This window comes from Streptomyces sp. NBC_00247 (assembly GCF_036188265.1).
In the GTDB taxonomy this organism is placed as follows: Bacteria; Actinomycetota; Actinomycetes; order Streptomycetales; family Streptomycetaceae; genus Streptomyces.
Genome location: NZ_CP108093.1, coordinates 575,058 through 690,400, shown reverse-complemented (window position 1 = coordinate 690,400; position 115,343 = coordinate 575,058). Strand labels below are relative to the sequence as shown.

100 protein-coding genes and 1 pseudogene (2 of these 101 cut by a window edge) are annotated in these 115,343 nt (G+C 71.9%); 53 read left to right on the top strand and 48 right to left on the bottom strand.

All coding sequences use genetic code 11. The features are described 5' to 3' along the window. The 4 genes from OHT52_RS02720 to hydA all read left to right on the top strand — a co-directional run. A protein-coding gene (locus OHT52_RS02720) for a hypothetical protein (protein WP_328718490.1) crosses the window boundary here: on the top strand, window positions 1-246 show its final stretch. It extends 1,152 nt beyond the left edge of the window; 246 of the gene's 1,398 nt are visible here — the last part of the coding sequence; its start codon lies beyond the left edge, outside the window; the stop codon is at window positions 244-246. Between the two features lie 228 nt (window positions 247-474). Further along, window positions 475-1,317, top strand: coding sequence for a nitrilase-related carbon-nitrogen hydrolase (locus OHT52_RS02715; protein ID WP_328718489.1), 843 nt, complete (start codon window positions 475-477; stop codon window positions 1,315-1,317). Next, on the top strand, window positions 1,314-2,597 hold the full coding sequence (locus OHT52_RS02710) for an aspartate aminotransferase family protein (RefSeq protein WP_328718488.1): 1,284 nt from the start codon (window positions 1,314-1,316) through the stop codon (window positions 2,595-2,597). The genes OHT52_RS02715 and OHT52_RS02710 overlap by 4 nt, the downstream gene beginning before the upstream one ends. Before the next feature lie 189 nt (window positions 2,598-2,786). Further along, a complete protein-coding gene (hydA, locus tag OHT52_RS02705; protein ID WP_328718487.1) occupies window positions 2,787-4,184 on the top strand; it encodes a dihydropyrimidinase in 1,398 nt (465 codons plus the stop codon). Between the two features lie 74 nt (window positions 4,185-4,258). On the opposite strand, the gene OHT52_RS02700 is transcribed toward hydA, so the two are convergent. Genes OHT52_RS02700 through OHT52_RS02690 form a run of 3 tightly spaced genes read right to left on the bottom strand, consistent with a single transcriptional unit; the run spans window position 4,259 to window position 8,214 of the window. After that, entirely contained in the window at window positions 4,259-6,325 is a 2,067-nt protein-coding gene (locus tag OHT52_RS02700; protein ID WP_328718486.1) for an iron ABC transporter permease, read from the bottom strand. 6 nt (window positions 6,326-6,331) lie between these two features. Then, complete coding sequence (locus OHT52_RS02695) at window positions 6,332-7,318, bottom strand: ABC transporter substrate-binding protein (RefSeq protein WP_328718485.1); 987 nt, start codon at window positions 7,316-7,318, stop codon at window positions 6,332-6,334. Next, the gene (locus tag OHT52_RS02690; RefSeq protein ID WP_328718484.1) at window positions 7,315-8,214 is read right to left on the bottom strand and encodes an ABC transporter ATP-binding protein; all 900 of its coding nucleotides are present in this window, start codon (window positions 8,212-8,214) and stop codon (window positions 7,315-7,317) included. Before OHT52_RS02690 ends, OHT52_RS02695 begins: the two co-directional genes overlap by 4 nt. 220 nt (window positions 8,215-8,434) lie before the next feature. Here OHT52_RS02690 and OHT52_RS02685 point away from each other — a divergent pair, with 220 nt between their 5' ends. Then, window positions 8,435-9,382, top strand: coding sequence for an endonuclease/exonuclease/phosphatase family protein (locus OHT52_RS02685; protein ID WP_328718483.1), 948 nt, complete (start codon window positions 8,435-8,437; stop codon window positions 9,380-9,382). 147 nt (window positions 9,383-9,529) lie between these two features. Here OHT52_RS02685 and nadE read toward each other — a convergent pair whose 3' ends face one another. Next, a complete protein-coding gene (gene nadE / locus OHT52_RS02680) occupies window positions 9,530-10,372 on the bottom strand; it encodes an ammonia-dependent NAD(+) synthetase (protein ID WP_328718482.1) in 843 nt (280 codons plus the stop codon). 153 nt (window positions 10,373-10,525) lie between these two features. Then, complete coding sequence (locus OHT52_RS02675; protein ID WP_328718481.1) at window positions 10,526-11,515, bottom strand: ArsR/SmtB family transcription factor; 990 nt, start codon at window positions 11,513-11,515, stop codon at window positions 10,526-10,528. A 404-nt stretch (window positions 11,516-11,919) separates the two neighbouring features. On the opposite strand from OHT52_RS02675, the gene OHT52_RS02670 reads away from it, so the two are divergent. From OHT52_RS02670 to OHT52_RS02645, 6 genes are all read left to right on the top strand, one after another. After that, window positions 11,920-13,242 (top strand): hypothetical protein, encoded by a 1,323-nt coding sequence (locus OHT52_RS02670; protein WP_328718480.1) that lies wholly within the window; start codon window positions 11,920-11,922, stop codon window positions 13,240-13,242. 296 nt (window positions 13,243-13,538) lie between these two features. After that, window positions 13,539-14,540 (top strand): TIGR03842 family LLM class F420-dependent oxidoreductase, encoded by a 1,002-nt coding sequence (locus OHT52_RS02665; protein WP_328718479.1) that lies wholly within the window; start codon window positions 13,539-13,541, stop codon window positions 14,538-14,540. A 174-nt stretch (window positions 14,541-14,714) separates the two neighbouring features. Next, the gene (locus OHT52_RS02660; protein WP_328718478.1) at window positions 14,715-16,265 is read left to right on the top strand and encodes an NCS1 family nucleobase:cation symporter-1; all 1,551 of its coding nucleotides are present in this window, start codon (window positions 14,715-14,717) and stop codon (window positions 16,263-16,265) included. A 163-nt stretch (window positions 16,266-16,428) separates the two neighbouring features. Further along, window positions 16,429-18,651, top strand: a complete 2,223-nt coding sequence (locus OHT52_RS02655) for an NADP-dependent isocitrate dehydrogenase (protein WP_328718477.1) — start codon at window positions 16,429-16,431, stop codon at window positions 18,649-18,651. Window positions 18,652-18,885: 234 nt separating this feature from the next. Then, the gene (locus OHT52_RS02650; protein WP_328718476.1) at window positions 18,886-19,914 is read left to right on the top strand and encodes an LLM class flavin-dependent oxidoreductase; all 1,029 of its coding nucleotides are present in this window, start codon (window positions 18,886-18,888) and stop codon (window positions 19,912-19,914) included. Then, window positions 19,911-20,318 (top strand): hypothetical protein, encoded by a 408-nt coding sequence (locus OHT52_RS02645; protein ID WP_328718475.1) that lies wholly within the window; start codon window positions 19,911-19,913, stop codon window positions 20,316-20,318. Before OHT52_RS02650 ends, OHT52_RS02645 begins: the two co-directional genes overlap by 4 nt. Before the next feature lie 118 nt (window positions 20,319-20,436). On the opposite strand, the gene OHT52_RS02640 is transcribed toward OHT52_RS02645, so the two are convergent. Beyond that, window positions 20,437-21,360, bottom strand: coding sequence for an MBL fold metallo-hydrolase (locus tag OHT52_RS02640; protein WP_328718474.1), 924 nt, complete (start codon window positions 21,358-21,360; stop codon window positions 20,437-20,439). A gap of 93 nt (window positions 21,361-21,453) precedes the next feature. Here OHT52_RS02640 and OHT52_RS02635 point away from each other — a divergent pair, with 93 nt between their 5' ends. Then, window positions 21,454-21,849 carry a MerR family transcriptional regulator gene (locus tag OHT52_RS02635; protein WP_328718473.1) on the top strand — a complete coding sequence of 132 codons (396 nt, stop codon included), beginning with the start codon at window positions 21,454-21,456 and terminating at the stop codon, window positions 21,847-21,849. A gap of 176 nt (window positions 21,850-22,025) precedes the next feature. Further along, window positions 22,026-22,205 (top strand): hypothetical protein, encoded by a 180-nt coding sequence (locus tag OHT52_RS02630; RefSeq protein ID WP_328718472.1) that lies wholly within the window; start codon window positions 22,026-22,028, stop codon window positions 22,203-22,205. A gap of 7 nt (window positions 22,206-22,212) precedes the next feature. Here the strand turns inward: OHT52_RS02630 and OHT52_RS02625 are convergent, their stop codons facing one another. Continuing rightward, window positions 22,213-23,622, bottom strand: coding sequence for a hypothetical protein (locus OHT52_RS02625; RefSeq protein ID WP_443046468.1), 1,410 nt, complete (start codon window positions 23,620-23,622; stop codon window positions 22,213-22,215). A 153-nt stretch (window positions 23,623-23,775) separates the two neighbouring features. Here OHT52_RS02625 and OHT52_RS02620 point away from each other — a divergent pair, with 153 nt between their 5' ends. Further along, entirely contained in the window at window positions 23,776-25,071 is a 1,296-nt protein-coding gene (locus OHT52_RS02620) for a molybdopterin-dependent oxidoreductase (RefSeq protein WP_328718470.1), read from the top strand. Between the two features lie 445 nt (window positions 25,072-25,516). On the opposite strand, the gene OHT52_RS02615 is transcribed toward OHT52_RS02620, so the two are convergent. The 16 genes from OHT52_RS02615 to OHT52_RS02540 all read right to left on the bottom strand — a co-directional run bounded on the left by OHT52_RS02615 (window position 25,517) and on the right by OHT52_RS02540 (window position 39,897). Then, window positions 25,517-26,311: a class I SAM-dependent methyltransferase gene (locus OHT52_RS02615; protein ID WP_328718469.1), complete on the bottom strand. Its 795-nt coding sequence runs from the start codon at window positions 26,309-26,311 to the stop codon at window positions 25,517-25,519. Beyond that, on the bottom strand, window positions 26,308-26,988 hold the full coding sequence (locus OHT52_RS02610) for a TIGR04282 family arsenosugar biosynthesis glycosyltransferase (protein WP_328718468.1): 681 nt from the start codon (window positions 26,986-26,988) through the stop codon (window positions 26,308-26,310). Before OHT52_RS02610 ends, OHT52_RS02615 begins: the two co-directional genes overlap by 4 nt. After that, window positions 26,985-27,725, bottom strand: coding sequence for a glycosyltransferase family 2 protein (locus OHT52_RS02605; protein ID WP_443046467.1), 741 nt, complete (start codon window positions 27,723-27,725; stop codon window positions 26,985-26,987). Before OHT52_RS02605 ends, OHT52_RS02610 begins: the two co-directional genes overlap by 4 nt. Before the next feature lie 107 nt (window positions 27,726-27,832). Beyond that, window positions 27,833-28,927, bottom strand: a complete 1,095-nt coding sequence (locus OHT52_RS02600; protein WP_328718466.1) for an NAD-dependent epimerase/dehydratase family protein — start codon at window positions 28,925-28,927, stop codon at window positions 27,833-27,835. 119 nt (window positions 28,928-29,046) lie between these two features. Then, window positions 29,047-29,838, bottom strand: coding sequence for an ABC transporter permease (locus OHT52_RS02595; RefSeq protein WP_328718465.1), 792 nt, complete (start codon window positions 29,836-29,838; stop codon window positions 29,047-29,049). Then, window positions 29,835-30,857, bottom strand: a complete 1,023-nt coding sequence (locus tag OHT52_RS02590) for an ATP-binding cassette domain-containing protein (RefSeq protein ID WP_328718464.1) — start codon at window positions 30,855-30,857, stop codon at window positions 29,835-29,837. Before OHT52_RS02590 ends, OHT52_RS02595 begins: the two co-directional genes overlap by 4 nt. Window positions 30,858-30,938: 81 nt before the next feature. Further along, window positions 30,939-31,790, bottom strand: a complete 852-nt coding sequence (locus tag OHT52_RS02585; protein WP_328718463.1) for a DUF4097 family beta strand repeat-containing protein — start codon at window positions 31,788-31,790, stop codon at window positions 30,939-30,941. A 188-nt stretch (window positions 31,791-31,978) separates the two neighbouring features. Next, window positions 31,979-32,491: a toxin-antitoxin system HicB family antitoxin gene (locus OHT52_RS02580; RefSeq protein ID WP_328718462.1), complete on the bottom strand. Its 513-nt coding sequence runs from the start codon at window positions 32,489-32,491 to the stop codon at window positions 31,979-31,981. Window positions 32,492-32,753: 262 nt separating this feature from the next. Continuing rightward, on the bottom strand, window positions 32,754-33,845 hold the full coding sequence (locus OHT52_RS02575; RefSeq protein ID WP_328718461.1) for an ABC transporter ATP-binding protein: 1,092 nt from the start codon (window positions 33,843-33,845) through the stop codon (window positions 32,754-32,756). After that, window positions 33,842-34,723, bottom strand: a complete 882-nt coding sequence (gene modB, locus OHT52_RS02570) for a molybdate ABC transporter permease subunit (protein WP_443046466.1) — start codon at window positions 34,721-34,723, stop codon at window positions 33,842-33,844. Before modB ends, OHT52_RS02575 begins: the two co-directional genes overlap by 4 nt. After that, window positions 34,720-35,559, bottom strand: coding sequence for a molybdate ABC transporter substrate-binding protein (gene modA / locus OHT52_RS02565; RefSeq protein WP_328718460.1), 840 nt, complete (start codon window positions 35,557-35,559; stop codon window positions 34,720-34,722). The genes modB and modA overlap by 4 nt, the downstream gene beginning before the upstream one ends. Before the next feature lie 300 nt (window positions 35,560-35,859). Further along, window positions 35,860-36,267 carry a TOBE domain-containing protein gene (locus OHT52_RS02560; protein WP_328718459.1) on the bottom strand — a complete coding sequence of 136 codons (408 nt, stop codon included), beginning with the start codon at window positions 36,265-36,267 and terminating at the stop codon, window positions 35,860-35,862. 98 nt (window positions 36,268-36,365) lie between these two features. Further along, window positions 36,366-37,430 carry a lipoate--protein ligase family protein gene (locus OHT52_RS02555; protein ID WP_328718458.1) on the bottom strand — a complete coding sequence of 355 codons (1,065 nt, stop codon included), beginning with the start codon at window positions 37,428-37,430 and terminating at the stop codon, window positions 36,366-36,368. Window positions 37,431-37,552: 122 nt separating this feature from the next. Further along, window positions 37,553-37,879, bottom strand: a complete 327-nt coding sequence (locus tag OHT52_RS02550) for a hypothetical protein (protein WP_328718457.1) — start codon at window positions 37,877-37,879, stop codon at window positions 37,553-37,555. Window positions 37,880-37,997: 118 nt separating this feature from the next. Then, a complete protein-coding gene (locus OHT52_RS02545; RefSeq protein ID WP_328718456.1) occupies window positions 37,998-38,558 on the bottom strand; it encodes a hypothetical protein in 561 nt (186 codons plus the stop codon). 112 nt (window positions 38,559-38,670) lie between these two features. Next, window positions 38,671-39,897 carry a DNA sulfur modification protein DndB gene (locus OHT52_RS02540; protein WP_328718455.1) on the bottom strand — a complete coding sequence of 409 codons (1,227 nt, stop codon included), beginning with the start codon at window positions 39,895-39,897 and terminating at the stop codon, window positions 38,671-38,673. Window positions 39,898-40,113: 216 nt separating this feature from the next. Between OHT52_RS02540 and OHT52_RS02535 the strand changes: the two genes are divergently transcribed. The 6 genes from OHT52_RS02535 (at window position 40,114) to OHT52_RS02510 (ending at window position 52,922) form a co-directional block, all read left to right on the top strand. After that, window positions 40,114-42,261: an N-6 DNA methylase gene (locus OHT52_RS02535; protein WP_328718454.1), complete on the top strand. Its 2,148-nt coding sequence runs from the start codon at window positions 40,114-40,116 to the stop codon at window positions 42,259-42,261. 108 nt (window positions 42,262-42,369) lie between these two features. Continuing rightward, the gene (locus OHT52_RS02530; RefSeq protein ID WP_328718453.1) at window positions 42,370-44,484 is read left to right on the top strand and encodes a type I restriction-modification system subunit M; all 2,115 of its coding nucleotides are present in this window, start codon (window positions 42,370-42,372) and stop codon (window positions 44,482-44,484) included. Continuing rightward, window positions 44,481-45,752, top strand: coding sequence for a restriction endonuclease subunit S (locus OHT52_RS02525; RefSeq protein WP_328718452.1), 1,272 nt, complete (start codon window positions 44,481-44,483; stop codon window positions 45,750-45,752). The genes OHT52_RS02530 and OHT52_RS02525 overlap by 4 nt, the downstream gene beginning before the upstream one ends. Then, the gene (locus OHT52_RS02520) at window positions 45,749-48,940 is read left to right on the top strand and encodes a type I restriction endonuclease subunit R (RefSeq protein ID WP_328718451.1); all 3,192 of its coding nucleotides are present in this window, start codon (window positions 45,749-45,751) and stop codon (window positions 48,938-48,940) included. The genes OHT52_RS02525 and OHT52_RS02520 overlap by 4 nt, the downstream gene beginning before the upstream one ends. A gap of 210 nt (window positions 48,941-49,150) precedes the next feature. After that, window positions 49,151-50,740 (top strand): serine/threonine-protein kinase, encoded by a 1,590-nt coding sequence (locus OHT52_RS02515; RefSeq protein ID WP_328718450.1) that lies wholly within the window; start codon window positions 49,151-49,153, stop codon window positions 50,738-50,740. 43 nt (window positions 50,741-50,783) lie between these two features. Further along, a complete protein-coding gene (locus tag OHT52_RS02510) occupies window positions 50,784-52,922 on the top strand; it encodes a UvrD-helicase domain-containing protein (RefSeq protein ID WP_328718449.1) in 2,139 nt (712 codons plus the stop codon). A gap of 191 nt (window positions 52,923-53,113) precedes the next feature. Here OHT52_RS02510 and OHT52_RS02505 read toward each other — a convergent pair whose 3' ends face one another. After that, complete coding sequence (locus OHT52_RS02505; protein WP_328718448.1) at window positions 53,114-54,166, bottom strand: YncE family protein; 1,053 nt, start codon at window positions 54,164-54,166, stop codon at window positions 53,114-53,116. Window positions 54,167-54,421: 255 nt separating this feature from the next. Further along, window positions 54,422-56,278, bottom strand: a complete 1,857-nt coding sequence (locus tag OHT52_RS02500) for a hypothetical protein (RefSeq protein ID WP_328718447.1) — start codon at window positions 56,276-56,278, stop codon at window positions 54,422-54,424. Between the two features lie 211 nt (window positions 56,279-56,489). Here OHT52_RS02500 and fes point away from each other — a divergent pair, with 211 nt between their 5' ends. Further along, on the top strand, window positions 56,490-57,752 hold the full coding sequence (fes, locus tag OHT52_RS02495) for an enterochelin esterase (RefSeq protein ID WP_328718446.1): 1,263 nt from the start codon (window positions 56,490-56,492) through the stop codon (window positions 57,750-57,752). 136 nt (window positions 57,753-57,888) lie between these two features. Here the strand turns inward: fes and OHT52_RS02490 are convergent, their stop codons facing one another. The 8 genes and pseudogenes from OHT52_RS02490 to OHT52_RS02455 all read right to left on the bottom strand — a co-directional run bounded on the left by OHT52_RS02490 (window position 57,889) and on the right by OHT52_RS02455 (window position 68,252). Beyond that, on the bottom strand, window positions 57,889-58,599 hold the full coding sequence (locus OHT52_RS02490) for a 4'-phosphopantetheinyl transferase family protein (protein WP_328718445.1): 711 nt from the start codon (window positions 58,597-58,599) through the stop codon (window positions 57,889-57,891). Between the two features lie 43 nt (window positions 58,600-58,642). Then, window positions 58,643-62,590 carry an amino acid adenylation domain-containing protein gene (locus OHT52_RS02485; protein WP_328718444.1) on the bottom strand — a complete coding sequence of 1,316 codons (3,948 nt, stop codon included), beginning with the start codon at window positions 62,588-62,590 and terminating at the stop codon, window positions 58,643-58,645. Next, complete coding sequence (locus OHT52_RS02480; RefSeq protein WP_328718443.1) at window positions 62,587-62,814, bottom strand: phosphopantetheine-binding protein; 228 nt, start codon at window positions 62,812-62,814, stop codon at window positions 62,587-62,589. The genes OHT52_RS02485 and OHT52_RS02480 overlap by 4 nt, the downstream gene beginning before the upstream one ends. Window positions 62,815-62,818: 4 nt before the next feature. After that, on the bottom strand, window positions 62,819-63,451 hold the full coding sequence (locus OHT52_RS02475; RefSeq protein ID WP_328723589.1) for an isochorismatase family protein: 633 nt from the start codon (window positions 63,449-63,451) through the stop codon (window positions 62,819-62,821). Window positions 63,452-63,475: 24 nt separating this feature from the next. Then, window positions 63,476-65,122: pseudogene (locus OHT52_RS02470) on the bottom strand ((2,3-dihydroxybenzoyl)adenylate synthase); the annotation flags it as partial. Further along, window positions 65,119-66,336, bottom strand: coding sequence for an isochorismate synthase (locus OHT52_RS02465; RefSeq protein ID WP_328718442.1), 1,218 nt, complete (start codon window positions 66,334-66,336; stop codon window positions 65,119-65,121). The gene OHT52_RS02465 and the pseudogene OHT52_RS02470, both read right to left, overlap by 4 nt. Before the next feature lie 135 nt (window positions 66,337-66,471). Continuing rightward, on the bottom strand, window positions 66,472-67,272 hold the full coding sequence (locus tag OHT52_RS02460) for a 2,3-dihydro-2,3-dihydroxybenzoate dehydrogenase (protein ID WP_328718441.1): 801 nt from the start codon (window positions 67,270-67,272) through the stop codon (window positions 66,472-66,474). Then, window positions 67,269-68,252 carry an ABC transporter substrate-binding protein gene (locus OHT52_RS02455; protein WP_328718440.1) on the bottom strand — a complete coding sequence of 328 codons (984 nt, stop codon included), beginning with the start codon at window positions 68,250-68,252 and terminating at the stop codon, window positions 67,269-67,271. Before OHT52_RS02455 ends, OHT52_RS02460 begins: the two co-directional genes overlap by 4 nt. A gap of 294 nt (window positions 68,253-68,546) precedes the next feature. Between OHT52_RS02455 and OHT52_RS02450 the strand changes: the two genes are divergently transcribed. The 3 genes from OHT52_RS02450 to OHT52_RS02440 are packed head-to-tail and all read left to right on the top strand — an operon-like array spanning window position 68,547 to window position 71,477. Then, window positions 68,547-69,536, top strand: coding sequence for a FecCD family ABC transporter permease (locus tag OHT52_RS02450; protein WP_328718439.1), 990 nt, complete (start codon window positions 68,547-68,549; stop codon window positions 69,534-69,536). Beyond that, window positions 69,533-70,609 (top strand): FecCD family ABC transporter permease, encoded by a 1,077-nt coding sequence (locus tag OHT52_RS02445; protein ID WP_328718438.1) that lies wholly within the window; start codon window positions 69,533-69,535, stop codon window positions 70,607-70,609. The genes OHT52_RS02450 and OHT52_RS02445 overlap by 4 nt, the downstream gene beginning before the upstream one ends. Before the next feature lie 10 nt (window positions 70,610-70,619). Then, on the top strand, window positions 70,620-71,477 hold the full coding sequence (locus OHT52_RS02440; RefSeq protein WP_328718437.1) for an ABC transporter ATP-binding protein: 858 nt from the start codon (window positions 70,620-70,622) through the stop codon (window positions 71,475-71,477). 1,066 nt (window positions 71,478-72,543) lie between these two features. On the opposite strand, the gene OHT52_RS02435 is transcribed toward OHT52_RS02440, so the two are convergent. After that, window positions 72,544-72,951 carry a cupin domain-containing protein gene (locus OHT52_RS02435; RefSeq protein WP_328718436.1) on the bottom strand — a complete coding sequence of 136 codons (408 nt, stop codon included), beginning with the start codon at window positions 72,949-72,951 and terminating at the stop codon, window positions 72,544-72,546. A gap of 184 nt (window positions 72,952-73,135) precedes the next feature. Here OHT52_RS02435 and OHT52_RS02430 point away from each other — a divergent pair, with 184 nt between their 5' ends. From OHT52_RS02430 to OHT52_RS02375, 12 genes are all read left to right on the top strand, one after another. Next, window positions 73,136-73,729 (top strand): carboxymuconolactone decarboxylase family protein, encoded by a 594-nt coding sequence (locus tag OHT52_RS02430; RefSeq protein WP_328718435.1) that lies wholly within the window; start codon window positions 73,136-73,138, stop codon window positions 73,727-73,729. Window positions 73,730-73,767: 38 nt separating this feature from the next. Next, on the top strand, window positions 73,768-75,315 hold the full coding sequence (locus OHT52_RS02425) for a sugar ABC transporter ATP-binding protein (RefSeq protein ID WP_328718434.1): 1,548 nt from the start codon (window positions 73,768-73,770) through the stop codon (window positions 75,313-75,315). Beyond that, complete coding sequence (locus OHT52_RS02420) at window positions 75,312-76,325, top strand: ABC transporter permease (RefSeq protein ID WP_328718433.1); 1,014 nt, start codon at window positions 75,312-75,314, stop codon at window positions 76,323-76,325. Before OHT52_RS02425 ends, OHT52_RS02420 begins: the two co-directional genes overlap by 4 nt. Before the next feature lie 94 nt (window positions 76,326-76,419). Further along, the gene (locus tag OHT52_RS02415) at window positions 76,420-77,361 is read left to right on the top strand and encodes a sugar ABC transporter substrate-binding protein (RefSeq protein WP_328718432.1); all 942 of its coding nucleotides are present in this window, start codon (window positions 76,420-76,422) and stop codon (window positions 77,359-77,361) included. A 136-nt stretch (window positions 77,362-77,497) separates the two neighbouring features. Further along, window positions 77,498-78,403, top strand: a complete 906-nt coding sequence (locus OHT52_RS02410) for a LysR family transcriptional regulator (RefSeq protein ID WP_328718431.1) — start codon at window positions 77,498-77,500, stop codon at window positions 78,401-78,403. A 315-nt stretch (window positions 78,404-78,718) separates the two neighbouring features. Continuing rightward, window positions 78,719-79,645: a VOC family protein gene (locus OHT52_RS02405; protein WP_328718430.1), complete on the top strand. Its 927-nt coding sequence runs from the start codon at window positions 78,719-78,721 to the stop codon at window positions 79,643-79,645. A gap of 78 nt (window positions 79,646-79,723) precedes the next feature. Beyond that, complete coding sequence (locus OHT52_RS02400; protein WP_328718429.1) at window positions 79,724-81,172, top strand: NAD-dependent succinate-semialdehyde dehydrogenase; 1,449 nt, start codon at window positions 79,724-79,726, stop codon at window positions 81,170-81,172. 6 nt (window positions 81,173-81,178) lie between these two features. Next, window positions 81,179-81,967 (top strand): fumarylacetoacetate hydrolase family protein, encoded by a 789-nt coding sequence (locus tag OHT52_RS02395; RefSeq protein ID WP_328718428.1) that lies wholly within the window; start codon window positions 81,179-81,181, stop codon window positions 81,965-81,967. 37 nt (window positions 81,968-82,004) lie between these two features. Next, window positions 82,005-82,376 carry a VOC family protein gene (locus tag OHT52_RS02390; protein ID WP_328718427.1) on the top strand — a complete coding sequence of 124 codons (372 nt, stop codon included), beginning with the start codon at window positions 82,005-82,007 and terminating at the stop codon, window positions 82,374-82,376. Between the two features lie 187 nt (window positions 82,377-82,563). Continuing rightward, window positions 82,564-83,355 (top strand): alpha/beta fold hydrolase, encoded by a 792-nt coding sequence (locus OHT52_RS02385; protein ID WP_328718425.1) that lies wholly within the window; start codon window positions 82,564-82,566, stop codon window positions 83,353-83,355. Further along, window positions 83,352-83,831: a GlcG/HbpS family heme-binding protein gene (locus OHT52_RS02380; protein ID WP_328718424.1), complete on the top strand. Its 480-nt coding sequence runs from the start codon at window positions 83,352-83,354 to the stop codon at window positions 83,829-83,831. Before OHT52_RS02385 ends, OHT52_RS02380 begins: the two co-directional genes overlap by 4 nt. Window positions 83,832-83,834: 3 nt before the next feature. Next, a complete protein-coding gene (locus tag OHT52_RS02375) occupies window positions 83,835-84,872 on the top strand; it encodes a methionine synthase II (cobalamin-independent)-like protein (RefSeq protein WP_328718423.1) in 1,038 nt (345 codons plus the stop codon). Window positions 84,873-84,947: 75 nt separating this feature from the next. On the opposite strand, the gene OHT52_RS02370 is transcribed toward OHT52_RS02375, so the two are convergent. Next, complete coding sequence (locus OHT52_RS02370; protein WP_328718422.1) at window positions 84,948-85,235, bottom strand: putative quinol monooxygenase; 288 nt, start codon at window positions 85,233-85,235, stop codon at window positions 84,948-84,950. 193 nt (window positions 85,236-85,428) lie between these two features. Between OHT52_RS02370 and OHT52_RS02365 the strand changes: the two genes are divergently transcribed. The 5 genes from OHT52_RS02365 to OHT52_RS02345 all read left to right on the top strand — a co-directional run bounded on the left by OHT52_RS02365 (window position 85,429) and on the right by OHT52_RS02345 (window position 91,960). After that, window positions 85,429-86,886 carry an aldehyde dehydrogenase family protein gene (locus OHT52_RS02365; protein WP_443046463.1) on the top strand — a complete coding sequence of 486 codons (1,458 nt, stop codon included), beginning with the start codon at window positions 85,429-85,431 and terminating at the stop codon, window positions 86,884-86,886. Window positions 86,887-86,948: 62 nt separating this feature from the next. Further along, entirely contained in the window at window positions 86,949-88,148 is a 1,200-nt protein-coding gene (gene lhgO / locus OHT52_RS02360) for an L-2-hydroxyglutarate oxidase (protein ID WP_328718420.1), read from the top strand. Between the two features lie 120 nt (window positions 88,149-88,268). After that, window positions 88,269-89,129 carry an amidohydrolase family protein gene (locus OHT52_RS02355; protein ID WP_266711646.1) on the top strand — a complete coding sequence of 287 codons (861 nt, stop codon included), beginning with the start codon at window positions 88,269-88,271 and terminating at the stop codon, window positions 89,127-89,129. 13 nt (window positions 89,130-89,142) lie between these two features. Beyond that, window positions 89,143-90,861: a thiamine pyrophosphate-dependent enzyme gene (locus OHT52_RS02350; protein WP_328718419.1), complete on the top strand. Its 1,719-nt coding sequence runs from the start codon at window positions 89,143-89,145 to the stop codon at window positions 90,859-90,861. A 19-nt stretch (window positions 90,862-90,880) separates the two neighbouring features. Further along, the gene (locus OHT52_RS02345; protein WP_328718418.1) at window positions 90,881-91,960 is read left to right on the top strand and encodes an Ldh family oxidoreductase; all 1,080 of its coding nucleotides are present in this window, start codon (window positions 90,881-90,883) and stop codon (window positions 91,958-91,960) included. A gap of 138 nt (window positions 91,961-92,098) precedes the next feature. Here the strand turns inward: OHT52_RS02345 and OHT52_RS02340 are convergent, their stop codons facing one another. Together OHT52_RS02340 and OHT52_RS02335 are read right to left on the bottom strand one after the other, a co-directional pair. After that, window positions 92,099-92,497 carry a hypothetical protein gene (locus OHT52_RS02340; protein WP_328718417.1) on the bottom strand — a complete coding sequence of 133 codons (399 nt, stop codon included), beginning with the start codon at window positions 92,495-92,497 and terminating at the stop codon, window positions 92,099-92,101. A gap of 110 nt (window positions 92,498-92,607) precedes the next feature. Then, entirely contained in the window at window positions 92,608-93,594 is a 987-nt protein-coding gene (locus tag OHT52_RS02335) for an ArsR/SmtB family transcription factor (RefSeq protein ID WP_328718416.1), read from the bottom strand. A 60-nt stretch (window positions 93,595-93,654) separates the two neighbouring features. Between OHT52_RS02335 and OHT52_RS02330 the strand changes: the two genes are divergently transcribed. Beyond that, entirely contained in the window at window positions 93,655-94,851 is a 1,197-nt protein-coding gene (locus OHT52_RS02330) for an MFS transporter (RefSeq protein ID WP_328718415.1), read from the top strand. Window positions 94,852-94,854: 3 nt separating this feature from the next. Here OHT52_RS02330 and OHT52_RS02325 read toward each other — a convergent pair whose 3' ends face one another. From OHT52_RS02325 to OHT52_RS02315, 3 genes are read right to left on the bottom strand one after another with little or no spacing between them, the layout of a single operon-like run. Beyond that, window positions 94,855-96,030, bottom strand: coding sequence for a 4-hydroxybenzoate 3-monooxygenase (locus tag OHT52_RS02325; RefSeq protein ID WP_328718414.1), 1,176 nt, complete (start codon window positions 96,028-96,030; stop codon window positions 94,855-94,857). 30 nt (window positions 96,031-96,060) lie between these two features. Continuing rightward, window positions 96,061-96,711, bottom strand: coding sequence for a CoA transferase subunit B (locus tag OHT52_RS02320; protein WP_328718413.1), 651 nt, complete (start codon window positions 96,709-96,711; stop codon window positions 96,061-96,063). Further along, on the bottom strand, window positions 96,711-97,496 hold the full coding sequence (locus OHT52_RS02315; RefSeq protein WP_328718412.1) for a CoA transferase subunit A: 786 nt from the start codon (window positions 97,494-97,496) through the stop codon (window positions 96,711-96,713). The genes OHT52_RS02320 and OHT52_RS02315 overlap by 1 nt, the downstream gene beginning before the upstream one ends. Window positions 97,497-98,040: 544 nt before the next feature. On the opposite strand from OHT52_RS02315, the gene OHT52_RS02310 reads away from it, so the two are divergent. Next, window positions 98,041-99,315 (top strand): ricin-type beta-trefoil lectin domain protein, encoded by a 1,275-nt coding sequence (locus tag OHT52_RS02310; protein WP_328718411.1) that lies wholly within the window; start codon window positions 98,041-98,043, stop codon window positions 99,313-99,315. Window positions 99,316-99,449: 134 nt separating this feature from the next. Here OHT52_RS02310 and OHT52_RS02305 read toward each other — a convergent pair whose 3' ends face one another. Both OHT52_RS02305 and OHT52_RS02300 read right to left on the bottom strand, forming a co-directional pair. After that, window positions 99,450-100,412, bottom strand: coding sequence for an electron transfer flavoprotein subunit alpha/FixB family protein (locus OHT52_RS02305; RefSeq protein ID WP_328718410.1), 963 nt, complete (start codon window positions 100,410-100,412; stop codon window positions 99,450-99,452). A gap of 92 nt (window positions 100,413-100,504) precedes the next feature. Further along, window positions 100,505-101,290 carry an electron transfer flavoprotein subunit beta/FixA family protein gene (locus OHT52_RS02300; protein ID WP_328718409.1) on the bottom strand — a complete coding sequence of 262 codons (786 nt, stop codon included), beginning with the start codon at window positions 101,288-101,290 and terminating at the stop codon, window positions 100,505-100,507. 110 nt (window positions 101,291-101,400) lie between these two features. On the opposite strand from OHT52_RS02300, the gene OHT52_RS02295 reads away from it, so the two are divergent. Together OHT52_RS02295 and OHT52_RS02290 are read left to right on the top strand one after the other, a co-directional pair. Further along, window positions 101,401-102,177: a TetR family transcriptional regulator gene (locus OHT52_RS02295; protein WP_328718408.1), complete on the top strand. Its 777-nt coding sequence runs from the start codon at window positions 101,401-101,403 to the stop codon at window positions 102,175-102,177. 114 nt (window positions 102,178-102,291) lie between these two features. Further along, the gene (locus tag OHT52_RS02290) at window positions 102,292-102,675 is read left to right on the top strand and encodes a Zn-ribbon domain-containing OB-fold protein (protein ID WP_328718407.1); all 384 of its coding nucleotides are present in this window, start codon (window positions 102,292-102,294) and stop codon (window positions 102,673-102,675) included. Between the two features lie 101 nt (window positions 102,676-102,776). On the opposite strand, the gene OHT52_RS02285 is transcribed toward OHT52_RS02290, so the two are convergent. Further along, a complete protein-coding gene (locus OHT52_RS02285; protein ID WP_328718406.1) occupies window positions 102,777-103,472 on the bottom strand; it encodes a type 1 glutamine amidotransferase domain-containing protein in 696 nt (231 codons plus the stop codon). Window positions 103,473-103,985: 513 nt separating this feature from the next. On the opposite strand from OHT52_RS02285, the gene OHT52_RS02280 reads away from it, so the two are divergent. Further along, window positions 103,986-104,759: a GNAT family N-acetyltransferase gene (locus OHT52_RS02280; RefSeq protein WP_328718405.1), complete on the top strand. Its 774-nt coding sequence runs from the start codon at window positions 103,986-103,988 to the stop codon at window positions 104,757-104,759. A gap of 117 nt (window positions 104,760-104,876) precedes the next feature. Then, entirely contained in the window at window positions 104,877-105,752 is an 876-nt protein-coding gene (locus tag OHT52_RS02275; protein ID WP_328718404.1) for an inositol monophosphatase family protein, read from the top strand. A gap of 76 nt (window positions 105,753-105,828) precedes the next feature. Here OHT52_RS02275 and OHT52_RS02270 read toward each other — a convergent pair whose 3' ends face one another. Continuing rightward, complete coding sequence (locus OHT52_RS02270) at window positions 105,829-106,656, bottom strand: nucleotidyltransferase domain-containing protein (protein ID WP_328718403.1); 828 nt, start codon at window positions 106,654-106,656, stop codon at window positions 105,829-105,831. An 85-nt stretch (window positions 106,657-106,741) separates the two neighbouring features. Here OHT52_RS02270 and OHT52_RS02265 point away from each other — a divergent pair, with 85 nt between their 5' ends. Further along, the gene (locus OHT52_RS02265) at window positions 106,742-108,160 is read left to right on the top strand and encodes a phytoene desaturase family protein (RefSeq protein ID WP_328718402.1); all 1,419 of its coding nucleotides are present in this window, start codon (window positions 106,742-106,744) and stop codon (window positions 108,158-108,160) included. Between the two features lie 17 nt (window positions 108,161-108,177). On the opposite strand, the gene OHT52_RS02260 is transcribed toward OHT52_RS02265, so the two are convergent. Then, window positions 108,178-108,651, bottom strand: coding sequence for a hypothetical protein (locus tag OHT52_RS02260; RefSeq protein WP_328718400.1), 474 nt, complete (start codon window positions 108,649-108,651; stop codon window positions 108,178-108,180). A gap of 193 nt (window positions 108,652-108,844) precedes the next feature. On the opposite strand from OHT52_RS02260, the gene OHT52_RS02255 reads away from it, so the two are divergent. Together OHT52_RS02255 and OHT52_RS02250 are read left to right on the top strand one after the other, a co-directional pair. After that, window positions 108,845-110,374 carry an AlkA N-terminal domain-containing protein gene (locus OHT52_RS02255; RefSeq protein ID WP_328718399.1) on the top strand — a complete coding sequence of 510 codons (1,530 nt, stop codon included), beginning with the start codon at window positions 108,845-108,847 and terminating at the stop codon, window positions 110,372-110,374. Further along, the gene (locus OHT52_RS02250) at window positions 110,371-110,895 is read left to right on the top strand and encodes a methylated-DNA--[protein]-cysteine S-methyltransferase (protein WP_328718398.1); all 525 of its coding nucleotides are present in this window, start codon (window positions 110,371-110,373) and stop codon (window positions 110,893-110,895) included. Before OHT52_RS02255 ends, OHT52_RS02250 begins: the two co-directional genes overlap by 4 nt. Before the next feature lie 107 nt (window positions 110,896-111,002). Here OHT52_RS02250 and OHT52_RS02245 read toward each other — a convergent pair whose 3' ends face one another. The 3 genes from OHT52_RS02245 to OHT52_RS02235 form a co-directional block, all read right to left on the bottom strand. Continuing rightward, the gene (locus OHT52_RS02245) at window positions 111,003-111,587 is read right to left on the bottom strand and encodes a TMEM165/GDT1 family protein (protein WP_328718397.1); all 585 of its coding nucleotides are present in this window, start codon (window positions 111,585-111,587) and stop codon (window positions 111,003-111,005) included. Between the two features lie 257 nt (window positions 111,588-111,844). After that, window positions 111,845-112,576, bottom strand: coding sequence for an SIR2 family NAD-dependent protein deacylase (locus tag OHT52_RS02240; RefSeq protein ID WP_328718395.1), 732 nt, complete (start codon window positions 112,574-112,576; stop codon window positions 111,845-111,847). A gap of 61 nt (window positions 112,577-112,637) precedes the next feature. Continuing rightward, window positions 112,638-113,135 carry an NUDIX hydrolase gene (locus tag OHT52_RS02235; protein WP_328718394.1) on the bottom strand — a complete coding sequence of 166 codons (498 nt, stop codon included), beginning with the start codon at window positions 113,133-113,135 and terminating at the stop codon, window positions 112,638-112,640. A 198-nt stretch (window positions 113,136-113,333) separates the two neighbouring features. Here OHT52_RS02235 and OHT52_RS02230 point away from each other — a divergent pair, with 198 nt between their 5' ends. From OHT52_RS02230 to OHT52_RS02220, 3 genes are all read left to right on the top strand, one after another. After that, on the top strand, window positions 113,334-114,083 hold the full coding sequence (locus tag OHT52_RS02230; protein WP_328718393.1) for a hypothetical protein: 750 nt from the start codon (window positions 113,334-113,336) through the stop codon (window positions 114,081-114,083). A 49-nt stretch (window positions 114,084-114,132) separates the two neighbouring features. Further along, a complete protein-coding gene (locus OHT52_RS02225; RefSeq protein WP_328723588.1) occupies window positions 114,133-114,744 on the top strand; it encodes a class F sortase in 612 nt (203 codons plus the stop codon). Between the two features lie 186 nt (window positions 114,745-114,930). Continuing rightward, window positions 114,931-115,343, top strand: partial view of a glycerate kinase gene (locus OHT52_RS02220; protein ID WP_328723587.1) — the 5' portion only. The gene runs 703 nt beyond the window's last position; the window shows 413 of its 1,116 coding nt (coding positions 1-413); the start codon lies at window positions 114,931-114,933; the stop codon falls past the right edge of the window.

Genomic DNA, 115,343 nt, shown 5'->3' with positions numbered 1-115,343 from the left:
TCCCGGCCGGCCGAGGAGATAGCCGACGCGGCGGTCGCGCTGGACCTCGCGGGCCGGGAGGCCGAGGCGGCCGAACTGCTGGGCGCCTTCGTCCGGGTCAGGTCCCCGCAGGACGCCGCACGCGTCGCCGGCGCGGGCCCGGCCCGGCTCGTACCGCGACTGCTCGCGGCGGCCCGCGCGGTGTCGGCGGCCCGGGAGTGGGACCTCGTGCACGCCCTGAGGGTCGCGGGCGTAGCCGGCGTCTGACGGCACGTCATGAACGGCCCGGGGGCGTCCCGGGGGCCCGTCCGGGCTGCTTGCGGCGTGTCGGGTGGGGGTACGGGCCGCTCGGCTGCGAAATGTGATCGACTCGGCCGGTTCACGGCGACGGTCTTGCCCCGCCGTGGGGAGGGGCTTACGTTCTCCTCCTACCTTCCGTGTCCACCCGCGTAGAAAACGCGTAGAGGCTCTGACGTCGCGTCGAAGGAGCAGCTCATGTCCCACGTCGTTCGCGCCGCACTCGTCCAGGCGACCTGGACCGGCGACACCGAATCCATGATCGCCAAACATGAGGAGCACGCGCGCGAGGCCGCCCGGCAGGGGGCGAAGATCATCGGGTTCCAGGAAGTCTTCAACGCCCCGTACTTCTGCCAGGTGCAGGAGCCGGAGCACTACCGCTGGGCCGAACCGGTGCCGGACGGCCCGACGGTCTCCCGGATGCAGGAACTGGCCCGCGAGACCGGCATGGTCGTCGTGGTGCCGGTCTTCGAGATCGAGCAGTCGGGCTTCTACTACAACACCGCCGCGGTGATCGACGCCGACGGTTCGTACCTCGGCAAGTACCGCAAGCACCACATCCCGCAGGTCAAGGGATTCTGGGAGAAGTACTACTTCAAGCCCGGGAACGCCGGCTGGCCCGTGTTCGACACGGCGGTCGGCAAGGTGGGCGTCTACATCTGCTACGACCGGCACTTCCCCGAGGGGTGGCGTCAACTTGGTCTCAACGGAGCGCAGTTGGTGTACAACCCGTCCGCCACCTCGCGCGGACTCTCCAGCTACCTCTGGCAGTTGGAGCAGCCCGCCTCGGCCGTCGCCAACGAGTACTTCATCGCCGCGATCAACCGGGTCGGCCGGGAGGAGTACGGCGACAACGACTTCTACGGCACGAGCTACTTCGTGGACCCGCGCGGCCGGTTCGTCGGTGACGTCGCCAGCGACAAGGAGGAGGAACTCGTCGTCAGGGACCTGGACTTCGACCTGATCGAGGAGGTCCGCAACCAGTGGGCCTTCTACCGCGACCGCAGGCCGGACGCCTACGACGGGCTGGTGGAGCCGTGACGGACCTCCACACGCGCCACCGCGCCGTCAGCCCCGACTGGCTCACCCTCTACTACGAGCGGCCCCTGGAGATCACCCACGGCGAGGGGCGCCACGTCTGGGACGCGGACGGCAACCGCTACCTGGACTTCTTCGGCGGCATCCTCACCACGATGACCGCGCACGCGCTGCCCGAGGTGACCAAGGCGATCAGCGAGCAGGCCGGGCGGATCGTCCACTCGTCCACGCTCTACCTCAACCGCCCGCTGGTGGACCTCGCCGAGCGCGTCGCCACTCTTTCCGGCATCCCGGACGCGCGGGTCTTCTTCACCACCTCCGGCACCGAGGCCAACGACACCGCGCTGCTGCTCGCCACCACCTACCGGGGGTCCAACCAGATCCTCGCGATGCGCAACAGCTACCACGGCAGATCGTTCTCGACCGTCTCGGTGACCGGCAACCGGAGTTGGTCGCCCACCACCCTCTCCCCGCTCCAGACCCTGTACGTGCACGGCGGGGTGCGCACCCGGGGCCCGTACGCGGATCTGACCGACGCCGAGTTCACCGCGGCCTGCGTACGCGACCTGGAGGACCTGCTCGGGCACACCCGGGGGCCCGCCGCGCTCATCGCCGAGCCGGTCCAGGGGGTCGGCGGCTTCACCTCGCCGCCGGACGGCCTCTACGCGGCCTTCCGCGAGGTGCTCGACCGGCACGGCGTCCTGTGGATCTCCGACGAGGTGCAGACCGGCTGGGGCCGGACCGGCGACCACTTCTGGGGCTGGCAGGCGCACGCCGAGAACGGGCCGCCGGACATCCTCACCTTCGCCAAGGGCATCGGCAACGGCATGTCCATCGGCGGAGTGGTCGCCCGCGCCGAGGTGATGAACTGCCTGGACGCCAACTCCATCTCCACGTTCGGAGGTTCACCCGTCACCATGGCCGCCGGCCTCGCCAACCTCACGTACCTCCTGGACCACGACCTCCAGGGCAACTCCCGCCGGGTCGGCGGACTGCTCATCGAACGCCTGCGGGCCCTCGCCGCCCCGGTGGCCTCGGTACGCGAGGTACGCGGACGCGGACTCATGATCGGGATCGAGCTGGTGGAGCCCGGCACCGACCGGGCGAACCCCGAGGCGGCGGCCGCCGTCCTGGAGGCGGCGCGCGAGGGCGGACTGCTCATCGGCAAGGGCGGCGGACACAGCACCAGCGTGCTGCGCATCGCCCCACCGCTCTCCCTCTCCGTCGCCGAGGCGGAGGAGGGCGCGTCGATCCTGGGCGAGGCCCTGCGCGCGGCGGGTTGACCGGCCGGCGGCGGGCCGAAGACGGTCCGCCGCCCGTCAAAGGGTTGTCCCACAATGCGTCGCGCACCCGCCAGGAACTGCGGGACAGCCCCCGGGGAAGCCGCGGGTCCCGCGGCTTCCCTTCTGGACCACGCACCGGATCCCGTCCCCGAGGGTCCGGTCCCTTCCCGGCACAGCGAGGAGAGGCACATGAGCCGCACCGTGATCCACGGCGGTCTCGTCGTCACCGCGTCCGACGAGATCCACGCCGATGTGCTGATCGAGGGGGGCCGCGTCATCGCGCTCGCCGCCCACGGCAGCGACGTGGCCGAGGGCTGGACCGGGCGGAGGATCGACGCCTCCGGAAAGTACGTGATCCCGGGCGGGGTGGACGCCCACACCCACATGGAGATGCCCTTCGGCGGTACGTACGCCTCCGACACCTTCGAGACCGGGACCCTGGCCGCCGCCTGGGGCGGCACGACGACCATCGTGGACTTCGCCATCCAGTCCAAGGGCGGCTCGCTCAAGGCCGGGCTCGACGCCTGGCACGAGAAGGCCGAGGGGAAGTGCGCGATCGACTACGGCTTCCACATGATCATGTCCGACGTGAACGCCTCCTCGCTCAAGGAGATGGACCAGCTCGTCTCGGCCGGCGTCACCTCGTTCAAGCTCTTCACCGCCTACCCGGGGGTGTTCCTCTCCGACGACGGCCAGATCCTGAGGGCCATGCAGCAGGCCGGTTCCAACGGCGGGCTGGTGATGACCCACGCCGAGAACGGCCTCGCCATCGACGTCCTGGTCGAGCAGGCGCTCGCGCGCGGCGAACGGGACCCCCGCTACCACGGTGAGGTCCGCAAGGCGCTGCTCGAAGCGGAGGCCACGCACCGGGTCATCAAGCTCAGCCAGGTGGCCGGGGCACCCCTCTACGTCGTGCACGTGTCGGCCGAGGAGGCCGTCGCAGAGATCGCCAGGGCCAGGGACGAGGGCCACCCGGTGTTCGGCGAGACCTGTCCGCAGTACCTCTTCCTGTCGACCGACAACCTCGCCGAACCCGGCTTCGAGGGCGCCAAGTACGTCTGCTCCACCCCGCTGCGCCCGAAGGAGCACCAGGCGGCGCTCTGGCGCGGGCTGCGGACCAACGACCTCCAGGTGGTCTCCACCGACCACTGCCCGTTCTGCTTCAACGGGCAGAAGGAGATGGGGCGGGACGACTTCTCGAAGATCCCCAACGGCATGCCGGGCGTGGAGAACCGGATGGACCTCCTCCACCAGGCCGTCGTCGACGGGCACATCGGTCTCCGGCGCTGGATCGAGATCGCCTGCGCCACCCCGGCCCGGATGTTCGGGCTGTACCCGAAGAAGGGCACCATCGCCCCCGGCTCCGACGCCGACATCGTCCTCTACGACCCGCACGCCGAACAGACGATCTCGGCCGCGACCCACCACATGAACGTCGACTACTCGGCGTACGAGGGCAAGCGCCTGACCGGCCGGGTGGAGACCGTGATCTCGCGCGGCGTCACCGTGATCGACAACCACGCGTACGTCGGACACGCGGGGCACGGTACCTACCTGCCGCGCGGGATCTGCCAGTTCGCCCACTGAGGCCGGGCCCGGACGCACGGACGCCCCGCCTCCCCGGGAAAGGCGACCGGGAAGGCGGGGCGTACGCGGGCGGCTCAGCGGCGGGTACGGACCAGCAGGTAGAGGAAGTACGGGGCACCGATGACCGCGGTCATCAGGCCCGCGCCGAGCTGCGCCGGGGCGATCACCGTGCGGCCCGCCATGTCCGCGAGGCAGACCAGGATCGCTCCGAGCAGCACCGCGACCGGGACGACCCGCGCGTGCCGTCGGCCGACCAGCGCGCGCGCCGCGTGCGGGGCGACCAGACCGACGAAGCCGATGAGCCCGGCCGCCGCGACGGCGGAGGCCGCGAGCAGCACCGACACGACCAGGAAGCCGAGCCGGGCCCGGGTGAGATGCAGACCGAGGAGCCTCGGGGTGTTCTCGTCCAGTGCGACGAGGTCCAGCTCCCGGCGGCGCACCACCGACCAGACGAGGCCCACCGCGAGCACCACCGCGACGGGCAGCACGTCGGGCATGTTCCGGCCGTAGGTGGAGCCGGAGAGCCAGGTCAGCGCCCGCGTCGTGTCGAACGGGTCGCTGAGCACGATGACCAGGCTGATCAGCGCCGTGGTGGTGGCGAACACGCCCATGCCCAGCAGGACCAGACGGTTCTGTCCGAAACCGCTGCGCGCCGCCAGTCCGAAGACGAGCCCGGAGGCGACGGCCGCCCCGGCGAACGCCGCCCCGGCGATCACCCAGGAACTCGCGGCCGTCACGGTGGTGACGACCAGTACGGCACCCAGTCCCGCGCCGCCCGTGACGCCGAGGATGCCCGGCTCCGCGAGCGGGTTGCGGGTCACCGCCTGCACCAGCGTGCCGGACAGGGCCAGCGCGGCGCCCGCGAGGAGGGCCGCCAGCACGCGGGGGAACCGGGTGTCCAGGACGTAGGTGACGACCCGTCCGGACTTCCCCTGCGCCCAGTTCACGACATCCCCGAGCAGCAGCTTCGCGTCGCCGACGAGCACCGCCGCGACGACCACGCCGAGCAGGGCGACGACGAGGACGGCCATGGTCACCAGGTACGCCGTCCGGCCGGGAATCCGCAGCCGGTCCGGCGCCTCCGCCGAGGCGGTGTCCTTGGTGCGGAGCGCCATCGCGACCAGGAAGACACCGCCGACCACGGTCGTGACGACGCCCGTGGGCACCTCCACGGCGAGGTCGGCGGGCACCAGCGCCCGCAGAGCCACGTCCGCGCCGAGGATCAGCGCGGCACCCATCAGCCCGGCGACGGGCATGCCGACCCGGAAGCGTACGAGGCCGCGGAACCGGCGGGCGAGCGGGCGTACGAGCGCGGGTGCGCAGAGACCGACGAAGCCGATCGGCCCGGCGAGCGTGACGGCCGCCGCGGAGAGCAGCGTGGCGAGCACGACGGTGGTGATCCGGGTCCCCCGGACGGGCACCCCCAGTCCCCGCGCCGCGTCGTCGCCCAGGCCGAGCGCGTCGACCCGGCGGGCGACGAGCAGCAGCCCGACGAGTCCCACCACGACGGCCGGCAGCATCTGCTGGACCCCGTCGAACCCGTTCTGTCCGATGCCGCCCTGCCCCCACCGGTAGAGACCTTCGGTCTTCTGCGGGAAGAGCAGCAGCAGCGCCTCGGTCACCGCGTTCAGACCCAGCATCAGCGCGCTGCCCGCGAGGACCAGGCGTACCGTCCCCTTGCCGAGCCCGGACAGCCCGAGCACCACGGCAGCGGCGGCGAGGCCGCCGACGAACGCGGCACCGGAGGAGGCGAGGAACGGCAGCGAGACACCGGTGACGGCGACCACGCCGAGCGCCAGGTACGAACCGGCGTTCACCGCGAGGGTGTCCGGCGCGGCGAGGACGTTGCGGCTGACCGCCTGGAGGGCGGTACCGGCCGCGCCGAGCGCCAGCCCGACGAGGATGCCGGCGACCATGCGCGGCAGCCGGGACGCGATGACGACGGAGGAGTCCCCGGCGTCGGCCCGGCCGAGGAGCGCCTCCCACACCTGCGACGCGCCGACGTCCGCGGTGCCCTGGGTGATGTCGACGACGGCGAGGACCAGGACGAGCAGCACGAGCCCGGCCGTCACCGCGACCGCGCCCGTCGTGGCCGCGGCGGTGCGGTCACGGCCGACCGCGGTGTTGTCGATGACGGCCACGGCGCGCTACTTCTTCGTCAGGGCGTCGACGAGGGAGTCGGCGTACGCCTCCATGGAGCGGGGACCGCCGAACATCCAGACGCCGTCGGGCAGCCGGTGCACGTTGCCGTCCTTGACGAACGGGAGCGACTTCCAGACCGCGTTCTTCGACAGGTTGTCGGCGAACGCGTCGCCGTCCACGTCGTTGGCGACGTAGGTGAAGTGGACGTCACCGAGCTTGGTGAGACCCTCGACGTCGGTGGTCGCGAGGCCGTAGGCCTTGTCGCCCTCGACGGTCCAGGCGTTCTTGAGGCCGAGCTGCTCGTTCACCGCGCCCAGGAGGGACTTGGCGGTGTAGGCGCGCACGGAGACCTGGTTGGCGTCGACGTAACCGTCGGCGGAGGCGATCGAGGCGCCGCCGAGACCCGCGTCCTCCAGGGCCTTCTTGTTCTCGGCGATGCTCGCCTCGAACTCCTTCTTCACCGTGTCGGCCTCGGCGGTCTTGCCGGTGGCCTGCGCGATGAGGTCGAGACCCTTGGTCATGGTGCCGACCTGGTCGGCGCCGTCGGCGGAGGTCACCTGGATGACCGGGGCGACCTTGCGCAGCTGCGCGACGACGTCGGGGGAGAGGTCGTCGGTGGCGACCACGAGGTCCGGCGCGAGGGCCGCGACCGTGTCCATGCTCGGCTCGCCACGCGTACCGATGTCCTTCGGGCTGCCGGTGAGCGGGGCCGCGGTGTTCCACGCGGCGTACCCCTTCACGTCCGCCACGCCGACGGGGGCGACGCCCAGCGTGACCAGGTCCTCGATCACGTTCCACTCGGTGGCGACGACCTTGGTCGCGGGCCCGTCGAGGGTCACCTTGGTACCGGTGGCGTCGGTGACGGTGATCTTCTGGGAGGCGGGCGTCGCGGAGGCGGCGGAGTCGTCCGTGGACGGCTCCGAGGTGCCACAAGCGGTCAGCGAGAGAGCGGCGACGGCGACGGTGGCCGCGGCGAGGAGGTGACGCTTCATGAGGAGGTGCTGAGCCTTTCGGATCTGGAGTGGTGGCGGCCTATCGCGCGGGTGCGCAGTCGGCCCGTGGACGGATCGGTGTCGACGTCGATACGGATGCCGTAGACGTCGGACAGCAGCTCCGGTGTGAACACGTCCTCGGGTGCGCCGTCGGCGACGACGCGTCCCGCGTGAAGCAGAGCGACCCGGTCGGCGACTGCCGCCGCCTGGTCGAGGTCGTGGAGCACGACACCCACGGCGATGCCGTGGAAGTCGGCGAGATCGCGCATCAGGTCGAGGAGTTCGACCTGGTAGCGGAGGTCGAGGTAGGTGGTCGGTTCGTCCAGGAGCAGGACGCCGGTCTCCTGCGCCAGACAGCTCGCCAGCCACACGCGCTGGAGCTGCCCGCCGGAGAGCTGTTCGACGCCCCGATCGGCGAGGTCCTCGACACCGGTGAGGGCGAGGGCGCGGTCCACCGCGGCGGTGCCGTCCGGGTCGGGGCGACCCCAGCGGCCCCGGTGCGGGTAGCGGCCGAACTCGACCACGTCCCGCACGCTGAGGCCGCCCGGCGTGGACCGGGACTGCGTCAGCAGTGCGACGCACTTGGCGAATTCGCGGGCGCCGAGCGCGAAGCCGTCGGTGGCCTCCTCGGTGCCCGCGTCCACGGTGAGCGAGCCGCTGCGGGCGTTCTGGAGTCGGGCGAGCGTACGCAGCAGCGTGGACTTCCCGCTGCCGTTGGGCCCCACCAGAGCGGTCACCTCGGCGGGCCGCAGGGCCAGGCTCGCCGCGTGCACGACGTCCGTCCGGCCGTAGGCGACGGTCACCGCGTTCGCGGACAGCCCGTGACCGCGCGTCTGTGGCACGTCGGCAGCCGAAGGGGCGTACGCCGTGCCGGAAGTGCTCTCACCAGCTTTCATGTGGCTTAGGTTAGCCTGCCCTTAGATGTGGTGGAACATCACCCCTGGTCACAAGATGGCGACGATGGAACGGCCCGTGCGATCGCACGCACCGGACGCCGCCGGACCCGCCCTCAGGGCGGACGGCGCTCCTTTCGCGACACGCTTTACCATCACCACCGTGCCGGCGCGGTGCGGCGTCCGGCCGCCGGGCGGCCGGGCACAAGGAGGGGGACTGACGATGGGACTTCACGACATCCGACGACGTGGCGCCCGATTCGTGATCGCGGGAGCGCTGGCCGCGGTGCTGTCGCCGGCGACGGTAGCGGTACCGGCCGAGGCGGCGACACCGCATGCGTACACGGTGTGGCAGTGGAACGTGGCGGGGAACACCATCCACGACGGCTCCACCACCGACGGCATGGTCGATCAGGCGGCCGCGTCCATCGTGAACCGGGCGGCCGACTTCGCCGGGTTCAACGAACTGTGCAAGGGCCAGTACGACGCCCTGGTGACCGCGCTGCGCGCCAAGGGCTGGCCCGCGGACACGCAGAACTTCGCGCGCTTCGAACCGAGCCGCCCGGCGGGCAACTCCTCGGTGTGCAACGGCGAGGAGTTCGGCAACGCACTGTTCAGCAAGCAGCCGCCGGGCACCGCGGCCCGTATCGCGCTGCCGGACGACGGCTCGGCCGAGAAGCGCAACCTGCTGTGCGCGCCGCTGTCCGGCACCCCCGCGATCCGGTTCTGTACGACGCACATCACCACGAACCAGTCGTTCAACGTGGCCCAGTTGGACGCGGTGCGGCAGAAGCTGGAGGCCTATCACGCCGCCGGTGAGACGGTCCTGATCTCGGGCGACTTCAACGCCCAGCCGCACTACGGCCGACTGAACCCGTTCTACGCCCCGAGCCTCGACGTGCCGAACAACGGCGACAACACCGGCGCGTACCGGGAGCTCGACGACAACGACACGGGCAACTGCCTCGGCTACGGGGAGTGGACGGCGGACGGTACCCCCGGCGCGGCACCGCCGTGCGGGGGCAAGGCGAAGATCGACCTGATCTTCGTCCGTGAGAGCGCGTTGGCCGGCTCGTACAGCGAGGACTCACTCGCCATCTCCACGTCCTGCACGGGTGTGGCGGCCTGCTCGGACCACCGGATCGTCGTCGGCACGGTGACCGTCGCCTGAGGGCTGTCCCGACCGGACCGGACCGTCCGGATCGAAGGCGCGTCCCCGGCCCCGCGGCTGTTCCGCGGGGCCGGGGACAGCGCCCGCCGGCGATCGGCGGGTACGCGTCTCAGCCGCGTGCGCGCCGTTCCGCCGTGTCCGGCCAGGTCAGTCCTTCCACCAGTCGTCGAGCGGGGTGGCCGGGACGGTGCGCTTGTGCCTCGACGCCAGGTAGATCGACTCCAGCCTCGCCGCGACCCCGGGAGCGACCTCCGCGCCCTCCAGGTAGTCGTCGATCTCGGAGTACTTCAGACCGAGCGCGACCTCGTCCGGCAACGCGGGGCGGCCGTCCTCCAGGTCCGCCGTCGGTACCTTCTCCCAGGTGCTCTTCGGGGCACCCAACTCCCTCAGCAGCGCGGCGCCCTGACGCTTGGTCAGCCCCGTGAGCGGAGTGAGGTCCACCCCTCCGTCGCCGTACTTCGTGAAGAAGCCGGTCACCGCCTCGGCCGCGTGGTCGGTGCCCACGACGAGCAGCCCCAGCTGTCCGGCGAGTCCGTACTGGATCACCATGCGCTCACGGGCCTTGACGTTGCCGCGCACGAAGTCCCGGAGCTCCGGCTCCCCTTCCGACAGCTCCGCCAGCCCGCGCGCGACCTCCCCGGCCACGGTGTCAGCGCCCGGCTTGACGTTCACCGCGACCGACCGGTCCGGCCGGATGAACTCCAGCGCGATCTGCGCGTCGTGCTCGTCGGCCTGCACGCCGTACGGCAGCCGCACCGCGAGGAAGGTGGCCTCGTGCCCCTCGGCCCGCAGTTCCTCGGCCGCGAGCTGGCACAACTTGCCGGTCAGCGTGCTGTCCTGCCCGCCGCTGATCCCGAGCACATAGCCCTTGGCCGGGGTCGACCGCAGGTAGTCCTTGAGGAAGTCGACCCGTTGCCGGATCTCCACCTTCGGTTCCACTGCCGTCCTGACGCCGAGGTCGGCGATAATCTGCTCCCTGAGGGTCACCATTCTGGTAACTGTACTGGCCGCCGCGTTACGGGGAGATGTCGGCACGGTCGTGCCGCACCGGCATCCCGCTCCGATTGTTCCGCAGGTCACAGGGGCGGCGTCGCCGATCTGGCGGTGGCGGCCACTGTCCGGAGCGGGGCGGCCCGGCCGGCCTCACCGCAGCGCTCCCTCCAGTACCGCCCGGCCGAGCCGGGTGCGGTGGTGGAGCACCCGTACTCCCTGGCGCTGGGAGAGCAGCAGCCCCGCCTCCCGCAGCACGGTGGCGTGCCTGCTGGCGGTCGACGGTGCGAGCCGGAGCGCCGCCGCGAGGTCCATCGTGGTCATCGGGCGGTCCAGGATCCGCAGCAGCTCGGCGCGGGAGGCTCCGATGAGCTGCGCCGCCGGGGCGTCGCCGCCGTGGCGCCGGCGTTCGAGCCAGCCGGGCGCGGGCGAGAGCGGGTGGACGAGGACGGGGGGCAGCTCCTCGTCGGCGAGGGTGATCGGGGAGCGGACGCAGAAGAAGGCCGGCAGAAGGGTCAGTGCCCGCCCCCGTAAGGCGAGTTCGCGGTCCTTCGGGTACGGAGTGGACAGTGTGCGGTCCCGGTAGTGCCACCCGGGCAGCTCGTCGTACCCGAGGAGGAGGCCCTCCGCGCCGTGGCTGAGGACGGCTTCGGCGCGCGCGGCCCGGTCGGCCGTCGCCTGCTCGCGGATCGCGTCGAGATAGGGCGCGACGGCCACCCGGTGGTAGGCGCGCAGGGTGGAGGCGAGCCGGCGCAGGGCCCGGGGGGAGCCGTCGGCCAGGGGGTGTACGGCGGCCGGGACGGGCCTGCCGGTGTGGGCGTACAGCAGGGTGAGTTCGGCGCGCAGTCGCGGTCGGGGGGTGGAGAGCAGCCGTTCGAGCCCGGTGTCGAGATCGGTGTCCCCGCGACCGGGCGTCAGGAAGTCGGGGAAGTACGAGCGGTCCGGGCACAGCCGCATCAGGGTGCGGGTCGCGGGGACGAGCCCGGACCGCCGCAGCGCCCCGGTCACCTCACGGCGCCATCCCCCGAACGCGAGGGGCGCCTGGCGGTTCTGGAGCAGATGCAGGCTCAGCGCGGTTTCCCACAGGGGGTCCACGTCCGGGGCGAGACGCAATCGGGCCAGCTCCTGGTGTGTGAACTCCACCCGTAGCACGGCCCACCCCCGGTGGTCGGGGGCGTTCGTCGGCGCCCGCCCGGCGGAACTCTACGCGCATTGCGGAACTGACGCATGCATGTCAGGAGAAGCGGAAGGTAGCGGGGCCCCGCCCCGGCGGCAAGGGTGCGCAGGCCTCCTTCGACCAGGAACGAATGGCTTGCGCGCCGCCCCGGACGGCACCACCGTGGCGGTCACGTGTCACACCGTCACCGGGCCGCCGGCCCGGTGCGCCCGGACCCCCGCAGGAGGCGCCGTCCCGGATCCCGGTCGCAGAGGTCCGCGGCCGTCGTTCCACGACGACACGGGCGCCACCGCCACCACCGCCACCACCCTCCCGGGCGTACCTGCCGTCCGGGAGTCCTTCCCCGCCCCCACCGAGAAGGAGGCGCACCATGCGCCGTGACCAGAGACCCACCCCCCTGCCCGTGTCCGTACCCCGCGACCCGGATGTCCGCTCCGCCGCGCGCCTCGTCCGCCGTGGACCCGCCGCCGCGGTCTCCCTGCTGGCCCTCGCCGCCCTCTCGCTCGCCGCCGGCCCCGCCGCGGCCCGCGACGCCGCACCCCGGGACACCCCGCTCGGCAGCGTCACCTGGCGGGCGGACCTGTCCGCGCCCACCGGTGACGAGACCAACGTCAGCCGTGCCGACGGGGTGCTGCGCCTCCGCGACCACCACGTACGGCCCGCCTCCGCGCGCTCCCCACGGGGACAGGCCGCGGTCCTCCTCCCCGTGCACGAGCTCGACCGGGCCGTCGACCGGATCACCCCGGACGTCGACGTCACGCTCCCCGCCGGGTCCGAGGTGGTGGTCGACGTGCGCGGGCAGGACGGTCTCGGCAAGTGGACCGAGTGGCGGGAGGCGAGCGAGGGCGCCCCCGCCGTGCTGCCGCGGGCCGTCACCCGGGTGCAGACCCGGATCCTGCTGGTCGCCGCCCCGGACGGCGCCGCGCCGAGCGTCCGCTCCCTGTCCCTGAGCGCCGAACTCGACGTCGACGCGCCCCGGTCCGTCACGGCCGCCGCGTCCCTCACGACCACGGTCTACGCGACCCGCGAGGGGCTGGTGGGCGGCACCACCGCCAACGGGCACGTGATCACCGCCTCCGACCACTTCGTGGCCCTGCCGTCCCGGCGCGGCCTCTCCCCGAAGGGCAGCGCCCAGTACTCGGTCAAGGTCTGCGGCCCCGTGCGCTGCGAGACCGCCCCGGTGTGGGACGTCGGCCCGTGGAACACCAAGGACGACTACTGGAACCTGTCCTCCGCCCGGGAGTCCTTCAAGGACCTCCCGCAAGGCAAGCCCGAGGCGCAGGCCGCGTACCTGGAGGGGTACAACGGCGGTCTGGACGGGTCCGGACGCAGGGTGCTCAACCCGGCCGGTATCGACCTCGCCGACGGCACGTTCTACAACGTCGGCCTGAACAACAACGGCTATGTCACCGTCGAATACCTGTGGACCGGCGCCGGTGCCGCGACCAAGTCCTTCCCGACCTGGGGCGCCGACGTCAACATCCGTCAGCAGGCCACCAGCGCCTCCACCCGGGTCGCCCAGCTCGCGGGACCCACGACCGTACGGGTGCAGTGCCAGGTGCACGGCCAGCTCGTCCAGTCGAACGGATACAGCAACGACGCCTGGTCCTACCTGCCCGACTACGGCGGCTACATCTCCAACATCTACATCGACAACGCCGCCGGCTGGCTCCCCGGCGTTCCGACCTGCTGAGTGCGCGCGGGTGGTGCGGCCCAGGCCTCACCACCCGCTCCCCGCTCCCTCTTCCCAAGGTGGGGAAAGCGGTCCAGAATCATCGCTCCGCGACTCGCGTCCGAGGCGCCGTCGTACAGGGGCCGGCATGGTCCGATATGGAAGGATTCCGCCGGAGAACGTCACTGGTGGGCGTCGTGCCCGCAGTGCCCCTGTCGGGCGGACTCGCCCGCGACGGGCGGAAGTTCACCGGCCGGGGCGGCCGCGGCCGTCCGCCCCCGCGCCATCCTTCGTGCAATGGACCAGGGAGCAGCGACATGGACTTCGGACTCGTCCTCCAGACCGACCCGCCCGCCTCGTCCGTCGTCGGCCTGATGCGTCGCGCCGAACACAACGGATTCACGTACGGCTGGACCTTCGACTCGGCGGTGCTCTGGCAGGAGCCCTTCGTCATCTACAGCCGCATCCTCGAACACACCGAGCGCCTCGTCGTCGGCCCCATGGTCACCAACCCCGGCACCCGCGCCTGGGAGGTCACCGCCTCCACCTTCGCCACCCTGAACGACATGTACGGCAACCGCACCGTCTGCGGCATCGGCCGGGGCGACTCCGCGATGCGGGTCGCGGGCCGCAGGCCCAACACGCTGGCCCGGCTCGGCGAGGCGATCGACGTCATCCGCGACCTCGCCGAGGGCCGCGAGGCGTCCGTCGACGGGCAGCCGGTCCGCATCCCGTGGGTGAAGGACGGCAGGCTCCCGGTGTGGATGGCCGCGTACGGGCCCAAAGCGCTGGCGCTCGCCGGGCAGAAGGCCGACGGATTCATCCTCCAGCTCGCGGACCCGTTCCTCACCGAGTGGATGATCAAGGCGGTGCGGGACGCGGCGGCGGAGGCGGGCCGGGACCCCGACTCGGTCACCATCTGTGTCGCCGCCCCGGCTTACGTGGGCGACGACCTCGACCACGCGCGCGAGCAGTGCCGCTGGTTCGGCGGCATGGTCGGCAACCACGTCGCCGACCTCGTCTCCCGGTACGGCGAACACTCCGGACTGGTGCCCGAGGCCCTCACCGCGTACATCGCCGGCCGCTCCGGTTACGACTACAGCCACCACGGCCGGACCGGCAACCCCGACACCGCCTTCGTACCGGACGAGATCGTCGACCGGTTCTGCCTGCTCGGCCCCGCCGAAGCGCACATCGAGAAGCTGCGGGTCCTGCGCGACCTCGGGGTCGACCAGTTCGCCGTCTACGACATGCACGACGCCCGCGAGGCCACCATCGACGCCTACGGATCGACGGTCATCCCCGCCCTCGCCGGCTGACCCCGGACCGCCGCACCCGCACCGCGTCGTCGACCGGAGCACCTGTTCCGCGTCCAGACCAGACCAGACCCGCGCACCCGCACCGGCTGTACGTACGTCCCGGGCCCCGCACGACGCCCGGCCCGGGACCCCGCGCCCCGCACGGCACCACCTCCGAGCGAAGGGTCCAGCCGCATGACAGCAACCACCCCGCCCACCCCTCGACCCCAGCAGCCGCCGTCGGGCGGGACGCCCGCCGGCGCCGACCCGTCCGACCGGGGCGCCCTCGCCCCCGGATACGTGCCGGGCCACCCGTCCTACGTCAACGAGGACCTGCTCCCCGTCCCCCCGGAGCGGCGCACCTGGACCACGTACAACTTCGCCGCCCTCTGGATCGGGATGGCGCACAACATCCCGTCCTGGCTGCTCGCCTCGGGACTCGTCGCCCTCGGCATGGACTGGAAGCAGGCCGTCCTCACCATCGCGCTGGCCAACGTGATCGTGCTGCTGCCGATGCTGCTGACCGGACACGCCGGACCCAAGTACGGCATCCCGTTCCCCGTGCTGGCCCGCGCCTCCTTCGGGTTGCGCGGCGCCAACCTGCCGGCCCTGATCCGTGCGGCCGTCGCCTGCGCGTGGTTCGGCATCCAGACCTGGATCGGCGGGGTGGGCGTCTTCACGCTGCTCGGCAAGATCTTCGGCGGCTGGGCCGGCGCCGCCCCGATCGGCGGCCAGCCGTGGACGCTCTGGCTCTGCTTCGTCCTCTTCTGGGTCCTCGAACTCGCCATCATCCACCGGGGCATGGACACCCTGCGACGGTTCGAGAGCTGGGCCGCACCGTTCGTGATCGTCGGCGCCCTCGTGCTGCTGGTCTGGATCGCCGTGAAGGCCGGCGGCTTCGGCCCCCTGCTGGACCAGCCCTCCCGGCTCGGCTGGGGGAGCGACTTCTGGCCGGTCTTCTTCCCGTCCCTGATGGGCATGATCGGCTTCTGGTCGACCCTGTCCCTCAACATCCCCGACTTCACCCGCTTCGGCGCGGGCCAGAGCGCCCAGGTTCGCGGACAGACGCTCGGCCTGCCGACCACCATGACGTTCTTCGCGCTGCTCTCCGTCCTCGTCACCTCGGGTTCCGAGGCCGTGTACGGGAAGGCGATCTGGGACCCGGTCCAGCTCGTCGCGCGGACCGACAACGTCTTCGGCCTGCTCTTCGGCCTGGTGACGGTGCTCGTCGCCACCATCTCCGTGAACATCGCGGCCAACGTCGTCTCGCCCGCCTACGACCTCGCCAACGCCCTGCCGAAGCTGATCAATTTCCGGACCGGGGCGCTCGTCACCGGTGTCGTCGGGGTGCTGATGATGCCCTGGAAGCTCACCGAGACCCCCGAGCTGTACATCTACACCTGGCTCGGCCTGGTGGGCGGTCTGCTCGGGACGGTCGCGGGCATCCTCATCGCCGACTACTGGTACGTCCGCCGTACGGTGCTCGACCTGCCGGACCTCTACGAGCCCGGCGGGCGCTACTGGTACCGGGGCGGATGGAACTGGAGGGCCGTCGTCGCCTTCCTCGTCGGCGGACTCCTCGCGGTCGGCGGCTCGCACTCCGCACCCGGCGCGGGACCCTTCCCCGAGGACGGGATCGTCTTCTTCCTGAAGCCCCTCGCCGACTACGGCTGGGCGGTCGGCCTCGCCTCGTCGCTCGTGCTGTACGCCCTGCTCAGCGGCCGGAAGGACGCCCGGGACGCCTGACCGGGACGATCTGCCGGAGGCCGGTCCCGCACATCGGGACCGGCCTCCGCCGGCGGGCGGACCGGGGCGGAAGCGCGCGGGTACGGGGTCCCTTGTGGAGACCGGACCGGTCACGAGATATCTTGATGTCAAGCAATGTTGCAGACGTGGAGCGGAGCACCCGGTGACTGACTCGACCATCATCTATACGCACACCGACGAGGCCCCTGCGCTGGCGACGTACTCGTTCCTGCCCGTCGTCGAGGCGTACGCCTCGACCGCAGGTGTCACGGTCGAGCGCCGCGACATCTCGCTCGCGGGCCGGATCATCGCCAGTTTCCCGGAGCGTCTCACGGCCGACCAGCGTATCGATGACGCGCTCGCCGAGCTGGGCGAGCTGGCCAGGACGCCGGGCGCCAACATCATCAAGCTGCCGAACATCTCGGCCTCGATCCCGCAGCTCAAGGCCGCCGTGGCCGAGCTCCAGGCGCAGGGCTACGCCCTCCCGGACTACCCGGACGACCCGCAGACCGACGAGGACAAGGACGTCCGCGCCCGGTACGACAAGGTCAAGGGCAGCGCGGTCAACCCCGTGCTGCGCGAGGGCAACTCCGACCGCCGCGCCCCCGCGTCGGTCAAGAACTACGCCAAGGCCCACCCGCACCGCATGGGCGCCTGGACGGCCGACTCGAAGACGAACGTCGCGACCATGGGCGTCGACGACTTCCGTTCCACCGAGAAGTCCGCCGTGATCGCCGAGGACGGCTCGCTCCGTATCGAGCTCGTCGGTGACGACGGCTCCACCACCGTGCTGCGCGACTCCGTACCGGTCCTGGCCGGCGAGGTCGTCGACGCCGCCGTCATGCGCGTCGCCGCGCTGCGCGAGTTCTTCACCGCGCAGCTCGCCCGCGCCAAGTCCGAGGACGTCCTCTTCTCGGTGCACCTCAAGGCCACCATGATGAAGGTCTCCGACCCGATCATCTTCGGCCACGTGGTCCGCGCCTTCTTCCCGAACACCTTCGCCAAGCACGGCGACGTGCTCGCGGCGGCCGGCCTCACCCCGAACGACGGCCTCGGCGGCATCCTGAAGGGCCTGGACTCCCTGCCCGAGGGCGGCGCCGAGATCAAGGCCTCCTTCGAGGCCGAGCTCGCCGAGGGCCCGGCCCTCGCGATGGTCGACTCCGACAAGGGCATCACCAACCTGCACGTCCCCAGCGACGTCATCGTCGACGCCTCCATGCCGGCCATGATCCGCACCTCCGGCCACATGTGGGGCCCGGACGGCAACGAGGCCGACACCCTGGCGGTGCTGCCCGACAGCAGCTACGCCGGTGTCTACCAGGTCGTCATCGACGACTGCCGCGCCAACGGCGCCTTCGACCCGTCGACCATGGGCTCCGTGCCGAACGTCGGTCTGATGGCGCAGAAGGCCGAGGAGTACGGCAGCCACGACAAGACCTTCGAGATCCCGGTCACCGGCACCGTCCGCGTGGTCGACGCGAAGGGCGACGCCGTCCTGGAGCAGACCGTCGGCGCCGGCGACATCTTCCGCATGTGCCAGACCAAGGACCTGCCGATCCAGGACTGGGTCAAGCTGGCCGTCACCCGCGCCCGCGCCACCGGCGTCCCGGCCGTGTTCTGGCTGGACGAGACCCGCGCGCACGACGCCAACCTCATCGCCAAGGTGAAGACGTACCTCGCCGACCACGACACGGACGGCCTGGACATCTCGATCAAGTCGCCGGAGGAGGCCACCGCCTTCTCGCTGGAGCGCATCCGCCGCGGCGAGGACACCATCTCGGTGACCGGCAACGTCCTGCGCGACTACCTCACGGACCTCTTCCCGATCCTGGAGCTGGGCACCAGCGCCAAGATGCTCTCCGTGGTCCCGCTGATGAACGGCGGCGGCCTCTTCGAGACGGGCGCCGGCGGCTCCGCCCCCAAGCACGTCCAGCAGCTCGTCAAGGAGGACTACCTCCGCTGGGACAGCCTCGGTGAGTTCCTCGCCCTGGCCGTCAGCTTCGAGCACCTCGCGGTGACCACCGGCAACGCCCGCGCCCAGGTCCTCGCCGACACCCTGGACCGCGCCACCGGCACGTTCCTGAACGAGGACAAGTCCCCGAGCCGCAAGCTCGGCGGCATCGACAACCGCGGCAGCCACTTCTTCCTGTCGCTGTACTGGGCGCAGGAGCTGGCCGCGCAGACCGCCGACGCCCAGCTCGCCGAGGCGTTCGCGCCGCTGGCCAAGACCCTCACCGAGCAGGCGGACACCATCGTCGCCGAGCTGAACGCGGTGCAGGGCTCCCCGGTCGACATCGGCGGCTACTACCAGCCCGACCCGGAGAAGGCCGCCGCCGTCATGCGCCCGTCGGCCACCTTCAACCAGGCGATCGCGACCCTCGCCTGATCCGGCCCCCCGGGTGAGTGCCCGCACCGCCTGAGTGCTCGTAACGCCCGCCGTACCGACGCCTCCGCCCCGGCCAGGGATGACCCTGCCGGGGCGGAGGCGTGTCCGGCGGCGTGCGGTCCAGGCTGGGCCCGATCCCGCAACACCACCGCCACCTTCCGACCCGCCCCGCCTGCCAGAATGGGCACGGCTCCGCCGACCGGCAGGAGGCTGTGAACGACGACGGAGGAACGCGTGCCGACCACCTCGAAGCCGCTGCGCAAGCTCGGGTTCCTCACGATCGGTCTCTTCGACGGCGCGAACCCGCGCCCCGGCCACGAGTCGACCCTGCGGATCATCGAACTGGGTGAGCGGCTCGGCTTCGACAGCGCGTGGGTGAGGCACCGCCACCTCCAGTACGGCATCTCCTCACCCATGGCCGTCCTGGCGGCGGCCACCCAGCGCACCAGCCGCATCCACCTCGGTACCGCCGTCGTCCCGCTCGGCTGGGAGAACCCGCTCCGCCTCGCCGAGGATCTGGCGACCGTGGACATCCTCTCCGGGGGCCGCCTGGAGCCGGGCGTCAGCGTGGGCCCGCCCATGCACTTCGACCGGGTCAAGGACGCGCTCTACCCGGACACGGCCGCCGACGAGGACTTCGGCCACGACCGGGTACGCCGGCTGCTCGACTTCGTACGCGGCGAGCGGGTCACCGCCTTCAGCGGCACCGAGGGGATCGAGGTGTTCTCCGACCGCGTGGAACCGCACTCCCCGGGCCTCGGCGAGCGCATGTGGTACGGCGCCGGAAGCCTCCGCTCCGCCCGGTGGGCGGGCGAGAACGGGATGAACCTGCTGACGAGCAGCGTGGTGAAGGCGGAGGACGCCGCCGGGTCGCCGGACTTCGCCGAGATCCAGCTCTCCCACATCCGGACCTTCCGCGCGCACCACCCCGACGGAGACGCCGCCCGCGTCTCCCAGGGGCTCGTGGTCATCCCCACCGACTCCGCCACCCCCGCGCAGCGCGCCACGTACGAGGAGTACGCCCGCAGCCGGGCGCCCCGCACCACCGCCCCGCAGGGACCCGCGCGCATGATGTTCGCCCCCGACCTGGTCGGCACCTCGGAGCAGCTTGCCGAACAGCTGCACGCCCACGCCGCGTTCCGGGAGATCGACGAGGTCGCGTTCGCGCTGCCGTTCAGCTTCGCGCACGAGGACTACGTCCAGATCCTCCACGACGTGGCGAACGTCCTCGGGCCCGCACTGGGATGGAAGCCCGCGCAGTGACGGAAAGGAGCGGAACGTCCGGGGGCCTGCCCCCGGACGTGGCCGATGTCCTCGACCTGATCCTGAACCCCGACGACCCCGTCCATGCCGCTCTCCGCAGGCAGGTGCCCCACCTCGGCGTGACCTCCCGCTGCACCTGCGGATGCGGTACCGCCCACTTCGCACTCGACCCCGCCGAGGTGGAGCCCGCCCCCACGGGCCCCGGCACCGTCGTGGCGGCGGAAGCGCAGCTCTTCGCCGCGTCCGGTGAGTGCGTCGGCGAGGTCCTGGCCTTCGCGCGGGCCGGCTACCTGTCGTGGGTGGAAGTCTGTTCCTGGAGCGACGACGGCCCCGGCACTGCCGGGCTCGCGTATTCAACTGTCGCCCGTTCTCCGTGGGCCCCTCTCTCTGGTGACGTTATGTGAGCGTCGGGGTGTCGGCGACGACCGGGCTCGGCTTCTCCAGGACATGGCGGCGGATCGGGAGAGGGTGACGCGCGCGTCGTCCGGAAACCTCTGTGCCCCCAGGAGTCCCTCTGAGTGATCAAGTCGGCAGCTGCTGGGCCGCGCGGTGGTCGTGCGTCGGGATGATCGTGACCCGGTCCTTGACGGCGTGCAGGCGGTGCAGCGTCCGGAAGGTCTCGTGCCGGTCTTCGTCGGCGAGCTTGCCGGGGTAGCCGGCCTTCTGCCGGATGAGGTCGATCTGGTCGGTGTGCCAGGCAGCGTCGCCGGCGAGCAGCACCCAGCCCGTTGCCGTGTGCGCCAGCACTCCGATGCTGCCAGGGGTGTGACCCGCGAGGTCGACGAGCACGACGGAACCGTCGCCGAAGAGGTCGTGGCTGGCGGTAAAGGTGAGGATCGGCGGGCCGTCCAGTTCGTACGGGACGATGTCCCGGCCACGCAGGGCCTCGCGGACGCCACCCACGGGCGCGATCGGGCCCTGCATGACCCAGTCGTGTTCGCGTCGGTGCAGATGTACCGGCAGTTCGGGAAGATCGAGGAGTCCGGATACGTGGTCCCAATGCGTGTGCGTCGGCAGCGCGAAATCCAGGCCGGAACGCGGCAGTTCATGCAGCGCGGTAACGGTGGCGACGGTGTCCGCCGGGGGACGCACCGCGACCCGCAGGAACGGCGGCAATGTCGCGACGGCGCGGCTGTCGACATCCAGGCAGACACCCGGGTCCACGATGAACGTCGTTTCCGGGTGGGTGATCACGAAGGACAGCAGTGAATTCGCGATGCGCCGCGGCTGCCGCAGCCCCTCCACGATCAGTGCGGTGGGCACGGACCGTGGCACCTGTCTCAGTGCGGACACGGTGACCGACACCGCCGTGTCCGGTAGCCCCGCGTCGGTCAAGCCGCGCAGGAACCGCTGGTCGGGGCGTCGGGGACGAACAAGACCCGTGGCCAGGCTTGCGACCGCGCCACAGCATGCGGCCAGCGTCGGTGATCTCACAGCGTCGGACATGGCAGCCCTGTCTCTCTCGCGATCGGGTGGTGGGTTCGATGACGGGACGGTATAACTTCAGGTCGACCTGAAGTAAAGGAGTGTGATGTCCCAGTGGAGTTGAAGATCGGCGATGCGGCTGCCCTGCTCGGGGTGGCCACCCATGTCCTCCGACACTGGGAGGACATCGGACTGCTCACCCCGCGCCGGCTGCCCTCCGGGCATCGCGTCTACGACGACCAGGCCGTCGGCCGGGCCCGCCTCATCCAAATCGGCCGGCGGGCCGGGTTGTCACTCGCCGAAATCGGTGAACTCGCCGCGGGGGAACGGGCCGACCGCGTCGGCCTGGTCAACGCGAAGCGCGCCCGGATCGCCGAACACATCACGAACCTCGAACTGGCTGACCGGTTCCTGGCCCACCTGGAGCACTGCGTGCACCCGGTCATCTCCGACTGCCCGGAGTGTTCCGCCCTGGTGGGGCGGGGCGCGCGGTCGGCGATCACCCGGTGATACAGCAGGAGAACGCGTGCGGCACGGCCGTGGTGAGCCTTCGGCTGCGTGTCGGTGTCAGAGGCTGCGAGCCCGTCCGGCAGGCACGGCTGTGCCGATGAAGTGGTGGGGGTCGCGGAGGGGGCGCGAGCCCTGGCCGCCCGTGCCGGAATTCCCCCTGCCTCGGTGATCAGAAGGTGAGAGGGCGTGCCCGTCAGCGGGTACGCGAGCACGGGCGCGAGCGGTACGCCGAGGTCGCGGACGTCATCGAGACACCGGCGTCGGCCTGTCAGGAGGCGATGTACCGGGAGGCGAACCTGCTCGCCCCGTGCAAGACGCCGGCCGCCGCCGTCCAACTGCTGGGACCGCGCCCCTGAGAGCGCGTCACCAACTCGTCCGCAGAAGGTGGTTGACCAGAAGGGCCAGCACCACCTGCGCGCCGAGCCAGCCGCGCCGGTGACCCTCCGGCAGCACGGCGGCGGCGGGCAGCAGCCAGAGCACGAACGGCAGCCAGATGCGCTCCGTCTCCGCCTTGCTCATCCCGGACACGTCCGCCGCCATGACGGCCAGGACCGCCACCAGGGTGAGCACCGCGAGCCGCTGCGCCCCGGCGAGCGGCAGGCCGGCCCGGAGCGCCCGTACGGCACCGGGCGCCGCGACCGCCGATCTGCGCAGGCCGGCCACCGTGGCCAGTCCGGCCGATACGGTGACGGCGGCGAGGTTGGCCCAGACCCAGTAACCGTACGGCCGCTTGCCGCCCACCCCCTGGTCGTACCGTTCCACCAGCAGCGGATACGCCTCCCACCAGTGGAACCCCGCCAGCGTGAACAGGGCGGGCACCACCAGCGATCCGGCCGCGAACGCGGGCAACGGGCGGGCCGTGCGGGCGAGTACGAGGACGGTCGCCAGCAGTGTCACGGTCAGCGGAAGCCCGTAACTCAGGTAGCACACCAGCCCGAACAGCAGGCCCGACCCGGCCGCCGCCGGTCCCGGCAGACGGGTCGCGCGGGTCGCCGACACCGCGAGCAGCGCCATCGACCAGCCGACGACCGCCGCGAACGCGGCATCGGCCGAGACCCCGGCCCAGATCGCCCCGGGCGCGAGGACGAGGAACGGCGCGGCCTTTCGCGCGAGCTCCTCTGCGACCAGCACCCGCAGGGTGACCAGAGCGGCGGTCGCCGCGGTCGCCGCGAGGACGACACAGCAGACCGCCGCCCACACGGCCCCGCCGAGACCGATCCGGTCCAGGAGCACGAACGGCAGGGTGGCACCCGGCGGATGCCCGGCCACATGGGTGGGCCAGTTCCCCGGCCTGCCCATCACGATGTGGTCCTCGAAGGTGCGCAGGGCGGCGCCGATGTCGTGGAACCCGGCGACGCCCGCGAGGTACTCGTGACGGCTGGTCAGCTTGAGGGCGAAGCCGCTCCGCCAGCCGTCGATCATCGCGAGCGAGAAGATCCACGCCGCCGACACCGCCCAGGAGAGGGCGAGCAGCCCGCGCCACCGCGTCGTCCCGGCCACCCGGGGGCCGAGGGCGACCGCGAGCACGGCCAGGGCGAACGCCGCCGGTGTACCGGGCCCGAGGTGGGGGTCCCACGACGCGATCAGGGGCGGCCATCCCGCGTACAGGCCGCCGTCGCCGTTCACCGCCCAGCCGACGAGCACCGCCACCGCCACCAGCGCCACCCCGCAGGCGGCGGCGGTCAGGTCGCGGCGTCCCGCGCGGTCCACCGCACCGGGCCGGCCCGGGACTTTTGTTCCTCCGGCGCGTCCGGCGCGCTCCTCGGTCCTCACCCCGGCACGCTAAGCCGCGGGCGGACGTTTCCCCCGGCCGACCGGGCCGTCGCACGCATGACGGGGCATTCGGGCCACTCGACGGGGTGACCCGGCCCGCACGCCGCGAAGCGCGTCCCCGGACCCGGAGAGTCCGCGCCCTACCGTCGCACCATGGGTGACCTCGTGCGACGCCTCCGTACCCTGCCCGGACCCACCCGGCCCGACTTCTGGCGCAGCCCCTTGCGGGGAGCGCGGTTCACCGCCGTGCTCGGCCTCGTCCTCCTCGTCGGGCTGACCCTGGTGGCGGTCACCGGGCTCCTCTCGTACGCCGCGTACAACCCGGATCTCGCGGCCGTCAACGACAAGACACCGGACAAGGGGCTGCTCGGCTTCTACCTGTTCGCCTGGCCGACCGGCCCGCACTGGCTCTACCGGCTCACACAGGGAGTCCACGTCACCCTCGGCACCGTGCTGGTCCCCGTGCTCCTCGCCAAGCTCTGGTCGGTGATCCCCCGGCTCTTCGCGCTCCCGCCGGTCCGCTCCGTGGGGCACGCGCTGGAGCGGCTCTCCGTCGTGCTGCTGGTCGGCGGCGCGCTCTTCCAGTTCGTCACCGGGCTCCTCAACATCCAGCTGGAGTACGTCTTCCCGGGCTCCTTCTACCGGCTGCACTTCTACGGAGCGTGGGTCTTCCTGGCCGGCTTCCTCAGCCACACGGCCCTCAAGCTCCCCACGGCGGTACGCGTCCTGCGCGCCGGGATTCCGGCGGGGGAGACGCCGGCGGGGGAGATCGGAAAGGGGGAGAGCGGGACGGGGGAGAGGGACACCTTGGCCGCCCCGGCCCCCACCCCGCCCACGCTCTCCCGGCGCGGTGCGTTCGCCATGGTGGGCGCCGGTTCGCTGGTCCTGTTCGCCACCACGGCCGGGCGCAGCTCCGACGTGCTCCGCCCCAGCGCACTGCTCACCCCGCACGGGGTCGAGGACCCGGGCACCGGACCGGCCGGCTTCCAGATCAACAAGACCGCCGCCTCCGTCCACATCCGCCCCGCCGACATCGGACCTGCCTGGCGCCTGACCGTACGCGGACCGGCCGGCACCTTCCGCTTCACCCGGGCCGCACTCCTCGCGATGGACCAGCACAGCGCGGCGCTCCCCATCGCCTGCGTGGAGGGATGGTCCACCTCCGACCAGTGGTGGCGCGGGGTGCGGCTGCGGGACCTGGCGGCCGTCGCCGGGTTCCCCGACCGGCCCCCGGGCGTGCTCGTGGAGTCCGTACAACGCGCCGGCTCCTTCCGCGAGGCAGCCCTGCGCGACAACCAGGTGCGCGACGGCCGCTCACTCCTCGCCCTGGAGGTCAACGGCGTGCCGCTGTCGGCCGACCACGGCTACCCGGCGCGGATCATCGTGCCGGCCGCCCCCGGCGTCATGAACACCAAGTGGGTCGGCGCCCTGACCTTCGGTGCCCTGTGACCGGCCGCGAGCACGACCCGGACGGGGGAACGCGCACGGGCGGGGGTACGGGCACGGGCGGGGGAGGGAGCACGGCGGCGCGACCGCGCACCCGGCCGCGCGCCACCGGTCACTTCCACCGCCGGTACGGCGAGGGGCCGCTGCACCTGCTGCTCCTGGCCGCGACCTTCGCCCTGACCGGCTACGCCGGGGTCCGGCTCCTGCACGGCGACACCCCGCGGATCGTGCTCTGGTTCGCCGGTGCGGCGGTGGTGCACGATCTCGTCCTGCTGCCCGTCTACTCGACGGCCGACCGCGCCCTGCGCGAGGCGCTGGGGGCGCGGTCGGACCCGGGCGGTGTCCGGCGCCGCGCGGTCAACTTCGTACGCGTACCGGCATTTCTCTCCCTGCTGCTCCTGCTGGTCCAGTTCCCGCTGATCGCACGACTCTCCGAACGGTACGAGCGTTACACCGGGCTCTCCGTCGACGTCTTCCTCGGCAACTGGCTCCTCGTCACCGGGGTGCTCTTCGCCGTCTCGGCACTCTGGTTCGTCCTGTCCGCCCTGCGCCGGAGCGGCCGGGCGGCGCGGCGGCGCAGGGAGACGAAGGGCCGCCCGCCGGACTCCCACTGATCGACCACGCGCCAGCCCTGCGGACGGGCGAGGCGCAGCAGTGCGGGGGTCCCGAGCCGGGCCCACGGGAACGGCTCCGGGGGGTCCGGACGCCCGGGGCCGGTAGTACTTCCGTCGTGGAGATGGACCTCGGACCGTTCGTCCAGGTCGAGCGGGTGCGTCTCCACGACGAGGAGGCCCCCCGGGGCGAGCAGCGCCGCCACCCGCTCCAGGAGCACGGACGGGTCCCCACCGATCCCGATGTTGCCGTCCGCCAACAGCACCGTGCCCCACCGGCCCTCGCCCGGCAGCGGGTCGAAGACACTGCGCCGCAGGGCCCACCCGCCGAGACCTCGGGTGCGGGCCACGGCGGCCTCGCTCACGTCGATGCCGAGTGCCCGGTGCCCGCGCCGGCTCAGCGCCGCCACCAGCCGGCCCGGCCCACAGCCGATGTCGAGCACCGGGCCCTCGCAGCGGCGCAGGGCCGACAAGTCGGCGTCGTCGGCGCCCAGACACCAGCGCTCCACGTCCAGCTCCATCAGCAGGCCGTCCGTCCGGCGCAGGAAGAGCGGTCCGCGGCCGGAGCGCAGCGCGTTCGCGTACGGGTCGGCGGCCCAGGAGACGTTGCTCGCGGCCTGGGAGGTGCTCATCGGGCCGCTGCCCGGTTCAGCCGGTCCAGGGTCGCGGCGAACCGCCCGTGCGGCGCGAGGCCGGCGACCCGTACCGCGTCCTCGGCGGTGTCCACGTCGCGCAGGCGCGGCAGCTCACGCACCGTCAGCCCGGCGCCGAGCAGCCGCGCGCGCTGCACCGCGCCCGTCTCGGGTACGGACATGGGGACGCCGCGCAGGAGCGCGGGGTCCGGGGCGGCGAGCCCGAGGGCCCAGAACCCGCCGTCCTCCGCCTCGCCGAACCAGGCCTCGCACCGCTCCCACCCGTCCGGCGCCAGCGCGGGTGCCACGTGGGCGGGTGCGACCTGCGGGGTGTCCATGCCGATGAGGAGCGCCGGCCCGTCGCAGCCCGCGAACGCCGCGGCGAGCCGTTCGTCCAGTCCCCCGGAGGACTGCGGCACCACCTCGATGCCCGGGGGCAGCCAGGGGCCGGGCCCGCCCTCCAGGACGAGGACCCGGCGCGCCGCCGGCAGGGAGAGCACCGTCAGCAGGGTGTCCGAGAGGGACGCGGCGGCGAGCTCCGCCGCCTCCTCGGCGCTGAACGGCGGGGTGAGCCTGGTCTTGACGCGACCGGGAACCGGTTCCTTCGCGATGACCAGCAGCGTGGTGGGGCCGCAGGGGAGCGGTGCGCCCGCGGAGGCCGGTACGGACGGGATCATCGACAGGACTCCGTCCGTACGGCGGTGCGCGCGAGCGGCGGTTCCCGCAGCACCGCCCGCATGTCGAGCACCGCGTGCCACGTGCCCCGCCAGGTCCCGGTGACCTTGGACCTGCCGGTACGGGGGCGGTAGGGGACATCGGCCTCGGCGATCCTGAGCCCCGAGTCGGAGGCCCGCACCACCATCTGGAGCGGGTATCCGCTGCGGCGGTCGGTGAGGTCGAGGGCCAGCAGCTCCGTCCGGCGTCCCGCGCGCAGCGGGCCGAGGTCCCGCAGCCGCAGACCCGTGCGGCGCCGCAGCATCACGGCGAGCGCGATGTTGGCGACGCGGGCGTGCAACGGCCAGGCGCCGCGCCCCTCGGGGCGGCGGCGCCCCAGTACGAGGTCGCAGTCGCCCGAGGCCACCCGCGTGACGAACGAGGGCAGCAGACCGGGGTCCAGCGAGTCGTCGCAGTCGCAGAAGCAGACGAACTCCGCCTCGGCGGCGGCGAGTCCCGCATGGCACGCGGACCCGAAACCGCGTCGCGGCTCGTGCACGACGGTGGCGCCCAGCGAACGCGCCACCTCCGCCGAGCCGTCGGTCGAACCGTTGTCGACGACGATCGCGCGCCAGCCCGCGGGGATACGGGCCAGCACCCGGGGAAGGGCCGCGGCTTCGTCCAGGCAGGGCAGCACCACGTCGACGAGGAAGGGGATGGGGGAAGAGTCGGTGGTCGAGGTATCGGTCACCCGGCTCACCCTATGAAGACGGATCGGGCATTTGCCTGCAAATGCGCCCCGCGAAACGGTGACGTCTCTCGGGTGGCCGTCCCGTGCCGGGCGCCCCGCACCACCGTGTCCCTCCGTCAGACATCCGCGAGACGGGCGCCGTCCGGGGGCGCGGACGCCCCTCCCCGCTGCGGCGCGGAGGCGAACTCCCGCATACCGTCGGCGAACCCCACGCGCGGCAGCCAGCCCAGTTCCGCCCGCAGCCGCCGGGAGTCGGCCGTCACGTGGCGTACGTCCCCGAGCCGGAACTCCCCGGTGACGACCGGGGGCGGACCGCCGTACGCGGAGGCGAGCGCCGCCGCCATCTCCCCGATGGTGTGCGGCTCCCCGCTACCGGTGTTGTACGCGGTGAGGCCGCCCGGAGCGCGCTGCGGGAGCGCGGTGAGCGCCGCCACCGCCGCCGCGGCGACATCGGCCACGTGCACGAAATCGCGTCGCTGCCCGCCGTCCTCGAAGACCCGGGGAGCCTCGCCGCGCGCCAGCGCGGACCGGAACAGCGAGGCGACCCCGGCGTACGGCGTGTCGCGCGGCATCCCGGGCCCGTAGACGTTGTGGTACCGGAGCGACACCGCCCGGCCGTCCGTCGCGCGCGCCCACGCGGCGGCCAGGTGCTCCTGGGCGAGTTTGCTGGCGGCGTAGACGTTCCGGGGGTCCGCCGGAGCGTCCTCGGGGACCAGCCCGGGTACGAGGTCCGCACCGCAGGACGGACAGCGGGGCTCGAAGCGGCCCGCCTCCAGGTCGTGCCGGGCGCGCGGACCCGGCCGGACCGGCCCGTGCCGCAGGCAGTCGTACTTCCCCTCGCCGTACACGACCATCGACCCGGCCAGCACCAGATCCCGGACCCCGGCCGCCGCCATTCCGGCGAGCAGCACCGCCGTACCCAGGTCGTTGCAGCCGACGTAGAGCGGTGCGTCGGCGAAGTCCTTGCCCAGTCCGACCATCGCCGCCTGGTGGCAGACCGCGTCCACCCCCACCAGCGCCCCGGCCACGGCCGCTGGGTCCCGTACGTCCGCGACGACCAGCCGCTCGTACGGCCCATCCGGAGCCGTTCCCCCGGGGTGGGCCGAGGGCAGCAGCGCGTCGAGCACCACCGCCTCGTGGCCGGCCGCGACCAGCGCCGTGGTGATGTGCGATCCGATGAACCCTGCTCCGCCTGTGACGAGTACGCGCATGGGCGTCACGCTAGGCCGTCTCCGGCCGTTCCGGTCGGATGAGCGGGCGGTGTTCCCGCACAGGCGCGGTCGGCGCGTCCGACGGGGTGTCGGACGCGCCGCCGGACCGGTCGCGCGGGCTACTTCGGGTCGCGGTCGTAGAGAGACGTGGACCAGAGGTAGCCGAGGACCGAGAGGCCCAGGCACCAGGCGACGGCGATGAGACCGTTGTCGCCGATCTCAGTGCCGAGCAGGAGTCCGCGCAGGGTCTCGATGGCCGGGGTGAACGGCTGGTACTCGGCGACCGGCTGGAACCAGCCGGGCATCGCGTCGAGCGGGACGAACGCGCTGGAGAGGAGCGGCAGGATCATCAGCGGCATCGCGTTGTTGCTCGCCGCCTCGACGTTCGGGCTGGACAGGCCCATGCCGACGGCGATCCAGGTGAGGGCGAGGGAGACGAGCGTCAGAAGTCCCACCGCTGCCAGCCACTCCAGCACGGTGGCGTCCGCGGACCGGAATCCGATCGCCACCGCGACGGCGGCGACCAGGACCACGCTCATCACGCACTGCAGCACGCTGCCGAGGACGTGGCCGATGAGGACCGATCCCCGGTGGATCGCCATGGTGCGGAAGCGGGCGATGATGCCCTCGGTCATGTCCATCGAGACGGAGACCGCACTGCCGATGGTGGTTCCGCCGATGGTCAGCATCAGGATGCCGGGGACCAGGTACCTGAGGTACTCGGAGCGGTCCGCGCCGCCACCGCCGATGCCCGCGCTCATGGTGTCGCCGAAGACGTAGACGAAGAGCAGGAGCAGCATCACCGGCGTGAGCAGCAGGTTCAGCGTGAGCGAGGGGTAGCGCCGCACGTGCAGCAGGTTGCGGCGCAGCATCGTGGACGAGTCGCGCACGGCGAGGGAGAGGGAGCTCATCGGACGTCCTCCTTGGACGGGAGCGGCTGCGGCTGCGGGGCCTGCTGGTCCGCCTGGTGGGGGACGCGGGTGGTGTCGGTGAGGGCGAAGAACACGTCGTCGAGGTCGGGGGTGTGGACGGTGAGTTCGTCGGCTTCGACGCCTGCGGTGTCGAGGCGGTCGAGGATGGTGCGCAGTTCGCGCTGGCTGCCGTCGCTGAGGATCTGGAGGGTGAGGGCGTCGTCGTCGCGGGCGGCGTCGGGCAGGGCGGTCGCGGCTTCGCGGTAGGGGGCGGGGTCGGTGAAGCGGAGGCGGACGTGTCCGCCGGGGACGAGGCGCTTGAGTTCGTCGGCGGTGCCTTCGGCGGCGATCCTGCCGTCGTGGAGGACGGCGATGCGGTCGGCGAGTTCGTCGGCTTCGTCGAGGTACTGGGTGGTGAGGAAGACGGTGGTGCCGCCGGTGACGAGTTCGCGGATGATGCCCCACATGGTGTGGCGGGAGCGGGGGTCGAGTCCGGTGGTGGGTTCGTCGAGGAAGATGATCCTGGGGTCGCCGACCAGGGTCATGGCGATGTCGAGGCGGCGTTTCATGCCGCCGGAGTAGGTGGAGGCGGGCTTCTTCGCCGCGTCGGTGAGGTCGAAGCGTTCCAGCAGTCCGGCGGCGACCCGCTTGCCCTCCGTTGTGGGGAGGTGGTGCAGGTCGGCCATGAGGAGCATGTTCTCCTCGCCGGTGATCAGGCCGTCCACCGCCGAGAACTGGCCGGTGACGCCGATCGCGGCCCGTACCGCCTGCGGCGCGGCGGCCAGGTCGTGGCCGGCGACCTGGGCCTGGCCGGCGTCGGGGGTGATGAGGGTCGAGAGGATCTTGACGACGGTGGTCTTGCCGGCCCCGTTCGGACCGAGCAGCGCGAACACGGACCCGGCCGGGACGGCCAGGTCGATGCCGTCGAGGACGGTCTTGTCGCCGTAGGACTTGCGCAGGCCGACGGCGGAGACGGCGGCCGGGGACGGTCGGCCGTCCCTCTGATTGGATGTGGGCATGACATGAGAAGGCATCGGGTCCCCCGGTCGAAGGAAGTGGCTGCGGGCGGGTGAGAGGGTCGAAGGCGGCCCTGCGCGCGGTCAGTTCGAGGCGCGGCGGACGTCGATGTTGCCGTGCCGGGTCCGAGCGCGGACCTTGACGACGGTGTCGGCGCTCGCGGAGTCGGCCGGAGCCTCGGACGCGGTGAGCGTGTTGCGTACCTGGCCGGAGCCCGAACTCGCGTCGAGCCAGGCGGCCGAACCCTCGCGGACACCGATCTCGATGGCCCCGTAGTTCGTCTCCAGCTGGACCGTGCCCCGGGCCACGTCCCCGACGCGCAAGGTGCCGTAGGCGGTGGTGGCGGTGACCGAGTCTTCCGCCCGGTGGATCTCGATGTCACCGTGGGCGCCGCTCACCCGCAGGTCGCCGGTGACGGCCCGGACGGTCGTGGTGCCGTGCGAGTTCTTCAGGACGGCCGGGCCGTCGACGAGGCCGATGCGCAGGCTCCCGGAGCTGGTGGTGATCTCGGCCTGCCCCTCGATCCGGTCCACGGTGACCGAACCGTGGGAGGCGGTCAGTCGGAGGGGCCCGGTCGAGTCGAGGCGGACGTCGCCCGACGAGGTCTTCACGCGGACCTCGCCGAGGCGCCCCTCGCCGATTACCTGGGTCCAGGCGCCGGTCATGTCGATCCGTGAGCCCGAGGGCAGTTCGACCGCCACGTCCACGATTCCGGTGCGGCCGAACAGGCCGGACTTGGGCGTCCTGACGATCAGTGCGCCGTTCGCGTACGTCACCTCGGTCTGGCCGGCCGCCCGCACGTCCATGTCCCGCTTCGGGTCGCGAGGGCTCACCGCGACGACGGTGTCGAGGCGGTCGCCCGCCGTGAACTGGATGGATCCGGCCTCCACGCGGGCGGTGACCGAGATCGCTTCAGGGGTGTCGAAAGAAGGCATGGCTGTCCCGTCCTCTTGGCTCTTGAGGTCGTCCCCGCTGGTGGGACGAGGTCATGGGTGAAGTGGTGCGGTGGCGCCGGCCGCCCCGGGCGGTGTCCGGCGGATCATGGTCGGGGTCCCGGTCGGGTCCCGGTCGGTGTCGTGGCCGAGGTGCCGCGTCGATCCCGCCGGGACTCTCAGAACACGCTTCAGCGGACCCAGCCGGTGAAGCTCTGCCCGAGTGCCTGGACCCTCTCCGTCGCGCGCGGCCGGCTGCCACCGTCGACGGCGCCCGACACGGCCCGTACGAGCCACGCGTTGACCGACAGGCCCTCGCGGCTCGCGGCCTCCTCGGCGCGTGCCTTGAGGTGGGCCGGCAGGCGCAGGTTGACGCGGGCGGTGCCGCCTTCGTCGCTCTCGGTGGACGCCTGCGCGGAGAGCGGTTCGACGGGAGCGGCCGGCTCCGCGGGGGAGTCGGCCGGCGGCCGGGTCACCACGAAGTCGGGGTCGAGCCCGCGGAGCCGTACGTCGACGGAGCCCGGGGCGAGCTCGCGGGTGACCTCGTCCATCGCGGCGGAGAGCACGTTGAGCAGGGTCAGGCGGGTCGCCGACTCCAGGGGAGCGGTGAGCCTCTCGGCCAGCTCGCGGGCGTCGTCGCCGCCGGCTTCGGCGGCCACCGCGAGTTCGCGGCGGAGGGTCTCGACATACGGGGTGAGGTCCATGACGCCATAATGGCACCACGATGGCGCCATGCGCAAGCCTGGCGGCGCCTGTGTGGTGTCAGGGCTTCCCCGCACCGCTCTGAGCTGCGGAAACGGCGAGAAGTTACCCGTGGCGGGTGTGATGCCACGGAGGGTTCCCGATGGAATGACGTGCGGAGTGGTGCCATGTGGTGCCACGTGGTGTCAGGTGGCGCCATGGCGCGCCAGGCCGGTGTCACGGTGGTGTCGCCGGGAGGCGGCCGTCCCGCCACCCGACGATCCCTCAGGCCGGGTACGCGTGCGTCTGCGCGGCCTTGACCGTAGCCCAGACCGGGGCTCCCGGGTGCAGGTCGAGCTCGGCGGCGGCGACCGTGGTGAGGTCGGCGGCGAGAGGGAGTTCGCCCGCGAGGTCCGCGCGGATCTGGTCGCGTCGCGCCTCCAGCCCCGCGACCTCGCACCGCCAGAGGTTGCGGGCGCTGGAACCGGTGGGGCGGTCGCGGTGCAGGGTGACCGCGTTCGGGGGGAAGGCCACGAACACCGGTCCGGTGAGGTCCTCGGTGGTGGTGATGGCGGGCCCGGCGTCGAGCCGGACCGTGTGGCCCTCGGCCTGTCCCCGGTAGAGGTTGAGGCCGACGAGCTGGGCGATGTAGTCCGTACGCGGACGGCGGGCGATGTCCGACGGCGCGCCCTCCTGGACGACCTGGCCGTGCTCGATCACGACCAACCGGTCGGCGAGGACCATCGCGTCCAGCGGATCGTGCGTGACCAGCACCGCGACCGCCTCGAACTCGGCGAGGTGGCGCCGGAGCTGGGAACGGACGTCGAGGCGGGTACGGGCGTCGAGCGCGGCCAGCGGCTCGTCCAGCAGCAACAGCCGGGGGCGGGTCGCCAACGCGCGGGCGAGCGCCACGCGTTGGGCCTGACCGCCGGAGAGCCGGCGCGGCTTCGCCCCGGCCCGGTCGGTGAGCCCCATGCGCTCCAGCCACGCGGCGGCCTGGGCCCGCGCCTCGGACTTGGCGACGCCCCGGCAGCGCGGCCCGAAAGCCACGTTGTCCAGGGCCGAGAGGTGCGGGAAGAGCAGGTAGTCCTGGAAGACGACCCCGACCGGCCGCGACTCCGGCGGGACACCCGTCAACGCGGCCCCGTCCAGCCGCAGATGCCCCTCGGAGAGCGGGGTGAGGCCGGCGAGCGCGCGCAGCGCCGTGGTCTTCCCCGCGCCGTTCGGCCCCAGCAGCGCGAGGACCTCGCCGGGCCGGGCGCCCAGCGCCACGTCCAGGCGGAAGGCGCCCCGGTCCACCACGAGTCGGGCGTCGAGCCCCTCGGCGGCGGCGGAGGAGGAGCCGGAAGCGCCGGAAGCGGCGGAAGTCCCCGTCATGACGCCGTCATCCAGCGGTCGCGCAGCCCGGCCAGCACCGCGATCGACACCGCCAGCAGCACCAGGCTCAGCGCGATGGCGGCCTCCGGATCGTCCTGCAGGGCGAGGTAGACGGCCAGCGGCATGGTCTGCGTACGGCCGGGGAAGTTGCCCGCGAAGGTGATCGTGGCGCCGAACTCGCCCAGCGCGCGGGCCCAGGCCAGTACGGCACCCGCCGCGATGCCCGGTGCGATCAGCGGCAGGGTGACCCGCCGGAACGCCGTGAAGCGGGAGGCGCCCAGGGTGGTGGCCGCCTCCTCGTACCGCGGATCGGCGGCCCGTAGTGTGCCCTCCACGCTGATGACGAGGAAGGGCATGGCCACGAACGCCTCCGCCACGATCACCCCCGCCGTGGTGAAGGGCAGCGTGATGCCGAACCAGGAGTCCAGCCACTGCCCCACCACGCCGTTGCGGCCCAGCGCCAGCAGCAACGCCACACCGCCCACCACCGGTGGCAGCACCAACGGCAGCGTCACCAGGGCCCGTACGAACCCGCGCCCGGGGAAGTCGGTGCGCGCCAGCACCCACGCGAGCGGCACGCCCAGGACCAGGCTCACCGCGGTGGCGGCGGTGGCCGAGACCAGGGACAGCCGGAGCGCCTGCCAGACCTCCGTACTGGACAGCAGTTCCGGCATGTTCCGCCAGGGAGCCCGCACGAGCAGGGCGACCATCGGCAGCAGCAGGAACACCAGGCCGACCAGGGCCGGCAGCAGCAGCGGCAGCGGTGCCCCGCGCCGGACCGTACCGTCGCCCCGGCCCGTACCGCTTCGGACACGGCGAAGCCGTGACCGGCCCACCGAAGGGCCCGTCACGGCGTCGGAGGCGTCACGCGGCTTCACGGCTGGATGAACCCCGCCCCGGTCAGCACCTGCCGGCCCTCGGCGGACCGCACCAGCTCGATGAACGCCTTCGCCGCCCCGGCGTTGGGGGCGTCCTTCAGCAGCGCGATCGGGTAGTCGTTGACGGCGTCGGCGGACTCGGGGAACTCCACGCCCTCCACCTTGTCACCCGCGGCCTTCACATCGGTCTTGTAGACCACGGCCGCGTCGGCTTCCTTGAGCTCCACCTTGGTCAGGGCGCTCTTGACGTCCTGCTCGTAACTGACGGGGGTGAGCTTGAGCCCGGCCGCGTCCAGGGCCTTCTGTGCGGCGGCACCGCACGGCACCGTCTTGTCGCAGAGCACGACCAACAGATCGGAGTTCGTCAGGTCCTTGAGGGTGGCGATCTTGTCCGGGTTGCCGGGCAGGGTCGCGATCTCCAACTGGTTGCGCACGAACGTGGCGGGCGTGCCCACCGCGTCGTCCGCGTCGGTGACGACGGCCATCGTCTTGGCGCTCGCGGCGGCGAAGACGTCGGCGGGGGCGCCCCCGGTGATCCCGGCCGCCAGGCTGTCGCTGCCGCCGAAGTTGAAGACGACCTTCGTGCCCGGGTGGGCCTTCTCGAACGAGGCGCCCAGCGTCGTGAAGCTCTCCTTGAGCGACGCGGCGGCGAACACGGTCACCGTGCCGGAGAGCTTCGGCGTGACATCGGCGGACGCGGAAGCCGAGGCGGAGGAAGTGGCGTCGTCCGACGAGGAGCCGTCGGAGGAGGAACAGGCGCTCAGCGCCAGCAGCGCGGCGACTCCCACGCCCGTCCACTGCAGGGTCCTACGGGTCCGGCGCGCGGAACGGGTCATCACGGGGTCTGCTCCCTCTGGTCCTGCGGAGGAGCCGAGCGACTCCTCCGCACTGGTCTGTCGGCGACCGCCCGGCCGGCGGCACGAGGCAGGTCGGCAGCATGCGCGGGTGGACGCACGACCGATCATACTGGCGCAGATGCCAGGGGGAAGACCCCAATTACCTGGCAAGAGCCGTGATGAGGATGCTTCGGGTGGGGCATATGCGGTTACGGATCGGGCTCACGCGGTCGCCCATACCCGGGTACGCCGAAGTCCCGAGGGCAACCCGGCCCCCGGGGCGTGGACGCGGAGAACCGCTCAGACGCGGTCGATGTGCACGTTGGTCGACTTCACGCGGGCGGTGGCCTCCATGCCGACCTCCAGGCCCAGTTCCTCCACCGCCTCGCGCGTCAGGAGGGAGACCAGCCGGTGCGGTCCGGCCTGGATCTCGACCTGGGCTGCGACATCGCCGAGCTTCACCGCCGTGACGATGCCCGCGAAGGCGTTGCGGACGGAGGTGTAGGGGACCTCGTCCTCACCCCCGCCGCCGCTCCCGGCATTACCGGCGACCTCGACCGAGAAGGCCGCCAGGTCCCCGCCGTCGATGAGCCGGCGCCCACTCTTGTCGCGGTGCGTGGCCACCCGGCCGGCGTCGGCCCACCGTCGTGCGGTGTCCGGGCTCACGCCCAGCAGGCGGGCCGCTTGGCCGATCGTGTAGGACTGCATGGGCGTCACGGTAGGTCGCGGCCGCTCGCGCACGCAAGCGCGGACGGCGCGCCGCCGCAGGTCCGGCGGGTCGCGGCGGCGCGGGGACGCCCCGGGAGCTACGGCACGCGGGCGGTCCACTCGTCGCCGCTGTACTTGGTGGCGGCCAGCTCCTCCGCGCGGGCGAGCTCCTCGGCCGTGACGTGGCCGTCGGTGAGCCCGTAGCGGTTGCGGAAGGAGTCGACCATGCGCCCGATGACCGCCTCGCGCGGCAGTCCCGTCTGGCGCCGGAGCGGATCGACCCGCTTCTTGGCCGACTTGGTGCCCTTGTCGGACATTTTCTCCTTGCCGATGCGGAGGACGTCGAGCATCTTGTCCGCGTCGATGTCATAGCTCATGGTGACGTGGTGCAGGACCGCCCCGGGACCGCCCTTCGGACCGGTGACCCGCTTCTGGGCGGCGCCCGCGATCTTCCCGACCTCGGTCGCGATGTCGTTGAGGGGCTGGTACCAGGCCTTGATGCCCATGTCGCCGAGCGCCGCCAGGACCCAGTCGTCCAGATAGGCGTACGAGTCCGCGAAGGAGAGCCCTGAGACGAGGGAGGCCGGAACGGACAGGGAGTACGTGATGGTGTTCCCCGCCTCCACGAACATGGCCCCGCCCCCGGAGATCCGGCGTACCACCCGTACGCCGTGGCGGGCCGCGCCCTCGGGATCGACCTCGTTCCGCAAGGACTGGAAGCTGCCGATGATGACCGCGGGGGCGCCCCACTCCCAGACGCGGAGCGTCGGCGCGCGGCGCCCGGCGGCCACCTCCTCGGTCAGCACCTCGTCCAGTGCCATGTGGAGTTCGGGGGACTGGGGGCCCTCGTGGATGAACTGCCAGTCGTAGTCGGTCCAGTCCGTGGCGTGGGCCAGCGCCCGCCGCACCGCCACAGCGATGCCCTCGGTGGTGATCCCGTACATCACCGTGCCCTCGGGCAGCGCCGCCTCCACGCGGGCGGCCAGTCCGGCGGCGTCGGTGTCCGCGGGAGCCCCCTCCAGGGCGGCGTCGACGGCCGCGATGGCCTCGTCGGGCTCCAGGAAGAAGTCCCCGGCCACCCGGACACCCCGCAGGGCGCCCGCTTCGACGTCCAGATCCACGACGACCAACTTGCCGCCGGGCACCTTGTACTCACCATGCACGGCTTTGCTCCCTTTCGGTGCGCGGTGTGGACTTCGAGTCTATTGCCCCGGAAGGCGGCGGTGCGGTGGCGGTGCGCGCTCGTGGGGTGTCGGCGTCCGTGAGGGGGCCGGCGGGCCGGTCCTCACCGGGGCGCGCCGGCTGTCCCGATCCGCGCGCACAGAGTGAGGAAGAGTGCGAGTTCCGCGGTTTCCTCCGCGCCCGCGCGGCCCGAAGCGAGGCGGAGTTCGGCGTCCCGGTGCGCGCGGGTCAAGTGGCCGACCCGGTCGAGGTGGTGCCAGAGGAGCCGGAAGGTCTGCTGGTGGTCGTAGAGGCTGGTCTCGTACGAACGGGTGGTGAGGTGGCGGATCTGGGCCATGAGGGCCTGGAAGGCCGCCCTGTCGTCACATGTGAGGAGTTGGGTCAAGTGGGCCTGATACACGATCAGTTCTGGATTCTCGTCGGCGTCCACGCAGGTTCCCCCGGCCGGTGAATGGTCGTTGCGCCGCGCCCGCCCGCCGTAGCGTGGCGCCGCGACGTGGCGGGCCGGGTGTCCGGCGGCACTGGTGTGCCACCGGACACCCCACGGGTCAGCCCGTCTTCTTCCAGTCCTGGCAGCCCTGGGTCTGGAAGTACTCGCCCTTCTTGACCGTCACCCGGCCCGGACCGTCCAGGTTGTTGTTGGCGATGATCGCGTCGAACTCACCGCTGGCGTTCTTCAACCGGGCCCAGTAGCAGCCGAACAGTCCGTCGCCGCCGGCGGTCTTGTACGTCCCCGCCGCGATGTCCTCTCCGACCAGGTACTCCCCGTCGCCGCCGAAGGAGCTCGCCGGGCCGGGGGCCTTCGTCGCCTTCGGCTCGGCCGTCACCGTCTTGGTGACGGCCGGCGCGGGGGCGGCCTCGGCCGTCTTGGTCACGGTCACCGTCACCGTGGGCCCCGGCTTCGAGGGGCCGTCGGCCGTGCTGTCGGCGTCGGCTTCCCCGCTGGAGCCGATGCCCGTACCGATGAAGAGGGCGACGCACGCGACCGCGCCGTGCGTGATCCACGCCTTGGCGCGCGACGGCTTGCGCGGCGACGGGGCGGGCGGGAACGCGGGGGAGTGCGAGGGTGCGCCGTAGGGGCCGGGCGCCTGGTACTGGGGAGAGTTCATGGAGTGCTCCAGTCGAGTCGTATGTCCGCGGCGGCGGCGGTTCGGAGTGTCGTGGTGGACTCGGCGGTCCCGGCGGCGGGCCGCCGAACCGGTGGCGTGCGGCAGTGCGGCGTCACCGGCCGCGGGTCTTGCGGCCCGCCTCCGTCGCGGGGTAGAGGATCGCGTCGGCCACGCGGCCGCCGGAGTCCTTGACGCCACCGCTGAAGTTGAGGCGTCCGGAGGCGCTCGCCTTGGCCGCGACGCCGTCCCAGTAGCGGGGATCCCGGTCCCAGTGGATGTCGGCGAGGAGCCGGTACAGGTCCTCGACGCCCAGGGCGCCCATCGGGTCGGCCCACGGGGTGGTCCGGTGGACAGCGATCCCGAGGCCCGCGAGCACCGCCGGGGCGGTGATGGCGCTGCGCGCGGCGAAGTGCGGATGGAAGTCGGAGATCAGCCGGGACAGAGTCGGGACGACCCCGTTCTCCACCTGTCCGGCATCCGTTCCGGCGGGAAGCTCGTCCTCGTGGACCGTCTCGGCCGAACGGGTCAGTCCGGAGCGCCCGTAGATCGTGGTGATGACGAGGGCGCGCAGCGCGGAGAGCGTGATGACCTCCGGATCGTTCATGCCGACCTGCCGCTTGCTGGCATTGACGAACCTGGTGAACGGTACGAGCCGGCCGTCGACCTCGACCTTGACGGACTCGGCGAGGCGGTGCGCGAGCCGGGTCGCGAAGTCGCGCTGGTCCATCGACATGGCGAGGTTCTTGGCGACGGCCACGCCCTGCACGTTGCGGTCGTAGAAGATCTGCCGCGCGTCGGCGACCGACAGGTCCACGTAGAGCTCGAAGGGGACGCGGACGGTGGCGAGTTCGGCGTAGGTGAGGCCGAACCGCCCGGGGTCGTCGTAGAGGTCGTGCCAGGCGGTGGTCTGCGTCTCGCCGTCGATGGCGACCACGCAGGTGCCCGGCGTGATGGTCAGGGTCCGCAGCCCGGTTCCGGGCACCAGTTCGTCGCTCAGGGCCGCGAGCGGACCGGCGTGCCAGAAGGTGACCGGCGGCGTGGACCAGCCGGCGCCCAGCTCCCCCTTCACCCCGTCGGCGATGTACTCGGCGTAGGCGCCGACGTTCCGTCCCTTCTGCGTGGACTTCAACGCCCGCTGCACCAGGGCCCGCAGCTCGGCGTGGCGCCGAACCGTGCCGGACGCGGCCCTCAGCGTCTTCGTGTCCTCCTCCCGGCGGGGCGAGGGGACGAGCTGGACGAGGGTCGCCACGGACATGGTCCCGATCACGGCGTCCGCCCGGAAGGGCATGACGGTGAGCTGGATCCCTTCGACGACGGCGGTCGGCAGGGTGATCTGCATGGGGTGTCTCCCTCGACGTGGAGGAGCGGCACACGATTCGGCACCGCGTCGCGGACAGGCCACACGGCACGTCGAAAACTCACGCCGTGAGAGGAGTGCCTCCAACCGGAAGCTCCGCCAGATAAGCAGAGGCGTGAAAGCACTGTCAAACCCCTTGAGTGATTTGACGTGTGCCGTACGCTGTTAACTGTTCACTCCCGAGAGGCCAGGAACCCCATGCCCCAGCCACCAGCTCTGGTGACAGCCGCCGAGATCTCCCGGATCGCCGGTGTCACGCGGGCCACCGTCAGCAACTGGCGTCGCCGGCACGACGACTTCCCCGCACCGTCGGGGGGTACCGACAGCAGCCCGCTCTACGACCTCGAAGCGGTACGGGCATGGCTGGAGGCGCGCGGCCAGACGCACGCGGCTTCCCCGTCCGAGGAGTTGCGCACCGTGCTGCGACTCCACGGGCCGGGATCCGGCCTGGCCGCCCGGCTCTTCCCGCTCGTCCTGGCGGCGTCACGTGCGGACGCGGACGTACTCACCGCCCACGACGACCTGCCCGACTCCGAGGTCGTCACCCGGGCGGAGACGGCCGCCGCCGAACAGGCCGGATCGATGCCGCAGACCGGGCCGGTCCGCTTCGGCACGGAGGACGTCCCCGCCCTGCGGGCGCTGATCCGCTGTGTCCGCGGCGAGGGCGCGCACAGCACGCTGGACGTCCTCGCCGAACGCGAACTCGACGACACCGCCTCCAGCGGCACCTACCCGACGCCCCAAGGCCTCGCGGAACTCATGGCCCGGCTGCTGCCGGAGCACACGGCACGCGTACTCGACCCGGCGTGCGGCAGCGGCACCCTGCTCGCGGCGGCGGCACGACGGGGCGCCACGGAGTTGTACGGCCAGGACGTAACTCCCGTACAGGCCCAGCGCAGCGCGGTGAGCCTGTACCTGTCGTCGCCCGGCGCCCAGGTCACCGTGCGCGCCGGCGACACCCTGCGCGCCGACGCCTTCCCGGAGCTGCGCGTGGCGGGCGTGCTCTGCAACCCGCCCTACGGCGACCGCGAATGGGGCCACGAGGAACTCGCCTACGACCAGCGGTGGGCCTACGGTGTGCCACCCCGGATCGAGTCGGAGCTGGCCTGGACGCAGCACGCCCTCGCGCACCTGGAACCCGGGGGCCACGCCGTGATGCTGCTCCCGCCGGCCACCGCCACCCGGGCCTCGGGCCGCCGCGTCCGGGCCGAACTGGTACGCAGCGGCGCGCTGCGCGCCGTCGTCGGGCTGCCCGTCGGTGCCTCCGTACCCCTGCACGTCGGACTGCACCTGTGGGTCCTGCGCCGCCCCGAGCCGCAGGGCACCGACAGTGCGTCCGTCCTCTTCGTGGACATGGGCGGGGATCAGCGCGAGAGCGCCGCGAGCCCGTCGCAGGACCCCCACTCCCAGACCCGGAACCGGCGCGGCGGGGCGGGAACGGACTGGGACGCGCTGTCGGGCGAGGTCCTCACCCACTGGACCGCCTTCCGCGAGCACCCGGAGTCCTTCACCGACGCGCCCGGTACGGCACGTGCCGTAGCGACCATCGACCTCGTCGACGACCTCGTGGACCTCACGCCCGCCCGGCAGGTGCGCGCCGCGCCCGTCGACATCGACCCGGCGGAGGTGGCGGGGCGCACCGAGCACCGCCGCGCCTTGCTCGTCACCTCCCTCGCGGCGCTGGAGAACGCGGCGGGTCACGGACCGTGGAAGGCGGTCGCGGGGTCCTCGCGGAGCTGGCGTACGGCCACGGTCTCCGACCTCGCACGGGGCGGAGCGCTCGCTCTGCTGCGGGCGGCCGTACCCGGCAGCCGAGGCGAGACCCCCCGGGCGGACGACGGCGAGCGCCGCCCGGTGCTCACCGCGTCGGACGTCAGCGCCGGCGGGGCCCCCTCGGGCACGGTGGAGGACCTGCGTACCGACGCGGCACACACCGTCGCCACCGGGGACGTCCTCGTACGCGCCGTGGCCGGCGGCAAGGGCGGCATGGCCCGCGTCGCGGACGGCGCGGACGCCGGAGCCCTGCTCGGCCACCACGTCCACCTGCTGCGGCCGGACCCGGCACGCCTCGACTCCTGGTTCCTCGCGGGGTTCCTCGGCGCCCACGACAACATCGCCACCGCCTCCACCGGGAGCACCATCCTGCACGTCACCCCCGGCCGGCTCCGCGTACCACTGCTCCCGCTGGACGAACAGCGGCGGTACGGCGCCGCCTTCCGCCACGCGCACGAACTGCGCACCGCCGCCCGCCGGACGGCCGCGCTCGCCGAGGAGACGGCACAGGCACTGCTCACCGGACTGACGGCGGGGGCGCTGCTCCCGCCCCTGGAGAGCCCGTCCGTCTGAGGGGCCTGTCGCCCCGGCCGGCCCGCCCGAACCACGATGCCGTCCACACCCGTCGACCACACTGAACCGCAACCGTCCCGACCGGGCCGGGGCTTCGAAGGGAACGCGTTGAACAGCAGTAAGCACACGGAGCTGGCGAACCACGCCTGGTCCGTCGCCGACCTCCTGCGCGGCGACTACAAGCAGTCGGACTACGGCAAGGTCATCCTGCCGTTCACCGTGCTGCGCCGCCTGGAGTGCGTCCTCGCGCCGACCCGCGACAAGGTGGCCGAGACGGTCGCCCGTTTCGCGGGCCAGGGCATCGACACCGACCACTTCCTGCGCAAGGCGTCGGGGCACGCGTTCTACAACAAGAGCCCGCTGACGCTCAAGACCGTCGCGGACGATCCGCAGAACATGGCCAAGAACCTCCAGGCGTACATCGGGGCCTTCTCCGAGAACGCCATCGAGGTCCTGGACAAGTACGAGTTCGCCCAGCAGATCAAGAAGCTCGACGCGGCCGGCCTGCTCTACAAGGTCGTCGGCCGTTTCACGGATCTGGACCTGCGCCCCGAGATCGTGCCCAACCACAACATGGGTTACATCTTCGAGGAGCTGATCCGCCGCTTCTCCGAGCAGTCCAACGAGACCGCGGGTGAGCACTTCACCCCGCGCGAAGTCATCAAGCTGATGGTCGACCTGCTGATCGCCCCGGACGGCGACGCCCTCAGCCTGCCCGGTGTCGTCCGCACCGTCATGGACCCCGCCTGCGGCACGGGCGGCATGCTCAGCGCGGCCGAGGAACACATCAAGGCCCTGAACCCGGACGCCACGGTGGAGGTGTACGGGCAGGAACTCAACCCGGAGTCCTGGGCGATCTGCCGGTCCGACCTGATGATCAAGGAGCAGGACCCGGAGAACATCGCCTTCGGCAACTCCTTCTCGGACGACGGCCACGCCCGGGAGAAGTTCGACTACCTGCTGGCCAACCCGCCGTTCGGCGTGGAGTGGAAGAAGATCAAGGAGGACGTCGAGTACGAGCACCGCAACCTCGGCGACTCCGGCCGCTTCGGCGCGGGCCTGCCCCGCATCAACGACGGCTCGCTCCTCTTCCTCCAGCACATGATCTCGAAGATGAAGCCGGTCGACGCCAAGGGCGGCGGCGGATCGCGCATCGCCATCGTCTTCAACGGCTCCCCGCTCTTCACGGGCGCGGCCGGCTCGGGCGAGTCCGAGATCCGCCGCTGGATCCTGGAGAACGACTGGCTGGAGGCGATCGTCGCCCTGCCGGACCAGCTCTTCTACAACACCGGTATCTCGACCTACTTCTGGATTCTGACCAACCGCAAGGACGCCCAGCACAAGGGCAAGGTCGTGCTGCTGGACGCGCGCGACCAGTGGGTGAAGATGCGCAAGTCCCTGGGCGACAAGCGCAAGGAACTCGGCGACGGGACCGGCGGCAAGCCGAACCACATCGCCGACATCACCCGCCTGTACGGGGACGCGGTGGCGGCTGCCGCGGACGCCGAACACCCGATGCACGGCAAGGTGAAGGTCTTCGAGAACGCGGAGTTCGGCTACCGGCGCATCACGGTCGAGCGGCCGTTGAAGCTGCGCTTCGCGCTGACGGAGGAGACGCTGGCGGCCCTGCTCGCGTCGAAGCCCGTGCGGAAGTGGGCCGAGGAGCGCTTCCTGCCGCGCGAGGCGGAACTGGCGGCGAAGGCGAAGGCCCGGCGGAAGCTGACCGAGGAGGAAGAGGAGCGGTTCGCCGAGTTGGCGGACGCCGAGGCGCAGGTGCTGGGGGACGCCCTGAGCCCGCTGCTGGGCACGGAGTGGGCGACCAAGTCCGAGGCCCAGGTCGCGGTACGGGACGCGATGGCGGAAGCCGGCGTCCAGGGCCCGGCCGGAGCGCCGTTCGCCAAGGCGCTGCGGGACACGGTGGGTGTGCGGGACCCGGAGGGTGAGGTCCAGACGGTCAAGGGCGAGCCCGAGCCGGACGGCGACCTGCGCGACTACGAGAACGTACCGCTGGGCGAGGACGTGGAGGAGTACCTCAAGCGCGAGGTGCACCCGCACGTGCCGGACGCGTGGATCGACCACACGAAGACGAAGGTGGGGTACGAGATCCCCTTCACCCGGCACTTCTACGTGTACGAGCCGCCGCGGCCGTTGGCGGAGATCGACGCCGAGCTGAAGGCTCTTGAGGCGGAGATCCGGACGCTCCTGGGCGAGGTGACGGAATGAGTCTCGCCTGGCAGGTCCGGGTGGCGTCAGGAGCGGAAGCCCTGCCGGCCGGATGGGGAGTGCGCCGTGTGCGCGATCTGGTTCACCTGATCAACGGATACCCGTTTCCTTCGGAGAGCTTCGGACCCACCGGCGACATCCCGCTGGTCCGGATCAGGGACCTGGGTTCCCAGGGTTTCGAGACGTACCTGAACGGCCCGGTTCCCCCCGCGTCGATCGTGCGCGACGGCGATGTCGTCATCGGGATGGACGGGGACTTCAACCTCAAGGTGTGGGACAAGGGCAGAGCCGCCCTCAATCAGCGGCTCTGTCTTCTCAGGCCGCGGCCAGGGGTCGACGTGCGCTTCGTCGCGTACGCCCTGCCGTCGTCCTTGCGCATCATCAATGATCTGACCTTCGCCACGACGGTCAAGCATCTTTCGTCGGGGGACGTTCTGAGCGAGCGCATCGCACTCCCTCCGCTGGACGAGCAGCGCCGCATCGCCGACTTCCTCGACGCCGAGACCGCCCGGATCGACCGGCTCGTGGAACTTCAGCGAGGGGTGATCGACAGACTGGACGAACGGGAATCGGCGCAGCTCGACCGTGCGATCGACGAGTTGATCTCCCGATCGGGCACGGTACCGCTCCGCCGCTTCGTGTGGAGCGTCGACCAGGGTGCCAGCCCACAGTGCGAGGCGGTTCCCGCCGCCGAGGACGAGTGGGGCGTCCTCAAGGTCAGTTGTCTGCGGCCCGGAGTGTTCCATCCCGAAGAGAACAAGCGGCTTCCCGATGCCATACGGCCCGAACGCGCCAGTGAGGTGCGGGAGGGCGATCTCCTCATCACCCGGGCGAACACGCCTCAGCTGGTCGGCTCGACGGCCGTGGTGCGCGGCGTTCGCAGGAAACTCCTGCTCTCCGACAAGATCTTCCGTGTCCGGCTCTCCGAAGGCATGACACCCGACTTCGTCGCCGTGATCGCACGTGGAAGCCGTATTCGCTCCCTGAGCGCCGCCGGCTCCAACGGCGCCTCGCAGTCCATGGCGAACATCAGGTTCGACGAGGTCAAGGGATGGCCCATGCCGGCCGTGGGGGTCCGGGCGCAGCAGGACCTGGTCGACCGCGTCTCACGCGGCCGCCAGCAGCTCGACGCCTTGCGCCCCGCGATCAACCGGCAGATCGACCTGCTCACCGAACGCCGCCAGGCACTCGTCACCGCCGCGGTGACCGGCCGGTTCGACGTCTCCACCGCCGGCAACCGCAACGCAACGGACGGAGTCAACCCGTGACAGCCATACACCGCGAGTCCGCCTTCGGGGACGCCATCGTCGCCACGATGACCGAGCGTGGGTGGCGCGAGGCGCGGCCCGAGGACTACCAGGCCGATCTCGGACTGGACATGAACGAGCTGTTCGAGTTCATCGGCGCGACGCAGCGAGACGAGTGGAAGGACCTCCTCGCCGTCTACGGCGGCGTCAACGAGGCCCGCAACGGCTTCGCCCGTCGCCTCGACAAGGCGATCGCCGAGGACGGCCTGCTCAGCGTCCTCCGTAACGGCGTCAAGGACCGGGGAGTCCGCCTCCGTGTCGCCTACTTCAAGCCAAACCTCGTCGCCGACGACTCCGTCCTCGACGGCTACCGGGCCAACCGCCTCACCGTCGTCCGTGAACTCGTCTACGCCACCAAGCAGGCCGACTGGGGCAACAAGCTCGACCTGACCCTGTTCCTCAACGGAATCCCGGTCGCCACCGCCGAGTTGAAGAACCCCCTCACCCGGCAGGGCGTCGAGGACGCCAAGGAGCAGTACCGCACCAAGCGCGACCCCACCGAGCTGATCTTCACCCGCCGCGTCGTCGCCAACTTCGCGGTGGACCCGGACCTCGTCTTCGTCGCGACCCGGCTCCGGGGCCAGAGCACCCGCTTCCTTCCCTTCAACACCGGCTCCAACGGCCCCGGTCTGCCCGGCGGCGCCGGAAACCCGGCTCCGACCGCGTACGGCACGTACGCCACCTCCTACCTCTGGGAACAGGTCTGGGCGCGGGACAACTGGCTGGACCTGCTCCAGCGTTACGTGCACCAGCAGAAGTCCAGGACCCCCGGCGGCGGCACCGCCAAGTCGACGATCTTCCCGCGTTTCCACCAGTGGGACGTGGTGAAGAGGCTGACCGCGCACGCCGCGGCCCACGGCGTCGGGCACAACTACCTCGTCATGGCCTCCGCCGGCTCCGGCAAGTCCAACACCATCGGCTGGCTCGCCCACCGGCTCAGCGACCTGCACGCCGACACCGATCCGCACACGCTCGACCCGGAAGCCGTCCAGAAGGGCCGCCTCAAGCCGGGCGCACCCGTCTTCGACAAGGTCATCGTCATCACCGACCGCCGCAACCTGGACGCCCAGCTCCGGGAGACCGTCGGCAGCTTCTCGCAGACCGAGGGCCTGGTCGTGAAGATCGACGAGAAGCACGGGGCGAAGAGCGAGCAGCTGGCCCGCGCGCTGTCCCGCGACACCGGCAAGATCGTCACGGTCACCCTGCACTCGTTCCCGGCGCTCATCGACCACATCCTGCGCAACCCGACCGAGATCAAGGGCACCAGGTTCGCGATCATCGTGGACGAGGCGCACTCCTCCCAGTCCGGCGGTGCCGCCACGGACGTGCGGGCGGTGCTCCGGGACCTCGGGCTGGACTCCGACTCGGCCGATCAGGGCGCGGTCGCCGTGTCCGTCCCCGTCACGGTCGACGAGAAGCTGAGGAGGAAGGCCACCGAGCGCTCGCGGGCCGCGAACCTCTCGTACTTCGCCTTCACCGCCACCCCGAAGGCCAAGACCCTCGAACTCTTCGGCACGGAAGCCACCGAGAACGGGAAACCCGTCTACCGGCCCTTCCACACGTACTCGATGCGCCAGGCCATCGAGGAGGGGTTCATCCTCGACCCGCTGCGCAACTACGTCACGTACAACACGTACTGGAAGCTGGTGAACCAGAACCCGGACGAGATCGAGGTCGACCCCTCCAGGGCCAACAGCCTGCTCGCCCGGTACGTGCTGACCCACGAACACACCGTCTCGCAGCACGCCACGGTGATCGTCGAGCACTTTATCGCGCACTCCCGGGGGCGGCTCGGCGGACGGGCCAAGTCGATGGTGGTGACGGCCTCGCGGCAGTCCGCCGTACAGATGGCGCGGGCGATCAAGAGCTACCTCAAGGACCGGGAGTACGACACCAAGTACCCGGACCTCGGGGTCCTGGTCGCGTTCTCCGGCTCGCTCACCGTCGACGACGAGGAGACGACCGAGCCGAAGGAGAACGGCGGGATCGCGGAGAGCGCGCTGCCGAAGGCGTTCGCGTACACCCGCGCCGACGACAAGGCCGTGGCGGCCGGCGGGCGTGGGCAGCAGGAGTACAAGATCCTCGTGGTGGCGGAGAAGTACCAGACCGGTTTCGACCAGCCGCTCCTGACCACCATGTACGTCAACAAGAAGCTGACCGGCATCTCCGCCGTGCAGACGCTCTCCCGGCTCAACCGCACCGCCGAGCGCAAGTCGCAGGAGGACCTCGCGGTCCTGGACTTCAGCAACGACGCCCAGGACGTACAGGACGCCTTCCGCCCGTACTTCGAGGAGGCGACGACGCTGCCCTCCGACCCGAACCTGCTCTACACGGCGCAGAGCGCGGTCATGTCGGCGCCGATCATCTCCGAACCGGAGATGGACGAGTTCGCCGCCGCCTACTTCGAGGCGAAGGAGAAGGCGGCCGGTTCGCAGGCCACGTGGGAGAAGCTGCACGCCGAGCTGTACCGCCTGCTCTCACCCGCAGTCGCCCGGTTCACCCCGCTCCTGGAGAGCGAGGAGGACGACGACGTGGAGACCGCCGAGGGCTTCCGCGCCGCGCTCAACGACTACGTGCGCAAATACGGGTTCCTCGCCCAGATCGTGCCCTACCACGACGCGGAGCTGGAGCGGCTCCACCTCTACGGCCGCTACCTCCTCAACCGGCTTCCCCGGCGTGCCGACGGTGGCGTCGACATAGGCGAGATCGACCTCAGCCACCTGCGGGTGGAGAAGACCGGCGAGCACGACAAGTCCCTCGCCCCGGAGGGCCCGGCCGAGCTCAAGGGGTTCGGGGGGGGTGCCGGAGGCGCGGCGGAGGCCGAGAAGTCGCTGCTGTCGGAGCTGATCGAGGCGTTCAACGCCAAGTTCGGCACCGACTTCACCGAACAGGACGTCATCCAGCCCTTCAACGAGGCGAAGGCGGACCACAAGGTCCGGCTGGCAGCGGTCGCCAACGACGACGTGAACAACTTCGGCAAGGTCTTCGACAAGGTCTTCGCGGACAAGATGGCCGACCACATCGACACGATCGCCGGCATGGGACGGCAGTACTTCGGCCCCGAGAAGGGCTTCAAGTCCACCCTGGACCGCAGCGCGCGCCGGGCGGCCTGGCGGATGATCCGCCGGGAAGAGGGCGTGGACGAGTAGACCCGTACGTCTCGGAGAGGCCCGCCGCCACGCTCGTGCGGCGTGCGGCGGGCTCTGGCACCGCCGTGACCGGAAAGAGGCGGCCCGTGCGGTTTCGGGCCGCCGGCACTGGACTGAAGATCGTCCCACCAGCGAGACTGTCCGCAGCAAGCCGAAGGCCGGTCCCGTCGTCCACGCACCGGCCCGTACACGCACAGACGGGGGCCCGACGTGCCAGAGCAGCCGATCGCGGGCCGGTACGAGCTCCTGGAGCCGCTCGCGGGCGGTGGCATGGGAGAGGTGTGGCGCGGCTACGACGCCGTGCTCGACCGGCCCGTCGCCGTGAAACTGATCCGGCAACAGGCGGTCGGCGGATCGGTCCAGCGGGCCGAGGAGTTCGCCAAGCGCTTCCGCCGTGAGGCCCGCATCACCGCGCGCATCCAGCACCCCGGCGTGCCCCAGGTGTACGACGCGGTGCTCGACGACACCTACGAGCGGTTGTACCTGGTCATGGAGCTGGTCGACGGGACACCGCTGTCCGCGTACGTCCACCCCGCTCGCCCGCTTCCGGTGAGCTGGGCGGTGGCGGTGGCAGCTCAGGTCGCCACCGTGCTGTCGCACGCGCACGAAGTGCCGGTCATCCACCGCGACCTGAAGCCCAGCAACGTCCTGGTCGCCCGCGACGGGACGGTGAAGGTCCTCGACTTCGGGATCGCCGCGATCCTGCGGACCGACGTCACCAAGCTGACCGCGACCGGAACACCCATCGGCACCTACCAGTACATGGCGCCCGAGCAGGTGCGCGGCGGACGGACGTCCCCGCAGACCGACCTGTACGCGCTCGGCTGCATGCTGCACGAACTGCTCTGCGGGCGGCTGCTGTTCTCGGCGGACAGCGAGTACATGGTGATGCACCAGCACATGAACGCCGCACCCACACCACTGCGGTCCCTGCGCCCCGAGGTACCGAAGGAGCTGGAGGACCTCGTTCTGCACCTGCTGCTCAAGGCGCCCGAGGCGCGGCCCGCCGACGTGCAGGAGGTGTACGAGCGGCTGCGGCCGTTCCTGCCGCCGCCCGGCCGGACTCCCGGGCCCGGTGGGGCCGGACCGGCGGGGGCGCCGGACCCGACGGGCATCTTCCGCGATCCGTACGCCCCGCGCGCCCGCGCCGGCGCGGCCCGGCCCGCGCCCGAGGCCGCCGAACCGACCGACGGGGTGGTCGCGCCCGTCCCGGTACCCGCGCAGCTGCGCGCGGCGATCGACGAGGCGTACGAGCACTCCGACGCCCTGCTCGACGAGGAACGGTTCGTCCAGGCCGCCGAGGTGCTCGGCGAGATCGTCGGACCCGCCGCCCACGCGCTCGGCGCGGAGAGCCGCAAGGTGCTGGAACTGCGGACCCGCCGCGCCGCGATCCAGGTGCTCGGCGGGGATTACCGGACGGCGCTGCCCGAGTTCGACGTTCTGGCGGACGCCTACGCGCGCACCGACGGCCCCACCGGTGAACACGCGCGCGCCTGCCGCGCCCAGGCGGCGCGGTGCCGGGCCGAACTCGGCCAGGTCACCGACGCGCTCTTCGCGCTGCGCGGCTTGCTCGACGTCGTACGGGCCGTCGACGGCGATCTCAGCGAGGAAGCGGTCGAACTCCGCCGCGACATCGGGATGCTGCTGCTCGCTCAGGGGCAGGCGTCGGACGCGTACCGGATTCTGCGGCCCCTGTACGACGACCTCCGTCTGGTCTTCGGGCCCACGGACGAGATGACCCAGGAGGTCGGTGAGGCACTGGCGCTGATCGGCCTCGATCTCGACGGCCCGGCCGACTGACCCCGCCACCCAGCTCATCCCACCCCCTCGGAGAGTACGTCCCATGCCCCACCTCGCGTTCGACGTCGGTTTCTGCGCCCAGCTCGGCAAACTACAGAGCGGTGTCAAACAGGGGGTGTTCGACGCCTGGGAGAAGTTCGAGCGCCTCACCCTGGAACAGTTGTTCAGGGACCCGGGGCTGAAGCTGGAGAGCCTGAAGCGCGCCCGCGACCCGCACATCCGGACCATCCGGATCGACCAGGGGACCCGGGGCGTCGTCCTCGCGCCCGACAAGGGCGACACCTACGTGCTGCTGCGCGTGATGCCGCACGACAAGGCCATCGACTGGGCCGTCCAGCAGAAGGCCAGCATCAACACCGTGACCCGGGCGGTCGAGATCCGCGACATCGCGATGCTCGACGAGCTGACCCCCGCCTACGAGCGCATCGCGCCCGCCCCCGACCAGCGGCTGTTCGCCAAGGTGTCCGACGGGGACCTGACGGCGCTCGGCATCGACGAGGCCACCCTGCGCCAGGCCCGTGCCCTCACCACCCTCGAACAACTGGAGGTCTTCGCACCGTACTTCCCCCAGGACCAGCGCGAAGTCCTCGAATACCTCGCCGCGGGCTTCACCGTCGAAGAGGTGTGGCGCGACGTGGTGTCCCTCAGCTTCTCCACCGCACCGTCGGACACCGCGCCCGTGGACACCGCGGACTTCGCGACCGCCATCCGTCGCACCACCACCCGGATCGCCCTGGTCACCGCGTCCGAGGAACTCCGCGACATCCTCGACAAGCCGTTCACCGCCTGGCGGGTCTTCCTCCACCCCTCCCAGCACAAGGTCGCCTACCGGGCCAGCTTCTCGGGACCGGCGCAGGTGACCGGAGGACCGGGCACCGGCAAGACCGTCGTCGCGCTCCACCGCGTACGCCACCTCCTGGGGTTCCTGCGCGACGGCGAGCGCATCCTGCTCACCACGTACACCAACGCCCTCGTCGACGCGCTGCGCAGCGGGCTCGCCACCCTGGTGGAGGACGCGCACCAGCGTGACCGGGTGGACGTCACCACCGTGGACGCGCTGGCCAGCCGGATCGTCGCCACCTCACGCCGGCCCCTGATGGGCGGCGAGGAACAGGAACGCTGGGAGAGGGCCGCGAGCGAGACGGGCTTCACCGGCACCGTCCCATTCCTCGCGCAGGAGTACAAGCACGTCGTCCTCGCGCAGAACCTGTGCACCCAGGAGGAGTACGAAGCCGCCGAGCGGCCGGGCCGGGGGAGCAGGCTCCCCGTCGCCCAGCGCGCGATCGTCTGGCGCACCGTCCAGGCGTTCTCCGAGGGGCTCGCCGCCGACGGACTCCGCACCTACCTGGGCACGTGCGGGGAAGCGGCCGGCATCCTGGAGACGCGAGTCCCCCCGTACCGGCACATCGTCGTGGACGAGGCGCAGGACCTGCACCCGGCACAGTGGCGGCTGCTGCGCGCCGCCGCCCCGAGGCGCCCCGACGACCTGTTCATCGCCGGCGACCCCCATCAGCGGATCTACGACTCGAAGGTGTCGCTGAAGGCGCTCGGCATCAAGGTCGCCGGCCGCTCGACGAAGATGCGGAAGAACTACCGCAGCACCCACGAGATCCTCAGCTGGTCCACCGCGCTGCTGGTCGGCCGCCCCTTCGCGCAACTGGAGGACGACGACCGCAACGAGACGCTCCTGGGGTACCGCTCCGCCCTCCACGGCAGCGGCCCCGCCCTCCACGGGGCCGCTTCGGAGGACGACGAACTGGACGCACTCGTGGCGCGGATCGCCGCCTGGACCGAGGCCGGGGTGAGCCCCGCCGACATCGGCGTCAGCGCTCGATTCAACAAGACCTGCGCCAAGGCGATCGACCGCCTGACGGCCGCGGGCATCCCCGCCGTGCGGCTGCGGTCGGCGGGCTCCGATGACACGCCCGCCGTCCGCGTCGGAACCATGCACTCCTTCAAGGGGCTGGAGTTCCGGTGCGTGGCCGTCATCGGCGTGCACGAGGGGGCTCTGCCCTACCCGGGCGCCGTGACACCGGCCGATGCGGACGCCCTCCAGCACGAGGCGGATCTGACGGCGGAACGCTGCCTGCTCTTCGTGGCCTGCACCAGGGCCCGCGACGGCCTCCACGTGTCCTGGACCGGTGCGCCGAGCCCGTTCCTGGTCGAAGCGGGCGCGGTCTGACGGTCCGAGGCCTGGTGGTCCGAGGCCTGACGGCTGAGGGCCGGCCGTCCGAGGCCGCCTGATGGTTCGACGGTCCGAGGACAGGATGGCCGGCGACGGCCGACGACCCGCGCCCTCCGTGGGAGCGGGAGGAGGCGGGCCGTCGGGCGTGCGGTCCCGGCCGGGCGTGCGGCCGGTGCGGGACCCGGGTGTCAGTGACCCAGGACGATGCGGTGGATCAGGTCCTTGCCGTCCGTGCCCGAGCCGGACTTGTCCACGACGTACGCGACACCGTCCGCGATCGTGACGTGGTTCGGGTTGGCGCCCGTGGCGAGGGTCTCGACGACGGCGCCCTTCTTCGGATCGACGACGGTCACGTTGGCGTCCGTACGGTTGACGACCACCACGCGGCCCGACTTCTTGTCGGTGGCGACGGCCAGCGGACCGTTGCCGGTGGCGACGGTCGACGTGACGGCGCCCTTCTTCAGGTCGATGACCGAGAGGGTGCCGGCGGTCTGGTTCGCGGTGTACGCGGTCTTGCCGTTGGCGGACAGGGCGACCGAGATCGCGCCGTCACCGGCGGGGATGAAGCGCGGCGCCTTGTGCGGGGCGACCTCGATGACCCGGTCGTTGTTCAGGTCGGCGGTGTAGACCGTGCCGGTCTTCTCGTTCAGCGTGAGGCCGGTCGGGCTGGAGCCCTCGATGGTGACCCGGCCCTTCTCCTTGAGGGTCTTGGAGTCGAAGGCGACCAGGCTCGCGCCGGCGAAGCTGCTCGCCCAGACCGTGTCGTGCTTCTCGTCCACGACGATGTCACGGCCGTGCGCGACGTCGGTCAGCGTGGCGAGGTGCGCGCCGGTCTTCTGGCTGTAGACCGAGACGGTGTTGTTGCGGGTGTTGGTCGTCCAGACGGTGTTGTGCTCGTCGTCCACCGCGACACCGTAGACCGCCTCGACCGCGCCGGTCGCCGCGTCGGTGACCGGCGGCACGATGGTCTTCTCGACCTTCAGGGTGCGCGGGTCCACCTTCAGCAGGCTGGAGTTGGTGACCGGCGGGCGGCCCACGGCGGTGGTCGCCCACAGCACGTGGTTCCGCTCGGAGTACGAGGACTGGTAGAGGCCCGTCGCCAGCGAGGCGGACGTGATGGTGGAGGCGGATCCGCCCTTGTGTCCCGTGGCGCTGGCGGTCGCCGTGCCGGCCAGGGCCAGCGAACCGCCCACGGCGAGGACGATGGCGGTGCTGATGGAGCGGCGGGTTACAGACGTCATGCTGCGTCAATCTCCTTGACTGGTGCGCCTCTTGTGACGAGGCGTTGATCACTAGGTTAGCTTAGCCTTACCTAAGTTTCGCGAGTTGTGGAGTGGCTTGGGTCACAGTGCGCGGGATGGGTGAAACTTCGGGGCGTCACGTGCGTCGCGGGGCGCCGTGCGCGAGAAGGCGCACAACGCCCCGCGTTGGATGGGGAGTCGCTCACATCGGGTGGCGGGACCGCCCCACGGGGGTGAGTTCGTGGTGACGATGCGTCAGGCGGAGCCGCCCTGTACCGGTGTCGGTGCCTGCGGCTGCTCAGCCTGCTGCGGCTTGCGGCGGCGCAGGAGGAACGTCGTGGCTCCGGCCGCTCCGACGGCACCTCCGACGGCCGCCGCTCCGGCCGCCCAAGCGATCGTCGCGTACGAGACGTCGGTACCGACGCTCTGGACCGAGGCGGCGTTGACGGCCCCGTCGGTGGTGGTCGCCGCCGCGTCCGAGGACGTGGACGAGGGGGCCGCCGCGGCGTCGGCGGCGACCACGGTGAAGTCGACCTTGAGCGTCGTGGAGGGGTTCGGGGCGAGGAAGCGCAGCCAGTGCGCACCGGGCGTCACCTCGGCCGGGATCTCCACGTCTCCCTCGAAGGACCCTTCGGCGTCGATGTCCCACTGCCCGAGGATGCCGTCGTCGTCGAGCTTGATGGTGACCACCTGCGAGGCAGGGAACTTGGTGACCTTGAAGTGGAGCTTCCCGCCGGGCTGGACCTCGCTGGCGGTGATCTCCGCCTTCGCTCCGCTCGCGTTGGCGGCGCTGGCGGGCGCGCCCGTGGCGGCGGGGATCACCGCGGCCGAGCCGTCCGCGGCGGTGGAGCCGGTGCCCGCCGTCGTTCCGGTGCCGCCCGTGCCACCGGTCGTGGCCGAGGCGTCCGCACCGGAGGTGACGGTGAAGTCGGCCTTCAGGCTGGTGGAGGGGTTCGGGGCGAGGAAGCGCAGCCAGTGCGCGCCCTTGGTCGCGGTCGCGGGGACGGTGACCGATCCCGAGAACGAGCCGTCCGCCGCGATGCCGCCCGACCACTGGCCGATGATCTCGCTGTCGTCGAACTTCACGGTGATCTGCTGGCCGGCGGGGAAGCCCGTCAGGCGGAAGGACACCTTGCCGCCCGCGGCGACGCTCGAACCCGCGGTGATGGTGGCAGAGGTGGCGGAGGACGAGCCGGTGCCCCCGGTGGACGAGCCGCCCGTGCTGCCGCCTCCCGTGCTCGTACCGCCGTCGGAGCCGCCGCCGGTCGAGCTGCCGCCGGTGGAACCGCCGGTCGAGCTGCCGCCGGTCGAGCCGCCGGTGGAACCGCCTCCCGTGGTGCCGCCGCTGCTCGAACCGCCGGTGGAGGACGAAGAGGTGACGGTGAAGTCGGCCTTCAGGCTGGTGGAGGGCTCCGGGGCGAGGACGCGCAGCCAGTGCGCGCCGGCGCCGGTCGAGGCCGGTACGGTCACGGTGCCGGAGAACGTGCCGTCCGCCTTCACGGCGGCGGTCCACTGCTTGAGGATCGTCTGGTCGTCGAGCTTGACCGTGATGTTCTGGCCCTGGACGAAACCGGACAGGGCGAAGGACACGGTGCCGCCCGCGGCGACCTTGGTGGTGGCGAGCTGGAACTTGGGAACGGCCGGTTCGGGCGTGGTGGTGGCCGCGGTGACGGTGAGTCCGGCGCTCTTGACGCTGGTTCCGGTGGCGAGGAAGCGGAGCCAGTGGTCGGTGCCGGGGGTGGTGTCGGCGGGGACGGTGACGGTGCCGGTGACGCTGCCGTCGGAGCCGCTGGTGAACTGGGCGAGCAGTGTGGCGTCGTCGAGCTTGACGCTGACCTTGCTGTCGGCCGGGAAGCCCGTCGCGGTGAACGACACGTCTCCGCCCGGCTTCACCGAGGTCGCCCCCAGGACGACGGCGGGGGCCGACGCCTCGTCAGCGGCCGATGCCACGGTCCCGGTCGCCGAGGAATCGTCACTGGCCGCCGCGAGTGGCATCGACAGCACACCGAGGCCCAGCGTCGCCCCGGCGGTGAGCGCGGCCACCTTCGCGACCCGGCCGCGGGGACCGCGCAGCGGCGATATGGAGGAACGGAAAGGTCTGTCTGCGCTCATGGCGTGCTCCTGGCGGGCAAGAAAAAGTGCATGGGAGAGAGGCGGCGTCCACGGGCCGGTTCGGCAGGATGTCGCCACGATTTGTTAGGTTAGCCTAACCAACCCGGTGGAGAGGGTGGGTGCCCTGGAGGTGCGGGCGAGGCCCGTGTGTCGACCGGGGGGGGGAGGTAAGGTAAACCTTACTTGTCGTCGTTCTTCGGAGTCCGCCCGCATGTTCGCGTCCGCACCGCCCGAAGGGGCTCCTCTCCGTCCGCCCAGGACGGCACGTCCCGACGCGGTTCCGTTCCTGGCGGCGCCCGCCGTCGATCTGCCGGAACCGGACGAGGTCGAGGAGTTCTGGGATCGGGTGCGCGAGCGGGGGACGCCGCTGGTCGCCCCCGACCCCCAGGGCAGTCCCGACCACGCGGCCGTCACCTTCCTGTGGCGCGGCACGGCATCGACCCGGGCGGTCCAGGTCATGCCCAACAAGCTCGGCGACCCGCGCGCCCCCGAGGGCAACCTGATGGAGCGTCTTCCCGGCACCGATCTCTGGCACCGGACGTTCCGGCTGCGCCACGACTGGCGCGGTACCTACGACTTCCACGTGGACGAGGGCGAGGGTCCCGAGGCCGGCGGGCCCGGCTACTGGCAGTGGCTGCGGACGCGGCGTCGCTCCGATCCGTTCAACTCCCGTCTTCTGCCACGTCGCTGGGGCGGTGAGCCGGTGTCCTGGGCGGAGATCGGGGAGTCCCGGGCGCCCTCGGACTGGGAGCCCCGGTCCGGCGTGCCCCGGGGCACGGTGACCGAGTGCGGCGTCCCCAGCGAGCACCTCGGGGAGGAGCGCCGGGTCTGGCTGTACGAACCTGCGGCCGCTGCCGGCGGCGGCAGCCACGACGAACTCCCCGTGCTGGTGCTTCTGGACGGGGAGCACTGGCAACCGCTGGGGCTCGCGAACCTCCTCGACAACCTCGTCGCGGACGGCCGTGTCCCGCCGATGGTGGCCATCCTCGTCGACTCCGCCGATTCCACCTCACGTTGGCGGGACCTCGCCTGCCGTCCCGCCCATGCGAGCTTCCTCACCGACGAGTTGCTCCCGTGGGCCGCGCGACTCCTGCCGCTCACCAAAGACCCCGCGCGTACCGTGATCGCCGGGCAGAGCCTGGGCGGTCTGTCGGCGACCTACACCGCACTGACGGCCCCGCACCGATTCGGCAACGCCCTGGTCCAGTCCGCCTCCTACTGGTGGCCGGACGGGCCGGAACCGGAGTGGCTCACCGGCCGCATCGCCGCCGCCTCGCCCCGCCCGGTGCGGTTCCGGCTCTCCTTCGGTGAGCAGGAATGGGTGGCGCTGCCCGCCGCACGGCGACTGCGGGACGTCCTCGAAGAGGCCGGATACGACTACCACTACCGCGAGTTCAACGGCGGCCACGACTACCTGTGGTGGCGTGCGGAGATGGCGGACGGACTGACCGCGCTCCTGGGACCCGGGGCATGAACCGACGGGCTCCGGCGCAGGGGACGGCCGCTGCGCCAGGCGCCCGAGCCGGCGTCCCGGGCCCGTCGTCCGGACCTGTGGGAGGGGGCGGTACGCGCGCCCCCGGGCCGGGTGCGCGCCCCCGGGGCCGTACCCCCTACTCCGCCGCCACCGCGTACGCCCCGGCGAAGCCGGCCGGTACCTCGGCGTCGACGACGGTCCAGCCGACGGGCTGCGCCCCCGGGGACGGTCCCGTCCCCAGGTAGGCGCCGCCCAGCGCCTCACCGGCGAGCCCCTCCCCGGTGCCCTTGAGGTAGGCCTCCTTGCGGGTCCAGCACCGCGCGAACGCGGCCGGCCGTTCCGTCGCCGCCATACGCTCCAACTCCGCCCGCTCGGCCGGGTGCAGGGCCGTCGACACGTCCATGGCCGTCGCGACCGACGGCAGCCGCTCGACGTCCACGCCGACCGGCCGGGCGGCCAGCGCCACCAGAGCCAGGCCGTCGGTGTGCGACAACGAGAAGTGCACCCGTCCGCCCGCGGGACCCGCCACCGCCGGCCGGCCGTGGAGGGCGCCGCACCCCGGGCACGCCAGCCGGACCAGCGTCACCCGTGCGGGCGGGAGTGCCAGGACCCCGCCCAGCAGCACGCGCAACGCCGTGTGGGAGGCCAGGTACATCGCCCGGTCCTGCGGGCGCCGGAACGCCGCGGCCCGCTCCCGCTCCGACTCGTCGAGGACGACCGGTCCGGCGGGTTCCTCACCCCGGGGCCGCACCGACCAGAGCAGCGGGCCCCCGCCGTCCAGCGCGGACGGCCCCGGAGGCCGGTCTCCCGGCGTCCAGGGCCGTACCGCGGCCGTCGGATTCACCACCGGGCGGACGCGCGGGCGAAGGCGGACAGGTCGGTCGGGTCGGTCATCCGTCGAGCTCCTTCAGCCGGGCCGCGAGGACGGTCGCGACGGTGTCGAGGTTATCGCCCTGGAGCAACCGCGCGTGGGTGCAGTCGAGATCGTGGTTGACGATCTCGCCCGTCACATGGGCGCGCCAGGCATCCCGGGTGAGCCAGTCCTCCGCCCTGGGTGCGGCGGCCGTGAAGAACAGCACGTCGCCCCGGTAGGTGTCGTGCCGGTGTTCGCGCATCAGCCGCGCGTGGTGCGGCACGATGTCCACGATCCTCGACAGCGTGCGTTCGCTGAGCCCGGCGAGCGGGCTGCCCGCCCTGCGCAGGGTGGCGGTCACATCGTCACGGGTCTGCTCGTCCGTGCGCTCGAAACCCGCCATCCGCAGCACCGCCGTGAGCGCGTCACCCTCCTCGGGAGCCGGGCGGGCCCGCCACATCTCGGACGGGAACGCGTCGAGCAGCGCCAGGAGTTCGACCTCCTCGCCCGCCTCCTGGAGCAACACCGCCACGGTTTGCGCGAGGACCCCGCCCACCGACCAACCCACCAGCCGGTACGGCCCGTGGGGCTGGACGGTACGCAGCCGCCCGGCGTAGTCGACCGCCTGATCCCGCAGCGTCGCCGCCAAGGGCTCGTCGTCGGTCAGCCCGCGCACCTGGACGGCGTACAAGGGCTGTCCGGCGCCCAGCCGGGCCGAGAGGCCCGCGTAGCACCAGGCGATGCCTCCGGCCGGATGGAACGCGAAGACCGGGGGCCGGCCGCCGCCACCGCGCAGCGGCAGCAGGACGTCCAGCGCGTCGTCGGCGCCCGCGCCCGGACCCGCGAGGCGTGCCGCCAGGGCGGCCGGGGTCGGCGTCTCGAAGAGCGAGCCGATCGTCAGCTCCGTCGCGCACTCCTCCCGTACCCGGGCCACCAGCCGCATCGCCAGCAGCGAGGTGCCACCGAGGTCGAAGAACGCGTCGTCGGGTCCGGCCCCTTCGACGCCGAGCACGTCGGCGAAGAGCCGGGTCAGGCGCTCCTCCAAGGCCCCGGACGGGCGCCGCGCCCCCTTGCCGGCGGTGAACACCGGTGCGGGCAGAGCGCGTCGGTCCAGCTTGCCGGCCGGACTCAGCGGGAACGCCGCGAGGACGACCACCGCCGCCGGCACCATGTGGTCCGGCAGTACGCGCGCCAGCGCGGCCCGCACCTCGGCCGGGTCCGCCTGCCCCTGTACATAACCGACGAGGCGCTGTTCGCCTCCTTCGTCCTCGCGCACGAGGGCGCAGGCACCCTCGACACCGGGCCGTGCGGACAAGGCCGCCTCGATCTCGCCGAGTTCGATGCGCTGGCCGCGCAGCTTCACCTGGTGGTCGGTGCGGCCGAGGTACTCCACCTCGCCCCCGGCCGTCCACCGTGCCAGGTCACCGGTCCGGTACATGCGACTGCCCGCCGGGCCGAAGGGGTCGGCCACGAAACGGGTCGCCGTCAGCTCGGGACGGTCGAGATAACCGTCGGCCAACTGGCGCCCGGCGAGGAAGAGTTCACCCGGCACCCCGGGCGGGCAGAGCTGGAGCGCCGCGTCCAGCACGTACAGCCGGGTGTTCCACACCGGGCGCCCGATGGGCACCGGGCCGCTGCCCTCGGCCGCGCAGGTGTGGTGGGTGACGTCCACCGCGGCCTCGGTCGGCCCGTAGAGGTTGTGCAGCCCGGTGCCCGGCAACGTACGCGCGAAGAGGTTCGCGGTCTCGCGGGCCAGCGCCTCACCGCTGCAGAACACCCGGGTGAGTCCGGTGCACCGCGCCGCCTCCGGCTCAGCGAGGAAGACCTGGAGCATCGACGGTACGAAGTGCAGTGTGGTGACGGCCTGTTCGCGCACCAGGCGGGCCAGATAGGTCGGATCGCGGTGCCCGCCGGGCTCCGCGACGACCAGGGTCGCGCCCTCGCGCAGCGGCCAGAAGAACTCCCACACCGACACGTCGAACGAGGACGGCGTCTTCTGCAACACCCTTTCCCCGGCGGTCAGCCGGTAGGTGTCCTGCATCCACCGCAGCCGGCTGTCGATCGCCCCGTGCGAGACGACGACGCCCTTGGGGCGTCCGGTGGAGCCCGAGGTGTAGATGACGTACGCCGGATGGGAGGGGGTGAGTGGGCGGCACGGGTCGGTCGGCAGCTGCGCCGAGACGTCGAGCCCGTCCAGCACGACGAGCGGGGTCGCACCGTCGTCCGGCAGCCTGCCCGCCCTGTCGGTGACCGCGCAGACCGGCGCCGCGTCCCGGACCATGTCCAGCAGACGCCGCTCCGGGTAGTCGGGGTCGAGCGGCAGATAGGCCGCGCCCGTCTTCAGGATCGCCAGCAGCGTCACGATCAGCTCGACGGACCGGGGGACCGAGAGGGCCACCACCGTGTCCGGGCGGGCGCCGAGGGTCCGCAGGTGCCGGGCCAGCCGGTTCGCGCGGGCGTTGAGCTCCGCGTAGCTGAGCGACTCCTCGCCGTACACCAGGGCCGTCGCGGCCGGAGTCCTGCGGGTCTGTGCCTCGATCGGGCCGATCAGGTTCGTCGCCGGGAGTTCGCGCTCCGTCCGGTTGAACTCAGCGAGGATCAGCGACACTTCACCCGGCGCGGCGACGGTGTGCGCGGCGAGCGGCAGATGTGGGTCCGCCTCCGCCAGCCGGCCGACCAGGTGGGTGAACCGGTCCTGGTGGGCGGCGAGGCCGTCCTTGGTGTAGAGCGCGGGGTTGGCGTCGTAGTCGACGAGCAGCCCGCGGCCGTCGGCCCGGTCGTAGATGTTGACCGTGAGGTCCTCCACCTGCCCGGCCGAGAGGTTGCGGGCCCGCACCGGAGCGCCCGCGAAGCGCACGTCGTAGTCGAAGGGCATCACGTTCACCAGCGGACCGACCAGAGCACGGCTCTCGCCGAGCAGCCCGAGGTCGCGGCGGATGTCCTCGTAGCGGTAACGCTGATGGCGGCGTGCCGTTCGGATACCGAGGACGACCTGGCGCACCAGATGCGCGAAGTCCGCCTCGGGGGAGACCTCCAGGCGCAGCGGCAGGACGTTCATCACCATGCCCGGCACCCGCAGCGCCACCGAACCCATGCGGCCCATCATGGGCAGCCCGAGCACGACGTCGGAGCGCCCGGTGGCCCGGGAGGCGTAGAGCGCCTGGGCGGCGATCAGCACCTCCGGCCAGGTCGCCCGGAGCCGGGTCGCCAACTCTCGTACGCGCTGGGTCGTTTCCGGCTCCAGCGACACCGTGCGGCGCAGCGACGTCCGGGAGGGCAGTGCCCCGCGCCCCGCCAGCTGGGGTGCCTCGGGGCGGTCGGCGAACGCCGCGCTCCAGTGGGCCCGGTCGGCCGGGTGGGCCTCGGAGGCGCGGTACTCGGCGTCCTGCGCGACGAGTTCGGCCAGCGGCCGGAACGGCGTCGGTGCGGGAGCCTCTCCCGCGGCCAGCGCGCTGTACACCTCGGCGGTGCGGCGCACGAGCAGGGAGTAGCCGAAGCCGTCCATGGCGAGGTGGTGGATGCGCTGGTACCACAGCCACCGCTCCTCGCCGACGCGGAAGAGCGCGTGCCCGAACACCGGGCCCCGCGCCAGGTCGCAGGTGCGGGCGAGGTCCTCCCTCATCCACGCCCCGGCGGCCTCGTCCGGGTCCTTCTCCGCCCGCAGATCCGCCGTGTGCAGAGGCAGCCGGACTTCGGCACGGATGCGCTGCCGCGGCCCCCCGGGGGCGTCCTCCACCCGGACGCGCAGCGCGTCGGCCTCGGAGGCCACCCGCCGCAGCGCGCCGGCGAAGAGCTCCGGATCGACGGGGCCCTCGATCTCCACGCACTCCGCGGTGTTGAGCGCCGGACTCAGCGGGTCGAGGGCCTGGGCGTACCACATGCCCGACTGGGCTGCGGTCAACGGCAGTACGGTGTCCGGCACTTCGCTCTCCGTCCCCGCGGAGACGGTGCGCGGGGCGGCGAGGTCCGTCGCCGGGGCGCTCATGAGGCCACCAGCAGCGGCAGCCACGCCTCCACGGCGGGTTCTTCGGCGAGGTCCGCGAAGGCGGCCTCCACACCGTGTTCGCGGCGCCAGCGCTCCAGGAGCGCCATGATGCGTACCGAGTCCAGCCCGTAGTCCACGAGGTTCTCGTCGACCGGGATGTCCTCCGGGTCCTCACCGAGGGAGTCGGCGATGTCGGCGCGGATCAGCTCAAGGGTGAGGGACATCGGCTCAGACCTCCTGGAAGAGAGCGTCGGCGGTGGTCACCACGGCGCAACGGCCGGCCGCGTACCGCAGCGCCATGTCGTGGTCGTCCCGGGAGAAGTCGGCGACCGCGTCGGCGACCACGAACGCCTGGATGTCCCGCTGCCACGCGTCCGCCGCGCTCATCAGCACGCCGATGTGCGCGTACACCCCGACCACGATCAGCTGGTCACGCCCCTGCTCCCGCAGGAGCGCCTCCAGTTCGGTACGCACGAAGGCGGAGTACTTCCACTTGGTGATGACGCTCTCGCCCTCGACGGGCGCCGTCCGCTCCGGCCCGGACAGCGCCGCCGGGTCGTCCGCCACCCCGGGCCCCCAGAAGTCGAGTTGCAGACCGCGTTCCTCGGGAGTCTGGCCGCCGCGCTGCGCCGAGTGCACGACCGGCACGCCGAGCTCGCGGCACTTCTCCAGTACCCGGGCGGTGTTGTCCAGCATGCCGGTCAACGGCTGCTCGCCGGCCGGGAACGCCTTCAGGAAGTGGTTCTGCAGGTCGTGGACGAGCAGCACCGCACGGGACGGATCGGCCGTCCACGCCACCCGGTTGGCGGGCAGTTCCTCCGCCGTGGGCAGTGCGTACGGGGCGATGGCGGGCAGTGCCATGGGAACGGGCCTTTCCTCGTGGTGCCGAGCCGGTGCGGCGGACCGCTGGCTCTTCTTGCTGATCTTGCCGATCCCGGTGTGCGGGAACGCGTCGACGAACTCGACGAGATCGGGGACCTTGTACGCGGCGATGCCGCGCTCACGGACGAACCGCTTGATCTCGACGGACTTCAGCGGTCCGGCGCCCTCGCGGAGGATGACGTGGGCGAGGGAGCGTTCACCGAGATACGGGTCGGGGACGGCGACGACCGAGACGTCGTGGACGGCCGGGTGGGCCAGGATGATGTTCTCGACCTCTTCCGGGGCGATCTTCTCCCCGCCCCGGTTGATCTGGTCCTTCGCGCGGCCCTCGACCACGAGGTGGCCGGTCGGGGTGCGGCGCACGATGTCGCCGGTCCGGTAGAAGCCGTCCTCGGTGAAGGCCCGCGCGTTGTGGTCGGGGGCCCGCCAGTAGCCGCGGATCGTGTACGGCCCCCGGGTGAGCAGATGGCCGAACTCGCCTTCGGCGACGTCCTCGTCGGCATCGTCCACGACGCGGACCTCGTCGTCGGCGGAGATCGGGCGCCCCTGCGTGGAGACGATCGTCTCCACGTCGTCGTCCAGTCGCGTGTAGTTGACCAGACCCTCGGCCATGCCGAAGACCTGCATCAGACGACAGTCGAGCGCGGGCTCCAGCCGACGGGCGGCCTGCTCGCTGTACTTGGCGCCGCCGACCAGGACCAGCTCCAGGCTGGACAGGTCCTCCTTGGCCGCCGGAGCCGCGTCCGTCCACACCAGGGCGAGCGGGGGCACCATGCCGGTCATGGTGACCCGCTCCGACTCGATGAGCGGGAAGGCCGTCGCCGGGTCGGGGCGGGGGCTGAGCACGACGGTGCCGCCCGCGTACAGCACACCCAGCCAACCAGGCGAACTCATGGGGAAGTTGTGCGCGGCCGGCAGGACCACGAGGAATCTGGTGTCCTCGTCGACCCCGCAGATCTCGTTCGACCCCCACAGCGAGTAGAGGTAGTCGTCGTGGGTGCGGGGGATCAGCTTGGAGACGCCGGTGGTCCCGCCGGAGAGCTGGAGGAAGGCGAGTTCGTGCGAGCGAGGACCCTCGGCCGGTGCGGCGGGATCCATCGGTACGTCACAGAGCGCGGTGTGCTCGCCCGGATCGCCCACCACGAAGACCTCGCGCAGACTGGGCGTCAGTTTACCTACGTGGGTGGCGAGTTGGCGGTAGTCGTAACCCGCGTGCCGGTCCGGTATCACGTACGCGACGGCCTCGGTGAACGCGCAGAAGTGCTCGACCTCGGTCTCCCGGTGCGCCGGCAGGGCGTACACGGGCAGCGCCCCGATCCGGAAGAGCGCGAAGACGACCTCGATGAACTCGCCGATGTTCGGGAGCTGGAGGACGACCCGGTCGCCCTTGGTGATCCCCCGGGCGGCGAACCCGGCGGCCAGCCGGTCGGCGCTCTCGTCGAGTTCCCGGTACGTCCAGGTGCGGCGCGTCGGCGCCGGGTCGACCAGGGCCGTCTGGTCGGGATGCGCGGTGGCGCGTTCACGCAGGAAGTCGCCGAAGGTCTCACCGCGCCAGTACCCGGCTGCGCGGTAGCGCGCGGCGAACTCGGCGGGCCAGGTCGGCGCGTCCGGGCTTCCCGGGGTGAGCGGTTCGTGCTCGGTGGCCGTCACAGCTGGGCTCCCACGGCGTTCAGCAAGGTGCGGAACTTCGCGCCGGTCTCGGCGGTCTCCGACTCGGGCGAGGAGTCGGCCACGACGCCGGCCCCGGCGAACAGGCGGAGCGAGCGGCCCTCGGCCTCGGCGCAGCGGATGGTGACGACCCACTCGCCGTCGCCGTCCGCGTCCTGCCACCCGACGATGCCGGTGTAGGCACCCCGGTCGAAGGGCTCGGACTCGGCGATGACGGCGCGGGCGGCCGGGGTGGGTGTGCCGCACACGGCCGGTGTCGGATGCAGGGCGGCGGCGAGCCGCAGCGCGGTGGTGCCCGGGTCCACCAGATCGCCGGTCAGGGTGGTCGACAGGTGCCACATGGTGGCGGTCCGTACGAGGGTGGGGCGCTCGGGCACGTCGAGACGGGTGCAGAACGGGGCAAGGGCCTCGCGCACGGCGGCCACCACCACCGCGTGTTCGTGCAGGTCCTTGGAGGACTCCAGCAGCGCGGCGGCCCGCCGGACGTCCTCGGCCAGGTCCGTGCTGCGCGGCGCGGAACCGGCCAGCGGGTTGGCGACGAGCCGCCCCTCCTGCCGGGCCACCAGGAGTTCGGGGCTCGCCCCGATCAGGGTGCGGCCCGGTCCCGTGGGCACGGCGAAGGTGTAGCCGCCGGGGTCGCGGCGGGCGAGCCGGCTCAGCATCGCGGGCAGATCGGGCTCGTCGGGCGCGGTCAGCTCCAGGGTGCGGGCCAGCACCACCTTGGCGAACTCCCCGGCGCGCATGCGGCGTACGGCGGAGGCGACCGCCTCGGCGTACGCCGAGGCGGCCGGGACCTCGCGCATCTGCCAGGAGTCGCCGTCCTCGGCCGGGGGAGCGGGCAGGGCGACCAGCGGGTCCTGGCGCAGCGCGGGCGCCCACTCCACGGACTCCGGGACGACCAGCGTGGCGGGGGCGTCCGCGTCGAAGGGTATGGACCCGACGACGACGGGTGCGAGGTCCCCGGCCCGCCGCCGGGCGTGCAGGACGCCGCGTACGCGCTCCTCCACCGGGTCCGTACCGTGCGGCACTTCGGCGAGCACGCCGCGGCCCAACAGGGTGCGCGTCGGTGACGCCAGGAAGCGGTCGGTGCCGGGGCGGTAGGCGTCGAGCAGAGCCGTCGCCGCACCGGGGGTGACGGGGGCGGGGCCGGTGAGGCCGGGGGCGGCCGAGGGGGATTCGTGCACGGAGAGGGACATGGGTGTCTCCTGCGGTGGAGGGAGCCCGCCACGGTCGGCGGCAGGACGGTGAGAGCGGGGGGCGGCGCGGGGCCCGGGGCCGGGCGGTGTCCGGCGGATCGCGGCCGGGGTCACGGTCCGGTCCCCGGGAGAGCCTCAGCCCCGGAGGGTGGCGCCGCCGTCGACGTACAGGTCCTGCATGGTGATGTGGCGGGCCCGGTCGGAGAGCAGGAACGTGACGGCGTCGGCGATGTCTGCGGGGTCCGCGATGCGGCCCAGCGGTATGCCCGTCCGGTACGTGGCCAGGTCGCCCGCGACGACGCGGTCGGCGGCGGCGGCCATGCTCTCGGGGTCCCCGGGACCGAGGTCGGCCCACATGCCGCGCTGCATGTCGGTCATGGTCGAGCCGGGACAGACGCTGTTGCAGCGGACGCCGTGCGCGGCCATCTCCAGACCGAGGCACTTGGTGAACATCGCCGAGGCCGCCTTGGACGCGGCGTACGCGGCCATGCCGGCGCGCGGGACGCCCGCCGCGTTGGACGCGACGGTCACGATGCTGCCCCGGCCGCGCGCCGCCATGCGCCGGGCGGCGGAACGCGAGACGTGGAACACCCCGTCGACGTTGACGGCGAAGGTGGCGGCCCAGTGGGCGTCGCTGGTGTCGAGCACGTCGGCATTGCGCAGCACGCCGGCCACGTTGACCGCGAACTCCACCGGTCCGATGGCCTGTTCTACCTCCTCGACCGCCGCCTCCACGGCGTCGGCGTCGGTGACGTCGAGCGGACGGGCCACCACCCGCGGGCCGTACGTCCGCGCGAGGGCCTCGATGCCGTCCGGGGCGACGTCGGTGGCCACCACCCGGGCGCCACGCTCCACGAGCGCGGTGACGACGGCCTCGCCGATACCCCGGCCCGCGCCCGTGACGAGGGCGATCCGTCCGTCGAATTCGGCGCTCACTTGACCATGGCCTTCCGGAGGTCGGCCAGGACGTTCACGGCCGCCTCCGCGCCACCGAGGCTCGTCCACATCGAGCCGTCGATCTCGGTCACATGACCGGCCTTGACGACGCCGAGCTGCTGGTAGGCGGGGAGCTCGGAGAGGTGGTCGACCACGCCGGAACCCCCGGTCGAGGTCAGGGTCCCGATGAAGAGCCAGTCACCGTCGATCTCGGCGAGGTTCTCCTCGCTGATCGGCGTGGAGTGGCCCTCGCCCTTCTCGGCCTGGATGCCCGGCCGGGTGAAGCCCAGGTCGTTCAGCACGTCGCTGATGAACACGCCTTGCTGCATGACGGCGGAGCCCTGCGGAGAGTAACGGGCGACGGAGACCCTGGCACCGGCCTGCGACCCGAGGTCGGCCTTGAGGGCGGCGACCTTCGTGTCGTAGTCGGCGAGGAAGGCGTCGGCCTCGTTGGACTTGCCGAGCACCTCACCGGTGAGCGACAGGGACTTCTTCCAGTCCTTGTCATTCCCGATGGTGACCAGCGTGGGGGCTATCTTCCGCAGCTGCGCCAGCACCTGGGTGTCCGTCATCTGCCCGGCGAGGATCACGTCGGGCGCGGCCTGGACGACCTTCTCGATGTCCGGGCCGGTGACCGCGCCCACCACCGGGATGCCCTCGGCCTTCGCCGTGAGGTACGCCGGGGCGCCCTTCTGGCCGCGCCCCGCGGTGATGCCCACCGGCTTCACGCCGAGGGTGAGCGAGGAGTCGAGGTCCATCTCGCTCAGGACCACGACGCGGGAGGGATCGGCCGGGACCGTCACCTCGGTGCCGGCCGCGTCGGTGACGGTCGCGGCGCCCTTCGTGTCGCTGTCGCCGGACGCAGTACCCGAGTCCGAGGAGCCGCAGGCCGTCGCCGTGAGCGCCAGGACGCCGAGGACGGCGACCGCGGCGAGCGGACGGACGGTGCGGCGGGGAGTGGGGGACTGGTTCGGCGTCATGGCCGGAAACCTCCGTAGGAAGGGTGGAGCGGACTGGTGCTGAGGCCCGGTCATGCCCGGACGGGCGACATGCGGGCATGGCGAACCCCGGCCGGATCGGCCGTGGGGGGCCACCGACCCGGGCAACGCCACTTAGGTTAGGCTAACCATATGTTCATCGCGCAAGAGGGCTCTCCCGGAAGGGCGGAAACCCGGATGTCCCGGTTTTCTCGTCCAGCCCGAACATCCAGGTCTTCCCGTGAAGACCGGGCCGCGGCGGGCAGCGGGGACCGGCATCCGGCCCGCTGGGCCGTCGTGGGCCTCGTCGCCCTGCTCTGCCTGGCCCTCGCCTCCCTGCTGACGGGCACGGGCTCCACCCCGCCCGGCCGGGCCTGGGACTACCTCTGGGGCGACCCGTCCGCCCGCGCCGACGCCCAACTGCGCCTCGCCGTCATGGACGTACGCCTCCCGCGCACCCTTGCCGCGATCCTGGTGGGCCTCTGCCTCGGCACCGCCGGCTGCCTCCTCCAGGCCGCCACCCGCAACCCCCTCGCGGAGACCGGGCTGCTCGGCGTCAACTCCGGCGCCGCGTTCGCCGTCGTCCTCGGACTCACCTTCTTCCACGCCGACTCCCCCGGCGCCCTGCTGGTGTGGGCGCTGCTCGGCGGCATGGCGGCGAGCGCGGTCGTCCTCCTGCTCGCCGCGTCCGGGCGGGCCGCGGGCTCCCCGCTGCGCCTGGTGCTCGCCGGTGCCGCGCTCAGCGCCACCTTCCACGGCCTCACCTCGTACGTCCTGCTGGGTACCCAGTCCACCTTCGACACCTACCGCTACTGGACCATCGGATCGCTCGCCGGCGTCGAGTCCGGTCAACTCGTGCCCCTGGTGCCGCTGGTGGCGATCGGTCTGCTCACCGCCGGCTGCTGCGTCCGGCCGCTCGCCGCCCTCGGCCTCGGCGACGACGGGGCCCGCTCGCTCGGCCACCACCCCGGGCGCATCCGCCTCGTGGTGGCCGTCGCCGTGTCGCTGCTCGCCGGCTGCGCCGTCGCCGTGGCGGGACCCATCGCCTTTCTCGGGCTGCTCGCGCCCTACGCCGCTCGCGCCCTGGCCGGCGCGTCCATGGGTGCGCAACTCGTGCTCTCCGCGCTGATCGCCGCCGACGTCATGATCCTCGCCGACATCCTCGCCCGGGTCGTCATCCGCCCTTGGGAGACCCCGGTCAGTGTGCTCCTGGCCTTCGTCGGTGGACCCCTGCTCATCTGGATCGCGCGCTCGTCCAGGCTCTCCACCGCGGGGGCAGCCGCATGACCGACCGCACCGGGGCGGCATCCGCCCCCGACCTCACGCCACCCGACAGCACCGTGCTGCGCACCGGCGCCCTCTCCTGGCTCTTCCCGCGCCGCAGCGCCCTCGTGGCGGCGCTGCTCGTGCCCGTACTCGCGCTGCTCGTGGCGCTCTCCGTGCTGGCCAGCTCGTCCGGCATGAGCCCGGCGCGGACCCTCTCCGGCCTGCTGGGCGCCTCAGACGCGGGCACGGTGATGATCGTCCGCGAATTCCGGCTGCCCCGTGTCTTCGTCGGCATCATGGTCGGTGCCGCGCTCGGGATCTCCGGCTGCCTCACCCAGACCCTGGCCGGAAACCGGCTCGCCACCCCGGACCTGGTGGGCGTCAACGAGGGAGCCACCGCGGCGGTCGTCGCCGCGGCCGCCGGAACGTCCACCGGCATGGTCGGCATGTGGTGGCTCGGCCCGGTCGGCGCCGTCGCCGCCGCGGCGCTCGTCGTCCTGTGCGCGGGCGGAGCGGGGAGCGCCGGCTACCGCGTCCTGGTCACCGGCATCGGCGTCTCCACCTTCGTCGGGGCGGTCAGCGACCTCGTGATGTCCCGCGAGAACGACAACTCGGCCGGAGGAGTCTTCCTCTGGGCGGTCGGCAGCCTCAACGGCCGTGACTGGGAAGCCGGTACGCCCCTCCTCATCGCCCTCTGCTTCCTCGTCCCGCTCGCTCTCGCCGCCGGGCACCGCCTGCAACTCCTGCGGTTCGACGACGACATGGCCGCCACGCTCGGTGTCGACCTGCGCCGGGTGCGCGCCGCCGCGCTCGCCCTGGCCGTACTGCTCGCGGGTGTCGCCGTCGGCGTCGGCGGACCGGTCGCCTTCATCGCGCTGGGCGCACCGATCCTCGCGCAGCGACTGGCCGGACCCACCCGGGTACCCGTCCTCGGCGCGGGCCTGGCCGGAGCCGCCCTCGTCACCGCCGCCGACGCGCTCGCCCGCGTCGCCGCCCCCGTCGAACTCCCCGTCGGCGTCGTCACCAGCGTCCTCGGCGGGCCCTTCCTGCTCTGGGTCCTCTTCCGTTCGGACCGCACCGAAGAAAAGGCGTGAACTCCCCGGCATGAACCCCCTCAAGAAGCAAGCGCCGATCGGCCTCGAAGTCCGCGGGCTGCACGTCTCGTACCCCGGCCGGGCCGTCGTCAAGGACGCCGGGTTCACCGTGCCGGCCGGGCGGGTCGCCTCGATCGTCGGCCCCAACGGCTGTGGGAAATCGACCCTGTTGCGCGCCGTCGCCCGGCTCCACCAGCCGGAGTCCGGTACGGTCCACGCGGACGGGGCGGACATCTGGTCGCTCGGCCGCCGCGAAGCCGCCCGGCGCGTCGCCCTGCTGCCCCAGTCGCCCCGCGCCCCCGAGGCGGTGACCGTCGCGGGGCTCGTACGGTACGGACGCCACCCCCACCAGGGGCTGCTGCGGCAGTGGTCGCGCGAGGACGAGAACGCGGTGCGCGAAGCGCTGGAGGCCACCGGTACCACCGGCTTGGCCGGCGAGCGGCTCGACCGCCTCTCCGGCGGCCAGCGCCAGCGCTGCTGGCTGGCCATGGTCCTCGCCCAGCAGACCCCCGTGGTCCTGCTCGACGAACCCACCAGCGCCCTCGACCTGGGGCACGTCGTGGAAGTACTGGAACTCGTCCGCGAGGTCGCCCGCGCCGGCCGTACGGTCGTCATGGTCCAGCACGACCTGGCCGCCGCCGCCCGCTACTCCGACGTCCTCGTCGCGATGAAGGACGGCAGCGTCCTGGCCCAGGGGAACCCGCGCACCACCGTGACCGCCTCCTTGGTGGGCGAGTTGTACGGGGTGGAGGCCGACGTCCTGGAAGCACCGGTGGACGCCTCGCCCGTCGTGGTCGCCCGGGCGCGCGCGAAGGTGGCGGAAGCGGGCCCCGCCGGACAGGGGCACGTGCGGGGGACGAGGTCGTAAAGGTCCTCCCCTCAGTTCGTCTTCGGTGACCTCGCGAGTCGCGGAACCATTCGCCCGGGGAGCCTTTCTGGCCTCGTGCGGCAAAAACACCCCTGAGAGGTGCTTATTTCGAGCACCTCCGTACGGAAATGCGGTGCCCGGGAAAGCAATTGAATGACGTAAGCAGTATCCGGTGTTCCGGAAGTCGAGTCGCCGTCGCATGAGGAGAGCAGCCCATCGTGGGGCGGGCGTTTTCGCGGGGGACTCGCCTCCTCTCCCGGGCACCCCGTGCCCGGCGGAAGCGAGGGGAGAGAGCTTGCCGGCCACGGACGTATCCGGGGTACGCCCGCGGCATCGAACAGGTGTCGCCGTGCTCGTGTTCTGCCTGGTCGCAGGGTGCGTCGTCATGGCTCTGGGAGCGCCTCGGCCGCCCACGGTGCTGAAGTTCAGCACGGGCATGGCGTGGCCGGCGAGCACGGCGCCCGGCCTGCTCACGGCAACCGACGGCGAGGCGGGCGCCGCGGTCGCGCAGGTCTCCATGCCGGACGGTCAAGGCGCTCTGGTCGATGTGGTGCGGGGGGACGACGGCGCATTTGCCGTGGCGCGCTCCCGTGGCCAGGGTGCCGGCGAGACGGTCGCCGTCTCGGTCGACAGCGCGTCACTGACACGTACCGGCTTACGCCGGCTGCCTGATCGATCGCGGAGCCGGCAGTGTGACGCCGGTCGGGGCTTCCGGCTCGCCTTCCTGGCGATGGGGTACTTCGTCAACAACTGGTCGCACCGGTCCAAGCCGAAAATACTTCGCATCGACGACCTCGACCACGTACAGGAAATCGACTACGGCCAGGATTTCGGCACCGAACCCGATGTCATCACCTCGCTCACCTTCCGTCCGACCACTTCTCACGGTCCCGCCGGGCGGGGGAGCCTGATCTCCCGCCCGGCCCGACGGTCCGCGCGCCCCGCGGGTCCGGCCCCCCGCGAGCGGACGTGCACGCCGGGCCGCCACTGTCGCCGGGCGGCCGGCGGACCACCGACGTCCGGCAGCCCTGCCCCGGTGCTCCGCGCGCCCGTGGCGGCCCGCCGCTCAGCGCCCCATCTGGTCCTCGGCCGAGAGGTGCTCGACCGTCACCCCGGTATCGGTGAACGTGCGGGTCACCGTGCCCGAGGTATAGACCCACAGGATGCGCAGGGGAGTGTCCCCGACATTCCGGAAGAGGTGGGGTACGGGAGACGGGATGTACGTGGTGTCGTAGCGCTCCAAACGCGTCACGGAGCCCTCGACCAGCACTTCGGCCTCCCCTTCGAGAATCGTCACGTGCTCGTCGCAGTTGTGCGAGTGCATCGGCGCCCCGGAGCCGACCGGATACACGCTCATTCCGCTGGTGATCCGATTCTCGCCTTCCGCCGAGACGGTCGTGACGAGCGGGGTCGTCACGATCGAACCTCCCCGGTCCAGCAGCGGGACGGTGGCGGCCTTGACGATGACGCTCATGCGCAAACCCTTTCGACGGCGAGGCGTCGTCCGACGTTATGGGAAACGGGCTCCGCCGAGAGTCCCCGGATGCGCACCTTTACCTTGCGTTCCGAGAAGGGTGAGCCTCTACCAGCCGGATGTACGGTCTGCTGCCATCGCACATTTCCAGTTTGTGTCGCAGATCGAAAGGCAGGGACCGGCCATGCGCCTCCCCGTTCTGAGTACCGAAGAGATGAACGAGCACCAGCAGGAGCTCCATGCCCGCATCACCGCCCGTCGCGGCGGGGTGCGGGGTCCGTTCCGGGTCTGGCTGCAGAGCCCCGAACTCTGCGAACGCGTGGAGTCCCTCGGGGCGTTCGTCCGCTTCGACTCGGACCTGCCGAAGCACCTGCGGGAGCTGACCCTCCTGATGGCCGCCCGCAACTGGGACGCCCAGTACTCCTGGAACGCCCACGTCAAAGCGGCGATCGAGGCCGGCGTACCGGCCGCCGCCGTGGACGCGATCGCCGAGCGCCGCACGCCGGAGTTCGACAACGAGGCGGACACGGCGTTCTACACGTTCTGCCAGGAGGTACTGGAGAAGCACTTCGTCTCCGACGAGACCTTCGCCGCCGCCCACGAGCACTTCGGCTCCCAGGGGCTGGTCGACGCCATCGGTTCGCTGGGCAACTTCACGATGCTCGGCATGTGCCTGAACACCTTCCAGGTGGACCTGCAGGCCGACCGCGAGCCGCCCTTCCCCGACATCCGCGGATTCGCGCGCGTCTCTGCCGGCGGGGACCGGTCGCAGCCGTGACACCGTCCGCCGACCGACGTACCGAGGGGAGCACCGACGTGACACCCACCACCGCGCTCCACGGGAGCGCCACCGCCGACACCGCCGTCGGAGCGCCCCGGGAGCCGGTGGTCCGGATCCGCGACCTCCGCAAGAGCTTCGGCGGGGCCGCCGCCCTCAAAGGGGTCTCCCTCGACATCAGGCCGGGCGAGATCCACGCCCTGATGGGTATGAACGGGGCCGGCAAGTCCACCCTCGTACAGGTGCTGGCCGGGGTCCACCAAGCGGACGGCGGCACCGTCGAGATCGACGGGCAGGCGCAGCCCGGCCTGTCGACGCGACAGGCGCGACGGCTCGGCATCTCGACCGTGCCGCAGCGCCGCGAGCTGGTCATGGAACTGACCGTCGCCGAGAACATCCTCCTCGGCGACCTGCCCGCGCCCCGCGCCCTGGTCGCCTGGAAGTCGGTCCGGGAGCAGGCCCGCAAGGCCCTCGCGGACCTGGGCATCAGCATCGACGTGGAGCGGACCGCGGGCGGGCTGACCGTCGCGGAGCAGACCATGGTCGAGGTCGCCCGCGAGGTCAGGCGCGGCGGCAAGGTCCTCATCCTCGACGAGCCGACCGCCTGCCTGGGTGCCGAGGCCGCCGACCGGATCAGGGCGCTGGTACGGACCCTGCGGGACGAGGGCATGGCCGTCGTCTACATCTCGCACTACATCGACGAGGTGCTCTCCGTCGCCGACCACGTCACCGTCCTGCGGGACGGCGCGGTGGTGCACAGCGGACCGGCGGCCGAGACCGACGCCGCCGGACTGGTCCGCTCCATGGTGGGACGGGACGTCGTCTCCACCCGCCCCCAACGCCCCTCTCCCACAGGGGAGATCGGCCTCGCGGTCCGCGGGCTCACGCACGGGCGCACCATCGAGGACTTCGCGGTCGACGTGCGCAAGGGCGAGATCGTGGCCGTCCTCGGCCCCGCCGGGGACGCGCAGTCACGCCTCTTCGACCTGCTCTCCGGCCGCCGGCGCCCCGACTCGGGCGAGCTGACCGTGGACGGCAAGGCGGTCCCCTTCGGCCGGATACCCCGGTCGCTCGCCAGCGGGCTGCGCTGTGTCACCGGCGACCGCAGGGCCCTCGGGCTGATCCCGGAACTCTCCCTGGACGAGAACCTGATGCTGGCCAGCGACCGCCTGGAGCGGCGACGTCTCCAGCGCTGGTCCGCGCTCACCCGCCGGGCCGCGCCGCGGCGGGAGAGCTACGGAGTCGTCTCGCTGACCCGCAACCCGGCCGTCGGCCGGCTCTCGGGAGGCAACCAGCAGAAGGTCCTGCTGGCGAAGTGGCTGGAGACCGCACCCGTCGCCTGCTTCCTCGAAGACCCCACCAACGGTGTCGACGTCGCGGCCATCGCGGACATCCACACCCTCGTCGACGACCTCGCCGCACGCGGCGTCGCCGTACTGCTGGCCTCCTCCTCCGCCGAGGAGGTCGTGCGGCTGGCCGACCGGGTGATCGTCGTCAGCGCGGGACGGGCGGTCGCCGAACACGACGTCAACACCATCACCCGCGACCAACTCGTCGCCCTCGCCCTCGGAGGACAGAGCAAGTGAGCCTCGAAGCGCCCCCGGCACAGCCCCGAGCGAAAGAAAGCGTCCCGGACACCGCTTCCGGGCCACGTACCTCGCTGCGGTCCCTCTTCGGCGTCCCGCACGCGGGACTCGTCGCGGTACTGATCATCGTGGTGGTGTTCGCGAGCCTGGAGACGGACTCGTTCGCCAGCTCGACCAACCTCATCAACGTCCTCCGCCAGGTCAGCGTGTCCGCGGTGCTCGCCGCCGGTCTCACGCTGCTCATGACGGCCGGAGGCATGGACTTCTCCATGGGCAGCAACGCGGCCGTCGTCACCGCGGTGGCTGCACAGATGCTGGCCCACGGTGAGTCCACGACGGTGACGGTCGTCGTCTCCCTGGTGCTGGCGACCCTCATCGGTCTGGTCAACGGACTGGTGGTCACCTACACGAACGTGGCCCCGTTCGTCGCCACGCTGGCCACGGCCACCCTGCTGGACGGGGTCGCCCTGCTCGTCCTGGACGGTCTGAGCGTGTCCATCGGCACCCACCTCTCCTCGCTGGGCAACGGCAAGATCCTCGGCATCCCCTATCTGCTGATCGTGGCGATCGCGGTACTGGTGGTCGCCGGAGTGGTCATGAAGTTCACCGTCTTCGGCCGTGACGCGTTCGCCATCGGGGGCAACGAGCACGTCGCCCGCCTCAGCGGCATCGGCGTCAACCGGAACAAGCTCCTGCTCTACGGGCTGGCCGGCACCCTCGCCGGACTCGCCGGACTGATGCTGCTGTCCCGGCTCGGCGCGAGCAGCCCCGGAACGGGCGGCCTCACTCTGCAACTCACCGCCGTGGCCGCCGTCGTCATCGGCGGAACCTCGCTCGCCGGCGGAAGCGGCACCGTCGTCGGCACCGCGCTCGGCGTCGTGCTGCTCGGCGTCGTCGCGAACGCCCTGAACCTGCTTCAGGTCTCCAGCTACTTCCAGCAGATCTCGGTCGGTTCGGTCCTGCTCATCGCGGCGATCGCCAACCAGCTCCACAAGAAGTCCCACAACTGAAGTACCCCGTCGAGCAGTCGGCCCCCGCGGCCGGCGACTCGGCGTCTGTGCACGGCCAAAGACGTCCCACGCACGCCACGAAAGGCGATACACCATGAGCCTGACCACCCACCCGCGAAGAGTGCTGGCCACGACCGTCGTAGGAGCCGCGCTGGCTCTCAGCGGCTGTAGCGGCGAGTCCGGTTCGGGCGGCGACTCCGTCACCCTCGGCTTCGTCAACGGCGGTGACACGGAGTTCCACACCTGTCTCCAGAAGGCGGTGGAGAACACGGCCAAGACGGGCGACGCGAAGGTCTACACGGCCAACTCGCACCAGAACCCCGGCACCGAGCTGTCCAACATCGAGGACATGATCTCGCGCAACGTCGACGCGCTCATCGTGCAGACGGTGAACGTCGACGCCCTCAAGGGCGACATCGCCAAGGCGAAGAGCGCCAACATTCCGATCTTCCTCACCTCCGTCGTCACCGACGACCCCTCCGAGATCCTCGGCGCGGTCGTCGTGGACCTGGGCGCGGTCGGCGCGCTGGACGCGGGCTGGGTCGAGAAGGACGCCGCGGGCAAGTCCGTCGAAGTGGGTGTGATCGCCGGCGCTCCGGGAGCCGCCTCCGACATGCTGGTCGCCGGATTCACCAAGGCGCTGCCGGCCACCGCGAAGGTCGTCGCCAACCAGCCGGGCATGTTCAACGCGGCCAAGGCCAAGGACGTGGCCGAGAACATGATCCAGGCGCACCCGGACCTCGGCTACGCCTTCGTCGCGAACGAGGAGATGGCGCTCGCCGCCCGTACGGCCTTCGCGTCGGCCGGCAAGGACGTCAAGATCGTCACCGTCAACGGCACCGACCGGGGTCTCGAAGGGGTCGAGAAGGGCGAACTCTCCGCAACCGTGGCGAACTCGGCCATGAGCACGGGTTCCCTTGCCGTGACAAATGCGATAGGACTGCTCGACAAAAAGAAGATCAGCAAGATCGACAAGACGCCGATCCTGCTGGTCACCAAGGAAAACCTGGACAAGGCTCCGCAGTACTGCCCCTGAGCCCCGGGTCCACCCCCATCCGCGCAACCCAGCTGAGTGATCCCGTTCCGGAGCGCAGCGCGGAGGCTCCACCCGCACAACCCGCCCGACGCGGCCCTGCCACCAACCGGGGCCGTGAACGGCCGGAGGTACCACCATGGACCGTCTGCTCCTCATGCGCAGCTTCGTCACCGTCGCCAACATCGGCAGCTTCAGCGGGGCGGCCAAAGCGCTGAGCTCATCGGGATCGCTCATCTCGCGCCACGTCGCGGAACTGGAACGCCAGATCGGGGTCCGCCTCGTCAACCGCACGGCCCGCTCCGTCAGCCTCACCCAGCCCGGACTCCGCTACGCGGAGTTCGCGGCGCGCATCCTGGAGGAGATCTCCGCCGAGGACTCCCACATCGCGCAGCTCCACGACCGCCCCGAGGGGTCGCTCAACATCATCTGTCCGAAGTGGATAGGCAGCCTCGACTTGGGTGACGCCATATCCGCGTTCTCCGTCGCCCATCCGAAAATCGTCGTCCGTTTCGAGCTGGGCGGCATATCGGATCGCACCTACGATTTCCTGGACGGCGGATTCGACATCGCTTTCCACACGCGCGACTTGCGGGATTCCAGTGTCCGGCTGAAGAAAATCGCCTCACTGCCCTTCGTCCTGTGCGCGTCGGAGAAGTACCTGGAGAAGCACGGGACACTGGGCCACCCGAACGACATCGCCGTCCACGACTGCCTGGTCCACGTCAACGACCCCGTCTGGCGGGTCGGGCACGGCCACGCGAGCACCCTGCACAAGATCCGCAACGTCGCGTTCTCCTCCAACTCCTACATCGCGCTGCAGAAAGCCGCCGTGCACGGCCGGGGAATCGCCCTGCTCCCGCAGCGGCCGGCCTACGACGACCTGGTCTCGGGCGCGCTCAGGGTGCTGCTGCCCGAGCTCGCGGTGCCCGACCGGCCGCTCTACGCCATCTACGGCCCCGGCCAGGAGACACCGCGGAAGGTGACCGTCTTCCTGGAATTCCTCGCCAAGTGGTTTTCGGAGAACCCGATCCCCGCCATGTGAGGCCCGATTCCCCTGAGGGCCGTCCCGCGATTCCCGGCGGGTGCGCGACGCCGGCCACGGCACCTCGCCGCGTTGTGGGAACGTCCCGCCCCATCCAGTGGGCGAACGTTCCTCCGCCGCGCGATGCACCGCATCCGACGCCGCGCACTGATCCGCCACGAATTGCTCGGGCGGTAGCCGGACGACGCGACCGTCCGCGCAAGAAATGTTTGCACCATACGAAATGCCGGGTCATTGAGGCCGCGCGCCCGGATTTCTATGCTGACCGGGCCGGTGTCACGCGTCCAGCGCCCGCGGCCGCGAAATGAGGAGTTCATGGGAATCCAGAGAATCGAGTCGGTCACCTACAGCATCGACGACCTCGACGAATGCGTCCGCTTCTTCACGGATTTCGGGCTGATTCCGGTGGAACGCACCGCCACCCGCGCCACGTTCGAGACGCTGGCGGGCCAGACGCTCCACCTCGACACCCGCCCCGACCCCTCGCTCCCGCCCGCCCTGGAAGACGGCCCCACCCTGCGCGAGGTGGTCTGGGGCGTCGACACCGAGGCGGAACTGGCGAAGCTCGTCGCGCGGGTCTCGGTCGACCGCGAGGTCACCCGCACCGGCGACGGGGTGCACCGCACCCGGGACGAGACCGGCTTCGGCCTCGGCCTCGCCCTCGCCCGCCCCAAGGCGCCCGACGCCTCGGGCGGACCGCGCGAGGCCAACGTCTCCGGCAGCGTGCGCCGCTGGAACACCCCGCTGGAGCCCGTCGGCCAGGTCCGCCCGCTGCGCATGTGCCACGTCGCCCTCAACATCCCGAAGACCGGACAGGAGGAGGCCGTCGCCTTCTACCTCGACCGGCTCGGCTTCCGGGCGACCGACGTCGTCAAGCCGATGGGCACCTTCATGCAGTGCGAGGGCGACGACGACCAGCACAACTTCCTGCTCTGCCACCGCCCGGACCGGGCCGGCGTCAACCACGTCTCCTACGAGGTCCCCGGCTTCGACGACGTGATCGAGGGCGGCAACCACATGATCGCCCAGGGCTGGCAGGAAGCCCGCAGGCTCGGTCGGCACACCGTCGGCTCCAACGTCTTCCGCTTCGTCCACGCACCCTGCGGCGGCCGCGTCGAGTACGCGGCGGACATGGACCGCGTCGACGCCTCGTACGAGACGCGCGTCCACGAGACCACCCCGCCGCACCACATCTGGACCCTGCGCACCTCCCGTGACGCCTCCGGGAACCCCGCCTCCTGACCGGTCCACGACGCCGCCTCCGGGCAGCCACCGCCTCCCGACACCTGACCCGCCGAGCGTGAGAGGGCACACGCACCCATGACGACCCACGACGACTACCCCGCCATCCGCATGTACATAGCGGGCGAATGGTGCGAGGGTGGGGCCGGAGCGACCGTACCGGTCGTGAACCCGGCCACCGAATCGGTGATCGGACACGTCCCGCTCGCCACCACCGCCGACCTCGACCGCGCCGCCGAAGCGGCGGAGGCCGGCTTCGCGCTCTGGCGCGACACCCCGATCGCCGAGCGCACCGCGACCCTGCACAAGGCCGCCGACCTGCTCACCTCCCGGGCCGACCGGGTCGGCCGCGTCATGACCCGCGAACAGGGCAAGCCCTTGCGCGAAGCCGCCGGAGAGGCGAAGCGGGTCGCCGGAGCCCTGCGCTGGGACGCCGACGACGCCCGCCGCGCCTACGGCCGGATCATCCCCTCCGAGGACGGCACCCTGCTCTCTGTCCGCCGCCGGCCCATCGGCCCGGTCGCCGCCTTCACCCCGTGGAACTTCCCCGCCGGATCACCGATGCGGAAGATCGCCGCGGCGCTCTCGGCCGGCTGCTCCCTCGTCATCAAGGCCTCCGAGGAGACCCCCGGGACCGCCGTCGAACTGGTCCGCTGCTTCGAGGACGCGGGGCTGCCCGCCGGCGTGCTCAACCTCGTCTTCGGCGAGCCCGCCGAGGTCTCCGCGCACCTCATCGCCCACCCCGCCACCCGGCTGATCGCCTTCACCGGCTCGGTGCCGGTCGGCAAGCTGCTCGCCGCCGCCGCCGGGGCCGAGATGAAGCCCTCCCTCATGGAGCTGGGCGGCCACGCCCCGGTCATCGTGTGCGCGGACGCCGACCCGGTCGCCGCCGCCCGGCGCGCCGCCGCCGCCAAGTTCGCCAACGCCGGCCAGGTCTGTACCTCGCCCAGCCGCTTCCTGGTGCACGAAAGCCTGGTCGAGGAGTTCACCGAGGAGTTCGTCCGCGCCGCCGAGGCGGTCGTGGTCGGCGACGGGGCGGACGAGGGCGTCACCATGGGCCCGCTCGCCAACGAGCGCCGGCTGCGGGCGATGGAGGAACTCACCGCCGACGCCGTCGCCAAGGGCGCGAAGATCCGTACCGGCGGCGAGCGCCTCGACCGCGCGGGCTACTTCTTCGCCCCCACCGTCCTCACCGACGTTCCCGAGGACGCGGCGCTCATGTCCGAGGAGCCCTTCGGCCCGCTCGCGCCCATCGTCGCGTTCCGGGAGCTCGACGAGGCCCTGCGGATCGCCAACTCGCTTCCCTACGGGCTCGCCGCCTACGGCTTCACCCGCTCCGCCGCCACCGCCGAGCGCCTCACCCGCGAGTTCGAGGCCGGCATCCTCTCCCTCAACCACTGCGGCGGGTCGACCCACGAGGCGCCCTCCGGCGGGGTCAAGGCCAGCGGCTACGGGCGCGAGGGCGGCCCGGAGGGCCTGGACGCCTACCTGGTCACCAAGCGCGTCTCCCACCTGCTGACGGACTGAGCCATCATGCGATACACCCGAGTCCGGGTGGGCGGCCGGGCCGTCTGGGGGCGCGTGGAGGACGACTCCGTACGCCTGCTCTCCGACTCCCCGCTGGACGGCGACCCCACCGTCATCGGCACCATCCCGCTCGCCGAAGCCGACTGGCTGCCGCCCGTCGTCCCGCCCGTGTTCTACGCCGTCGGCATGAACTACCCGCGCCACATCGAGCACGCCCGACTGCTCGGCGACAAGGCCGGAGTCGTGCCGGAACGCCCCGAGGCCGGCTACCGCGCCAACAACGCGCTGACCGGCCACGGCACGGCGATCGTGAAACCCGCCGGGGTACGCGGCCGGTTCGAGGCCGAACCGGAGCTGGTCGCGGTCGTCGGCCGGACGCTGCGGCACGCCACGTACCAGCAGGCACGGGACGCCGTCTTCGGCTGGACCATCGGCAACGACGTCAGTGCCCGCACCTGGCAGCACGAGGACCGCACCTTCTGGCGAGCCAAGAACAGCGACACCTTCAAGCCGATGGGCCCCTGGATCGAGACCGACGTCGACGCACTGGCGCAGACCACCACCCTGCGCGTCAACGGCGAGACCCGTGCGCTCTTCCCGACCGGCGACATGGTCTTCGACCCGTACGACTACATGGTCGAGATCACCAAGCACATCACCATGCACCCCGGTGACGTGCTCTGGATGGGCGCCGAGTCCACCAGCCAGATCGAGGCCGGCGACACGGTCGACGTCGAGATCAGTGGCATCGGCGTCCTGTCGAACACCGTCCTCGCCGAGCCCGGCCGCCCTTGAGCGGCCCCCAACCCTCCCCCCCGAAAGGCAGTACGCCGTGAGCAAGGAACCCCGTTACATCCACCACGTCAACTTCCCCACCACCGACCCCGACCGGACCGCGGCCTGGTACACCAAGGTCTTCGGGATGAAGCGGATCATGCCGAAGTCCAACACCCGCGTGGTGCTGATGACCCGCGGCAACTTCGACCTCCACTTCACCCCGGTCGAGGACATGGACCGGATGGCGCCGTACCACTTCGCCGTCGAGGTCGACGACTGGGACGACTTCATGGAGCACCTCGCCGACCTGGGCATCCGGCACACCCGCCCCATCGAACGCCCGGAGAACCAGTCGAAGTTCTGCTACATCCACGACCCCGATCACACCATGATCGAGCTGGTCTTCCACGGCAAGCGCCCCAACTGACGCGTGCCTCTGGAGTCCCGGCCGCCCGGCGACGCCCGGCACGCACGCGCGCCGGGCCGGCCAGAAGCCCCGCCGGCCCCACCGCGAGGACTTCCGGCCGCCTCGCGACCGCACGCACCGAACGCCGCTCCTCAGGGGGCAGAAACGGCCGTCGCGACACCAGCCCCTGCGAAAAGGAGATCGATCCATGCCCTACGTCGATTCGGACGGCGCCTCCCTCTACTACGAGCGCCACGGCAGCGGCCCCGCGATCGTGTTCGTGCACGGTTCGGGAGGCCACCATGCCGCCTGGTGGCAGCAAGTCGCCGCGCTGCGTGACGAGTTCACTGTCGTCACGCTCGACCTGCGGGGCTTCGGCCGAACCGAACTGTCCGTACCCCAGACCGAGTTCGACGGTCAGGCCTTCTACGGGGACGTCGTCGCCGTGCTCGACCAGGAGGACCTGACCGACGCCATGCTGGTGGGCCAGTCCATCGGCTCCGTCGCCGCCCTGCGCGCCGGCCTGGTACGTCCCGGGCGCGTCGGATCCGTGGTCCTCGGTCACTCGCTGGGTGGCATCAGCCACCCCGAGCTCACCGAACTCGCCGCCGCGGACCGCGCCGAGGCCGTCAAACTCCCCGTCATCGACCGGCTGTTGACCCGGAAGTTCCAGCAGGAGCGGAAGGACCTCACCTTCCTCTTCCAGCAGATGGGCACCTTCAACACGGCCACCATGCAGGATCTGCGCAACCTCGACACCAACGGCCCCGGCCTGGACGAGATACGGGACTCGGGCGTCACCGTCGCCTTCCTCGCGGGCGAGAAGGACGCGGTACTCAGCGTCAAGACGGTCACCCGCGCCCACGAACTGGTCGAGGGCTCGCACCTGGAGATCGTCCCGGGCGCACCGCACTCCATGTACTGGGAGACGCCGGAGCCCTACAACGCCGCGGTCGCCCGGCTGCGCCGCACCCTCACCGCCCCGAAGGAAACCGCATGAGCAACATCACCCTCGCCGCCGCCGAAGAGATCATCGACGAGGCCCACAAGCGCGCCCAGGCCCTCGGCAAGGCGGTGAGCGTGGCCGTGGTGGACGCCGGAGGCTTCCCCGTGGCCATCCGCCGCCCGGACGGAGCCCGGCCACTCACCCCGGACATCGCCCGCGCCAAGGCGTACACGGCCGCCGTCATGCAGCGCCCCGGCAAGATGCTGAAGAAGTGGCAGGAGAGCCAGCCGGTCTTCTTCTCCCAGCTCTCCCAGCTGCCCGGCGCCGCGATGCCCATCCTCGCCACCGAGGGCAGCGTGACCATCAAGAAGGACGGCGAGATCATCGGCGGCCTCGGCATCGCCGGCGGCACCGCGGACGAGGACCAGACCATCGCCGACGAGGTTCTCGCCGCCCTCGGCTACGAACTGGAGTTCGCCGCCTGGGGCGTCTCCGGCAAGCCCGACACGAACGCCGGAAAGGACGCCTGAACCATGGCGGACACGTTCAACTACCGCATCGACCACCACGGCAGCCTGGTCCGGCCACCCTCCCTGCTGGCCGCCCGCGAGAGCGGCGACGCGGACACGCTGCGCGACGCCGAACTCGCCGCGGTCAAGGAGGCCGTGGTCTTCCAGCGGCGGCTGCGCTCCACCGTCGTCACCGACGGCGACCTGCCCCGCGAGGACTTCCGCAGCGCGGTCTTCGACGGCGTCACCGGATTCCGGCGCACCGGCGAGGAGACCGGCGGCCTGGCCCGCTGGGTGGCCGAAACCCTCCCCAAGGCGGACGGGCCGCTGGTCGCGGAGTGGGCCGGCCTGATCGGTGAACTGACGGTCGTCGCGCCCAAGGTCGCGCTGCCCTCCCCGGCCTACCTCGCCGCCACCACCTTCGACCCGGCCCTCGCCGGCGCGGGTGGCCCCGCCTCGGCCCGCGAACTCGGCGAGGCCCTCGCGGAGATCATCCGCGCGGAGATCCAGCTGCTGGTCGCCCGGGGAGTGCGGCTGATCCAGCTGAACAACCCGCTGCTGCTCGCCCACACCGCCACCGAACCCGGCGCCGCCGGCGCGCTCTCCTTCGAGGACGCCCTCGCCGTGGAAGCCCTCGCGGTGCGGCTGGACGAGCGCCCGGAAGGCGTCCGTATCGGCATCGCCCCCGGCTGGGCCGCCCCCGGCACGGTGGACCGCGCCCGCGCCGAACGGCTGTACGCGGCGGTCCCCGCCGACCGCTGGGTGCTGCCCCTCGACCGGGGCACCGACGCCGAACTCGACCTGCTGCGCGCCCTCCCCGAGGACCGCGACGCCTGCCTCGGAGCGGTGGACGCGACCACCGCCGCGATGGAGGAGATCGACGCGGTGATGGCCCGCATCGACGCGGCCGCCGAGGTCAAGGACCTTGAGGACATGGCGCTCGCACCTTCCCGGGGCTTCGCCGACGTGGCCGCCCGCCCGCTGCTGGGCGCCGAGGACCAGCACCGCAAGCTGGTCCAGGTGGAGACCCTCGCCCGTTACTGCTGGGGCAACGAGTTCTGACCCGCGTGCGGCGGAGGGGGCGGGGACACCCACGGGTCCCCGCCCCCTCCGCCGTACCTCACCCGCCCGTGCCGGCTACAGCACCTCCGCGAACGTCACGGCACGACCGGTCAGCAGCGGGCGCACCGTCCTGACGATCAGCTCGTCGAAGTAGTCCGCCGCCGCGTGGGCGTCGAAGCCGGCCCGGTCGGCGTAGCGCTCGTACAGCACGAACCCGCCCGGCCGGTCCACCTCCGCGTGCACCTCGTAGCCGAGGTTCCCCGGCTCGGTCAGCGTGTGCCCGCGCATCTTCAGCAGCGCGGCACGCACCGTGTCCTCGTCGGCGGGGTCACAGCTGTAGTGGGCGATCACGGCGAATGCCATGGTGCGGCCTCCTTCTTGTCCAGGGCCTTCAGCGGTGCCGATTCCAGCACGATCCACGCGCGTGGGCCCGTGCGTGACGTGCAAGCAATGTCTGCCGCCGCGGGCCTGGTCACCCCCGCGGACTTCCTGTGTTGTCGTGACGACCACGCCGTTACATCTGTACACCGCGCGCAGCCGCGGTCGAACGGGAGCAATGATCCAGATGCGCACCATGGAAACCCTTCTCGGCGGACAGTGGGTGGCGGCCGGCGAATGGCTGGAGGTCCACGACCCGTCCGACACCCGCACCCCGGTCGCCCGGGTACCCGCGCTCGGCGCCGAGGAGGTCACCCGGGCGTACGACGAGGCGGAGAAGGGCTTCGCGCTCTGGCGGCGCACCAGCCCCTTCGAACGCGCCCGGGTGTTCCACGAGACGGCCCGGCTGCTGCGGGAGCGTGCCGCCGAGATCGCCGACGCGGTGGTCACCGAGAACGGCAAGACCCTCCAGGAGGCGAGCGGTGAAGTCCAGAAGGCCGCGGACTTCTTCGAGTACTACGCCTCTCTCGCCCGCACCGGTTACGGCACGCTCGTCCACGACGCCCGTCCCGAAACGCGTACCAGCTTCCACCACGAGCCCATCGGCATCGTCCTCGCGATCACCCCGTGGAACGACCCGCTGCTGACCCCGGCCCGCAAGCTGGCACCCGCCCTCGCCGCAGGCAACGCGGTCGTCCTCAAGCCGGCCTCCGAGACCCCGACGTCCGGCCTCCACCTGGCCCGCGCCCTGCACGACGCCGGCCTGCCCGCCGGGGTGCTCGGCGTGGTCACCGGCCGGGGCGGGAAGATCTCCGCCCCGCTGCTGGAGGACCCGCGCATCGCCGCCGTCACCTTCACCGGGTCCAACTCCGTGGGCGAGTCCATCCGCAGCTCGCTCGCCGACCGCAACGTCCGCTTCCAGGGTGAGCTGGGCGGCAAGAACGCCACCGTCGTCCTCGCCGACGCCGACCTGACGGCCGCCGTGAAGGCGGTGGTCGCCGCCGGGTTCGGGCAGACCGGCCAGCGCTGCACAGCCACCAGCCGGGTTCTCGTCGAGCGATCCGTGTACGAGGAGTTCACCGGGCTGCTGCTGGACGCCGTCGCCGCGCTGGGACTCGGCTCCCGGGAGACGGACACCCTCTCCGTCGGCCCGCTCGTCTCCACCGGCCAGCGCGCCGGCGTCCTCGCCGACATCGCACGCGCGGTCCAGGAAGGCGCGACGGTCCTCGCGGGCGGCGACACCCCGAAGGAGGAGGCGTACGCCCACGGCTGCTGGGTCCTGCCGACCGTTCTCGGCGACGTGAGCCGCGAGATGTCCGTCTGGCGCGAGGAGGTCTTCGGCCCGGTCGTCGTCGTCCGCGCCGTCGACGGCTACGACGAGGCCGTCGAGGAGGTCAACGACTCCGACTTCGGACTCGCCGCCGCCCTCTTCACCCGCGACCTGCGCGCCGCCCACCGCTTCGCCGAGGAGGCCGACTGCGGACAGGTGGCCGTCAACACCACGACCACCGGCTGGGACGTGCACCACCCCTTCGGCGGCTTCCGCGACTCGGGCTCCGCGTTCAAGGAGCAGGGCACCGAAGCCCTGCGCTTCTACACCCGCGTCAAGACCGTCGCCTTCCACTTCGGTTCCTGACGCGCGGCCACCCGGCATCATCGAGCTCCCCCCAGCGTCATCAGCAAGAAAGGAGGATGCCGATGACCGACGAAACGGTCGGCATCGTCGGAGCGGGCATCGTGGGCCTGGCGACGGGCCGCGAGATCGCGCTCGGCCGCCCGGGCACCCGCGTGGTGGTGTTCGAGAAGGAGCGGCAGGTCGCCGTCCACCAGACCGGACACAACTCGGGCGTGGTGCACGCCGGCATCTACTACGCCCCGGGCAGTCTCAAGGCCGACCTGTGCGTACGGGGCGTGTCCCTGCTGCGCGAGTACTGCCAGGAGAGGAAGCTGCCGTACCAGGAGATCGGCAAGCTCGTCATGGCGGTGCGCGAGGACGAACTCGGCCGCATGGAGGGCCTGTACGAACGGGCCAAGAACAACCACGTGCCCGACCTGCGGAAGATCTCGAAGGACGAGATCAAGGAGATCGAGCCGCACGCCGGCGGCATCGCGGCCCTCCACTCGCCCCGCACCGCGATCACCGACTACCCGGCGGTCGCCCGCCGGTTCGCCGAGGACATCGAGGCCGCCGGCGGCCAGGTCCGCCTCGATTTCGCGGTGGACTCGCTCACCGAGGTACCCGGCGGCATCGAGGTGGGCTCCGGCGAGGAACGCGTACGCGTCGACCGGCTGATCCTCTGCGCGGGCCTCCAGTCCGACGCCGTCGCGAAGCTCGCCCGGGACGAGAGGGCGCCCAGGATCGTCCCCTTCCGGGGCGAGTACATGCTGCTGCGACCGGAGCGGGCCGATCTGGTGCGCGGCCTCGTCTACCCGGTACCCGATCCGCGCTACCCCTTCCTCGGGGTGCACTTCACCCCCCGGGTCGACGGCTCGGTCGAGGTCGGCCCCAACGCCGTCCTGGCGCTGGCCAGGGAGGGGTACAAGCTCTCCACCTTCTCCGTGAAGGACCTGGCGCAGCTCGCGGCCTACCCCGGGGCCTGGCGGATGGCCGCCCAGCACTGGCGGACCGGCCTCAAGGAGTACCGCGGCTCGTTCTCCACCAAAGCCTTCATGAAGGACGCGGGGGCGTACGTCCCCGGCGTCGGCGCCGGGGACGTGGTCCGCGGCGGAGCCGGCGTACGCGCCCAGGCGCTCGACCCGGACGGCACGCTCGTGGACGACTTCCGCATCCACCGGGTCGGCCGCGTCACCGCCGTCCGCAACGCCCCCTCCCCGGCCGCCACGGCCTCCATGGCCATCGCCGAGCACATCGCCGAGGCCGTGTTCGCCCCGGCGTGAGCCCGCGCGACCTGCCGTTCCGCGCAACAACTGCTTGCGCTCCCGGGGTCTTAGCAAACGCCCCCACCAGCTCTAACGTCTGACGCACACCACCCCACCCCGCAACGGAAGAGGTTCCCCATGTTCGTCGTCGACACCCAGATCCACATCTGGAAGGAAGAGGCCCCGGACCGCCCCTGGGTCCCCGGAGCCCGCGAGCGCATCCGCCTCAACGGCCACCGCGAGGAAGCCTTCAGCTACGAAGAGGCGCTGGAGCTCATGGACGAGGCCGGCGTCAACCGCGCCCTCATCCTCCCGCCGTCCTGGGAGGGCAACCGCATCGACTACGCCCTCGAAGCCTGTGAGGCCCACCCGGACCGCTTCGGCATCATGGCCCGCGTCCCCCAGGACAACGAGGTCGAGGGCACTGCCATGCTGCGGGACTTCGCGCAGAACCCGCACATCAAGGGCACCCGCCTCACCTTCCACCGGCCGCAGGACCGCAACTGGATGATCGACGGCACCAACGACTGGTACTGGCCGATCGCCGAGGAGCTCCGCGTCCCCACGATGGTCCACGCGCCCATCTGGAAGCGGGAGCTCGGCCAGATCGCCGCCAAGCACCCCGAGCTGAAGATCATCATCGACCACATGGGCATCATGGCCCGCTGCGTCGACGACGCCATCGGCTACTGGGTCTCCGAGACCGCCGACCTCGCCCAGCACCCCAACATCTACGTGAAGGTCTCGGCCCTGCCCGGCTACTCCACCGAGCCCTTCCCGAACAAGAACATCGAGAAGTACGTCCGCGAGATGGTCGACAAGATGGGGCCGCAGCGCTGCTTCTACGGCACCGACATCACCCGCCTGCTCGGCCACGGCATCACCTACACCGACACCATCGAGCAGTTCACCAAGCACTGGGATTTCACCCCCGAGGAGCTTGAGTGGATGATGGGCCGCGGCATCAGCGAGGTCCTCGGCTGGCCGGTCGAGGGCTGAGGGAACATCTGAGATGACGGACAGCAAGAACACGCCAGGCGTCGACGGCGGTGACGCCGTCGTCTCCGCCTTCAACGCCGTCGGCGCCGATTACCTCTTCTGCTCATCGGGGTCCGAATGGGCCCCGGTGTGGGAGTCACTGGCCCGGCGTCACCGAGACGGTGACCCGGCCCCCCGCTACCTCGACCTCACCCACGAGACGGTCGCGGTCGGCATGGCCACCGGCTACGGCCTCGTCACCCGCCGCCCGCAGGGAGTCCTCCTGCACGCGGCTCCCGGCCTGCTCCAGGGCTCCATGGCGATCCACGGGGCACTGCTCGCCGGCGTCCCCATGGTCGTCACCTCCTCGGAGTCCAGCACCTACGGCGACGCCCCCGGACAGGACCCGGGCGGCCAGTGGTACCGCAACCTCTCGATCGTGGGCGGCCCGCACGGCGTCGCCCAGCCCTTCACGAAGTGGGCCACCGAGGCCGCCAGCGTGCACACCCTGCCCACCATGATCGCCCGGGCGGCGGAACTGTCCTGGCGGGCACCGGCCGGCCCGGCCTACCTCAACATCCCCCTGGAGATCCTCCTGGAGGAGTGGGACGGCCGCGGGGCCAAGCCGATCGTGGCGCCCGGCTCCACCCACAGCTCGCCCGAAGAGGTCGACCCCGTCGCCCAGTTGATCCGCGACGCGACGAACCCGGTGATCGTCACCGAGACCGCCGGCCGGGAGGCGGGCGGCTTCGAGGCCCTCCTCGCCTTCGCCGAGGCCTGGAACATCCCGGTGGTCGAACCCGATTCGGCGGTCTGCGGCAACTTCCCGCGCACCCACCCGCTGCACGCCGGCAGCGACATCGGCCCCTGGATGGACGAGGCCGACCTGATCCTCCTGGTCAACTGCCGCGTCCCCTTCTACCCGCCGAGCCGCCGCCCCTCGAAGGCGACGATCGTCGTCGTCGACGAGGTGCCGCAGCGACCGCACATCGTCTACCAGGTGCTCTTCGCCGACGCGTACCTCGAAGGTGACGTCGCCAACACCCTGCGCCAACTGGCCAAGCGCGCAAAGGACTTCACTGACGATCAGCGTGCGGCCGTCGCTCTGCGCCGCGCCGCGCAGGAGGAGCGGTACGCCGCCGAGCGGGCTGCCATCACGGCCGCCGAGGCGAAGGCGGAGGAGAGCGAAGGAGTGGACCCGGTCCTGGTCGCCGCCACGCTGCGCCGGCTCCTCGACGGGACCGGCGGGATCGTCGTCGACGAGACCATCACCCACAGCCGGGTCGTCAAGCGGCACCTGCTGACCTCCGACCCCGACTCGTACTTCTACGTACAGGGCGGACTCGGGCAGGGCATCGCGGTCGCCCTCGGCGTCAAACTCGCGGCCGGGGACAGGCCGGTGGTCCTCACGGTCGGCGACGGCGCGTTCACCTACAACCCGGTGATCCAGTCGTACGACGCTGCCAGGACCTATGAACTGCCGGTACTCATCCTGGTGTTCAACAACCGTGTCTACAAGTCGATGAATCTCAACCACCGCAGGTTCTACCCCGAGGGCGCCGCCGCCGAGACCGGTGAATGGCTCGGCACCGACCTGCACCGGCTGCCCCGGCTCGCCGCGTTCGCCGAGCCGTTCGGGATGCACACCGAGACCGTCGACACCACCGACGCCCTCGCGCCCGCGCTGGAGCGCGCGCTCAAGGCCGTCGCGGACGGGACCACCGCCGTCGTCGACGTACTCGTCACCCGCTGAACCAGGAGGCACCGCCACCATGACCGACCACCCCACCCCCAAGCCGGGCAAGGTCCTGGTCCCCGCCGAGGACCTGCGCACCTTCTCCGCCGCCCTCCTGGAGAAGGGCGGCCTCGACGCCGAGGCCGCCCGCACCACCGCCGACGTCTTCGTCTGGGCAGCGCTGCGCGGCGTCGACTCGCACGGCGTCGCCCGCGTCCCCGCCTATCTCGACCTGCTGGCCAAGGGCGTGGCCAACGCCGAGGCAGAGCTCACCGTCGAGTCCTCCACGCCGGCCGCCACGGTCATCGACGCCGACCACGCGCCCGGCCCGGTCGCCCTCACCGCCGCCGCCGCCGAAGCGGTGAGCCGGGCCCGTACCAACGGCATCGCCGCCGTGGCCGTCCGCCGCACCGTCCACACCGGCGCCATCGGCTACTACGTGTCGAAGATCGCCGAACAGGGCCTCATCGGCATCGGGTTCGTCTCCGGCATGCCCAACATGGGCTACACCGGGGTCAAGGGCGCGGCCGTCGCCACCAGCCCGCTCGCCATCGCCGTACCGGCCGACGCCCACGCGCCGCTCGTCCTCGACATGGCCACCGCCACCATCGCTCTGGGCAAGATCCGCCAGGCCAAGGCGAGCGGCACCCCGCTGCCCGCGGGAGCGGCGGCCACCGCCGACGGCACCCCCACCACCGACCCCGAACAGGCCGTCATGCCACTGCCGTTGGGCGGCGCCAAGGGGTCCGGGATGTCGATCGCCTTCGAGCTGCTCACCAGCGTGCTCGTCGGCGCGCCGATCTTCGCCTCCTTCCACTCGGACGACCCCGAGGGCCGTAAGCACCGCCAGAACGCGCTGCTCATCGCCCTGGACCCGGCGGCGTTCGGCGACCCCGCGGCCTTCACCGCCGCCGTGGACACCACGCTCACCACCCTCAAGGGCCTGCCGCAGGCGGACGACGCCTCCGGTGTGTTCTACCCCGGCGAGCGGAGCGCGGCCCTCGCCGTCGAGCGCGGCGAGAAGGGCCTGCCGGTGGCCCCGAAGGTCTGGCGCGACCTCACCGAGCGTGCCGCCGAGTTCGGCATCACGCCGCCGGAGCCGGTGGCGGCGGGCTGAAAGAAGCGGCGGGGAGGGTTCCACGAAGCCATCCCGTCGCCCAGGACCGGGCCGTGGAGGACCTCACTGTGCGGGGGGCCCTCCACGGCCCGTTCATGTACCGGACCGCGGCTCCGGCGTCAGGGACCGGTGGCGTGATCAGCGGTCGGACCCGGCCGCGCCGGCCCGGTCCACCGCCTCGGCGAAGCAGGGCCAGCCGTCCACTTCCAGGTCCCGCACCGACGGCAAGGTGTCCAGGAGGGGAGCCGCCGCGTCGAGCAGGAGCCTGACCGCCCCGGGCTCGTGGAGGTTGAGCCAGGCACGGTCCGGGAGGCGTACGACCGTGCCCGCCTCGAAGTACGAGTTGGAAACGATTCGGTCCGGGCCAGGAGCGAACACCAGGTCCAAACGGCGTCGAACGCCGTCCGCGGCCACCTCCGGGAAGAGGGAGAGGACCAGCCGGCAGTCGGCGTACTCGGGCCGCGATCGCTGCCGGACGGTCCAGTACCAGGTAGCGCCGTCCACGACGAGACGGCGGACACGTCGGTCGTTGCCCATCACGCCACCGTAGGCCGTCGGCCCGTGCGGGGGACGGCCATTTCTTCACGGCGGTCGGAGGGCGGGTCGTCGGCGGGCTCCGACCGCTCATGACCGGGCCGCGGCGGACCTCACCGTGCCGGGCGGCCCTGCCGCGCCGCCTCGACGAGACGGTCCCCCGCCTCACTGCGGTAGTACAGCACCGACCGTCCCGCACGCCGCCGTCGCACCAGCCCCGCGTTCAGCAGTACCTTCAGGTGCCTTCCCACCGAGCCCAGTGCCAGTCCGGTCAGCGCCACCAGTTGGGTGGTGCTCATCGGGGTGCTCAGCAGGGTCAGCGCACGGGCCCGCCACGGACCGAGCAGGGCACGGAGCGCGTCGGGCGCCGGACGGCCCTCCTGCCCGGTCAGCGCGCCCGAACACGGATACACCACGGCATACCGGTGGGGCTCGTCCCAGGTGACCCAGCCGCTCTTCGGAGTGACGGGGACGAGCAGGAGTTGTGCGCCGGCAATGCTGCGGGGCGGGTTGGCGTGTGCGTTGATCTGCAGCCGACCGTCGCCCAGCCAGCGGGTGCGGGGGCCCAGGTCGTCGAGGGCCGAGGCCCAGCCGCCCTCGCTCAACTGCCGGGTGCGGGAGACGATGTCGGCCTCCAGGACGTGGCGGCGCCGCTCCCAGTCCGGGAGGACCACGCGGGTCCACACCCACTCCAGCAGGGCGGCCGCGCGTTCGGCGAGGTCGGCACGGCGCAGGGCCGGTGGGAGGGGCCCGCCGCCCAGGGCGGTCGTCAGGTCCGCGTGGGCGGATGCGGCCGGGGTGGCCCGGACCCGGTGCAGTTCCTCCTCGATGCGCGGGGTCCCCTCACCCACCGGGGCCGGAATGAGGAAGTCGGCGATCCAGTCGCGGCGGTACCCGGCCCGGATCACGGCAGCCGCCACCGGATCCCGGTCCACCCGCTCGCGGTAGGCGTGCACGTGGTTCTCCAGCCACCTCTGCTGAGCCGGATGTGAGGCGACAGCCACCTCCAGCTCGTTGAGGGTGGCGACGGTCTCCGCCAGGGGCGAGACCACGAACCGGCTCCGGGCCAAGGTGTCCGTGTCGAGCAGCCAGAGTCCCATCGTTTCGCCTCCGCGCGAAACATTAACGCCGCCACGGTGGAGCCTCGGACACTCCCCGCCATGCGCACCTATCGAGAAGTGTTCCGCACCCCGCAATTCACGCCGCTCTTCGCCTCCGGCGCACTGTCGGTCGCCGCCTCCACCGTGAGCGGGCTGGCTCTGGGCACCCTGGTGCACTCCACCACCGGGTCCCCGCTGCTCTCCGCTCTGGCGATGTTCGGCCCCTCCCTCGCCCAGGTCGTCGGCGCGGCCACCTTGCTGTCGGCCGCAGACCGCCTGCGTCCGCGCGTCGCCATGACGGGCCTCGCCCTGGCCTTCGCGGTGGCCGCCGCCGTCCAGGCGGTTCCCGGACTGCCGTTGTGGGCGCTCTTCACCGTCCTGGCGGGCCAAGGCCTCATCTCCTCCGTGGGAGGCGGGGTCCGCTTCGGCCTGCTCCACGAGATCCTCACCAAGGACGGCTATCTGCTGGGCCGTTCGGTCCTGAACATGGCGGTCGGGACCCTGCAGGTCTGCGGCTGGGCACTCGGCGGCGTCCTCGTCACGCTGGTGTCCGCGCGTGGAGCGCTGCTCGTCGGCGCGCTGCTGTACGTGGCCGCCGCCACGGTGACCCGCCTCGGCCTCACCGACCGGCCGCCCCGTGCCACCGGCCGTCCGTCGATCGCCGCCACGTGGCGTGTCAACGCGGCTCTGTGGGCGTCCGTGCCCCGCCGCTACGTCTACCTGGCGCTGTGGGTGCCGAACGGCCTCGTCGCGGGGTGCGAGTCCCTCTACCTCTCGTACGCTCCTGGGCACGCCGGTCTGCTCTTCGCCTGCGCCGCTCTCGGCATGCTCGCGGGCGACACCCTCGTGGGGCGGTTCCTTCCGCCGTGGTGGCGTGAACGCCTGGCTGCTCCCCTGCGGTTGGTTCTCGCCGCTCCTTACCTGCTGTTCTTCCTGGAACCGGGGCTCCCTGTCGCGCTGGCCGCCGTCACCCTGGCCTCCGTCGGCTTCTCGGCGAGCCTCCTGCTCCAGGAGCGCCTGATGCGGCTGACGCCCGACGAGCTGAGCGGCCAGGCGATCGGCCTGCACTCCTCCGGCATGCTCACCCTGCAGGGCGTCGGCGCCCTCCTCGCCGGTACCGCCGCCGAACTCACCTCGCCGGCCCTGGCGACGACCGCCATGGCGGCGTTCTCCGTCGCGGTGACCCTGGCGCTCGCTCCAGGGCTGCGGACTGGTCCCCGGGACTTCCTCACGACAGGGGAGACTGGGCGGCCGTGAAGTTCAGGGAATCGGCAACCCCGCGTAGTTCGAGGCGAGTTCGGCCGCCGCGTGCGGCGACGAGGCGATCCGTTCCAATTGGGAGATCTGCAACCGGGTGTCGAACCCGCTCTGTTCCGGGTCGGTGTGGAGCGTCGTCGTCATGAACCAGGAGAAGTGCTCCGCGCGCCACACCCGGCGCAGACAGGTGTCGGAGTACGCGTCGAGCAGGTCCGTCGAGCCGGCCGTCCGCTGCCGGATCAGCGCGCGGGCCAGTACGACGACGTCGGCGGCGGCGAGGTTGAGCCCCTTCGCGCCGGTGGGCGGGACGATGTGGGCGGCGTCGCCCGCGAGGAACAGGCGCCCGAACCGCATGGGCTCGGTCACCGAACTCCGCATCGGCAGAACACTCTTGGCCGTGATCGGCCCTCGTTCCAGCTGCCGGCCGTCCCGCGCGAGGCGGAAGTCGAGCTCGTCCCAGATCTGTTCGCCGGACCAGGAGGCCGGATCGGTGCCGTTGGGGACCTGGAGGTACAGCCGGCTGACGTCGGGGGAGCGCATGCTGTGCAGGGCGAAGCCGCGCGAGGAGTGGGCGTAGACCAACTCGTCGCAGGAGGGCGGGACATCGGCCAGGATGCCGAGCCACGAGTACGGGTACGTCCGCTCGTACGTCGTCCTGGCCGCACCGGGCACCGCCGCCCGGGTCACCCCGTGGAAGCCGTCGCACCCGACGACGTAGTCACACGTGAGGGTCCTGGTACGCCCTTCCTGGACGTAGGTCACCACCGGCCGGTCGGTGTCGACGCCCTCCACCGAGGTCACCTCCGCGCCGAAGTGGAGCGGCGCGCCGTCCGCGAGCCGGAGGGCGATGAGGTCCTTGACCACCTCGGTCTGCGCGTACACCCACACCCGGCGACCGGAGGCGAGCGACGGGAAGTCGATCCGGTGGGACCTGCCGCCGCCCCAGCGCAGTTCGATGCCGTCGTGCACCAGGCCCTCGGCGTCCAGCCGTTCGGCCGCTCCCGCCTCGCGCAGGGCGTCGACCGTGGACTGTTCGAGGATGCCGGCGCGCTGCCGCCGCTCCACGTAGGCGCGTTGGCGGCTCTCCAGCACGACGCAGTCGACACCTGCCCGGTGGAGCAGGCGCGCCAGCAGCAGCCCGGACGGGCCGCCGCCGATGATGCCGACAGTGGTGCGCATGCGCGGTTCTCCTCGGTGCGGCGGGATCGTTCACGTCTCGGCGGAGGGCACGGCCGTGCGCAGCGGTGCCGCCGTCCGCGCGACGACCTCCGCGACGCTCACCCCGGGAGCGGTCTCCACGAGGACCAGCCCTTCGACGGTCACGTCGATCACGGCGAGATCGGTGACGATCCGGTCGACGCACGCCTTGCCGGTCAGCGGCAGTGTGCACTCCTCGACGATCTTCGGGCTGCCGTCCTTGGCCGTGTGCGTCATGGTCACGATGACGCGGCGGGCGCCGTGCACCAGGTCCATCGCGCCCCCGATGCCGGTGACGAGCTTTCCGGGGACCGCCCAGTTGGCCAGGTCCCCGGTGGCCGAGACCTGCATGGCGCCCAGCACGGCGGCGTCGATGTGGCCGCCGCGGATCATGGCGAAGGAGAGCGCCGAGTCGAAGAAGGAGGCCCCCGGCAGCACGGTGACCGTCTCCTTGCCCGCGTTGATCAGGTCCGGGTCCACCTCGTCCTCGTACGGGAACGGGCCTGTTCCCAGAATGCCGTTCTCCGACTCCAGGACCACTTCCACGCCGGGCGGGAGGTGGTTCGGGATCAGCGTCGGAAGGCCGATGCCGAGGTTGACGTACTCGCCGTCGCGCAGCTCGGCGGCGGCCCGCGCGGCCATCTCGTCCCTGTTCCAGGCCATCAGCCCCGGCCCTCCCGCCCGACGACCGGACGCCCGGTCACCGTGCGTTTCTCGATCTTCTTGTCGGAAGCCTGCTCCCGCGTCAGCACGACGACCCGCTGGACGAAGACCCCGGGCAGGTGGACGTGGTCCGGGTCGATCCCGCCCGGTTCGACCAGCTCTTCGACCTCCGCGACGGTGATGCGCCCGGCGGTCGCGGCGAGGGGGTTGAAGTTGCGGGCGGACTTGCTGAAGACGAGGTTGCCGTGCCGGTCGCCCTTCGCCGCCCGTACCAGTGCGAAGTCGGTGCGGATGGCGCGCTCCAGGACGTACTCCGCGCCGTCGAACGCGCGTACCTCCTTGGCGGGGGAGGCCAGCGCCACCCCGCCCTCGCCGTCGTACCGCCACGGCAGACCGCCCTCGGCGACCTGGGTGCCGACCCCGGCGGGCGTGTAGAAGGCGGGGATGCCCGCGCCGCCCGCCCGCAGCCGTTCGGCCAGGGTCCCCTGCGGGATCAGCTCGACCTCCAGTTCCCCGGAGAGGTACTGCCGGGCGAACTCCTTGTTCGCGCCGATGTACGAGCCGGTGACCCGGCTGATCCGCCCGTCGGCCAGCAGCACCGCGAGCCCCGAGTCCATCGCGCCACAGTTGTTCGACACGATCCGGAGATCCCGGACGCCCGCGCGGTGCACGGCGTCGATCAGCGCACCGGGCACACCGCTGAGCCCGAAACCGCCCACCGCCAGCGAGGCGCCGTCCGTCACGTCCGCCACGGCGAGCGCCGCCGAAGCGACCACCTTGTCCATGCGTGGACCGCCTCTTCCCTCGTGTTCTTCGCGTGGTGCGGCAGATACCGGATGTGCCAGGGTGGTGATCCCGACAGGGCGGCCACCGCGCGTGCCAGGCGCCGCCGGGCAGGCGGGACTTCCGGAACACACCCCAGGACGGGTTGGAGTCTGCAAGCGACCCCGAGGGATGTCAACGGCCCCGGCGCATCTCGTCCCTGCTCCAGCGAGACCATGCCCGCCGTGTTTCCGTACGGCGTCTGCGACCTGGACGACGGAGAGCCCGTGCCGGCGTCCGAAGTCCGGGTGCACCGTGCAAGTAAGTGTGTCGCCCGTCTTGTCGAACACGGAGAAGATCGACAAGCTGCGTACATGACATGTCCGGGCGTCCGTTCTGTCGTCGGACGGGGTGACGTGCGTCGACTTCGGGCTCCCTGTGATGTCCCGTCAGGGACGACGTTGCGGTCACGCGGCGGCGCGCCCCGTTCCGGAGGTTGGACACATGCGCTTGAACAGGTCGAAAACGCTCGGCGGATGGGCGAGGGCGCTCAGACTCCTTCCCGTCGTGGCGGTCACGATCGTGGCCTCGGTCGGCGGGACGATGAACGCCGAGGCGTCCGTCCCCGCGCCCCCGTCGGGCTTCACCCTCACCTGGAGCGACGACTTCAACGGCGCGTCCGGCACCGGTATCGACCAGGGGCTGTGGAAGTACGACACCGGGCCGGGCAGCAACTTCGGCACCGGTGAGATCGAGACCATGACCAGCAGCACCTCGAACGTCTACTACGACGGTCAGAGCCATCTGGTGCTCCAGGCGCTGCACTCCGGTTCCGACCCGCGTGCCGGATGGACGTCCGGGCGGGTGGAGACCCAGTCGGCGAACTTCGGCGCTCCGGCCGGCGGAGTCGTCCGCATGGAGTCCGTCCTCCAGCAGCCCAACGTCACCACCGCCAACGGGGCGGGCTACTGGCCCGCGTTCTGGATGCTCGGTGCGCCGCTGCGGTCCGGGGTGACCTGGCCGAGGTCCGGCGAGATCGACATCATGGAGGACATCAACGGCCGCAGCTCCGTCTTCGGCGCGGTCCACTGCGGTGTCAGTCCGGGCGGGCCGTGCAACGAGGGCACCGGCATCACCTCGGGTGAGCGCGCCTGTTCGGGGTGCCAGACCGGCTTCCACGACTACGCGGTGGAGATCGACCGGTCGGTGTCGCCGGAGCAGGTCCGGTTCTACCTCGACGGGAACAACTACTACACGATCTACGCCAACCAGGTGGACGCGACGACCTGGGCGGACGCGATCGACCACCCGTTCTACATCATCTACGACCTGGCGATCGGCGGTGGCTTCCCCGACGCCTTCGGCGGCGGTCCGAACGCGGCCACGGTCTCCGGCGGCAAGCTGGTCATCGACTCGGTCGCCGTCTACAACAAGGCCCCCGGCTCAGGTAGTTCGGCCTCCGGTAGGGCGATCACCGGTCCGGGTGGTAAGTGCGTGGACGTCGCGGGTGACGACAACGGCGGCGACGGTACCGCCGTCCAGCTGTGGGACTGCCAGTCGGCGGCGAAGGACCAGCACTGGACCTGGAGCGGTCAGAGCCTGCAGACCCTGGGCAAGTGCCTGGACATCGCCGGCGGCAACAGCGCCGGGGGTACTCAACTCCAGCTCGCCACCTGCAACACCGGCGGCTACCAGTCCTGGGTGCAGCAGTCCGACGGCTCCCTGAAGAACCCGACCAGCGGCCGGTGCGTCGACTCGCCGAACGGCGCCACCGCCAACGGCACCCGGCTCCAGATCTGGGACTGCAACAGCTCCGCCGCCCAGAAGTTCACCGTGGGATAGCGGTATCCGGCGGGCCCGTCGTGGCCTGCCGGCGAGAGTGACCACGTGAGCCGGAGGGGCCCCGCAGCAAGCTGCGGGGCCCCTCCGGCTCACGTGGGCCTCCGTCCGCGAACCCGTCGCGGGCGGAGGGGTGTTCAGCCCTTACGGGCGTTGATCTCCTCGGTGAGCTGGGGCACCACGTCGAAGAGGTCACCCACGACGCCGTAGTCCACGAGCTCGAAGATCGGGGCCTCGGCGTCCTTGTTCACCGCGACGATCGTCTTCGAGGTCTGCATACCGGCCCGGTGCTGGATCGCACCCGAGATACCCGAGGCGACGTACAGCTGCGGGGACACCGACTTGCCCGTCTGGCCGACCTGGTTGGTGTGCGGGTACCAGCCCGCGTCCACCGCCGCCCGCGACGCACCGACCGCCGCGCCCAGCGAGTCAGCGAGCGCCTCGATCACCGCGAAGTTCTCCGCACCGTTGACACCCCGCCCGCCCGACACCACGATCGCGGCCTCCGTCAGCTCCGGACGCCCCGTCGACGCACGCGGCGTCCGCGACAGCACCTTCGTCCCCGACGCACCCGCCGAGAACTCCACCGCCAGCTCCTCCACCACACCCGCGCCGGCGACCGGCTCCACCGGCGCCGAGTTCGGCTTCACCGTGATCACCGGCACACCACGCGAGACCCGCGACTTCACCGAGAACGACGCCGCGAACGCCGACTGCGTCGCCACCGGACCCGACTCACCCGCCTCCAGATCCACCGCGTCCGTGATGATCCCCGAACCGATCCGCACCGCCAGACGCGCCGCGACCTCCTTGCCCTCCGCCGACGACGGCACCAACACCGCCACCGGCGACACCGCAGCGACCGCCGCCTGCAACGCGTCGACCTTCGGCACCACCAGATACTCCGCGAACTCCGACGCCTGCGACGTCAGCACCCGCACCGCACCGTGCTCACCCAGCACACCCGCCGTGTCCGCCGCACCCGCACCCAACGCCACCGCCACCGGCTCACCCAGACGCCGCGCCAACGTCAGCAGCTCCAGCGTGGGCTTGCGCACCGCACCGTCCACGTGATCGACAAAAACCAGAACCTCAGCCATGGAACATCCACTTCCTGCGAAATCAGAAACGAGAAGAGAGAGGGAGACCGGCGACCGGACAACACCGCCCGAACGCCTTGAGCGCGGCAGAGTCAGATGAACTTCTGGCCCACGAGGAACTCGGCGAGCTTCTTCCCGCCCTCACCCTCGTCCTTCACGATCGTGCCCGCCGTACGCGCCGGACGCTCCACCACCGCGTCCACGACCGTCCACGCACCCGCCAGACCGACCTCGTCCGCCCCGATCCCCAGATCGTCCAGATCCAGGCCCTCGACCGGCTTCTTCTTCGCCGCCATGATCCCCTTGAACGACGGGTAACGCGCCTCGCCCGACTGGTCCGTCACCGACACCACCGCCGGCAACGACGCCTCCAGCTCCTCCGACGCCGTGTCACCGTCCCGACGCCCGGTCACCGTGCCACCCGACACCGAAACCTCCGACAGCAACGTCACCTGCGGCACACCCAGACGCTCCGCCAGCACCGCCGGCAGCACCCCCATCGTCCCGTCCGTCGACGCCATCCCGCAGACCACCAGGTCGTAACCCGTCTTCTCGATCGCCTTCGCCAGCACCAACGACGTACCCATCACGTCACTGCCGTGCAGAGAATCGTCCTCGACGTGCACCGCCTTGTCCGCACCCATCGACAACGCCTTGCGCAACGCGTCCTTCGCGTCCTCCGGACCCACCGTCACCACGGTGACCTCCGCGTCGTCCGCCGCGTCCGCGATCTGCAACGCCTGCTCGACCGCGTACTCGTCCAGCTCCGACAACAGACCGTCCACATCCTCACGGTCCACCGTCAGGTCATCGGCGAACCCCCGGTCACCGGTCGCGTCGGGCACGTACTTCACACAGACAACGATCCTCAAGCTCACGCCGGCTCTCCTACCTGGTGGTGGTTCGTAGTGTCGAGATTATGGCACTCAGTACCCTCTGTAAAGGTACGCGGTGCCAGATCGAGGTGTCCGGTGCTACGTTGCGCGGCATGACCGATGCGCGCAGACCAGCGAAGAAGGCTCCCATGCGGGAGGGGCTCGCCGAGGCGGCGTTCGAGCTCTTCGTGGAGAAGGGCTTCGAACGGACCACGGTGGACGACATCGTGGCGCGCGCCGGGGTCGGGCGCCGCTCCTTCTTCCGCTACTTCCCGTCGAAGGAGGACGTGGTCTTCCCGGACCACGAGAGCTGCCTCGCGGAGACGACGGCCTTCCTCGCGGCTGCCGAAGCCTCGGAGATCGCGGACGGCAGGGATGCCGCCGACCCCATCGGCACGGTCTGCGAAGCGGCGCGGATCGTGCTGAGCATGTACGCGGCGAAGCCCGAATTCTCGGTCCAGCGCTATCGGTTGACCCGGGAGGTGCCGGGGCTTCGGAGCTATGAACTCTCCGTCGTGCGCCGCTACGAGCAGACCTTCGCGGGCTATCTCCGGCATGCCTACCGTGACTTGCCCGACGGTGTGCTGCGGGCGGAGGTGGCCGCCGCCTCGGTCGCGGCGGCGCACAACAACGGCCTCCGCCTCTGGTTGCGGTCGGGCGGCGAGGGGGACGCCTGGGCGGCCGTCGACAACGCCCTCGGCGTGGTGCGCGAGTTGTGGTCCACCCGGGCCGGAGCCGTGGGGCGCGCGATGCCGGACATACGCGGTGCGGACGGCCCGCAGGTCGCGGCGGAGTGGGCCGCGCGGGATGTGATCGTCATGGTCGCGCAGCGCGGAACCCCGATGTGGAGGGTCGTCCAGCAGATCGAGGCGGCCGTAGGGCACGATTGAGTGCAACAATCGGCACTCAGTGTCTTTACGGCTAGGCACTGAGTGCCATATGGTGCGGACGCGCCGCCGCTGCCGAGGTGCGGCGCGTCCGAGCCGAGCGCAGGGGGTCCCGACATGTTCCCGTCAGCAAGTGGCACCGCGCACCAGGTGGCCGAAGAAGCGGGGCTGCCCTACCAGCGCTGCCGCTGGTGCGGTACGGCCTCCTTCCGGAGGCTGCTCTGCCCGATCTGCGCGTCGAGCGACTTCACCCCGGAGCGAAGCTCCGGAGACGGAGTCGTCGTGCGGACCGCAGTCGTCCACCGCTACACCGAAGACGCCCGCAACGAGTCCCTGGTCCGGTTCCCGGAAGGGTTCGTCTTCCGCTGCCAGGTCGTGGGGGCCGCTCCGCACCTGGTGGAGGTCGGCGCCCGGGTGCGCCCGCTCCCGGCCGAGGAGCCGGAGGCGGGCGACGTGATCCTCGAACTCTGCCAGCCGCCCGCCCACCGCGACTGGTACTGATCGCGACCGGCGACCGGTACTGATCGAGACCCGGCGACCGGGACCGGTCACGACCGGCCCCCAAGGCCGGTGCGGGGGCGGTTTCGGGGCGAACGGGAGTTTCAGCCGAGCCTTTCGACCATCTCGGCGGCCAACGGCGCCGACGACGCCGGATTCTGACCAGTGATCAGGTTGCGGTCGGTGATCACGTACGGCGCCCACGGGTCGCTCTCCCGGAAGTCCGCACCCAGCTCCACCAGCCTGTCCTGGAGCAGCCAGCGCGCCTTGTCCGCGAAGCCGGCCTGGGTCTCCTCCGCGTTGGTGAACCCGGTCAGCCGGTACCCGGCGAAGGTGGGGGAGCCGTCCGGGCGCTTCGCGGCGAGCAGGGCGGCCGGCGCGTGGCACACCACTCCCAGCGGTTTGCCCGAATCCAGGGCGCGGGTCAGCAGATCGCCGGACACCGGGTCGACGGCGAGGTCCTCCATGGGCCCATGGCCGCCGGGGTAGAACACCGCGTCGTACTCGTCCAGCCGGACGTCGTCCAGGGCCAGCGGCGTACGCAGCTCGTCCATGCCGTCCAGCGCCGCGGCGATCCGGTCGGCGTTCTCCTTGCCGCCGTTGACGTCGGGGGCCAGGCTTCCCCGGTCCACCGTGGGCTCGACCCCGCCCGGGGTGGCGACGACGACCTCATGGCCCGCCGCCTTGAACGCCTCGTACGGGGCGACGGCCTCCTCGGCCCAGAAGCCGGTGGGGTGCTTGCTGCCGTCCGCCAGGGTCCAGTGGTCCGCGCCGGTCACCACAAAAAGGATCTTCGCCATGTCGCACATCTCCGGGTCGTGGGTTCGTGTCGTGGGTCTGCCGTCCTGTCGACCGTAGGACGGACCGCCCCGGTGATGCCAACCGGCCGGGGCCGGAGGCGTGTCCCTTTCCCTGCCGAGGACTCCCGGTACCCGGGCCGCGCACCGGCTGCCGGGTCCGCGCGGCCCGGAAAACCCCTTGCCCGCCGGAGGGGGCGGTGTCAGGCTGAACCGGACCTCTCGACGGAGAGCGTGCGCTTCCGGGTCTTTTGGAAGCGCACGAACGGATCATGAAGGAGTGAGCCTGTGCCTGCGGCGTCCACAGCGGCCGTCGTCGGTCTCCACCGGTAGCCCCAGCGGCACCGGCCGGTAGTACCACGCCCGTATCCGACGGCGGCCCCACGAGACGGTGCCCAAGGCACCGTCGGCTCCTCCCTGCCCGGAGAGCCTTCAGCGTGCGTGCGTCTCCGCGGACCTGTCACGGTCCGTGGGAGCCACGCTTCCTCCTGTCACTTTCGTGAGGTCGACATCATCGTGGACACCAACGTCCAGAGCTTTGCCGTCGCCAATCTCCAGCGTCGTCCCGACGTCGTGGAGACCGGCGGATTCGTGGCGGGATTCGATCCCGCCACGGCCAGTCCCTTCATCAACTACGCCACCCCGCTCCCCGGCGCCCGGCCGACGAGCGCCGACGTGAGCTCCCTGATCGACGCCTTCCGCATGCGTGGGCTGCTGCCGCGCCTGGAGTTCGCGCCGGACGCCGCCCCCGCCGTGGAGGCGGCGCTGCGGAACGCGGGCTTCACCGTCGAGGAAGCGCACTCCTACCTGGTCTGCACCCCCGCCACCCTGATCCTGCCGCCGTCCGGCGGCAAGGGCGGCGTGGACCCTGCCCTCCTCGTGGAGACCCCGGCCTTTGACGAGGAGTACGCGGCGGTGGACGCCGCCCTCGGTGAATCCTTCGAGGGGGTCCACGCCTCCTCCGCGCACGGCGTGGCCCGCCTGCGGAAGCTGGAGGACGGTGGTGGTGGCGTCCGCTTCGTCCGGGCGCCCGACGGGACCTGCGCGGGCGCCGCCTCCTGTTCCGCGCCCGCGGTGGGTACGGCGGAACTCGCCGGCGTCGGTACCCGCCCCGCCTTCCGGGGCCGGGGCATCGCCGGCGCGGTCACGGCCGCACTGACCGGGGCCATGTTCGACCGGGGCGCCGAATCGGTCTGGCTGGAGTTCTCCGGCGAGGGCTCACGCCGGGTGTACGAGCGGATCGGCTACCGGCCGCGGGGCACCCGGCTCTACATGAGGCTCGAAGCCTGACCCGCCCCGGGCGGGGCGGCCTCTCCCGCAGTGGCCGTCCCGCCCGGACCGGGGGTTTCCCGGCCCGGAAACCTGTCCGCCCTCGGGGGTTCGGCCGGACCGTGCTTAGCTGGAGACATGATCGATGACTTTCTCGCCGAAAACGCAACGAACACCGAGAACGCCGCGGGCGCCGGGAGCATCGGGCAGGTGGCGGTGGTCGAGGAGGCGGTACGCGCGGCGGTGGCCGCCGAGATCATGCCCCGGCACCGCAAGCTCGCCGCCGACGACATCATCGAGAAGAGCGGGCCGCACGACCTCGTCACCAGCGCGGACCGGGAGGCGGAGAAGAACCTCACCGCCGCTCTGACCCGCATCCTGCCGGGATCGGTGGTGGTCGGCGAGGAGGCCGTGCACGCCGATCCGGCCGTGTACGGCGCGCTGTCCGGGGACGCGCCGGTGTGGATCGTGGACCCCGTGGACGGCACCCGCCAGTTCGTCCGCGGCGAGGCCGGATTCTGCACCCTCGTCGCACTCGCCCACCAGGGTGAACTCATCGCCTCGTGGACGTACGCCCCCGTGCTCCAGCAGATGGCCGTCGCCGTACGCGGCAGGGGCGCCACGCTCAACGGGAAGCCGCTCAGGTCCGGCTCGCCCGAACCCGGTGCCGTACTGAAGGTCGCGATGTCCCACCCCGACTTCACCACCGAGGAGCAGAAGCGAGCCCTGCTCGGTCTGCGGACCGAGGGCATCGACGCGCGCGCCTGCGGTTCGGCCGGACTCGAGTACCTGGCCGTCGCCCGTGGCGACCTCGACGCGCTCGCCTTCAACTGGGAGTTCGCCTGGGACCACGCCGCGGGGCTGCTGCTGGTCGCCGAGTCCGGCGGCTCCCACGCCACGTTGTCCGGCGCGAAGTTCAGGCTGGCCGGCGACAACGACCTGCCGTTCGCGGTCGGCAGGAACGAGGCGACCGTGGCCCGCGTCCGCGCGGCGCTGCTCGGCGACGCCTCCTGACGGAGAGCGCCCGGCCGCGCGCCGCGGGGAATGCCGTGCGCCCGCGCCCACTCGATGCCGCCGGGCCGCCCGTGCCTCAGTCCCGCCCGCGCGCCAGTACCGCCCGTACCTCCCGCACCAGCTCCCGGGCCGTGTCCACCGCCATCGGGTCGAGGCCGCGCAACGCGGAGGCCACCTGATCCGCGAAACCGGGCGGGGTCTCCGGCAGCAGAGCCGCCGCGGCCAGCGCGCCCTTCTCGCCCAGGCACCAGGCGCGATGGTGCGCGTGCAGTGCCTGGGCGAGGATCCCGAACGCCCGGGACAGGCAGAGGGAGACGTGGAGCGTGTCGCCCACCGGGGCGGACTTCGCCGCCGAGTCCACCAGGAACTCCGCCTCCCACGCCCCGTCAGCCAGGGCCCGCCGCAACGGCTCGGGATAGCGGCGCACTTGTCGCTGAAGCTCCGTCAGTTCGCCTGTCGGGTCGGCCAGTACGCGCCCCAGCGCGACCTCGCCCGGATAGCAGGGCGACCAGAACCCCAGGGGGTGTCCCGGCTGAACGCCCACCTCGTACCGTCCCTCGCGGCAGTCGTCCCAGACCGCTTCCACCCGGTCCAGGTCCCGCAGGATCCAGTCCACCGGGTTCCCGCCGACACGCAGCCAGCCGCCCCCGTTCACCCAGGGACCCCAACTGCCCGGCCCCTCCACCTTCGCGGGCGTTCCCTGCACCTCGGAGGCGAGCACGGTCAGCGCGTCGAGATCGGGCGAACCCCGGTAGTAGAGGCCCAGATCCCAGTCCGAGTCGGGGCGGTGGGTGCCGCGGGCCCGGCTGCCGCCGAGGGCCACCGCACGGATGCCGGGCACGCGGACGAGCCGTTCCGCCACGGCGGCGACGGTCGACGCGGTCTTCTCCACGGAATCGGTCATCGGAGCGGAGGGTACCCATGCGTACGCCGTCCGCGCGCGGGAATATCCTGGTTCCCCTGCCCGCCGTCCCGCGAAGGAGCCCAAGGTGTCGCCGTTGCTCGACGCAGTCGTCGTGGGGGCCGGGCCCAACGGACTGACCGCTGCCGCCGAACTGGCCCGCAGGGGCCTCGCGGTGGAGGTGTTCGAGGCGGCCGACACCGTCGGCGGCGGTGCCCGCACCCGCGAGCTGACCCTCCCCGGCTACCGCCACGACCCCTGCTCCGCCGTCCACCCGCTCGGCATCGGCTCCCCGGCGTTCGCGGGGATGCCGCTCGCCGACCACGGACTGGAGTGGATCCAGCCGGAACTGGCTCTCGCCCACCCCTTCCCGGACGGCACGGCCGCCGTGCTCAACCGGTCGGTGGGGGAGACGGCCGCCTCCCTCGGCGCCCGGGACGCGGGTGCCTATCGCCGGCTCGTCGCCCCGTACCTCGGCCACTGGGAGACCCTCGCCCAGGATTTCCTGCGCACCCCGTGGCTCGGCCTGCCCCGCGACCCGTACCGCTGGGTGCGCTTCGGACTCGACGCCCTCCAGCCCGCCACGCTGCTCTCCCGGCGCTTCCGTGACGAGAAGGCCCGCGCGCTCGTCGCCGGCCTCGCCGCGCACGCCATCGCCCCCACCTCCGGGGTCGCCACCGGCGGGATCGCCCTGCTCTTCGCCCTCGCCGCGCACGCCAACGGCTGGCCGGTGCCCCGGGGCGGCTCCCAGTCGATCTCCGACGCCCTCGCCTCGTACCTGCGCGACCAGGGCGGCACCATTCGCACCGGCATCGAGGTCAAGCGCCTGGACGAGCTGCCGCCCGCCCGCGCCTACGTCTTCGACACCTCGCCGACCGCCCTCGCCCGGATCGCCGGACTCGGCAACGCCTACCGCCACTACCGCTACGGCGCCGCCACCTTCAAGATCGACTACGCGCTCTCCGGCCCGGTGCCCTGGACGGCCGGGGAAGCCCGGCGCGCCGGGACCGTCCACGTCGGTCCGACCGCCCCCGAGATCGACGCCGCCCTCCGCGCCGCCGTCGAGGGCCGCGACCCGAGCGTCCCGTTCCTGATCACCGCCCAGCCGAGCCTGGTCGACCCCACCCGCGCCCCCGAGGGACGCCACGTCTTCTGGGTGTACGGACACGTCCCGGCGCGCTGGGAGGGCGACGCCACCGAGGTCATCGAGCGCCAGCTGGACCGCTTCGCGCCCGGCTTCCGCGACCTGGTGCTCGCCCGGGCGGTCGCCGGACCGCGCGAGCTCGCCGCGCACAACGCCAACTACGTCGGCGGCGACATCGCCTGCGGTGCCTTCGCCGGGCTCCAGACCGTCATCCGCCCCAAGCTGGCCCGCGTCCCGTACGCCACCGCCCGCCCGGCGGTCTTCCTCTGCTCCTCGGCGACCCCGCCCGGTCCTGGCGTCCACGGCATGTCCGGCCACCACGCCGCCCGAGCGGTCTGGCGGAGCCTGCGCGCCGCACGGTGACCGGGGCGGGCGAGTACCTACCCGGCCGCCGACACGTGCAGAGACCAGACGTCCCCGGCGCGCTGGTACGCGCAAGGGTCGGCGACGACGTGGATACGGACCCTGGACCCGGCCACGCGGTGGCGGTGGACGTCCCCCGAGAGATCTTCCGGCTCCACGGCGAACCCCAGCGACGAGATCGCGGTCCGCAGCTCCTCGAACGGGACGCGGGGTGCGAACTCCCCGTACACGGACGTCAGGGAGTCCGGCACGGCGAGGCCGTGCGTCAGCCGGTGGACCTGCACACCGATCCCGAAGCAGGTCACGGAACCCTCGACGCGCGAGAAGGAGAGCTCCACCAGCCCGTAGTCCAGTCTCAGCCGACCGCGGCCCCAGTCGTCGATGCGGTCCCGCCCCAAGGCGGCGTCCCAGGTGTCAGGACCGGATCCGATGCCGGTTCCGAGAACGTCGCCGCGGGTGGCGACGTGTGCGTAGAAGTCCAGATCGGACATGCGTCGATCCCGTCCGATCGTCAGTGGCTGCGACACGAACAGTAGTGGTGGCGCAAGGCGCGCAGGCCCCCGGGGCGGCAGGAGGAAGCGCGAGGTCAGGCAGCACCCGCGCCTCCGGGGGGCCGTGAACCCGTCCCACCTCCATGTCGGATTTCCGCCAGCTCCGGCCTCCCGGGTGACCGATGCTTGAACCATGCACACCGACACCGAGCGCTGCGTGCGGGCCGTCCGGTCCAAGGACGCCCGCTTCGACGGATGGTTCTTCACGGCGGTCCTGACCACCCGGATCTACTGCCGCCCCAGCTGCCCCGTCGTGCCGCCCAAGGTCGAGAACATGACCTTCTACCCCAGCGCGGCGGCCTGCCAGCAGGCCGGGTTTCGGGCCTGCAAGCGCTGCCGTCCCGACACCAGCCCCGGCTCCCCGGAGTGGAATGCCCGTGCCGACTCCGTCGCCCGCGCCATGCGGCTCATCCAGGACGGGGTGGTCGACCGCGAGGGCGTCCCCGGTCTCGCCGCCCGCCTCGGCTACTCTGCCCGCCAGATCGAGCGCCAACTGCTGGCCGAACTCGGAGCCGGCCCGCTCGCCCTGGCCCGCGCCCAGCGGGCCCAGACCGCGCGGGTCCTCATCGAGACGACCGCGCTGCCGATGGCCGAGGTGGCGTTCGCCGCCGGGTTCTCCTCCATCCGCACCTTCAACGAGACGGTCCGCGAGGTCTTCGCCCTCGCCCCCGGCGAACTGCGCACCCGCGCCGAACGCGGGGCCGAGCCCGCCTCCACACCAGGCGTGATCGCGCTGCGACTGCCGTACCGCGCCCCGCTGAACCCCAGCAACCTCTTCGGCCACCTCGCCGCCACCGCCGTCCCCGGCGTGGAGGAGTGGCGCGACGGCGCGTACCGCCGCACCCTCGCCCTCCCGCACGGCCACGGCATCGTGGCGCTCTCCCCGCGCCCCGGCCACATCGCCTGCCGCCTCCAGCTCACCGATCCGCGCGACCTCACCCTCGCCATCAGCCGCTGCCGCCGCCTGCTCGACCTGGACGCCGACCCGGTGGCCGTGGACGGCCAGCTGCGCACCGACCCGCTGCTCGCCCCCCTGGTGGACGCCGGTCCGGGGCGGCGGGTGCCGCGGACGGTGGACGGCGCGGAGTTCGCCGTACGCGCGGTACTCGGCCAGCAGGTCTCCACCGCCGCCGCCCGCACCCACGCGGCCCGGCTGGTCACGGCGTACGGAAAGCCCGTGGAGGACTCCGAGGGCGGGCTCACCCACCTCTTCCCCACCCCGGAGGCGCTGGCCGGGCTGGACCCCGAGGCGCTCGCGCTGCCACGCAGCCGGCGCGCGACGCTCACCACCCTCGTCGGAGCGCTGGCCGACCGATCGCTGCGGCTGGACGCCGCCGACACGGACTGGGACGAGGCCCGCGCCGCGCTGAGCGCGCTGCCCGGCTTCGGTCCTTGGACCGTGGAGGTGATCGCCATGAGGGCCCTCGGCGACCCGGACGCCTTCTGCCCGACCGACCTCGGCATCCGGCGCGCCGCCGAGCACCTCGGACTGCCGTCGACCCCGGCGGCGCTCACCGCGCGGGCGGCCGGCTGGCGGCCCTGGCGTGCGTACGCCGTGCAGTACCTGTGGACCGTCGACGGGCACCCCATCAACCGGCTGCCCGAACGACCGGAGGCCCGACCGAGTGCCGTCACCCCGACCTGCGAGAGAAGCACCCCATGAGCACCGCCGTCCGCCCGCCCACCAAGACCCACACCCTGCTCGACAGCCCCTACGGCGAGCTCACCCTCGTCGCCACCGACGGAGTCCTCAGCGCCCTGTACATGACCGAGCACCGTCACCAGCCACCGCGTGGGACGTTCGGGGAGGAGGTGGTCGCCGGCTCCTTCGGCGAGTCGGTGCGCCAGCTGGGGGAGTACTTCGAGGGGACGCGTACGGAGTTCGACCTCCCCCTGCACCTGGAGGGCACCCCGTTCCAGCGGACCGTCTGGGCGGAGCTCCAGCGGATTCCGTACGGCGAGACGCTCTCCTACGGCGAGCTGGCCGGGCGGCTCGGCAAACCCGGCGCCTCCCGCGCGGTGGGCCTGGCCAACGGCCGCAACCCGGTCTCGATCATCGTCCCGTGCCACCGGGTCATCGGCGCCTCGGGAAGCCTCACCGGATACGGCGGCGGCCTCGACCGCAAGCAGCGCCTGCTGGCCTTCGAACGCGGCACGGAGAACGACACCCCGGCCCTGTTCTGAGACAACGACGTTCCGGTCCGCTTCCGGGAGCCGGGGTACGAAGGAGCCCGGTGACCGACTCGACGGTCACCGGGCTCCTTTGCAGCCGCGCTCGCGGGCGGGACGCGTCAGCCGGTGAAGATCTCGACCGCCGTCCAGATCGCCAGCCCGAGCATGCACACCCCGCCGACCCGCTGGACGGTCTTGAGCGGCACCCGCTTGGCGATGAACCGCCCGGCCAGCAGCGCCAGCGCGGAGACGGACATCAGAGCGGCGGCGGAACCGATCGCCACCGACCAGGCGCCGTTGCTCGCCGCCAGGTTGGCCGTGGTGATCTGGGTGAGGTCACCCCATTCGCTGATGAAGACGGCCATGAACGCCGTGCCGTAGACGGGCCAGAAACCGGTGACGGTCTTGACCTCGTCGTCCTCGTCCTCGTCGTCGCCCCCGCCGCGCAGCAGCATGAAGGCGCCGAAGGCGAACAGCAGCGCCGAGACCAGCTTGACGATCCAGTCGGGCAGCAGCCCGAGGAGGCCACCCGCGCCGACCGCGATGGCCACGTGGACGATGAACGCGGACGACGTGCCGAACCAGACGTACAAGGGCTTCATGCGCGTGCCCATGGCGAGCGACGCGAACATCGTCTTGTCCGGCAGTTCCGCGAGGAAGATGAGCCCGAAGGCGGTGATGATCGCCAGGGGGTCGAGATGCATTCCGGGTGGCTTTCTGTGAGAGCCGGGCCCCGGGCCTTCGCGAAGCGCCGCACGGGCTTTCGGAGGACCACTCGGCCCGGCACGACGAAGCACCCGCGGGGAGCGGGCGTGTCCTACCTGACCGAAGGTCTCGCCCACCCGCCGCTCGGACGGGCCCGGCCACCGGGAATCCGGGGATTCCAGTGTGTCGACGACCGGTTTTCGGGGCTACTCCCCTTCGCAGCCCTCAACACTACCCCACCTGGACCCGGCGGGTCTCAGCCCGCCCCGCCCGCCGCCAGCCGTTGGAGCAGCGCCGGGAGTGCCGTACCGATCGGCTCGCGCACCACCTCGTCGGCCCGGTCGTCGTACGGGGTCGGCTCAGCGTTCACGATGATCAGCCGGGCTCCGTGGTCGGCGGCCAGACCGGCGAGCGCCGCCGCCGGATGCACCTGGAGCGTCGTACCCACCGCGACGAACACCTCGCACCCCTTGGCGACCGCCACCGCCCGGGCGAGTACCTCCGGGTCCAGCCGCTCGCCGAACATGACCGTCGCCGGCTTGAGGATGTCCCCGCAGACCGTGCACGCCGGGTCGGCCTCGCCCGCGTCCACCCGCGCCAGCGCGTCGGCCATGGGGGAGCGGGCGTGGCACCGGGTGCAGACCACCTCGCGGGCGCTGCCGTGGAGCTCGACCACCTTGCGGGCCGGGAGCCCGGCCTCCTGGTGCAGACCGTCGATGTTCTGCGTGAGGACCCGCACCGCGGTGCCGGACCGCTCCAGCTCCGCCACCGCGCGGTGGGCCGCGTTCGGACGGGCGTCCAGCGCCGCGCCGGCCCGGCGCATCCGCCAGGAGCGGCGCCGGATGTCCGGATCGGCCATGTAGAAGTCGTAGGTGACGAGCTTCTCGGCCTCCGGATCCCGCGTCCACAGCCCGTTCGGGCCGCGGTAGTCGGGAATGCCGGAGTCCGTGGAGACACCGGCACCGCTGAGGATCGCGACGAGAGTCATGCGGCGAGCCTACGGAGCGAAAACCCGCCCGACGACCGGATTTCCCGCTCCTGGCAGCCCGTCAGAGGACCGGCGGCCGACCGTCCTCCAGCTCCACCGCTCCGGCACCCGAATCGAGCGCCTCCAGCGCGGCCTGCACCCGCAGCAGAAGCGAACCGAGCAGGTGGTCCGGGAGGGCCGAACGCTCCACGAGCTTCCAGGACAGCAGTTCCTCCTCCTGGAGGACGATCGCCGCCAGCTGCGCCTCGCCGAGCACCCCGCCGTCGAACAGGTACGCCGCGATGGGCGGGCGGTTCGGGCCGCGTGCCCAGTCCACCACCAGGAGCCTGCCCGGCTCCAGGTCGAGGCCGATCTCCTCGGCGGTCTCGCGCCGCGCCCCCGCCCGGGGACTCTCGCCGGTGTCCGACTCGATCGTCCCGCCGGGCAGCGCCCAGCCGTCCCGGTAGTTCGGCTCGACCAGCAGGACCCGGTCCGTCGCGTCGCGGAAGAGGCAGGCGGCGCCCGCCAGGATCCGGGGGAGGCCGGCGATGTACGTGGCGTAGTCGTCAGTTGTGGTCACCACGCCAGGTTAGAGGCCGTCGCCGCGCCTCATGACGGCAATCCGCCCCCGTACGTCCCGGACCCGCCGCGGATGGGCCGGTGGGGGGATTTCCGGCGGGCTCCCGGTCACGCCGGACCCTTCTTGTGGATCACCTGTGGCATCCCTTGAGGGCCCCCTCGTTAGTACGACAATCGTTCTGGCTTCAAGGAGTCACGCATGCCCATCTCCGCCTCCACCCGCACCCACGCCCGCCGCGCCGGCACCCTCGTCGCCGCCGCGGGCATCGCGCTCCTCTGCGCCCCGGAAGCTCTCGCCCTTCCCGGCGACAGCGGTGACCTCACCATCGTGGAGGTCCGCAACGCGGGTCGTGACACCCGTGGCAACGGTGGCTCGATCTGCCAGTTCAGGCTGTCGGCCAACAACTTCGAGACTCTCGCCTCGGTCGCCTGGACCATCACGGAGCAGCCGCTGACCATCCCGCCCGGCAACGCGCTCGCCGGCACGCTCCCGCTCGCGCAGGGCAGGGCCCGCAGCCCGCTGTACCAGCTGCCGGACGGCACCTACCAGCTCCAGTGGGTCGTCCCGAGCAGCCTGACCAAGCAGCGCACCTTCGTCGTCAACTGCCCCGAGGACAACCGCGGTGGCCGGGGCGGCGAGCGCAACCAGACCGCCGGTGGCCAGGCCGCCGACAACCAGGCGACCGGCACCACGGCGGCCGACGGCACGACCGCCGACACGGAGGCGGCCGACAGCACGGCGGCCGACACCAAGGCCTCCGGTACCCGCCCCTCCGGCGGCGTTCCCGCGGGCGGCGGTGGCGTTCCCACCCTGGAGACCGCGAGCTACGACGGCGACACGGGTCCGGGCGCGGGGACCACCGCGGCCGTCGCGGCGGGAGTGGCCGGACTCGCCGGGCTCGTCCTGGCCCGCCGGGCTGCCCGTCGTCGCGCCCGTGGCGAGGCGTAACACCTCGCGACGGCGGCGCCGAGGACCGAGTCGCGCATGCCGTCTCACCCTGACGTTGTGCGCGACCTTCTCCCTCGTGGCAGGCATCGTCCAGATGTGCGGCGATACGTCCGACGACGCGGGCGGCGGATCGCCGCCGTTCCGGAGGGCTCCGCACCGGATGCCGGAGAACATCCCGGAATCCCACCCGCCCCTGAGCCCCTCCCGGGCGGTGAAGGTGGCGATCCCCGCCATCTACATCGAGGCCCCGCTCGTCGGCCTGCGCCTCGACGCCAAGGGCCGGCTGAGTGCCCCGCCGGTCAGCCGGCCCAAGGTGGCGGGCTGGTACCAGGACGGGCCGTCCCCGGGAGAGGCCGGCACGGCACTGATCGTCGGCCACCGTGACACCGAGACGGGCCCGGCCATCTTCCTGAACCTGAACGCGCTGCGCAGGGGCGACGCCGTCAGAGTCGTACGGGCGGACCGGCGGACCGCCGTCTTCACCGTCGACACGGTCAGGACCTACCGCAAGAGCGAGTTCCCCGACGAGAAGGTGTACGGGACGACCAACCGGCCGGAACTGCGGTTGCTGACCTGCGGCGGACGCTTCGACAAGAAGACCGGCTACTCCGCCAACGTCGTCGTCTTCGCCCACCTCACCTCGCTCACGAAGACCGCCTGAAGAGATCCACGGGTCCCACGACGGGCCGCACGCCTCGCGCGCGGCCCGTCGGGCGCGTTCCGGCGGAGCCAGGGGGCCGCCGGTCCCGCGCGATGGGCAGATCGGGTGGGTGCGGATAGGGTCGAGCGGCACGAGTGCTTGTTCGACAGCGAAGGATGCAGGGTGACGGACGGGGCAGCAGCAGAGATGGCGACCGCGCGGGTGCTTGTCGCGGCGGACAAGTTCAAGGGGTCCCTCACCGCGGCGCAGGTCGCGGAGCGGGTGACCACCGGACTGCGACGCGTCGTCCCCGGACTGCACGTGGAGACGCTGCCCGTGGCGGACGGCGGCGACGGCACGGTCGCCGCCGCCCTCGCCGCCGGATTCGAGCGCAGGGAAGCCCGGGTGACCGGACCGCTCGGTGAGCCGGTGGACGCCGCGTACGCGCTGCGCGCCACCACGGCCGTGGTGGAGATGGCGGAAGCCTCCGGCCTCCAGCACCTGCCGCAGGGTGTGTTCGCCCCCCTCACCGCGACCACGTACGGCTCCGGCGAACTGCTGCGGGCCGCACTCGACGACGGAGCCCGGACCATCGTCTTCGGCGTCGGAGGCAGCGCGAC

Coding starts and splice junctions, on each gene's coding strand:
- OHT52_RS02245 (WP_328718397.1), bottom strand. CDS start 111,587: ATGCATCTCGACCCCCTGGCGATCATCACCGCCTTCGGGCTCATCTTC.
- OHT52_RS02330 (WP_328718415.1), top strand. CDS start 93,655: ATGCGCACCTATCGAGAAGTGTTCCGCACCCCGCAATTCACGCCGCTC.
- OHT52_RS02620 (WP_328718470.1), top strand. CDS start 23,776: ATGGGTGACCTCGTGCGACGCCTCCGTACCCTGCCCGGACCCACCCGG.
- OHT52_RS02505 (WP_328718448.1), bottom strand. CDS start 54,166: ATGACGTCTGTAACCCGCCGCTCCATCAGCACCGCCATCGTCCTCGCC.
- OHT52_RS02415 (WP_328718432.1), top strand. CDS start 76,420: ATGAGCCTGACCACCCACCCGCGAAGAGTGCTGGCCACGACCGTCGTA.
- OHT52_RS02440 (WP_328718437.1), top strand. CDS start 70,620: ATGAACCCCCTCAAGAAGCAAGCGCCGATCGGCCTCGAAGTCCGCGGG.
- OHT52_RS02290 (WP_328718407.1), top strand. CDS start 102,292: ATGTTCCCGTCAGCAAGTGGCACCGCGCACCAGGTGGCCGAAGAAGCG.
- OHT52_RS02535 (WP_328718454.1), top strand. CDS start 40,114: ATGCCCCAGCCACCAGCTCTGGTGACAGCCGCCGAGATCTCCCGGATC.
- OHT52_RS02610 (WP_328718468.1), bottom strand. CDS start 26,988: ATGATCCCGTCCGTACCGGCCTCCGCGGGCGCACCGCTCCCCTGCGGC.
- OHT52_RS02320 (WP_328718413.1), bottom strand. CDS start 96,711: ATGGCCTGGAACAGGGACGAGATGGCCGCGCGGGCCGCCGCCGAGCTG.
- OHT52_RS02295 (WP_328718408.1), top strand. CDS start 101,401: ATGACCGATGCGCGCAGACCAGCGAAGAAGGCTCCCATGCGGGAGGGG.
- OHT52_RS02270 (WP_328718403.1), bottom strand. CDS start 106,656: ATGACCGATTCCGTGGAGAAGACCGCGTCGACCGTCGCCGCCGTGGCG.
- OHT52_RS02335 (WP_328718416.1), bottom strand. CDS start 93,594: ATGGGACTCTGGCTGCTCGACACGGACACCTTGGCCCGGAGCCGGTTC.
- OHT52_RS02255 (WP_328718399.1), top strand. CDS start 108,845: ATGCACACCGACACCGAGCGCTGCGTGCGGGCCGTCCGGTCCAAGGAC.
- OHT52_RS02375 (WP_328718423.1), top strand. CDS start 83,835: ATGGCGGACACGTTCAACTACCGCATCGACCACCACGGCAGCCTGGTC.
- OHT52_RS02230 (WP_328718393.1), top strand. CDS start 113,334: ATGCCCATCTCCGCCTCCACCCGCACCCACGCCCGCCGCGCCGGCACC.
- OHT52_RS02250 (WP_328718398.1), top strand. CDS start 110,371: ATGAGCACCGCCGTCCGCCCGCCCACCAAGACCCACACCCTGCTCGAC.
- OHT52_RS02480 (WP_328718443.1), bottom strand. CDS start 62,814: ATGTCCCTCACCCTTGAGCTGATCCGCGCCGACATCGCCGACTCCCTC.
- OHT52_RS02525 (WP_328718452.1), top strand. CDS start 44,481: ATGAGTCTCGCCTGGCAGGTCCGGGTGGCGTCAGGAGCGGAAGCCCTG.
- OHT52_RS02395 (WP_328718428.1), top strand. CDS start 81,179: ATGCGATACACCCGAGTCCGGGTGGGCGGCCGGGCCGTCTGGGGGCGC.
- OHT52_RS02345 (WP_328718418.1), top strand. CDS start 90,881: ATGACCGACCACCCCACCCCCAAGCCGGGCAAGGTCCTGGTCCCCGCC.
- OHT52_RS02685 (WP_328718483.1), top strand. CDS start 8,435: ATGGGACTTCACGACATCCGACGACGTGGCGCCCGATTCGTGATCGCG.
- OHT52_RS02400 (WP_328718429.1), top strand. CDS start 79,724: ATGACGACCCACGACGACTACCCCGCCATCCGCATGTACATAGCGGGC.
- OHT52_RS02695 (WP_328718485.1), bottom strand. CDS start 7,318: ATGAAGCGTCACCTCCTCGCCGCGGCCACCGTCGCCGTCGCCGCTCTC.
- OHT52_RS02465 (WP_328718442.1), bottom strand. CDS start 66,336: ATGTCCCTCTCCGTGCACGAATCCCCCTCGGCCGCCCCCGGCCTCACC.
- OHT52_RS02340 (WP_328718417.1), bottom strand. CDS start 92,497: ATGGGCAACGACCGACGTGTCCGCCGTCTCGTCGTGGACGGCGCTACC.
- OHT52_RS02405 (WP_328718430.1), top strand. CDS start 78,719: ATGGGAATCCAGAGAATCGAGTCGGTCACCTACAGCATCGACGACCTC.
- OHT52_RS02585 (WP_328718463.1), bottom strand. CDS start 31,790: ATGCCTTCTTTCGACACCCCTGAAGCGATCTCGGTCACCGCCCGCGTG.
- nadE (WP_328718482.1), bottom strand. CDS start 10,372: ATGGTGACCCTCAGGGAGCAGATTATCGCCGACCTCGGCGTCAGGACG.
- OHT52_RS02435 (WP_328718436.1), bottom strand. CDS start 72,951: ATGAGCGTCATCGTCAAGGCCGCCACCGTCCCGCTGCTGGACCGGGGA.
- OHT52_RS02380 (WP_328718424.1), top strand. CDS start 83,352: ATGAGCAACATCACCCTCGCCGCCGCCGAAGAGATCATCGACGAGGCC.
- OHT52_RS02410 (WP_328718431.1), top strand. CDS start 77,498: ATGGACCGTCTGCTCCTCATGCGCAGCTTCGTCACCGTCGCCAACATC.
- OHT52_RS02690 (WP_328718484.1), bottom strand. CDS start 8,214: ATGAAAGCTGGTGAGAGCACTTCCGGCACGGCGTACGCCCCTTCGGCT.
- OHT52_RS02240 (WP_328718395.1), bottom strand. CDS start 112,576: ATGACTCTCGTCGCGATCCTCAGCGGTGCCGGTGTCTCCACGGACTCC.
- OHT52_RS02475 (WP_328723589.1), bottom strand. CDS start 63,451: ATGGCACTGCCCGCCATCGCCCCGTACGCACTGCCCACGGCGGAGGAA.
- OHT52_RS02500 (WP_328718447.1), bottom strand. CDS start 56,278: ATGAGCGCAGACAGACCTTTCCGTTCCTCCATATCGCCGCTGCGCGGT.
- OHT52_RS02615 (WP_328718469.1), bottom strand. CDS start 26,311: ATGAGCACCTCCCAGGCCGCGAGCAACGTCTCCTGGGCCGCCGACCCG.
- OHT52_RS02455 (WP_328718440.1), bottom strand. CDS start 68,252: ATGACGCCGAACCAGTCCCCCACTCCCCGCCGCACCGTCCGTCCGCTC.
- OHT52_RS02325 (WP_328718414.1), bottom strand. CDS start 96,030: ATGCGCACCACTGTCGGCATCATCGGCGGCGGCCCGTCCGGGCTGCTG.
- OHT52_RS02665 (WP_328718479.1), top strand. CDS start 13,539: ATGGACTTCGGACTCGTCCTCCAGACCGACCCGCCCGCCTCGTCCGTC.
- OHT52_RS02590 (WP_328718464.1), bottom strand. CDS start 30,857: ATGCCCACATCCAATCAGAGGGACGGCCGACCGTCCCCGGCCGCCGTC.
- OHT52_RS02660 (WP_328718478.1), top strand. CDS start 14,715: ATGACAGCAACCACCCCGCCCACCCCTCGACCCCAGCAGCCGCCGTCG.
- OHT52_RS02560 (WP_328718459.1), bottom strand. CDS start 36,267: ATGCAGTCCTACACGATCGGCCAAGCGGCCCGCCTGCTGGGCGTGAGC.
- OHT52_RS02445 (WP_328718438.1), top strand. CDS start 69,533: ATGACCGACCGCACCGGGGCGGCATCCGCCCCCGACCTCACGCCACCC.
- OHT52_RS02355 (WP_266711646.1), top strand. CDS start 88,269: ATGTTCGTCGTCGACACCCAGATCCACATCTGGAAGGAAGAGGCCCCG.
- OHT52_RS02305 (WP_328718410.1), bottom strand. CDS start 100,412: ATGGCTGAGGTTCTGGTTTTTGTCGATCACGTGGACGGTGCGGTGCGC.
- lhgO (WP_328718420.1), top strand. CDS start 86,949: ATGACCGACGAAACGGTCGGCATCGTCGGAGCGGGCATCGTGGGCCTG.
- OHT52_RS02285 (WP_328718406.1), bottom strand. CDS start 103,472: ATGGCGAAGATCCTTTTTGTGGTGACCGGCGCGGACCACTGGACCCTG.
- hydA (WP_328718487.1), top strand. CDS start 2,787: ATGAGCCGCACCGTGATCCACGGCGGTCTCGTCGTCACCGCGTCCGAC.
- OHT52_RS02545 (WP_328718456.1), bottom strand. CDS start 38,558: ATGAACTCTCCCCAGTACCAGGCGCCCGGCCCCTACGGCGCACCCTCG.
- modA (WP_328718460.1), bottom strand. CDS start 35,559: ATGACCCGTTCCGCGCGCCGGACCCGTAGGACCCTGCAGTGGACGGGC.
- OHT52_RS02670 (WP_328718480.1), top strand. CDS start 11,920: ATGCGCCGTGACCAGAGACCCACCCCCCTGCCCGTGTCCGTACCCCGC.
- OHT52_RS02595 (WP_328718465.1), bottom strand. CDS start 29,838: ATGAGCTCCCTCTCCCTCGCCGTGCGCGACTCGTCCACGATGCTGCGC.
- OHT52_RS02365 (WP_443046463.1), top strand. CDS start 85,429: ATGATCCAGATGCGCACCATGGAAACCCTTCTCGGCGGACAGTGGGTG.
- OHT52_RS02715 (WP_328718489.1), top strand. CDS start 475: ATGTCCCACGTCGTTCGCGCCGCACTCGTCCAGGCGACCTGGACCGGC.
- OHT52_RS02260 (WP_328718400.1), bottom strand. CDS start 108,651: ATGTCCGATCTGGACTTCTACGCACACGTCGCCACCCGCGGCGACGTT.
- OHT52_RS02370 (WP_328718422.1), bottom strand. CDS start 85,235: ATGGCATTCGCCGTGATCGCCCACTACAGCTGTGACCCCGCCGACGAG.
- OHT52_RS02580 (WP_328718462.1), bottom strand. CDS start 32,491: ATGGACCTCACCCCGTATGTCGAGACCCTCCGCCGCGAACTCGCGGTG.
- OHT52_RS02350 (WP_328718419.1), top strand. CDS start 89,143: ATGACGGACAGCAAGAACACGCCAGGCGTCGACGGCGGTGACGCCGTC.
- OHT52_RS02385 (WP_328718425.1), top strand. CDS start 82,564: ATGCCCTACGTCGATTCGGACGGCGCCTCCCTCTACTACGAGCGCCAC.
- OHT52_RS02600 (WP_328718466.1), bottom strand. CDS start 28,927: ATGCGCGTACTCGTCACAGGCGGAGCAGGGTTCATCGGATCGCACATC.
- OHT52_RS02640 (WP_328718474.1), bottom strand. CDS start 21,360: ATGTCCGACGCTGTGAGATCACCGACGCTGGCCGCATGCTGTGGCGCG.
- OHT52_RS02275 (WP_328718404.1), top strand. CDS start 104,877: ATGATCGATGACTTTCTCGCCGAAAACGCAACGAACACCGAGAACGCC.
- OHT52_RS02485 (WP_328718444.1), bottom strand. CDS start 62,590: ATGAGCGCCCCGGCGACGGACCTCGCCGCCCCGCGCACCGTCTCCGCG.
- fes (WP_328718446.1), top strand. CDS start 56,490: ATGTTCGCGTCCGCACCGCCCGAAGGGGCTCCTCTCCGTCCGCCCAGG.
- OHT52_RS02430 (WP_328718435.1), top strand. CDS start 73,136: ATGCGCCTCCCCGTTCTGAGTACCGAAGAGATGAACGAGCACCAGCAG.
- OHT52_RS02540 (WP_328718455.1), bottom strand. CDS start 39,897: ATGCAGATCACCCTGCCGACCGCCGTCGTCGAAGGGATCCAGCTCACC.
- OHT52_RS02315 (WP_328718412.1), bottom strand. CDS start 97,496: ATGGACAAGGTGGTCGCTTCGGCGGCGCTCGCCGTGGCGGACGTGACG.
- OHT52_RS02510 (WP_328718449.1), top strand. CDS start 50,784: ATGCCCCACCTCGCGTTCGACGTCGGTTTCTGCGCCCAGCTCGGCAAA.
- OHT52_RS02575 (WP_328718461.1), bottom strand. CDS start 33,845: ATGACGGGGACTTCCGCCGCTTCCGGCGCTTCCGGCTCCTCCTCCGCC.